We start from the raw sequence: 114,079 nt of genomic DNA on the forward strand, positions 1-114,079 counted from the left end.
CGCGTGCTGTGCGCGCTGATCGCCGAACGCAGCGTGTCGCGCACCGCCATCCGCATGAACCAGTCGCAGCCCGCCATCAGCGCGGCGCTGAAGCGCTTGCGCGCGATCTTCAACGACCCGCTGCTCACGCGCGAAAAGAACGTCATGGTGCCCACCGAACGCGCGCTGCAACTCGCGCAGAGCGCGCAAGCGGCGTTGAGCGCGCTCGACAACCTGCTCGTATCCGACGACCATTTCGATCCGGCGACCACCGAACAAAGCTTCACCGTCGGCATGCCGGACTATCTTGCGCCGCCGTTTTTCGCCCAGGTGGTGCGCGAATTCCGGCGTGTTGCACCACGCGCGCGCATTGCCGCCATGCCGCTGTCGGCGTCGTTCAACTATGAGGAAGCGTTGTCGGAAGGCTCGGCGGACATCGTCATCGGCAACTGGCCCAACCCGCCGGAGCATCTGCACTTGTCGGTCCTGCTGGAAGACGACGTGGTGTGTGTCGTCGCGCAGGACAGCGTCTACGCTCAAGCAGGCAAGTTCGGTGCCGAGGACTATCTGAGCGCGTCGCACATCGTGCCGGCACCGTACTCGCGCGACCAGCGCGGCGTAGTGGAAACGGGACTGAGCACGATGCGCGTGCATCGCGACAACCGCGTGACCTGCCCGTACTTCAATCTCGCGCCGAGTCTGATCCCCGGCACCGACCTGATCCTGACGACCGGGCGTCACTTCGCCAATTACCACGCGCAGCATTTGCCGCTCGCCGTGCTCAAGCCGCCAATCGAGTTTCCGTTCATGCGCTTCTATCAGCTATGGCATCCGTCGCGGCATCGGTCGGCCTCGCATGTGTGGCTGCGCGGCCTGCTCACGACGGCGGCGCAGACCTTGCGCGATCTGCGCGACATGCATCGCGGCTAGCGTATTTGCGTTTGTTATGCGGTTCATAGGATGGCGCTCGTCGCCGCCGCGGCGCGCGCTTCCTATACTCGACGCGACAGTCAAGCACAGGAGACGCAAGCCCATGTCATCGTCGATCAACCTGCGAGCCGTCGACACGCTCGATCGCGACGCGTTCGTCCAGGCCTTCGGAAGCGTATTCGAACATTTTCCGCAGGCCGCCATCGGGGCGTATGAGAAGCGCCCGTTTGCATCGGTCTCGGCCTTGCATGAAGCGATGATGAACGTGGTCCGTCATCTCGACGTGGATGCGCAGCGCGCGTTTCTGAACCGGCACCCGTTGTTGTCGGCCGCGAATGTTCGAGCCGGCACCATGACAGCGGATTCGGATGCCGAGCAGAAAAGCGCCGGCCTCGGCGAGCTGACGAGCGAGGAGGACGCGTTGCTCGACCGGCTCAATGCCGTCTATCTGGCGCGGCACGGTTTTCCGTTCATCGTGTGCGTGCGGCATTACACGCGCGAAGGCATTTTCAGTGCGTTCGAGCGGCGTATTGCGCGTAGCACCCGTGACGAGCTGGATGAAGCGTTGGCTCAGATTGCAGCGATCACGCATGCGCGCTTGAACGCGCGGCTGAGTTGAAGAATCGAAGCGCGGGACTTGTCCTTCTGTCTCGACTCAGCCAGCAAGATCAACTGGCGGCTACTGTCTGAAGGCGACCGAAGCAATCAGGCCGATAGTCGTCGAGAAGAGCGGCGAAACAACCGATGCCGGCGTTGAGTCATACCGGCATTCTCCACTGCACGTTCAGCAAGTGCTCCCGCATGCGTGATCCTGCGGTCGCGCCGTCGCGCTCCATCATCGCGCTGACGATGGCTTGATGCTGCAAAGCGAAGTGCCGGCGCGTCTCCTGATCTGCGGTCTTTTCACGCAGGCTCGGCGTCATGCGCATGCCGTTCACCACATCCATCAGCGCGATGATCGAGGGGTTGCGCGTGGCCTGCGCGATCAGCAAATGGAATCGATGATCCCATTGCTGCCACTCGTCGTCATCGTTCGCCATCGCATTGCGGCGCGCGCATTTCTCCAACTCCGCGAGATCGTCAGGGCTCGCCTTGCGCGCCGCCAACTCGACGAAAGCGGGCTCGAGCACAAGCCGCATTTCGGCGATATCCGCCGGACTCGCGCCCGCGCGCAGGCTGCGTAGCGACGCCGTGAACCTGAGCGGGCGCGCGCCGAGATACGTGCCTCGCCCGACCCCGCGCCACACCCGCCCGGCCGCTTCCAACGATGCCAACGCTGCACGCAGGTCGCGCCGGCTGACCGCGAGCGCCTCAGCGAGCTTGCGCTCCGGCGGCAATACGTCGCCCTCCTTCAGGCCACTTTGCGCAATGTAGTCGAGCAGCAGGTCGAGTGCGGGCTTTTGCATGATGGGTTATCGTGAACCAATATATATTGGTTCAATCGTACCATGCAGTTCCGCAAACGAGCCAATTGCACGATTTTATTGAGTGCAGTACGCTAAAAAAAGTTAATGAACCGATCGAAAATATGAACCAATAATTATTGGTTCAGCATAACGGAATCTTTCCATGGCCTTCACGACACGACCTGAACTCATCGGCACCTTCGGCATGGCGGCATCGACCCACTGGCTCGCGAGCGCCTCCGCGATGGCGGTGCTTGAAAAGGGCGGGAATGCCTTCGACGCCGCCGCCGCCGCGGGTTTCGTGCTCCAGATCGTCGAGCCTCACCTGAACGGACCGGGCGGCGAGTTGCCGGCCATCTTCTACAGCGCGAAGGAGGACCGCGTGCGCGTGCTATGCGGTCAGGGCGTGACGCCCGCCGCCATGACCATCGCGCGCATGAGGGAACTCGGGCTCACCGTGATGCCCGGCACCGGTCTGTTGCCGGCGGTCGTGCCAGGTGCGTTCGGCGGCTGGATGACGATGCTGCGTGACTACGGCCAGTTGCCGCTCGAAGACGTACTGAGCTATGCGATCGGCTACGCGGAGAACGGCTATCCGGTACTGCCGCGCATGGCGTCGTCGATCCTGGCGATTCAGGACTTCTTCAAGAGCGAATGGCATACGTCCGCCGAGCAGTGGCTGCGCGACGGTGAAGCGCCCAGGCCGAATCATTTGTTCGCGAACCCGGCCATCGCCAGCACGTACAAGCGCATCCTTCGTGAAGCCGGCACCCGGCGTGATCGTGCCGAACAGTGTGAGCGGGCGCGGGTGGCGTTCTATCGTGGCTTCGTCGCGGATACGATCGACCAGTATTTCCGCTCGACCGATGTGCTCGATACCTCGGGCCAGCGCAATCGCGGCCTGCTCGATGCCGCCGATCTCGCGCGCTGGGAAGCGACCTACGAAGACGCGGTCTCATACGACTATGCCGGCTTTACGGTGCACAAGACCGGTCCGTGGGGGCAGGGCCCGATGTTCCTGCAACAGCTCGCGCTGCTGAAAGGCTTCAATCTCGCGGACATGGACCCGCTCGGCCCGGACTTCGTGCATACGGTGATCGAATGCGCGAAGCTCGCCTTCGCCGATCGCGACGTGTTCTATGGCGACCCGAACTTCGCGGACGTCCCCATCGACACGCTGCTGAGCGACGCCTATAACGACGCGCGGCGCCGTCAGATCGATCCGCAGCGCGCCTCGTTCGAGTTCCGTCCCGGCACTCTCCTCGATAGCGAGGTGCGCGCCGCCAAGATTCTCGCGAGCGCGGGCCGTCAGCAGCCGGGCGGCTTCGGTCAGGGCGAGCCGACCTTCGCACCGTTGCCCGAATTGCGCGGCGACACGGTGCATCTGGATGTCGTGGACCGCTGGGGCAACATGGTGTCGGCCACGCCGTCGGGCGGCTGGCTCCAGGCATCGCCGGCGGTGCCTGGGCTGGGTTTCAACGTCACTACGCGCGGCCAGATGTTCTGGATGGAGGAGGGCTTGCCCTCATCGCTCGGGCCGGGACGCCGCCCGCGCACGACGCTCTCGCCCACGCTCGTCACGCGCGACGGCAAGCCTTACGCCGCGCTCGGCACGCCGGGCGGCGATCAGCAGGACCAATGGTCGCTGCAACTGTTCCTGCGTCACGCGCATTTCGCGATGAACCTTCAGGCCGCCGTCGATGCGCCGTCGTTCCAGACCGCGCATTTTCCCGGCTCGTTTTATCCGCGCGAGATCCAGCTGGGGAAGATGTCTGCCGAAGCCAGTTTCCCGCAAGCGACGCTCGACGCGCTGCGGGCGCGCGGCCACGATCTCACGGTGGCCGAGCCGTGGTCGCTCGGGCGCGTGTGCGCGGTGGGCATCCGCAACGGGCTCATGCGCGGCGCGGCCACGCCGCGTCAGATGCAGGCTTACGCCATCGGGCGCTGACTTTCAACGGGAAACCCACATCATGTCCGCTGTCGCCGCCCGCCTCGAACGGCTGCCTTTATCCGGCTTTCACCGCAAGCTCCTGATCATCGGCGGCATGGGTTATCTGTTCGACGGACTCGATTCGTCGTCGCTCGCGTTTCTGCTTCCCGTCGTCAGCAAGCTGTGGAATCTGACCAGCGCGCAGACCGGGCTGGTCGCGAGCAGCACCTACATTGGCTACTTCTTCGGCGCGTTTTTGTCGGGCGTGCTAGCGGATGTGATTGGCCGCCGCCGGATCATGATGAGCGCGCTCGCCATCTATTGCGTGGCCTCGCTCGCGAGCGCCACCGCCCAGGACTGGCATACGTTCTTCGCGCTGCGCATTGTCGCGGGCTTTGGTTCGGGCGCCGAGACGGTGGTGATCGCACCGTTCCTTGCGGAGTTCGTGCCGCGCCGCTATCGCGGCATGTTCTGCGGCGCGCTGGTCGGTTTCATGTCGTTCGGTTATCTCACCTCGTCGATTCTCGGCTATACCGTCGTGCGCAATTTTCCGGACGGCTGGCGTTATCTCGCTGTCATCACCTCGCTGCCCGTGGTGATGCTGCTGTGGTGGCGGCGCACGCTGCCCGAATCGCCGCGCTGGATGGAAAGCCAGGGCCGCACAGCCGAGGCCGGCAGCGTTGTCGATGGCATCGAAGCCTGGTATGCGCAGCGTGGGATTCCGCTCGCGCCGCTCGCGTCGGTCGGCGCGATTCCCACCGCCGCGACGAGCAGCGGCAACGCCTGGCGCAACGTGAAGTCGCTCTGGTCGAAGCGTCTTGCGGGCACCACCGCCGTGAGCTGGCTCATGTGGTTCGCGGTGGCCTTCGCGTATTACTCGTTCTTCTCGTGGATTCCCAGCCTGCTCGTCAAGGAAGGACTCACGATGACGAAGAGCTTCGGCTTCTCCATCGCCATCTACGGCGCCCAGATACCGGGCTACTTCTCGGCGGCGTGGCTCAACGAAAAGATCGGCCGCAAGGGCGTGGTCGCGTCCTACATGACGCTGGGCGGCATCGCGGCCATCATGCTTTCGCTGTCGCATACCGGGCCGCAGATCATCGCGGCGGGCATCGCGCTGTCGTTCTTCATGAACGGCGCGTTCGCGGGCGTGTACGCCTATACGCCGGAGATCTTCCCGACTTCGGTCCGGACCACCGGCACGGGGTCGTCGTCGTCGTTCGGGCGTATCGGGTCGGTCAGCGCGCCGATTCTGGTCGGCATCGTGTATCCCGCGTTCGGCTTCTTCGGCGTATTCGCAATGACCACGGCGGTGCTGCTCGCGGGCGCATGTGTCGTGTTCTTTCTGGGCATCGAAACGCGCAACCGGTCGCTCGAAGACATCGAGATCAACGGCGACGTGGACAGCGAGGCGCGAGAACGTCTCGCGCGCGGCTAGTCAGCTCCTTTAAAAGACCTCATCCTCATGCGCTCTGTTCAGTCACAAGATCTGCAACGCCTCGCGCTCGCCATGCGCGAGCCCGCTCAACCGCACACGCTGTTCGAAGCGATGGAGGCGGTCGCCGCTGAAACCATCGGCTTCCGTCTGCTTACGATCATGGCTTACGACGCAAGCCGCCACGAAGTGCAACGCCTGCATACCAATATGCCTGACGTCTATCCTGCCGGCGGCCGCAAGAAGAAGCAAGGCACGGCGTGGGCGACGCGGGTGCTCCATGAATTGAGGCCTTTTCGCGGCGAAACCGCGCAGGACATCCGCAGCGCCTTCGATGATCATTCCGTGATGGCCGACATGGGCCTGGGCTCGATCCTCAATATTCCTATTGCCTACGACGGCGTGTGCGTGGGCACGATGAACCTCACGCATGTCGAACATTGGTACACGCGCGATCACGAAGACGCGGGCCTGCTGCTCGGCGCGTTCCTTGCGCCTGCACTGATCGCGCATGCCGCGCAATGTGCGCAAGAGGACTCGCGCGCATGAACGGCGCAACGCTGGACCGACGCCGCTGGCTGGTGGTTTTCGTGCTCGGCTATCTTGCGCTGCTGGTGGACGGCGCAGACGTGATGATGTATGGCCTCACGCTCACGCGCATCAAGAGTGAATTCGGCCTGAGCAACGTCGAGGCGGGCGCGCTCGGCAGTTTGACGCTGGTCGGCATGGCCGTGGGCGGCATACTCGGCGGTTGGGCCAGCGACACGCTTGGCCGCGTGCGCGTGGTGGTGTGGGCGCTCGCGCTGTTCTCGCTCGGCGCGGGACTGCTCGGGTTCACACACAGCTTCTGGCAGTTCGCAGCGGTGCGCTTTGTCAGTTCGCTGGGCATCGGCTGCATGGTGCTGGTGAGCACGCTGGTTGCGGAGTATGTGCCGACCGAGCGCCGCTCGTTGATACTCGGCATGCTGCAAACGGGGGTGTCGGCGGGGTATATCGTCGTCATCGCGCTGAGCAACTGGATCTTGCCTCACTACGGCTGGCGCATGCTGTTCTACGTCGCGACGATCCCCGTCTTGTTGGCCCTGGCGATTCACTGGTTCGTTCCCGAGCCGCCCGGCTGGCGCGCGAGCATGTCCATGCAAGACGCCCCGCGTGAACGCCGGACGTGGCGCGAGAACCGCTACGCCCTGATCTTCTCGGATCGCGAAGCACGCAAGATGTTTGTCCTCTGGGCGCTCGCATCCGTCTTCGCGCTGTCGGGCTTCTACGGCCTCAACAACTGGCTGCCGACGTATCTGGAGAAGGAACTGCATGTGCGCTTCAGCTCGATGGCCGGCTACATGATCGGCACCTATGTGGTGGCGTTCATCGGCAAGATCTTCGCGGGCTGGCTCGGCGATGTCTGGAGCCGGCGCGGCATGTATGTGATCGGCTGCATCGGTGCGGCGTTGTTTCTGCCCGTGATCATCTTTTTCCACACGCGCGAGAACATCATGGTCCTGATGCTGTTCTTCGGCTTCCTGTACGGCGTGCCGCTCGGCACGATGGGCGCGTTCATGTCCGAGAGCTTCGCCACGCGCATTCGCGGGACGGCGGTAGGCGGCTCGTATAACGTCGGGCGCTTCTGCTCGGGCGCGGCGCCGGTCCTGATCGGTTATGTCGCGACCCAATTCTCGTTCGGCATGGGTTTTCTGCTGGTGGGCGCGGTCTTCTTTCTGAGCGGCGTGTGCTCGCTGTTCATTCCCGACCGGCTTTACGATACGAGCGCGCGCGATCCCGCCGACATGGCGCCGCGGGATCAGGACGAACCGTTGACCGACGGACGGTCACTCGATCTGGTTCAACCGGCGAAGCGCTGAAGCGCTTGACCATCGTTCCCGCCGCTGTCGCAAGCAGGGGAAGCTGCCGACATCCACCAAGGCCTGTCATGCCACTTCTTGCCTGACCAGGCGGTGATGACTTCGCGCCCCCCGTGTCATCGGCACTCCCCGCGTTGCTGCATCCAGCATCGCGCTTGACGATGGTGCCCTTCCGAAAAAGCACGTACAACGCGGTACGTCTGGCGCATGATGCTCTCACTATTTTGATCGCCGCACGAAGGCGTGTCTTCGCGAACGGCGCATTGACGGAGTGAGACAAAGCCATGCAACTCGAACCGGCAGCGGGTGGTCCGCGCACGCTCTACGACAAGATCTGGGACCGTCACCGCGTCATGTCGCGCGACGACGGACAGGACCTGTTGTTCATCGACCGGCATTTCATTCACGACGTCACCGCGCAGTCCTTTGACCTGTTGCGTCAGCGCGGACTCAAACCACGCTCGCCTGAGCGCATCTTCGGCACGGCGGACCACTACGTGTCGAGCGTCGCCAACGACATCTCGGCCGTCGCCGACCCAGAGCGCCGCGCGATGATCCAGGCCTTGCAGCGCGATGCCGCCGAATCCACCATCACCCTGTTCGACGTGAACGATCCCCGACGCGGCATCGTCCACGTGGTCGGGCCTGAGCAGGGCTTGAGCCTGCCCGGCATGACCGTCGTCTGCGCCGACAGCCATACCTCGACCCACGGAGCGCTGGGCGCGCTCGCGTTCGGCATCGGTGCGACGGAGGTGACCCACGTGCTCGCGACGCAGTGCCTGTGGCAGCGCAAATCGAACAATATGCGCGTCACCCTGGATGGCACGCCGGGTCCAGGCGTTTCCGCCAAGGACCTGATTCTCGCCGTGATCGCGCGAATCGGCGTGGCGGGCGCCGTGGGTCACGTCATCGAGTACGCGGGGTCCGCGATCGCCGGGATGTCGATGGAAGGCCGGTTGACGCTCTGCAACATGACGATCGAAGCGGGCGGGCGCGCAGGCATGATCGCGCCGGATGAGACGACCTTCGCGTACCTCGCCGGGCGTCCCTACGCGCCGACGGGTGATCAGTGGGATCGCGCGGTGCAGCAGTGGCGAACCCTCGTCACTGACGCCGACGCGACCTTTGACCGCGAAGTGCATCTCGACGTGGCCGGCATCGCCCCCATGGTGACCTGGGGCACCACGCCTGAATATGCATGCGGCATCGACGGACGCGCCCCCGACCCCGCGTTGCAGCCCGACCCGGATTTACGCGCGGCCATGTCGAAGGCACTCGATTACATGGGCTTGCCGCCGCACGCGGCGCTGGAGGGCGTGGCGATCGACAGGGTTTTCATCGGCTCGTGCACCAACGGGCGCATCGAGGATCTGCGCAGCGCGGCGGAGGTGGCGCGCGGCCGCCACGTCGCATCGGGCGTCGAGGCCTGGGTAGTGCCGGGTTCGCATGAGGTGCGGGCGCAAGCCGAAGCGGAAGGGCTCGACCGCCTGTTCAAGGAAGCCGGCTTCCAGTGGCGTTTCCCCGGCTGTTCAATGTGCCTGGCGACCAACGGCGATATTGCCGCGCCAGGGCAGCGTTGCGCGTCGACCTCGAACCGGAATTTCGTGGGGCGTCAGGGCCCGGGGGTCCGCACGCATTTGATGAGTCCGGCCATGGCGGCCGCTGCTGCCGTCACGGGAAGTCTGATCGATGTGCGCCGCCTTCTGGGAGCATGAAGATGGAAAGCCTGATTCACTTCGACGCGCTCGCCGCGCCGATCGTCGCCATCAATTGCGATACGGACCAGATACTGCCCGCGCGATTCCTGCAAAAGCCGCGCTCCGACGATTTCGGCCAGTTCCTGTTTCGTGAACACCGCTTCCGCCCGGATGGCATGACTCGACCTGAATTCGTGCTGAACCAGCCGTCGTTTCGCGACGCGCGCATCCTCGTCGCGAATCACAACTTCGGTTGCGGTTCATCGCGTGAGCATGCGGTCTGGGCCTTGTATGACTACGGCATTCGGGCGGTCATTGCGCCGAGCTTCGGCGATATCTTTTTCATCAACTGCCTGAAGAACGGGCTGCTTCCGATCGTACTGCCGGAGCAGATCGTCCTGCCTCTGCTCGAGCGCCTCTCCATCGAGACCGCTCGCCGTATTTCAATCGATGTGCCTGCACAGACCGTGACCTTGCCCGATGGCGCTGCGCATGGATTCGAACTGGAGCCCTTCGCGAAGGCGTGCCTGCTGCAGGGCATGGACGAGATCGATTTCACGCTGTCCCATCAAGACCGTATCGATGCATTCGAACGCAACCGTGCCGACGCGTTCTGAAGGCGCGACTTTCCCAAACAACGCTGGAGGAGTTCAGATGAAGATTGCAGTCATGCCCGGTGATGGTATCGGTCCGGAAGTCGTCGCACAGGCGCTCAAGGTGTTGAAGGTCGTGGCGCCGCACGCCGAGCTTCACGAGGCGCCCGTCGGCGAGGCCGGGATTCAGGCGCATGGCGTGCCGCTCCCGCCCGCCACGCTCGACCTGGCGCGCAAGGCCGACGCCATTCTGTTCGGCGCGGTCGGGGTGGCCGACGAGGCCGGGATTCCCCGTGATCGTCGCCCCGGAACCGGCCTGCTGCAATTGCGTGAAGCGCTCACCTTGTACGCGAACTTCCGCCCGGCCTATATGTTTCCCGAACTGATCGGTGCATCGACGCTGCGGCCGGAGGTGGTGGACGGGCTGGATATCGTGATCGTGCGTGAATTGAATGGCGACGCCTACTTCGGTCAACCGCGCGGCTTCGAAACGAACGCTGCCGGCGAGCGCGTGGGTTTCAATACGATGCGCTATTCGGAGTCGGAAGTGGAGCGCGTTGCCCATGCGGCCTTTGGGGCCGCGCGGCGTCGTCACCGCAAGCTCTGCTCGGTGGACAAGGCCAACGTGCTGGAGGCAAGCCAGGTGTGGCGCGAAACGGTCACGCGCGTCGGGCGCGACTATCCGGATGTCGAACTGAGCCATCTCTTCGTGGACGCGGCGGCCATGATGCTGATGCGCCGGCCCAAGGCGTTCGACGTGATCGTTACGGGCAATCTGTTCGGCGATATTCTGTCCGACGCCGCAGCCATGTTGACCGGATCGATCGGCATGCTGCCCTCGGCTTCGCTCGGCCATGGCCGCAAAGGGCTGTACGAACCGGTACACGGCTCGGCGCCGGACATTGCGGGCAAGGATGTCGCCAATCCGCTCGCCGCGATCTTGTCGCTAGCGATGATGCTGCGCGAAAGCTTCGAAATGGATGACGCTGCCGGGCGCGTCGAAAAGGCCGTGCGCACGGTGCTGGCCGCCGGCTATCGCACCGCGGACATACAACAGGAAGGGACTCGACGCGTCGGCACCCGGGACATGGGCGACGCGGTGGTGGAAGCATTGCGAAAAGACGTCGTTCAGGGCGGATGACGCCGAGGGTCGGCCGGCATCGCTTGCACGTAGCGGGCGCGTGATGCCGGTCCTTCCCAGGCAGTCGTTCGTACCCACATTCCCGGAAAGGGAGGAGACAACCATGAAGCTGAAGCTTGCCGTTGCCTTGTTCGCCGCGCTGGAAATCGTCTGTGCATCGCCTGCCGCCGTGGCCAAGGACGTGCCGGAAAAACCGGAATTGCACATTGCTGCGGCGTCCACGGGCATCACCTATCTTCCCATGCTCGTCGCCAAGCAGCGCGGTTACTTCAAGGACGAAGGGCTGGACGTCACGATCGCCGCGTTCTCCGGAGGCTCGAAGACGCTCGAGGCCTTGCTGGGGGGCAGCTCCGACATGGTAGCGGGCGCCTATTCGAACACGATCACCATGGCCACGAAAGGGCAACATCTGGTCGTGGTGGCCGCGCAAGTCATCTGCCCGGGCTGGATCTTCGGCGTCTCACAGAAACATCAGACCGATGTCAAGTCGCCCAAGGATTTGAAGGGCATGCGAATCGGCGTGAGCGCACCGGGTTCCAGCACGCATATGGCAGTGAACTACATCTTGCACAAGGCGGGGCTGCAGCCTTCCGACGTATCGATCATCGGCGTAGGACAGGCGGCCGGCGCGGTGGCGGCCATGCAGGCGGGCCAGATCGATGCACTGATCGTCAATGACCCGAGCGCGACGATCCTGACGAAGGACGGCAGCCTGAGACCGCTCGAGAACATGCGCACGGCCGACGGCAACGTGAAGGTATTCGGTCCGGACTATCCGGAGTCGAGCGTGTTCGCGACGAAGGACTTCATCGACAAGAATCCCAAGACGGTGCAGGCAGTCGCCAATGCGATCGTGCGGGCGGAGAAGTGGATCGCCAAGGCCACGCCGCAGCAAGTGGCGGACAACGTTCCGCCGCAATATCTAGGCGACAACAAGGCGTTGTATGCCGAAGCCTTCACGAACAGCCGCCGTTGCATCGCGCAGAACGGAGAGATCACCCCGAAGGGCGCGGAGACCGTGCATCAGGTACTGGCCGCATTCGACCCGGCGGTTGCCGCAGCCAAGATCGATCTCGCCACGACCTATGACAACCGGTTCGTGCAGAAGGCAGCGGAGGTTCAGCCGTGAGCACCGCTGCGTACAGCATTCCGCTGCAAAGCGGACGCGCCCCGGTACGTGAAGCGCTGCGCTTCGACAATGTCACCTGCACCTTCGCGGGCAACGGCAAAAAGGCGCAGACCTATACCGCCGTTTCCGAGGGCAACCTGACGATCGGCGACGGCGAGTTCGTGTCCATCGTCGGGCCCACGGGGTGCGGCAAATCGACCTTGCTGAATGTGGCCGCCGGCCTGACCCGGCCCTCGTCGGGCAGTCTGAGCGTGTTCGGCAAGCAGCTGACGCACGGCCTGAACACCCAGGCGGCCTATCTGTTCCAGGTCGACGCGCTGATGCCATGGAAGACGGCCGAAGAAAACATCGCTATCGGACTGATCTTTCGCGGCATGCCGCGTGACAAGGCCCTGGACGTCGCCCGGGGCTGGCTCGAACGCGTAGGCCTGCATGGGCACGGGAAGAAATACCCGCACCAGATGTCCGGCGGGATGCGCAAGCGCGCCGGACTCGCGCAAGCGCTGGCGCTCGATCCCCGCATCATTCTGATGGACGAGCCGTTCAGCGCACTCGATATCCAGACCCGCCACCTGATGGAAAACGAGCTGCTGCGCCTGTGGTCGAACGATCGCAAGTCCGTCATGTTCGTGACTCACGATCTGGAGGAAGCGATCTCGCTGTCCGACCGGGTCATCGTGCTGTCGGCGGGACCGGGTACGCGACCGATTGCCGAGTTCGAGATCGACCTCGAGCGGCCGCGGGAAATGTCGGAGATCCGGATGACGCAGCGTTTTCTTCAACTGCACACCCAGATCTGGGACGTGCTTCGAGGCGAGGTCCTGAAAAGCTATGCGCGCAATCGAGTTTGAGCCAAACAATCGATTCACCGTCCTGGTGACCCGGCTGTCGATCCTCTTCGGCGTCCTGTTCCTGTGGTGGCTCGGGACTGACCAGAAGTGGCTGTCGTCATTCTTCTTCGGCGATCCGGTGGGCGTGGCGCGGCGAATCGTGGAATGGTTCGTCACGGGTTCCGTGTTCACTCACCTGTACACGACCCTGCTCGAGACCTTGCTGGCGTTTGCCATCGGCACGGTGCTGGGACTGGGCTGCGGCCTATGGCTGGCACTCAGCCCGTTTCTCGCCGTGGTATGCGATCCGTTCATCAAGGCAATGAACTCGATGCCGCGACTGATTTTCGCGCCGATCTTTGCACTCTGGTTCGGCCTTGGAATCTGGTCGAAGGTCGCGCTGGGCGTGACGCTGGTCTTCTTCGTGGTCTTCTTCAATGTGTTTCAAGGGGTTCGCGAGGTGAGTCCGACCGTGTTGTCCAACAGCCGGATGCTGGGCGCGAACTCACGTCAACTGATGAGGCACGTGTATCTGCCCTCGGCGACGAGCTGGGTGTTCTCCAGCTTGCATAACGCCATCGGCATCGCGTTTGTCGGCAGCGTGGTGGGCGAATACCTCGGTTCCGAGAAAGGCGTTGGTTATCTGATTCTGCTGGCCGAAGGTGTGTTCGATATCAACTCGGTGATCGCCGGCATTCTGGTGCTGACGGTGTTCGCCTTGGTGCTCGATACGGCTGTTTCGATGATCGAAGACTATCTGCTGCGCTGGCGTCCTGTCGCCGGGCAAACCGTTGCTGCAAGCGCCTGAGCGGCGTCCATGGAAGAGCCGTTTTAATCTTGAGGAACTCAATTGCAGACGAACCAAATCAATCTGACGAACCGCGTGGCGGTCGTGACAGGCGGCGCGCAAGGCATTGGTCTGGAAGTGGGCCGCAGGCTGCTCGAATCGGGCGCCAGGCTGGTGATATGGGATGTCAACCCTGCCGGCCTGGAGCAGGCTCGCACGCAACTGGCGGACTACGACGTTCATGTTGAACGCGTCGATATCGCCGACCATGCGAACGTTCAGGCGGCTGTCGCGGGCACGCTCGAACGCATGGGGCGCATCGATATCCTCGTCAACAACGCGGCCATTGTCGGTCCGAACGCGCCTTTGATCGACTATCCGGTCGATGTCTGGAAACAGGTGATGGATATCGACGTCAACGGGACGTTTCATTGCTGCCGTGCTGTGGTGCCGGAGATGATCCGCCAGAACTATGGGCGCATCGTCAATCTTGCGTCGGTCGCCGGGAAGGAAGGCAATCCGAATGCCGCGGCCTATAGCTCGGCCAAGGCAGCGGTCATCGCCATGACCAAATCGCTGGGAAAGGAGCTGGCGCGTCACGACATCGCGGTCAACTGCGTGACGCCTGCCGTCGCGCGCACGCCGGGCGCGATGGAGCAGGCGCCGGAGCATATCGAGTACATGTTGGGAAAGATTCCGCGTGGCCGCTTCCTCGAACTCAATGAAGCCGCCGCCATGATTGCCTGGCTTGTCAGCGAGGAGAACTCCTTCACCACCGGAGCAGTCTTCGACCTCTCGGGCGGACGCGCCACCTATTGAACATCGAAGCGAGCATTCAACCATGAAGCTGTTGCGTTACGGTTTGCCGGGCCAGGAGAAGCCAGGCCTCCTCGATGCCGAGGGAAGCATTCGAGACTTGTCGCAGCATGTCGCCGATATTGCGGGCGATGTTCTGCTACCCGATAGCCTGTCGCGGCTAAGGGCGTTGGATATCGCGTCGCTGCCGCGCGTGGCAGGCACGCCGCGGCTGGGCGCCTGCGTGAGTGGAACAGGCAAGTTCATCTGCATCGGTCTGAATTATTCGGATCACGCGGCGGAAACCGGCGCGACGGTCCCGCCGGAGCCCATCGTCTTCATGAAGGCGACCAGCGCGATCGTCGGCCCGGACGACACGATCGAGATTCCGCGCAATTCGTTGAAGACAGACTGGGAAGTGGAGTTGGGCGTGGTGATCGGCAAGACCGCCAAGTACGTCAGTGAAGCGGATGCCATGAACCATGTCGCGGGCTACTGCATCATCAACGATGTGTCCGAGCGTGCATTTCAGGCAGAGCGCCAGGGGCAATGGACCAAGGGCAAATCGGCCGATACCTTCGGCCCGACCGGTCCATGGCTCGTGAGCGCGGACGAAGTGCCCGACCCGCAGTCGTTGCCGATGTGGCTTGAGGTCAATGGTCATCGCTATCAGAACGGCAGTACGGCCACCATGGTGTATGGCGTGCGTTACCTCGTGTCTTACCTGTCGCAGTTCATGTCGCTGCAGCCCGGCGACATCATCTCGACGGGAACACCGCCTGGCGTCGGCATGGGGCAAAAGCCGCCGGCGTATCTGAAGCACGGCGATGTCGTGACACTGGGTATCGAGGGACTCGGTCAGCAGCGTCAGAACGTCGTGCAGGGCTGAAACGCTTCAGGCCATGGTTCCGCAACGGGCATTCAAGGGAGAAGAGCCGCTGTGACAGCGCTTCGTCGTCGAGTTCTTATCTGCATGGCCGCTTGGGCGTTCGTCTCGAATGCATCGGCCGCCAGCACCGCGCCTGTTCCGGAGAAGCCCAGGCTTCATCTGGCTGCGGCAGGCGTTGGCTTCCCTTACTTGCCGTTCGTGATTGCGGACAGCCGGGGATACTTCAAACAGGCCGGCCTGGATGTCGAGATCGGCGTGTTCAGCGGCGGCGCGAAGGCATTGCAGGCCTTGTTGGGCGGAAGCGCCGACATCGTTGCGGGGGCGTACTCCAATACGATCACCATGGCGGCCAAAGGTCAGAAGCTGGTGTCCTTCGTCACGCTGGCCTCATGTCCCGGCTGGGTCTTTGGCACGACGCGCGCAAGCCACGGCAGGGTCAAATCGTATGCTGACCTCAAGGGCATGCGCATCGGCGTGAGTTCGCCCGGCTCGAGTTTCCATATGGGCGTGAACTACCTGCTGAGCAAGTCCGGCGTCAAGCCAGGCGACGTGTCGATCATCGGCGTGGGCTCGTCCGCCGGCGCCATTGCCGCAGCGCGCAGCGGACAGATCGACGCCTTGATGAGCAACGACCCCGTCGCCACCGTTCTGCAGGGCAGCGGCGACCTGTTTCCGCTTGCCGTGATGCGGGACCCGGCCGGCACGCGCGCCACCCTGGGCGGCGACTATCCGGAAGCCGCCATGTACACGACGAGGGATTTTCTCGTCAAGTATCCGAACACGGTCCAGGCCGTCACGAATGCCATTCTCGAGGCAGAGCGCTGGATGGCGCAGGCCACGCCGGAGCAGGTCGCCGCCGCCGTCCCGCCGCAATATGCGCTCGCCGACAAGGACGTGTTCGCCCGGGCCTATGCCAACATGCAAAGCTGTATCTCGCGGGACGGCCTGATGACGGACGCTGCAGCGCGCACGGTCCACGATGTCCTGACTGCCTTCGATCCGGACATCGGCCGGGCCCCGATCGACCTCAAGGCGACTTACGACAATCGTTTCGTCGAGCATGCCGGCAAGCGCTGAACTGAGGAGACGAGCATGGAAAGCGAGATCCGCATCCTGGCAGAAGGCCTGAGGTTTCCGGAAGGACCGGTGGCGATGTCCGACGGATCGGTCGTGCTGGTCGAGATCGAGCGCGAGACCATCAGCCGCGTATCCGCCGACGGTGCGGTGAGCGTGCTCGCGCACACAGGCGGCGGGCCGAATGGTCTGGCCGTCGGGCCGGATGGCGCCTTCTACGTCTGCAACAACGGAGGATTTCTGTTTCGCACCGTTGCCGGTCTCAATCGTACCCGCGCCGGTATACATCCGAGCTATACGAGCGGCCGGATCGAACGCTTCGACCCGCGTACCGGCTCGCTCACCACGCTCTATGACCGCTGTGGCGAGCACCCGCTGTGCGGGCCCAACGACATCGTGTTCGATCACGCGGGCGGTTTTTACTTCTCTGATTTCGGCAAGAACCGGCTGCGCGATCGCGATCATGCAGGCTTGTACTATGCGCGCGCCGACGGCTCGGCGATCGTCGAAGTCGCCTATCCGCTGACCACCGCGAACGGCGTGGGACTCTCGCCGGACGACCGCGTCGTCTATGTCGCGGAAACCGAAACGGCGCGCTTGTGGGCGTTCGATCTGGAGGAGCCGGGGAGGGCGCGCAAGCATCCCTATCCATCGCCACACGGCGGACGTCTGGTGTGCGGACTGCCCGGCTACCAGCGATTCGATAGCCTGGCGGTGGATGGGGAAGGAAACATCTGCGTGGCGACGCTCGTCACGGGTTGCATCACCGTGGTCGTGCCGTCTGGCGAGGTGATGCGGCAAGTCATGGTGCCGGACGGCATGGTGACGAACATCTGTTTTGGCGGCCCGGATATGAAGACCGCCTATGTCACGATGTCCGGCACCGGGCGTCTGGGTGCGCTGTTGTGGCCGCAAGCCGGGTTGAAGCTTGCCTATTCGTGATGGCCAGCCTGCTGCTGCGCGCTCGCGAGCAAGTGCGTCAGAAAAAGTTGCACAGGTGCGGGAAGGGATTCGGCCTCGCGCACGCAGATTTTCCAATGCCGCTCGGCCCAGGGTTCGTCCAGCCGCACGGCCACCAGCGGCGCCGAGCTGACGTAGCGTTCGGCGTGATGCTCGGGCACGAGGCCCACGCCCAGGCGCGCTTCAACCATGCTGCGCACCGGCTCGAAGCCGTTGACGCGAATCGACAGCTTGAGCGGATGATCGAGGTCCGCCGCCGCGCGCAACACCAGTGAATTCAGATAGCTTCCTTCCTGGGGCCCGACGAGCGGGTATTGAGCCACCTCGCGGAACTTGACGCGGCCGGCGCGGCTGAGTGGATGATCGGGCGGCATGATGACCACCAGCCGGTCGCTTCGATAGGGATGAACCTGCAGTCCGGCAGTGACGGTAGTACCGCCGAATACGCCAATGTCGGCCGTGTTTTCGGACACGGCGCGCACGACGGCAGGGCTCAGGCTCTCTTGCAGGTCGATGCGCAGCGCCGGATGTTGGTCCAGAAAGACGCGGATATCCTTGGCGATGTATTGAACGATGGTCGAGAGGCTGGCATGCAGCCGGATCTGGCCGCGCACGCCTTCCGCATGGTCGAGCAGTTCGCTCTCCATGTGCTGGATGTCGAGCAGAAGCGTGCGGGCATGTTGCAGCAGCGCCGCGGCCGCGACTGTCAGTTCCAGCCCCTTGTTGCTGCGCACGAACAAGGCTGTTTTAAGGATGTCCTCGAGTTGCGACATGCGTTTGCTGAGCGCCGACGCCGCAATGTTCTCGAATTCCGCTGCACGCGCAATGCTGCCGTGCTCGCAGACGGCGACGAAAAGCTTCAGCGATTGAAGGTCGAAACGCAACGGTGTCTCCGGGAACGCGATCTATAGCCGCGATGCTTTCATATGAAGCGAGCATAGCCACGGAGTCAACTGCAAGTCAATTGGCGGTCATCGTCCGGACGGGATTGCCTGCGACCTTCGTGCAGCGGGAGACCGTCGCGGCATGAGTTGACGGACGGCCTGGGCCGTCCTGATCGCTTATATCGCCGCTACTTCGCCACTGCGAGCCGTTCGAGCAGATCGGTCAGTAGTTCGGGCGCGAGCACCATGGCATCGTGGCCGGTGTCGATGCTTTCCCATTGCCAGCCAGATCGCGAACGGACCCGCTCGCGCACGCCCGCCAGGGTGTCATAGGACGGATTCGCGCAATGCACGTAGGTGCAGGGAAGTCCGTTGCCGAGCGGGTGATCGAGCCGCAGCGGCGTGGTGTAGGTCGAAAGCGGATGCGGTGTAAGCCGCCGGCGTACCCACGCGGCGCACGGATGATCCTCCGGAATGCCCGTGCCCTTCAGTCCGTTCACCGGCATGCCGAGCGACTGGCCGCTGGTCCTCACCGACTCCATGCGTTCTTCGATCACGCTCGCGGGCAATACGTCGAACGCCGTCTGTCCGTTCTCGACGAGCAGACTATCGAGGAATATGAGCGAGCGCAGCGCATGCGGCACGCGATCCGCGACACCGGACGCGACGAGTCCACCGTAACTGTGCCCCACCAGCACGACGTCGCGCAGTTCTTCCGCTTCGATGACGTTGACGATATCGTCGACATTGACGTCCAGAGAAGTTGCGGACGCAATCAAATGGCGACGCTCGCCGAGGCCGGTCAGGGTCGGCGCAATGGCGCGATGGCCGCGCGCGTTCAGATCATCTGCGACGGTTCTCCAGACCCAGCCGCCGTGCCACGCGCCGTGAATCAGGACGAAGTTGACGGGACGCGAAGCAGCGGACGAGTCACTTGGTGTGCTGGTTTTCAAGTCGGAATCCTGATGGTTAATGTTAGGTCCGCTGCGATGAAGGACGTCGGGCGCACGTCGAATCGTTGCAGAGATGAAGCCGGGATGCAAGCCGATCTCAAGCGCTCCGGCCTGAGCATGCGTACTGGTTATCACCGATATAACCGCCGCGTCTCACCTGATCTGTACTTTTCATTATCCTCGTTCATCGTTGTTTCTTAGACTGACAGAGCGGCTGCAAACTGCGTGTGGGCGTCGCAAAGAGGTCGCTTTCGATGAAGCATGTAGAGATGCAGCAGGCGTGATTCGAGCAATTGGCCTGTACAACATGGAGACAGCGAGTGAACCCGTCCGTTCTGGAATCACGGTATGCGGAACGGCATCGTCACCCACGGCTGCGGCGGAACTCGCGTGGGCGCTCATTCTTGCAGCGACGCGGCATATTCCAAAAGAAGTCGAATCGTTCAAGCAGGGCGGCTGGCAGGTGTCGGTCGGCGGCGATCTTCATGGCAAAACCATTGGACTGCTCGGGCTGGGTTATACCGGCGCCGCCACGGCACGAGTGGCTCAGGCTTTCGGGATGCGCACGATCGCCTGGAGCCAGAACATGACGCAAGAGTCGGCCGCGCGGCATGGCGCGCTCTTCGTTCCGAAGGAAGAACTGTACGCCTCCAGCGATATCCTTTCGATCCACGTTCGGCTGTCGGACCGGACACGCAATCTTATCGGCGCCAGGGAATTGGCCATGATGCCCCGTCACGCGCTGCTCGTGAACACCGCGCGCGGACCCATTGTCAACGAACAGGCGCTGATCAACGCATTGCGCGAGCGACAGATTGCGGGAGCCGCGCTCGACGTGTTCGATCAGGAGCCGTTGCCTGCGGCGCACCCGTTACGAGCGCTGGACAATGTCATCGCGACGTCGCACATCGGGTACGTCACCGATGAGTCCTATCGTATCTACTATGGCGAATCGGTCCAGAACATCCGCGCGTGGATCGAGGGTTCGCCCGTGCGCGTGCTTACGCCGGAGAAGCGGGAGATCAGTTATGTCTCGCAAAGCGCAGGATGAATGGTTTGGTGAGTTGCGGGGCGCTTGGGGTGCGGAAGCGGCTCGTGGTCACTTTGCGCCGGCGGTGGTTATGGGTGATGTAGTCATCGTCACGTGGGACGGTTCTGGTCTTCATTGGCTTCCAAAAAATCAGGTCGGCACGTGATGTGCGGACAAATGGGGCATTTGCACCGAACAACTGTTCCTTGATTCCGTCAATGGCGGCAAGCCGCTTGCTCGATTGCTGTCGGATCACAAGGCGTGCAGGTTGATTATTGTTGCGGTCGTCGCGCGTAGCTTGCGCGATCTGAGCGACCTGCAGGACGTGTCCAAGCCGCTTGTTGTCGACAATATGATCGATCTCTGAGAACCGATCGTATTGTCGAAAGGCGAGGGCCCTCCCGTTCACGCGAATCTCGATACGTACTTCGGGATACTCGAAGATATCCAGTATTGGTGAATCAGCGCACGGTTCTCTGTCGTAGCGTAGAACATGTAAATCACCCGGTCGTGCTGCACCGTCAACACCTTCGTCACGCGCCGCGCCACGCGCGAGGTCAGAATCAAGCCGATCCTCGTCTCTCCTGAGCGCGCGATCGGCATTGAAGGCGCTTCTCGACACCTTGCCGAAGCGAGCGTCGAATTCGGCCATGAAGTGGGCCGCGTAGGGTTGGCTGCGTCCTGCGTGCTGATGTCTCGTAGACGCAATCCGACGAATACAGCATCAATCACAGTGTCACCGTAGCCCGTTTCTACAACGTAGTACGTCAAGTTGTGTTCGAAAGACAGCGTGAGGACGGACTGAACGTCGGCGTGCGCCAGTCAGACGCTTTTACCGTCGAGACCGGCCAGGGATTCGCAAATCCGTTCGAATCCAAGCCATCGCATCGACGAGTATTCCGTTCGTCATACTGTCTAATGTTAAGGAAGCGCTTGCGTATTCGCGCAAAGTTTCTAATCTATGCAGAGCGCTCGCAGCGACCACAATGGAGGAAACCCCGATGACAGAGACGAAAAATTCTCCGGTAATTGTCCTGCTTGGCGATCTCGTTGCTCATACGATCATCGAACGCAGCGCGGGAAAGAGTGATGACGAGTATCCCTCTCATCTCATGCTTACACGCGATGCCCATACTGCGCCTCTTCTGCAGGCGATCTTCACTCAGGCACTCAAGGACGGACGGCCGAAATTCAAGAACCAAGATATCTACATCGACGCGGACAAGGATCTGTTCGGGGATATCTGTGACAATCGCATTAGCATACTCGACCGTTTTCCAAAATCATCAGGCCGAAAAGACGGGGACAAGGTTTTGCGGGTGAGGAACGATTACATCGCATACAAAACGTCGGAGACCGAAGTTGAAGAGGAGATTCCGCTTAAGACTGCGCCCTTTTACGACAGCATCGACCGGATCGGAAAAAGGCTGTTGCAGGACAAGAAAAGTACCCGCGCCCGAATTACCGTAATCTATGATCAAAACGGTTATACGCGCGACGTCGCCAATGACCAGCCGGGCGATCCTGCGAGATATGCCTCGCTTGGATCCTTGATAGGCAACGATGATCTGGTCATTGGCATCAACAGCGATATCAACCTCTGGTGCAGCGCCCTCGAAGTGCTTGAAAACGATGTGTTTACCGCAGGAAGCGGAAGGCGACCGAGACGTACACTCGTGACGTCAGCAGATGCTTTACGCAAGGCTGGCGTCAATATCAAGAAGTACGGTGCACTGGAACATAGTATTCGCGATATTGTCGGAGCCATGGAGCTAGATCCGATTCAGAAATTGCTCAGTCATGCGGACGATCTGATCATCATTTTTCGTGAAACCGGCAGTTTGCACATACGGAACAGTGAGAAGAACAAGAAGGCATCGATTCATTACTGCCCTAACTTCGATCGCGTAGCACAGGCCGACGAGCGGGAATATGGCCACGTACCGGCGAAGTTTGCCATTTTTCTGACCGCGATCGTCAAATCACTTTATGCAAGAGCAGCCGAAGAAGAGGTTTCAATCGGCTGGGAGAAGAAGGCGCCCGACGAAGCGATATTCGGCGGAGCACTGCGGCTTGCCGCGGTGGCATACAACCGCCACTTCACTAACGGGCTTCTTCCAGAAAAGACGTTCAAATCGATTGAGCAAGTGCTCGGCACGGCAGAGTGCGATGAGATGGCCAAGGCGTGTGAGGACGGCAGTTCACGTGATTATCTCGCGTGCTCGCTCGATCTCGAGCCGCTCACCGAAGCCGGAAACTGGACCCGAACCAAGAAATTTATTGATGAAGAAGGTGAATTGGCGCTTAGACGAATCGTGGTGGATGGCCTCGATCGAGTGCTGATCAAGAGGCCTGATTCAGCGCGCCCGAGTACCGGAGAGAAGAGTGATCAGTGGCGCCATTCGAATAATCCCTGGTTTCCGAGAAGCTATATTTCAGTCCCATACGTCGCGTTCAATCATCTTAAACTTCTCGACACCGAAGAAATCGCCGAGCATTTTGAACTAGCCAAAATTATCGCCAAATATATCGAGGACCCGGGTTGGCGATCACCACTCTCGATCGCGGTCTTTGGAAAGCCCGGCTCCGGGAAGTCTTTCTCGGTGACCCAGATTCTGAAATATGTCGACCCAAGCCGTAAAAGCGAGCCTCTCTCATTCAATCTCGCCCAGTTCAGCACAGTGGATCAATTGACTGACGCGTTTCATCAGATTCAGGATATGGCGCTGTCGAGTGACGAGGTGCCGCTCGCAATTTTCGACGAGTTCGATTCGGTATGCGACACGGAACATCTTGGCTGGTTGAAGTATTTTCTTGCGCCGATGCAAGATGGTTTGTTTCGCGGCAAGGGCGGCGATTATCGCGTGGGCAGGGCGATACTGCTTTTTTCAGGAGGAACCAGAAGCTCCTACCACGAATTCGCAACTCAGACGGACAAAATCGAACCAAGTAAAATGGCAGAACAGAGTTCCGAGCCAACCATCTTTGCAGCTGACGCGAATCGCGCATTTCAGGAAGGACAGGACCGCTTGAAGAGAGCCGAATTCATGCGCAGTTCGAAGTTGATCGATTTTCTGAGCCGGCTCAGAGGCTATCTTGATGTGAGCGACATCAACCACTCGAAGCATCCCGCGCATCCCAATCTGAAGAAACTGCGTCGGGCGGTCTTGTTACGGTCTCTGCTGGAGAGGAACGCCAAGCCAATAATGGTCGAATACTCGGACGGTACGGTGCATGCGCGCATCGACTCCACCGTGATCGACGCTTTTTTCACATGCGAATATATCTACGGCGTGCGCTCCATGGAAGCAATCATCCAGATGAGCCGGTGGATCGAAGGACGGTTCGTTCCTGCGTCTTTGCCTTCCAAAGAGTTGCTGGAGATTCATGTGAAAGATGGGAAATTCTTGCCCGCTGGAGATCCTGAACCCCCACTCCAGTAACACTCATCGCTTTGCCCGCTCAGCCCAGGGACCGCCTGAATATCGCTGAAGCGGTGAACGAAATCGGGTGCCACGGCCAACGCTATTGGACTGGCTTAGTCGAAGGCGCGTCCGGCGTCCCCCTGCAATCTCGTCGGCGTTGAAATCGTTGGGCGAGCACCGGACTCTGGTGAGCTTTGCGATCTACGACAAGCCAATGCTTACGCCATTGTTCGAGGCCGTGATGCGTGAACGGCGCTTACAAGGGACGCTCTGTCATACGGGCAAGGACTATAAGAGTGTGATCGACCTGATGGAGCGCGGACACTACAAAAGCACGGGTTGGGTGGAAACCGTGCCGCTTGAAAATGTGCTTTCAGAAGGTTTCCAAGAACTGCGAACTGGGCACAATAGACCCATTCGCGAAGCGCATTGCTGACATGGGTCGCGCTTTGATTTATTCCAGCAACGCGGCGGATCAAACCGCTCATGTGTTCACGATGAACGGTACGCTGGCTTCGCGCAACGTCGCGTTGCGGACGCCGTAGATGCTCGCACAGAACACGCTCGCGGGCAGCGACCGAGTGCATGCTGGAGATGAGCGATCACCTGGAGCACGGACCGCTCATCGTCAGGTCGCTCGTGACGTTGAATCGGTCGTCGATGGCGCTGGCCCGGCTCGCGCAGGTCATATCGGAGACGGCCGGGCCGGGCACGCTGCAGTGGCGGCCCGCGCCCGATTGACAGGCGCCGTCGAGCCACGCACGACCAGACGCGGTTCCGATGCGACGCGCATCCGGTTCTCGAGACTCGCGGGCTGCGCAATCAACTCGCGCAGCAGCGAGACGGCCAGGCTCGCCGCTTCGACGGTCGGCACGGCGACGGTCGTCAGCGGCGGCCGCCATTGTTGCGCCAGTTGGATATCGGTAATACCCACCACGGAAAGATTCCGCGGCACGGCGCGGCCGATATCGGCCGCGGCGTCGATGGCGCCGAGCGCCGGAAGATCGTTGGTCGCGAAAATCGCCGATATGCCGGGGTCGCGGTCGAGCAGCGCGAGCGCCGCAGCGTACCCGCCCTGCACGGTGTCGGGCGCGTGCAGCACGTTCGCAGCGGCGACGTCGAGACCGGCGCGGCGCATGGCATCGGCGAAACCGTCGTAGCGCGATGCATGAATGCCCATCGGCTTGCTGCCGACGATTGCGCCGATTCGCTCATGTCCCAGTCCGATCAGATGTTCGCCGGCGAGCCTTCCCGCCAGCTCGAAGTCGACGGCGACGCACGGCAGTGCGGGCGGATCGGCGGGCCGCTCCCACATGCACAGCACGACGGGCGTGCCGCCGGCCTGCGTGCGGTGCAAGTCGTCGAAATCGAGATTGGCGTTCATCACGAGCACGCCCTCCGACAGCGTTCCCGCGATCTGTTCGAGGTACGCGCGGCCCGTCAGCGGATCTTCGTTCGTGTTGCAGATGATCACGAAATGCCCGCTCTCGCGCGCGGCCCGTTCGACAGCCAACGCGAACTCCGGATAAAACGGATTGGCGATGCTGGATACCATCAGCGCCAGTGTCGGCGCGCGTCCCTCCGCGAGCGCGCGTGCCGCGAGGTGAGGACGATAATTCAGCGCGGCGACCGCTTCCAGGACGCGCCGGCGCGTTTCCTCGCCGACGCGCCCGCGGTTGCGCAGCACGTTGGACACCGTCGCGGCCGTGACGCCCGCGTGCTTCGCGACCTGGCTAAGCGTGGACATGATTCAGAAGGCGAAATCAGTATGTGGGACATGTTCAGCATTTGCATCGTTCAAGAAGGCCATGCACTATGCGCGAAATACCAAAACGATCTGACGGAGACAAACCTTACGTATGCTGCACTTGCAGCAATTTTTTCGTACGTAAGGTTAAGCGCTTAATCTCCGTGCCGGGCTGATTAAATCACGGAGTTCATGCAATGGCGAGTGTTTCGTTGCGAGGCGTGCAGAAAGCGTACGGGAATAATCCACCCGTGATCCGCGATGTCGATCTCGACATCGGCGAAAGCGAGTTCTGCGTGTTCCTTGGCCCCTCGGGCTGCGGCAAGTCCACCTTGCTGCGCATGATCGCGGGTCTCGAAGACCTGAGCGATGGCGACCTGCTGATCGGCGGACGCGTGGTCAACGACGTGCCCGCAGCCGAGCGCGGCGTGGCGATGGTGTTTCAGAGCTACGCGCTGTTCCCGCACATGAGCGTCTACGAGAACATGTCGTTCGGCCTGAAGCTGGCCAGGAAATCGAAATCCGAAATCGACACGCGTGTGCGCGAGGCCGCGCGCGTGCTCCAACTGGACACGCTGCTCGAACGCAAGCCGCGCGAGCTGTCGGGCGGACAACGGCAACGCGTCGCGATTGGCCGCGCCATCGTGCGCGAACCCGGCGTTTTTCTGTTCGACGAGCCGCTGTCCAATCTTGACGCCACCTTGCGCGGTCAGACGCGCATCGAGATCGCACGTCTGCACAAGCAGTTCGCCACTGCGAGCGTGGTCTACGTGACGCACGATCAGACCGAAGCGATGACGCTTGCCGACAAGATCGTGCTGCTCCACGCCGGCGCCGACACCGAGCGCCACGGCAGCATCGCGCAGATGGGCGCGCCGCTCGAGCTGTATCACCGGCCCGCGAGTCGCTTCGTCGCGGGCTTCATCGGCTCGCCGCGCATGAACTTCCTGGCTGCGACCGTGAGCGCGATCGACGCGCAAGGCGTCACGGCGACGCTCGTGCAGACGGGCGAAGCGGTGCGTGTCGCCGTCGACGGAACCGGCTTGCAAGAGAACGAGCCGGTGACGGTCGGCGTGCGGCCCGAGCATCTGGAACTGTCTGCAGGCGAAGCGCGGGACGCGGGCGGCACGCTCACGCGCGCGGTTTCGCTGACCGAACATCTCGGCGAACACAGCTACGTGCATCTCGAACAGCCCGACCGTGGCGTGCTGATCGCCAAGGTGCCGGGCAATGTGCAGGTCGACCGCGGACAGCGCGTGAGCTTCGTGGCGCGCCCGCACGTCTGCCATCTTTTTACACAGGATGATTTCTCCGTGAAACCACTCGCCGCCGTCGCCCACACCCTATAAGGAAAACCGATGCGTCTCGGAGTCTGCTATTACCCCGAACACTGGCCGGAAACGATGTGGGAGGATGACGCGCGCCGCATGAAGGCGCTCGGCATCGAACAGGTGCGGATCGCGGAGTTTGCGTGGAGCCGCATGGAGCCATCGCCAGGCGAATATGACTGGGGCTGGCTGGATCGTGCGATCGACGTGCTCGGCGCGGCGGGATTGAAGGTCGTGATGTGCACGCCGACGGCAACGCCGCCCAAATGGTTGATCGACCGGCATCCGGACGTGCTGCCCGTTGGCGCCGATGGCCGTCCGCGCGCGTTCGGCTCGCGGCGTCATTACGATTTCTCGTCGCCGTCGTACTTCGAGGCGTCGCGCGCGATCTGCACGGCGGTGGCGAAGCGCTATGGCCAGCATCCGTCGGTCGCGTTCTGGCAGACGGACAACGAGTACGGATGCCACAGCACCGTGGTCAGCTATTCGCCGGCGGCCGTGCAGCGCTTTCGTCAGTGGCTCAAGGCGCGCTACGGCACCGTCGATGCGCTCAATCGCGCCTGGGGCACCGTGTTCTGGAGCATGGAATATCGCAGCTTCGACGAGATCGATGCGCCCGTCGCCACCGTGACGGAAGCGCATCCGTCGCATCGGCTCGATTATCAGCGCTTCGCCTCCGATGAAGTCGCGCGCTACAACCGCATGCAGGTGGAGATCATCCGCGCGCATTCGCCGGGGCGGCCTGTCGCGCACAACTTCATGCAGCTTTTCACGGAGTTCGATCACTACGACGTCGCGGCCGATCTCGATATCGCCACGTGGGACAGCTATCCGCTCGGTGCGCTGGAAGAGCAGTGGTACGCGCCGGAAGTGAAAGCGAAATATCAGCGCACCGGTCATCCAGACTTTGCATCGTTCAATCACGATGTGTATCGCGGCATGTCGAAGCTGCCGTTCTGGGTGATGGAGCAGCAACCCGGCCCGGTCAACTGGGCGCACTGGAATCCGTCGCCGCTGCCGGGCATGGTGCGCTTGTGGTCGTGGGAAGCGTTCGCGCACGGCGCGGGCTGCGTGTCGTACTTCAGATGGCGGCAGGCGCCGTTCGCGCAGGAGCAGATGCACGCGGGGCTGAACACGTCCGATAACCGGCTCGATGTGGGCGGCAGCGAAGCGCATCGCGTCGCGGAGGAAATCGCCCGCGTCGAAGCGCACGCCGATGCCAACGCGCCCGTGCACGGCAAGATCGCACTCATCTGGGATTACACGGCAAAGTGGCTGTTCGCGATTCATCCGCAAGGCGCGGACTTTTTCTATCCGCGCTTTGCGTTCGAGTATTACTCGGCGCTGCGCTCGCTCGGCTTCGACGTGGATATCGTGTCCGCGCGCGCACCGCTCGATGGCTACGCGATGATCGTCGTGCCGCCGCTGCCCATCGTCCCCGATGACTTCGCCGCGCGGCTGAACGCATCGGGCGCGCATGTCGTGTTCGGGCCGCGCTGCGGATCGAAGACTGAGAGCGTGCAGATTCCGTCCAACCTGCCGCCGGGTTCGCTGGCATCGATCCTGCCAGTGCGCGTATGGCGCGTCGAATCGATGCGGCCGAACGTGACGGAAGCCGTGGAAGGCGGCTATGCGCGTCATTGGCGCGACTTGATCGAACCCGCGCAAGCGACGGTACACGCGCGCTTTGCGGACGAACATCCCGCTTATGTCCAGGCGGGCAAGGTGCATTACTTCACGAGCCTCTTCGACGAAGCGCTCACGCAAACACTCTTCGCCCGCATTGCAAAAGAAGCGGGTCTGGCGCCGACGCCGCTTGCGGACGGCATCCGCGTGAGCCGCCGTGGCGGGCTGACTTACGTCTTCAATTATTCGAACGATCCCCACACCATCGACGATATGGGCGGCGATCGTTTCATCATCGGTTCGCGTGAAGTGGAACCGCAAGGCGTGGCGATTTATCGGGCTTGACAAGCGAAGGCCGTACAAAAAGCACAACATCATCAGGAGACAGGACATGACAGCAGGCAGCCTCAAGACACGCATGCGCATCGCCGCGGCGGCGTTCGCGCTGACGATGGGCGTGACGTCGTTCGCCACGGGCGCGGCGCAGGCCGCAACGATGACGATCAACATCGCGTTCAAGGGCGCGAGTCAGCGCGCGGTATGGCAGGAAGTCGTCGATGCCTTCAAGAAAGCGCATCCCGACGTCGACGTGAAAGTGTCGTTCATCGACGAGGAAGCCTACAAGGTGCAACTGCCCGGCTGGCTGTCGACGGTCGCGCCCGATATCGTCAACTGGCACAACGGTGAGCGCATGGCGTACTACGCGCGGCGCGGCCTTTTCGAAGACCTCAGCGGCGACTGGAAGAAGAACGGCTGGGACGGCATGTATGCATCGACCAAGGAATCGTCGAGCTACAACGGCAAGCAGTATGCCGCGCCCACGGTGTATTACTCGTGGGGTCTGTTCTATCGCAAGGATCTGTTTCAGAAGGCCGGCATCACGGAAGAGCCGAAGACCTGGGACCAGTTGATGGACGCGTGCAAGAAGCTGAAAGCAGCGGGCGTTACGCCGTTCGCCGTCGGCGGGCGCGATGCGTGGACGCTCGCCGGCTGGTTCGATTATCTCGATCTGCGTCTGAACGGCAACGCATTTCATCAGCAGTTGATGGCGGGCAACGTGCCCTACACCGATCCGCGCGTGAAGAAGGTTTATCTCGCGTGGAAGCAGTTGCTCGACGATAAGGATTTCATCGACAACTCGCTGTCCTACGATCTCGATGCCGCGCAGCCCTTCCTGTTCCAGGGCAAGGCCGCGATGATGCTGATGGGCACGTTCATCACGGGCGGCTTCCCCGCGAACGTGAAGCCGGAGATGGGCTACTTCCAGTTCCCGATCATCGACCCGAAAGTGCCGACCGCCGAAGACGGCCCGGTGGAATCGCTGCACATTCCTGCGAAGGCCAAGAACAAGGCCGATGCCCACGCGTTTCTCGCGTTCGTGGAAACGCCGGAAATGGGCGCAAAACTCGCGCAAGGGCTGGGCTCGCTTTCGGCGAACAGCAAGTCGCCCGAGCCGGACGATCCCATTTCGAAGATCGGCTTCCAGATTCTGTCGAACACGAAGGGCGGCATCGCGCAGTTCTATGATCGCGACATGACCAAGGAAATGGCCGACGAAGGCATGAAGGGCATGCAGCAGTTCGTGTCCGATCCGTCGAAGCTCGACAGTATCCTGGCCCAGCTCGAACAGACGCGCAAGCGCATCTACAAGAAGTAAGGTCGAAGGCAAGCCGGCGCGCGGCGGCTCGATGCCGCGCGCCGCCGCCGCGAAGAAAGGAGAGCCGTCGTGCCGCATTCCGCCACACGTCAGGACGTCAACGCGCAGCCGCGCGAGCCGGATGCGTCCCATCCGCCGCCGCGTTCGCCACATTCACCACGTTCGCCGCATTCGCGAACGAAGCGGCGCGGACCGTCGCCGACGGCGCGCAGGCAACGCAAGGCAGCGGTGCTGTTTCTCGCGCCCGCGTGCGTCATGGTCGCCGTCTACGTCATATGGCCGATTCTTTCGTCGATCCGGCTCAGCTTCTATAGCTGGGACGGCATGACGGAACAGACCTTCGTCGGCCTGGACAATTTCATCGAACTGTTTCAGGCGCCGACCTTCTATACCGCGCTGAAGAACAACATCATCTGGCTCGCGTTGTTTCTCCTTGCGCCGCCGATGGGTCTGGCCGTCGCGCTCTATCTGAATCAGGCGGTGGCCGGCATACGCATCGTCAAGTCGCTGTTCTTTGCGCCGTTCGTGCTGTCAGGCGTGGTCGTGGGGCTGATCTTCTCGTGGTTCTACGATCCAACCTTCGGTCTGCTGGCGGTGATACTCGGACACGGCGTGCCGGTGCTCGGCGACGCGCGCTATGCGACGTTCGGCATCGTCTTCGCGGCGCTGTGGCCGCAAACCGCTTACTGCATGATTCTGTATCTGACCGGCCTGACGGCGCTCAACAGCGAGCAACTGGAAGCGGCGCGCATGGAAGGCGCAAAGGGCTGGACGATGCTCTGGCATGTCGTGTTGCCGCAATTGCGCCCCGTGACCTTCATGGCGATCGTCGTGACCGTGATCGGCGCGCTGCGCAGCTTCGATCTGATCTCGGTGATGACGGGCGGCGGTCCCTTCGAAAGCTCGACGGTGCTCGCATATTACATGTACGACCAGGCCATCAAGTATTACCGGATCGGGTATTCGGCGTCGATTGCGGTGGTGCTATTCGCGATCATGCTCGTGTATATCGTCTATCACTTGCGGCGCATGCTGCGCAACGAAATCTAAGGAGCGAGCATGTATCCGATGCCCGTGCAGAAATGGAAGCCGCTCAACCGGCGGCTGTACAAACTCTCGCTTCCCATCGCGCTTCTGATCTGGCTATTGCCCATGATCGCCGTGCTGGTGACGTCGGTGCGTTCGAGCGAGGAACTCAGTCTCGGCAATTACTGGGGCTGGCCGCAGCACATCTCGCTCGTGGCCAACTATCGCGAGGCGCTCACCGCGTCGCCGATGCTGCACTACTTCATGAACAGCGTGCTCATTACCGTGCCGGCGGTGCTCGGCGCGATCGCGCTCGCTGCGATGGCGGGCTTCGCGCTCGCAATCTATCGTTTTCCTGGCAACACGGCGCTGTTCGCCACGTTCGTCGCGGGCAATTTCGTGCCCATCCAGATTCTGATGATTCCGGTGCGCGATCTCTCGCTGAGCCTCGGATTGTTCAATACGGTGGGCGCGCTGATCCTGTTCCATCTATCGTTTCAGACGGGCTTTTGCACGCTGTTTCTCCGCAATTTCATCAGCCAGTTGCCGTTCGAGTTGATCGAGGCGGCCCGCATTGAAGGCGCGAGCGAATGGACGGTGTTCACACGTATCGTGCTGCCGCTGATTCGTCCGGCGCTCGCGGCGCTTACGGTGCTCGTCTTCACCTTCGTCTGGAACGACTATTTCTGGGCTCTGTGTCTCACCCAAGGCGACGATGCCGCGCCGATCACGGTCGGTGTCGCGGCCTTGAAGGGCCAGTGGACGACGGCGTGGAATCTCGTATCAGCGGGTTCGATCCTGGCCGCGCTGCCGTCGGTGGCGATGTTCTTCGCGATGCAGAAGCATTTCGTTGCCGGACTGACGTTCGGGGCGACGAAGGGGTGAGCGGGAGCACCATCGTCAACCCAACATGCCTACGGATGTGATGTCAAATAGAAAGCGGCGACAGGTTGGCAGGTAGGCGCGGACAAAGTCCTGGCTACAATGGGGCCGCCCTTTGGCTCAGTCGGTCTCAGTCTGCTTGCCAAAACGTCCAGGATTGTTGAGACAATTTCGAGCGCAGGATGCTGGGTGACGATTGCATCTACGCCAATGGGGCCGTAACGCCTGACGAGCCAAAGTCGCACTGTTCGGCGAACGATCAGATGCGCAGCAGGACTCGGCAAATCTGGCGTTCGACACCAAAGTCATTCCGCGGCGCATCGATGTCCGGCAAGCGGTGATGCAGATCAGCTGAGCGGGTGGCGCGAGATCTCGCCCGATGTGGCGCCTGCATGGCCTTTCCTGCGCCGCGCTCCGCTCAAATGGTCCGCTCTTCCCGCATCGGCAAGCTGTCGTCCGATCCCCACTCGCCGAGCGACGCGTCGTAGAGCAAGACGTCCTTGTAACCGAGCTTGGTCAGCGCGAACACGTCAAGGCTCGCCGACACCCCACCGCCGCAATAGGCAATGACCCGTTGCGAATGCTCGATCCCCGCTGATTCGAACACGGCCTGCAAGGCCGCATCGTCGAGCAGGCACCCGGTGGCGGCGTCGAGCAGCGAACCGGCCGGGACGTTGATGCTGCTTTCGATATGCCCGCGCCGGCCCTTGCGCGGCGCTTCTTCTCCGCTGTATTGCGTGGGCCTCAGCGCGTTGACGATGCGCGTGTGCGGCGCACCGATCGCGCGCAGCACATCATCACGCCCGGCGACGAGCGAGCGTGCCGGCGCGGCCACGAAGCGACCCGGGGCAGCAAGTGCGGAAGGCCCCGCTTCAAGCGCACGGCCCTCGGCTCGCCACCTGGCGAGGCCGCCGTCGAGGATGTGAGCATTGTCGAAGCCATAGACGCGCAGCATCCACCAGACGCGTGTGGCCCACCAGATGTTGCTCGTGCTGTAGATGACGACGAGGCTGTCGTTCGATACGCCGAGTCTCGACATGGCCTGGGCGAATGCGTCACGCGGCGGCAGCATCAGATGCACTTGATGCGAGCGGTCGGAGAGATCGGCCTCGATGTCGATGAAACGCGCCCCCGGAAGATGCGCGGCCTCGAAGGCATCACGCTCGGGATGCACGCGCTGCTGGATGACAGGGTCGACCTGCATGGTTGCGCTGCAGTCGAACAGGCGCAGGTCGGGGCGTCCGCGGTGAGCGGCGAGCCATGCGGTATCGACTAGAAAGCCGGGTTCGCGATGACCTTGCGCGGTGTTTGAGTGGTGCTGCGAGTCGGACATGGACTACTCCGGAGAAGCGCCGGGACGCTCAGGCACTTGGCGCGAGACGCCGTTGCAGCCAGGCGATGAATTGATCCGCCAGATAGCCGACCATCATCGTGAGAATGACGTAGGCATAGACCTGTGCGGACTGGAAATAGCGCTGCGCCTGCACGATGGCTTCGCCGAGTCCGCCGCCCGACACCATCTCGGCCGTGAACACGGTAATCAGCCCGACGGGAAATGCGACTCGCAGGCCCGTGATGAGCGACGGCACGCTGGCAGGCAGGATCACGCGGCGGAACAGTTCGTGGCGACGCGTGCCGAGCGCGAGCGCGGCCCAGCGCAGTTTCTGCGGCACCAGTGCGGCCCCGGACTGCGCGGCGAGCAAAAACGGAAAGACACAGGTGGCGAAGACGAGCACGATTTTCGACAAGTCCGCCACGCCGAACCAGACGGTGATGACCGGCACCAGCGCGATCTTCGGCAGCGGATAGCCGAAGGCAACGTAAGGCTCGCACCACCAGCGCAGCCAGCGCACCTCGGCAATGGCGAAGCCGACCGGAATGCCGACGGCCGCGGCGAACGCCACACCCAGGACCGCGCGGAGCACGCTGGTGCCGAGCGTGTCGGCGATAAGGGACGTCGTCACGATGCCGGTCAGCGCATCCCACACGGCGGGCAGCGGCGGCAGGAAAATCGCGCGCACCCAGCCGAGCGAGACGGCGAGTTGCCAGAGCGCCAGCACGCCGGCAATCGGCAGGGCGGTGAGGCAGGCGCGACGGATGAACTCGCCGATACGAGGCAGGGTCGGCGCGGAGGATGACGTCAGGCGGAGCGAAGGCATGCAAACTCGATCGGTTTCAGGACGTGGCACGATGGGCGCGGCGTGAGCGGGCCGTTGCACTGCTTTCATGCCAGCGCAGCAGCCGCGCGGAGATGCCGCGCAACGCAATGTCCGCAAGCCACGCGGCCAGCGTTGCCGCGACGAGACCGGCGAGCAGGTAGTCATAGCTGCCCTGCTCGCCATATTGAAGCATCAGTTTGCCGATGCCCTGATTGGAGACGATCATCTCGCAAGACACGGCGACAAGCACCGAAAGCCCGAGCGCCACGCGCACGCCTGCGAGCACCTGCGGCAGCGCAGCGGGCAACAGCACGCGCCAGACAATCTGCAGCGGTGGCGTGCCGAGCGTCCGCGCGCTCCAGATCAGCACCTGCGGCACGTCGCGGGTGCCGCGCAGCGTATAGGCGATGAGCGGCAGCATCGCGGTGACGGCCACCACCACGACATTGGTCGCGCCGCCCACGCCGAACCAGAGCACCAGCAGCGGGATCAGCGTGGTCTTCGGCAGCGCGTAGGTACAGCGCACGAGCGGCGACACGAGCACGTCGAAGCGCGGCCAGAGCGCCATCGCCATGCCGAGGAGACAGCCGAGCACGCTTCCGGCCGCGAGACCGACTGCGGCCGAATATACAGTCGCCCAGAGATTGCCGAAGAGTTCGCCGCTGCGGATCAGATGCAGGCCTGCGCGCCACACCTCGGCGGGAGCGGGCACGAAGCCTTGCGGAAACAATTCGAGGCGCGCGGCGGTTTCCCACGCAAGCAGGAACGCGAGCACGGACAGCACGCCGGTCAGCGGCTTCACCACTTCTTCTCGGCGGGCGAGCGCGGCGAACATCAGCGGTGCGCCTCGTCGTCGTGACCGCGCACCTGATCGCGCACTGCGAGCCACACTTCGTTGCGCAGTTCACGGAAACGTTCGGAGAGCATGATCGATTCGCGGCCCTCGCCATGATCGAGGTTCACGTCGATGCGCTTCACGATGCGCCCCGGCCGGCGCGACATCACGTACACGGTGTCGCACAGATACACCGCTTCGTCGATGTCGTGCGTGACCAGCAGCAGCGTATTCTCCGACGCGTTCCATAGATCGAGCAGGGCATCCTGCATGTATTCGCGCGTTTGCGCGTCGAGCGCGCCGAACGGCTCGTCCAGCAGAAGGATCGGCGGCTCGGTGGCGAAGGTGCGTGCGAGCGCGACGCGCTGGCGCATGCCGCCCGAGAGATCGCGCGGGTAATGATGCTCGAAGCCCTGCAGATGCATGCGCGCGACGTAACGCTCGACGATCCGTGCGGTCTCACGCTTGCTCACGCCCTTGCGCCGCAATCCATACGCGATGTTGTCGGCCACCGTCAGCCAGGGAAACAGCGCGTATTCCTGGAACACGACACCGCGCTCGACGCCCGGCCCGTCGACACGCGCGCCGAATGCGCTGGCCGTGCCCGCGCTCGGCTCGACGAAGCCGCCCACCACATAGAGCAGCGTGCTCTTGCCGCAGCCCGAGGGGCCGACCAGTGCCACGCGCGAACCTGGCGCGACGTGCAGGTCGACGCCGTCGAGCGCCGTGGTACGGGTGCCGTCCTTGTCGAACCATTTGGATACGCCCTCGATGGCGATGGCGTCCGCGCGCTGCAAGACGGCGTTCATGCGCGACGCGGCAGGTAGGAAGCGTCCACGAACGATGCGACGGAAACGGGCTTCGGCAGCAAGCCCAGCTTGCTCATTGCATCGACCGGCGGCTGGATGCTCGCCGCCGAGATGGTTGCGTTCGGGTCGCGGTAGAAGTCCTTGTTCGTCAGGAAGTAGTCGTCCAGCGACTTCGCCGGCGTCTTGGCGAGATCCGCGGTGAGTTCGACGACTTTCTGCCGGTTCGCGGGCGCGTAGATCCACTGCTGCGCGTCGACGTAATCCGCGAGCCACGCGCGCACGGCTTGCGGCTGCGTCTGCAGGAAGCGGTTGCGTGCGCTCTGGAACAACACCGGATAGGGCGGTACCACGCCCACCGCGTCGAACAGCGTGCGAATGCCGCCGCGTTTCGCCTCGTCCACCTGGAACGGCATCGCCAGCACGCCGCAATCGACGCGCTTCTGCCGCAGCGCCGGCCCGATGTTGCCGAACGGCATCTCCACGACACGCACGTCCTTCTTCGGGTCGAGGCCGTGCTGCTGAAGCGCGATGCGCAGAATGATGTCGACGCTGCCGTTGAACGCGTTAACGGCGACCGACTTGCCCTTCAGGTCCTCGATGCGCTTGATCGGACTGTCCGCCAGCACGACGAACGGGTTCGACGCATAGCCTTTCACCGCATCACGGTGGATCTCCGCAACGGCTTTCACGCCGCCCGGCACTGCATCCGTGCCGATCAGCGTGGCGAAACTCGTGAAGGCGAGCGTGCCGAGATCGGCCTGCTCGGCGGCAAGCAGCGTCGCCACGCCGGGCGTGCCGCGCGCGGTCGTGGTTTCGATCACGTAATCCTTGCCATGACGCTTCAGCACGTTGGCCTTGAACCAGTCGCTGAAGATCACCGTCTCCAGTTCGCCGGGGCCCACGACGCCCGCGCTCGCATAGCGGATGGTCGGCGGCGCGGCGCGCGAGATCATCGGAAACGACAGCGCGGCTGCCGCAGCGGTGCCTTGTGCGAGAAAGCGGCGTCGGCTGGTGTTGGGCGGTGTGGTCTTCATGACGTGTGGTAGTCCGGTGGTTTTTATAGGGAGCGGGCGCGCTGCCCTGGCTGCTCAGTGCGCCGGGCGGTCGAGTCCGAGATGCTCGCGCAGCGTCGTGCCGGCGTAGTCTTCGCGGAAGACGCGGCGCGTTTGCAGTTCGGGGACGACCAGGCGCACGAAGTCCTCGACGCCGCCGGGCAGGTAGGGCATCTGCACCATGAAGCCGTCGCAGGCGCGCGCGTCGAACCATTCCTGCATGCGCGCGGCCACGGCGCTGCCCGAGCCGTTGAAGTCACGCAGCGGGCCGATGCCGTAGCGCTTGCCGATGTCGCGCAGCGACAGGTTCTGCTTGCGTGTGAGTTCGGCCACTTCGCGGTAGTGCCCCTGCACGCCGGCGACGTCGAGATCGGGCAGCACTTCGTCTTGCGGAAACGGCGAGAGGTCGACATCGAGCTGATAAGAAAGCGTCGACAGGCCGGCTTCCGGCTCGCACAGCGAGTCGAGCAGCGCCTGCTTGTCCCGCGCGATCGCATCGGTCTCGCCGACGACCGGCACCATGCCGAGCAGCACGTTGACCTGATCGGGGTCGCGGCCGAACTTGCGCGCACGCTCCTTGATGTCGGCGTAGAACGCCTGCGCGGACTCGATCGACGAATGCGTGACGAAGATCACTTCGGCCCACTTCGCCGCAAAGTCTCTGCCGCGATCCGAAGCGCCCGCCTGGATAAAGACCGGGCGGCCTTGCGGCGGGCGGCTCACGTTGAGCGGCCCGGCCACGTCGAACCATTTGCCATGGTGATCGATGGGCGCGACACGGGACGGGTCGGCGAACTGGGGCGCGGCACGGTCCCACTTGAGCGCGTCGTCGTGCCAGCTGTTCCAGAGCTTGCAGGTCACGTCGACGAACTCCTCGGCGCGGGCATAACGCTCGTCGCGCGAGAGCTGCTCCTTGAGGCCGTAATTGCGTGCCTCCGCGTCCTGGAACGAGGTGACGATGTTCCAGGCGGCGCGTCCCGCGCTCAGGTGGTCCATGGTCGCGAGCGAGCGTGCCACCTGGAACGGCGAAAAATACGAGGTCGAAATCGTGGCCGCGAGACCGAGCCGCGAGGTGCTGCCGGCAATGGCGGTCAGCACGAGCAGCGGGTCGAGACGCAACGCGCCGAGCGCGCCGTGCGTGAGCTGGCTGTCGAGGCTGTCGCCCAGACGGCGGGGGAGCGCCTGGATGTCCGGCATGAACATCATGTCGAATTTGCCCGCTTCGAGCTGGCGGCCGAGGTCCTGGTAGAAGCGCACATTCAGAATGTCATGTTGCGCGGACGGATAGCGCCAGCCGCCATGATGACCCGAGACCGGGCCGGCCATGACGTAGGCGGCCAGCTTGATTTGGCGAGACAGGGAGGTCGACATCGTGCTGATTCAGAGAAGGGGCCAAACGGGGAGCGCTGTCTCGCACCGGACGGGTTCCGGAGCGTCATGCGTACGGGGCGGGAGTATATCGATGCCCTCCGTCATCCCAAATCTCGAATAAAGATAACGTAAGCAGTCGGCGTGTTAAGAAATGGGGCAAGGCGTTCGGACCATGCGACGACAGGTTCGATTTGCCCGTTGAGTCCGCCCACTTTCAGTGCGGACTTCGGCAACCCCTGCCGGTCGCGGCTTCGCTGCATCGTTGTCGCTTGCTGTTCGAGCACCTCGATCAGGTTGATCGCGTCACCCTCGCGCCGCGACCCATTGCTGTTCCCGCCCAAGGAACGCCTCTCCGGTCTGCGACGTGACCGGCTTCTGCATGGCACAGACTATGACAGTGTCGTTGTCATGGCGCAGTCATGCCGGGGAAATCAGGCGTGCGTTGATGGCCGAAGGAACCGGACGTAGCGGACGCCTCCGTCAAAAGAATGCCGCCCGCGGCAGAGCGGTGCCGTTGACCGCGTGTTCGCCTATCGCGCGGGCCTTGTAGGCGCCCGGATTGTGCGAAGCGATGGTGCGGATGTTGCGCCAGTGACGGTCGAGCCGGGCGCTCTGGCGCGCCGCCGATGCGCCGCCCGCGTCGAACAGACGCGTGGCGGCTTTCAGCGCAATGCCATCCACCGCGACTTTCGACTTCGCGGCCTGCAACGCCGCTTCGACATACAGCGCTTCGTCAGGCTGGCCCGCGTGCGACGATTCGAACGCCGCGCCAAGTGTCGTGCCCGCGCGCAGCACGGCAGACTCCGCGACATACGCCGCGCTGTGCAATTCGCCGATGATTTCCTGCAACAGCGGATCATCAGCGGGACGTGCGGCGCTGGCATGGTAGTAGTTGCGCACGCGGGCGCCCAACTGCTGCGTGGCGTCGTCAGCGATGCGTCGCACGATTCCCGCGATGATCGTCGTGAGCCAAAGTTGCGCGAACGTGGCCTGATGCGGAATCTTCACGTCTTCCTCGAGCGGCAGCACGTCATGCGGCTGCACGGCGACATCGGTATAGACGGTCGTGCCGCTCGCGGTAAGGCGCTGGCCGATGCCGTCCCAGTCATCGCGCACGTCCACGCCCGGCGCATGCACACCCACGCGTGCGGCGACGAAATGTCCCTCGGGCGTTTTCGCATTGACCATGATGTGATCGAAATACAGGTTGCCGGTGCTGTAATACTTGACGCCAGTGAGACTGAACGCGTCGCCCCGCGGCACGAGCAGCGTGTTGCCGTCGCCGTCGCCGTCGCCCACGTTCTGCGTGCCGATCTCGCTCGCGCCCAGACCGAACAGTTCGCCGTTGCGGATACGGTCGAGCCAGCGCGCGTATTGCGGCAGATGCGATGCGCGCAGCGCTTTTTCGACGAAGGCAAAGTGATTGCGCAAGATGTGCGGGATGTTCGAATCGGCGGCGGCGAGATCGAGCACGAGTTCGTAAAGCTGCGGCAGCGTGGCACCCGCGCCGCCTTGCGATGCCGGCAGGCGGAACAGCCCGAGCCGCGCCGCGCGAATGCGCTCGATGACGTCGCGCGTATCGGCCTCGCCGCGATCGCGCGCCTCGCTGCCCGCGGCGATTTCGTCGATGAGTGCGCGCAGTTCGGCGCTGCCTGGCGCGGGACAGCGCGGATGGAGCACGGCGGGCGTGTCGGTGACAGTGTTCATGGTGTCGTATCTCTCGCACGTTGTGGGGCCTGCGCTCAGGTGTTCTGCACACTGGCAAGCGACGAATACGCCCCTACCGGTGTCGGGCTGAAGCCTGTGAGGCTCGCGGCGTGAATCGAATAAAGATGCAGTTCGAGCAAATTGATCGAGGGCACTTGCTGCTGCGCGATGAGCTGCATCGCGTCGATGAACGGTTTGCGCTTGACGGGGTCGGCCTCGGAAACGAGCCCCTCGATTGCCTGGTCCATTTCAGGTGTCGAGTAGCCGCTCGCATTACTGGATGTGGAACCGGGCTTGATCTGTTTGCTCCAGTAACGCCGCGTGACGCCCAGTTGCGGATCGGCAAACGCCGAATACCAGTTGGTGAGCGTGTCGAAGTCGTAGTCGGCGTACGCTCGGCGGTTGAAGTTGGGCACGTCGGTCGCGATCAGTTGCAGTTCCACGCCGATGCGGCGCAACTGCGCCTGGATGAACTGCGCGGTCAGCGTGTACTGGTTCCCGAAGGGCAGTGGCAGATTGTTCAGGCGCAGGCGCACGCCATCGCTGCCGCGCTTGAGCCCTGCGGCATCGAGCAAGGCTTCCGCATGGGCCGGGTTGAAGTCGTATTGCGGCAGATCGGGCTTGAAGAATTCCTTCTGATAGCTCGGGATAGGCCCTTGTGCGGGCTTTGCGAGACCGTACCAGACGATGCGCGCGAGCGCGTTGCGGTCAATGGCATGAGCGAAGGCCTGACGCACGCGCAGATCCTGAAACTGCTTGCGGCGCATATTGAAGTCGAAGAAGCAAATGGGTGCAATGCCATCGAAGGCGCGGCCGGACACGACAAAGCGCGGATCTTTTTGCAGGCGCACCAGATCGGGCAGAGGGACGGCGTCGGTCGGCGCGTAGCGGAGATCGCCCGATTGCAGGGCCGTGAGCCGCGCACCCGCATCCGGAATGATGCGGAAGATGATGCGTTCGAAATGCGGCTGATTGGTCTTGTCCCAATAGTCCGGATTGCGTTCGAGCAACACGAAGTTGCCGCGCTGCCATTCGACGAACTTGTAGGGGCCATTGCCGATGGGCTTCGCATTCAGCGGATTCGTGAGCGGCGGCGTGCCGTCATAGAGATGCTTGGGCAGGATCTGGGTTTCAAAGCCGCCGAGCGCCGCCCACAATGCAGGGACGGGCGATGAGAAACGGAAGATCGCGGTATGCGCGTCGGGCGTCTCTACGGCAGTGAGGGTGGCGAACGTCGCGCCGCCACGAGGATGAAAGCGCTTGGTCACTTCCATCAGCGAGTACTGCACGTCAGCGGAGGTGAACGGCTTGCCGTCGTGCCATTTCACGTCGTCGCGCAGATGAAAGGTCACGGTCTTTCGATCAGGTGTTTCTTCCCACGAACGTGCCAGCTGCGGAACGGGCTTCAGCGCATCGTCGTACGTGATAAGGCCATCGAACAGGTTGACCGAGACAATCACCGCCGGGTTGGAGATGCTCAGACCCGCGACCCATCCCGAAGGCTCCGGCACGACACATGCCTGCAGGACACTGTCCTTGTGCGTGGCGTCCGGGCTCGCCGCGAAACTCAGGCCGGGCACGAGAGGCGCGGCGGCTGCGGCAGTGGCCATCTGGAAGAACTGGCGACGGGTGATCAATTCGGTAACTCCTCTTTTGTTGTTGGATAAGATCAGGCGTTGACGATCGCAGCGCTTTCGACACCGGCAGCCAGCACCGGTGCGCCGTTGCCATAGAGATGGCAATGAACCGTGTGGCCCGCCGACAAGACGCTCTGCGCCGGATCGGACTGTGCGCACACGGGCATCGCGTGCGGGCAACGCTGACGGAAGCGGCATCCTTGCGGCAGGTCGTAGGGGCTCGGCAGTTCGGCCGCGGCTGCGTCAGACTGGCTCGACAGCCGCACGCTCCGCGAGGGAATGGATTCAAGCAGGAGGCGTGTGTACGGGTGCGCCGCGTCGCGCCAGAGTTTGTCGCGCGGCACGATTTCGACGATCTGCCCGAGATACATCACCGCGATACGGTCCGCGAGATGACCCACCGCCGCCAGATCGTGACTGATGAAGAGATAAGCCATGCCGCGCTGGCCCTGCAGATCGGCCAGCAGATTGAGCACCTGGGCTTGCAGGGACACATCGAGCGCGGACACCGGCTCATCGCACACGACGATATCCGGATCGATGGACAAGGCCCGCGCAATGTTCGCGCGCTGCCGCTGCCCGCCCGACAGTTCGTGCGGCAGCCGGTCTGCCAGATGCGCTGCGAGTCCGACCTGCTCGAGCAATGCGTCGATCCGCTGCCGCCGGTCCGCGCGCGTGCCGATGCGATGCAGTTCGAGCGGAAGCGACAGGGTTTTGCGGACAGTCTTGCGCGGATCGAGCGCGGACAACGGGTCCTGGAACACCATCTGCATGCGGCGGCGCCACGGCAGCAGTCGGCGCGCGTCGAGCCGCGCGATATCGACGCCATCGAGCCGCACTGCACCGTCGTCACTGTCGATGAGGCGCACCAGCGCGCGGCCGAGCGAGCTCTTGCCGCAGCCAGACTCGCCGACCAGTCCCACGGTCTCGCCTCGCGCGAGGGAGAGTGACACGTCGTCCACCGCAGTCAGCGTGCCGCGCCGCGTCCGGTAACGCACGCTCAAATGGTCTATTTCAAGCAGCATGAATGTGCCTCGCTTCGATCAGGGCCGGGTCGGTCGCGCGCACGCAGCGCACACCGCTGCCTGCGGCTTCGCCCGTCTCCTGCCAGTCTGGCGTGGCCGCGCGGCACTGGGTCTGCGCGAACGCACAGCGCGGCGCGAATGCGCAGCCGCCGGGCGCCAGTCCCGGCGCAGGCACCGCGCCCGGAATTTCGGAGAGCCGTGCGTGCTTCCCATCGGCGCTTCCAGGCGCAGGCCGGGCGCGCAACAGCCGTTGTGTATAGGGGTGCAGCGGCGCATCGAACAAGGCATCGACGTGACGCTCCTCGATCTTGCGTCCCGCGTACATCACCGCGACCCGATGCGCCAGTTGGCCGACAATGCCCAGGTCGTGTGTGATCAGCAGAAGTGCCATGCCGGACTGCCGTTGCAGCGAGGCGAGCAGGGCGAGGATCTGTGCCTGAATGGTCACGTCGAGCGCGGTGGTCGGTTCATCGGCGATCAGCAGGCGTGGCTCGCCCGCCAGCGCCATCGCGATCAGCACGCGCTGGCGCATGCCGCCCGAGAGCCGGTGCGGGTAGTCGTCGAAACGTCGCGCGGGTTCGGGGATGCCGACCAGCCGCAGCAGCTCGAGCGCCTCGGCGCGCGCCGGGCGCCCGCGCAGGCCGCGATGCAGCGTGAGCGCTTCCACGATCTGCCGCCCCACGGTTCGCACCGGATTCAGCGCGGAGAGGGGGTCCTGGAAGATCATGCCGATGCTGCCGCCGCGCAGGGCCTGCCAGCGGCGCTCGTCCAGCGTGCGGAGATTCGTGCCGTCGAACTGCATCCGTGTGCTCGTCACGTGGGCGTCGGGCGAAGAGAGCAGCCCCATCAGCGCAAGTGCCGTGGTGGACTTGCCGCAGCCGGATTCGCCAACCAGGGCCAGCGTTTCCCCCGGCGCGATGTCGAGCGACAGGTTATCGACCGCCAGCGCGGCAGCGCCGTCGCGCGACGTGAACGCCACGCTCAGGTCCTTCACTTCGAGAAGCGCAGGGGTGCTCATGCTCCACCTCGTCGCTTGCCGCGCCGGCGCGGATTGGCCAGATCGTTCAGCCCGTTGCCGAGCAGATTGAGGCTCAGCACGGTGACCAGCACCGCGCCGCCTGGAATGGCCGTCATGTACCACGCGGTTTGCAGCGATTCGCGGCCGAGACCGATCATGCTGCCCCAGGTGACCACGTTGGGGTCCCCCAGTCCGAGGAACGACAGCACGGCTTCGGTGAGGATGGCGTTGCCTGCGAGAATCGAGATCATCACGACGGCCGGAGTCATCACGTTCGGCAAGACATGGGTGACGACAATGTGCGGACGTGTCATGCCGATCACGCGCGCGGCCTGGACGTACTCGGTCCGGCTCACGCGCAGTGCTTCGGCGCGCACCAGCCGGGCCACCTGCGGCCAGCTCGTCAGCGCGACCGACAGCACGATGGTCGGCACGCTCGGCCGCACGACCACCACCATGACGATGGTGAACAGCAACGCGGGCATGGTCTGAAAAAACTCCGTCAGGCGCATCAGCGCTTCGTCGACGAAGCCGCCGTAGAAGCCCGCCACCGCGCCGACGATCATGCCCGCCAGCGCCGCAAGCACGCCCGCCGTGATGCCGATCTCGAGCGACACGCGCGCGCCATAGGCGATGCCGCTCAGCATGTCGCGGCCCATCATGTCGGTACCGAGTGGAAAGCCTGCATCCGCCCCTGGCCAAAGGAACGGCGTGCCGGCCATGTCCATGGGGTCGTAGGACGTGATATGCCGCGCGCACAGCGCGACGATCAGGATGGCGAGCAGCAGCAGCGCGCCGGCGATGAGATTGGGCGCCTCGCGCAGGATCCGCGAGAGGCTCGTGAGCCAGCGCAAGGGCCCACTCCCTGCTGGAGAAGCGGCGCGATTCATCGTTGCACCTCGATGCGGGGGTCGAACCAGCCATAAGCGAGGTCCGCCAGCAGGTTGACCGCCAATACCAGCAGGGAACTGATGAACAGAATGCCCAGCAGCAGATTGAGGTCGCGCGACGAGACCGCATCGAGCGCGAGTTGTCCGAGGCCGGGCCAGGTGAACACGGTTTCGATCGCGACCGAACCGCTCAGCAGCGTGCCGAACTGCAAGGCGCTCATCGTGACGATGGGCAGCAGCGCATTCGGCACCACGTGCGACAGTACCGTGCGAATACGCGATACCCCCTTGGCGCGTGCGGTCCGCACGAAATCGAGGTTGGCGACTTCGAGCACGGACGCGCGCATCAGGCGTGCATAGATCGCGAGATAGTAGGCGGCCAGGCAAAAGACAGGCATGACCATGTGCGCCGCGACATCGCACACATAAGCCCAGCCGTGTGCCCTGACGCCCAGCGTGGTCATGCCGCCCGGCGGCAGCCATTGCAGATGCGCCGAGAACAGCACCATCAGCATCAGCCCGAGCCAGAACAGCGGCGTGGCGAATCCGAGGGTCGAGATGATCGAGACCGCGACATCGAGCGTGCGCCAGCGTGATACCGCCGCAAGCGTGCCGGCCGCGCAGCCCACGACGAGGGCGATCACCAGCGCGCTCACCAGCAGCAATGCCGTGGCAGGCAGACGTTCGAGGATCAGATGCACGACCGACTCGTTGTAGCGGAACGACCAGCCGAGGTCGAAATGCGCGAGGCGCTTGAGATAGGCGACGAACTGGATTCCCAAGGACTGGTCAGTGCCGAACTGGCGGCGCAGTTCGGCCATGTACTCGGGTGTGGCGGCGCCCGCTTCGCCGGCGATCACATCGGCGAGATCACCCGGTGCAAGGCGCAGCCAGAAGAAGTTCGTCACGGCGATCAAGGCGATCAGCGGCAACGCCTGCAGCGCGCGCCGCAGCGGATACGGCCACGGGCGACGCCGCTTCGCGCGAGCACCCGACGGGACAGAGGGCGTCCTCATGCGCCACCCGTCGTACTCAAGCTCACATTGCCGAGCGAGGCATATACGCCGATCGGCGTCGTGTTGACGTTGTGCAGCCGCTTCGAATAGATGCGGAAGAACTGGAGTTCGCCGAGATTGATCGACGGCACATCGCGCTGTGCGATGACCTGCAATTGATGGATGGCCTGCGTCCGCTTCTGCGGGTCCTGTTCGTTCTGAATCGTCTCGATGACCTGATCCATTTCCGGCGATGCGTAGCCCGATCCGTTGCTCCACGCCGCGCCTTCGATGATGTTCTTCGACCAGTAGCGGCGCACCACGCCGATCTGCGGGTCGGCGAACGCCGCATAGAACGCGCTCATCGTGTCGAAATCGTGCTCGGTGAAGACCTTGCGGAGATAGGTAGGCAGGTCGTAGTTGACGAGCGTGACCTCCACGCCGATACGTTTGAGCTGCTGCTGGATGAACATGCCGGCGCGCTGATAATCCTCGCCATACGTGTGATTCAGATGATTGAAGCGTAGCCGCACGCCGCTGGCATCGCGCTTGAAGCCCGCTTCGTCGAGGAGCGCCTCCGCCTTCGCGGGATCGTAGGGATACTGCGGCGTATCAGCGGTATAGAAGTTTTTCTGATAGCTCGGGACCGGCCCGGTCGCCGGGGTGGCGAAGCCGTAAAACACGGCTTGTGCAAGCTGCTTCGTGTTGATGGCATGTGCGATCGCGCGGCGCACGCGCACATCCTGAAACTGCTTGCGGCGCAGGTTGAAGTCCATGAAGAACATGGGCGCGTTGGAGCGCCAGCCTTTGGAGTCGACCGTGAGACTGGGATTCTTTTCCAGGCGGCGTGCCTCGATCAGCGACACCGGCGTGAGCGGTGCGTACTGCACCGTGCCGTTCTGCAGGGCGACACTGCGCGCACTTGCATCCGGGATGATGCGGAAGATCAACTCGTCCACGCGCGGCTTGCCCTGGTCCCAGTAGTCGGGGTTCTTCGCGAGCCGGATGTAGTTGCCGCGACTCCATTCCTTGAACACGAATGCGCCGGTGCCCACCGGCTTCGCGTTGTACGGATTGGTGAGCGGGTTCGTGCCGGCATACAGATGTTTGGGGAATATGAAAGCAGAGGAGGTATCGAGATAAGCCCAGATGACGGGGGAAGGCTGAGCGAGCCGGAACACGGCGGTGTGGGCGTCCGGTGTATCGACTGCGGTGATCTGCGCGAAGGTGGGACGCGCGATCGGATGTACTTTCTTCGAAACTTCCATGATCGAATACTGCACATCCGCCGAGGTAAAGGGCGTGCCGTCATGCCATTTCACGTCGTCGCGCAGCTTGAACGTGATCGTGCGTCGGTCGGCGGACTCGGTCCACGCTGTTGCCAGCTGCGGGACCGGTTTGAAGTTCTCGTCGTAGGAGATCAGACCATCGAACAGGTTGCTCGACACGACGTTGGTCGGATTGGCGGGCGTCGAGCCTGCGGCCAGTCCGGCGGGTTCGGGAAGCGTGTTGGCTACCAGCACGGTCGAGTCCGAAGCAGCCTGTGCGCCGAATGCAGAAGATCCGAACGGACTCCATTGAGCAAGCAGGCCTGCGCCTGCGATCGTGCTGCCTTTGATGAAGAATTCTCGGCGGTTCGGCATGGTCTATGTCAGGCAAGGAGAGGGGGAGAGTCGCCGTTTGCAACGCGCAGCGTTGCGTTTGCGAAGGTTCAAAGCCGCAAGCCGGCCTCACGCATCAGCGGCAGGATGTGCGTGCCAAAATGCGCGAGGTCCGGCTCGAAATCGAAGAAAGTGAGCTGCACGCCGGCGCAACCGGCGTCGCGCAATCTCAGAAGGTCATCGACGATGCGCTGGGGGCTGCCCACCAGGTGCAGGTTGCCGCCCACCGCACGCTCGCCGGCCCGGCGCTCGTGCGTGCTCCACGCGCGTGCGTCGCTGGCGCCGGTCTTCGTGTTGAAGCGGGCATTGAAGTTGGCCGCCGCTTCGCGGTCTTCGGACGCAAGCATGCGTTCGTAGCGCGCCTGGGCAAGCTCGTCGCTGGCGGCGCTGACAATCGTTGGATTGATGATGGGCCTCACCGCGCGGCCGGTCACGTTTGCAGCGGCACGAAGTTGCCCGGTGAAGTCCGGCAGCGCAGCCAGTGTCGGTTCGAGCTGTACGCCAACGGGACTCGGAATGAAGACGAAATCGGAATATCGGGCGCCGAACGCGAAGCCCGCTTTCGAGCCGGTCGCGTTGATCAGGATCGGTCTGCCATGACGCGGGCGCGGCGAGACGTACGCATCGTGCAGCGTCCAGTGCTTGCCTTCGATGTTCACGTTCGCGTCGGTGCGCCAGAGCGTGTCGAGAATCTCGACGAACTCGGCTGCACGCGCATAACGTGCATCGTGTTCCTCGCGGGTCTGACCGAACATGCGCGCCTCGTCGGCGATATGGCCGGTCACCAGATTCACGCCCCAGCGTCCGCCGGAAATGTGATCCAGCGTCGCCCCGATCTTGGCCAGGTGCAGCGGATGCCACGGTCCGTACAGCACGTGGATCGTGGAGATCAGCAGGATGCGGCGGGTGATGGCCGAGAGCGCCGCGGTCGTGATGAAGCTGTCGAGCGATATCTCGCGATAGTGCGTCTCGCCGCCGTAGCCGCCCTTGGGCATCCATTGGGCCAGTCCGAACACCAGATCGAATCCCAGTGCCTCGGCCTGCAGCGTCAGGCGCGCGTTGTAGTCGAAGGACCAGTCGGTCGAGCGCGGCAGCGTCGAGATCGACCAGCCGCCGTTCTGAATCGGCAGAAAGAGGCCGAGATTGAAGGGCTGGCGGCACACGCGGTCGAGCGGGCTCTCGGCGGACTCATCGGCGGAGGCGGGAAGGTAATCGAATGTCATGGAGGACAAGAGCGCAGGCGTGTGTGTCAGTAGGTGAAGCCGAGCGGCGGCGCATCGCCGCGCAACAGGTGCGCACCGATGGCCTTGCTGCGGTAGACGATGGGATCGTGCAGGCTGATGGTGCGGGCATTGCGCCAGTGGCGGTCGAAGTTGTGCCGCTTGAGCGCGGTCGAGGTGCCGCCCACATCGAACAACTTCTGTGCGATCAGCAATGCCGCCTGTTCGGTGGCGAGTTGCGCGTGCGCGGTCTTGACGGCGGTTTCGACCAGCACGGCTTCGAGCGCCTGCTCTGGCAGATCAGCGTATTGAGCATGCGAGGCTTGCGTCAGCGCGTCGGCGGCATGATGCAACACGAGCTTCGCACTGAGCGCAGCGGTCGCCAATTCGCCGACCAGCGCCTGCACATACGGATCGAGCGTGACCTGTTCGACGCCCGTCGTGCGCGAAGGACGTGCGCCGTCGCGTGCCCAGTCGCGCGCATCGTCGAGCGCGGCTTGGGCGATGCCTGACTTCAGCGCGGCAAACAGGATTTGCGCGCCGGAACTCGTGTAGTGGCGACGCTCCATCCAGTCGCCGACGACGATGATCTCGTCCGGGTTCACGCGCACGTTCTCGAAGATCGTCGTGCCGCTGCCGGTGACACGCTGACCGAGCCCGTCCCAGTCGTCGACGCGCGTGATGCCGTCACGATCCGTCGGCAAGACCGCATACACGATGCGGTCGCGCTCGTCGCGCACGGTGGCGAAGACGACATCCGCGAAGAGCGTGGGTGTGCTGTAGAACTTCCGGCCGGTAAGGCGATAGCCGTCCGGTTCAGGCACGAGGCGGATGGTGATTTCGCCGGATCGGGCGCTGCCCCTTTCGGTGGACGCATTGCCGATCAGCGCGCCGTCCCGCACACGCCGCCACAGACGCCGGCCGAGCGCTTCATCGGCCATCAGGCGCATGCGTTCCAGATACACATAGTGCGGGACGAGCAACTGCGCGACGTTCGAATCGCCGCGCGCCAGTTCCTCGATCACGCGTACCACATCGCCGTATTCGATCTCGTCGCCGCCAAGAGCGTATGGCGTGCGCAAGTTGAGCAAGTCGTGTTCACGCAGAAGGGCGAGTGCATCGTAGGGAAGAATCCGCTGTGCGTCGCGCGATGCGGCGGTACCGCGCAGCGACTGCGCAAGCCTGCGGGCCCTTGCGAGTGCACGCTGGGCGCGCTCGGACGGATGGTCTGTCGCTGCGGCGGCGCGGGTGTTCGGCTGTAAGTCGGTTGTCATGGGGGTGGGCAGCGTTGACCCATACGGGCGGCCTCGTATCGGTCGACCGGTTGATGAACCGGGAAGACCACTCCAATCCAAATGAGTGGAAAGAAAATTCCGTCTGTTGGATAATTTTTCTCATTGTCGTGAGATTGACGGGGTCCTTCAACCATGTGTTTGTCATAACGAAACCAGCCATCCGGGATTCATGTCCTGTCGCCCGGATGTCGAAGACCGGAGAGAGACGGATGAGCGAAGAAAGCGGTCTGACGGACGAGCAGCGTCGTTCAGCGGAGGCCGTGTCCGAGCGAACGAGTGCACGCAATGCGGAAACTGGCTCGCTTGCGCGAGGTTTGCAGGTCATGAACGTGCTGCACGATTCGATGCGCGCGCTGGCCCATGCAGAGGTTGCAGAAGCCGCCGGTCTTCCTGCGAGCACCGCCTACCGGTTGTTGCAGACGCTGGTTGAGCATGGTCAGGTGGAGCGAACGCGCAGCGGGCGTTATAGGCCATCTGCGCGAAGCCTCTTGCCGCTGGTCATGGATCATCCGCTCAATGCATTGCGGCGTGACTCGATGAGCTTGCTGCGCGAATTGTGCGACCGGCATGGACCATCGGCGAGCCTGATCCTCTTCTTCGGGAAGGAGCGCGCCATGCTGGAATCGGCGCCGGGAAGATACAGCGTGACGCCGTACTACGACACGCACCTGAGCGCCCCGTATCACACCACTGTCTCGGGCAAGTTGCTGCTGGCTCACCTGTCACAGCCTGAACGCGACGTCTTCCTGAACGGGGGACGGCTGAGCGCGCGAACGCGAGATTCGATTACCGATCCGTCGCAGCTCGAAGAAGAGCTGCAGGCGGTGCTCGCAGAGGGCTTCGCCACCAATCAGCACGAGAACGTGACCGGCATATGCGCCTGCGGAGCAGTGTTGAAAACCTCGGGTTCCAAGGCGATAGGCGCCTTGGTCTTGTCTGGTCCGAGCGAGTATTTCGGCGCGGAGGCGATGAAGGCAATGAAACGCGATCTTCTCGAGAAGGCCAACATGCTAGGCCACATCTCGCTCGCGCTGCGCGCCGTGGCGCGATTCCTCGAATGAGCGCTGTGCGTGGCCGTCTTGGCCGCTCAGGTCACGCGGTTCTGGCACCCGTTGCACGCGCTGCCGGCCTGCATGCCTGCGCGCACTCGCATGAGGTCACGAGGCCTTGGGCAGACTGCGCCGTCGCCATGCGGGTCTAGACGAGCACCCCGTGGATCGCCTTCTCGGGCAAACCGGCTTTGCCGCCATGCATTTGCTTGAGGAAAATCTCTGCAATTCCCTTCGTCGGAATGCTCGCCTCGATCCGGCACAGGTCCTCCAGCGGCATCCAGCTGCATCGGACGATCTCGTTCGCAGGAACGGGTTCGCTCTCTTTGCTGACGCTGGCGATAAAAACGAAATGCCTTGTACGCAAGCCGCGAAACTGGAACGCGTAGTGAACCCCGTTCGCCTCGAGTCCGGTCTCTTCTTTGAGCTCGCGTGATGCGGCATCGTCAAGCTCCTCGCTCGCCTTCGCGCGTCCTCCCGGAAACGCCCATCGCCCACGTGCGCGGGCCACCAGCAGGACGCGGCCGTCTCGTTCGACAATGACTGTTGCTCGTTGCTTCATTGGCCCGGTCGTGTTGACGGTCTGCCGGGCCGCCTGTTTTCTATTGCGCCCAGATCAGGCAGCGCGTCAGGAGTACGAGCCCGAATGATAACGCTCCGATGGCTGTCTGACGATCGAGCGGCGAATGCGTGGACCCGGGTTGGGAGACTTGGACGCACCCGCTTCGAGGCGCCCCTCGTGAAAACCGGACACGACGCGACGCTTCTCGACACGGCGGGAGCGGCCGTATGCATCAGTCCTCGATGCGCAGACCGACCTTCAATGTCACCTGCCAATGTCCGACCTTGCCGTCCTCGACTAAACCGCGGGTATCGGTTATCTGAAACCAGTGAATGTTGCGCAGCGTTTTCGATGCTTTCTCCAGTGCGACACGAACGGCGTCCTCGCTCGATGCAGGTGATGAACCCGTCAGTTCAATTTGCTTGTATACGTGTTCCGACATGTTCTTCTCCGTGTGATTGAAGGCGGTTCAGCGAAGGATCAGCAAGGTGCGCGCCAGGCGCTTGCAGGGCGAGCATGTCAAGGACGCGCGGGCGCTCCATTCGAGACTGAAGCGACGATGGGCCGAGCGGCCGGCTACGTGTAGCCGAGTCATGCTGCGCCTGGAACGAAAGAGTAGGGCATCCGAAGCATGGACCTAACCCGCCAGCCTCTTATGGCGTGCGCTGCGAATCGGGCATGCTTCGGCGCGCGGTGACTGCAAGCGCTGCTGACGACAACGTCTTTCAGTGGAAAGAGCGTTGTCTTCGATGCTACTCGAATTTCATGCTCATGCGATCGTGTTGAAGTCGTAACGATCATATTGAACGAAAGCAGAGATTGCATTTGAACGCTGAAGCTAACCTAAGCAGCTTTTGTTGGTTGGCCCCGCCTGACCGGACAGCGAGAATCCGAAATCACCATCGCGACCTTAAGCCCGTAGTCTTTCCATTCACGCTGATATTCGAAGGCCCACATCATGAAGGCGTTTTCTCCGCGGCGCCGGCCGCGCCTTGCCGCTACCGCGTTCGCTGTCGCCTGCGCCGCCCTGCTGCTGGGCGGCTGCAAGCCCCAGGAAGACACGGCTCACACGGCCGCGGCAGCGGCATCATCCATTGCCGGCGCGCCGACGAAGCAGGAGATTACCTACTTCAAATATCCCGACAATCCGGCGTTCGATTTCGTCTATCTGGCCGACAAGCTCGGCTATTTCGATGGCACCAGCACGCGGCCCAAGTATGTCGGCAAGATCTCGGCGCCGCAGATCATTCCGCTCGTGGGCACGGGGGAAATCGACTTTGGCACACGCATGGTGCCGCTCGTGATTTCGGCGATCGCGAGCGGTGCGGACATCAAGGTGGTGTCGGCAGGCGGCGAAACGCTGCCCGATGCACCGCACATGAAGTACTTCGCACGCAAGGATTCCGGCATTCGCGGACCCAAGGACTTCGAGGGCAAGACCGTTGCATTCAACAGCTTTGGCGCATGCGCGGAATTCGTGACGAAGAAATATTTGTCGCAGCATGGTGTGGACGTGTCGAAGGTCAACTGGCTAGTCGTGCCGGACAACCAGTCGCAGCAGGCGCTGGCGACGAAGAATGTGGATATCGCGATCATCCATCCGCCGTTCTCCGGCGCCGCCGAAGCTGACCCGCAACTGCACAAACTGTGGAGCGACTGGGACGAAGATCATGGGTTGGGCGGCATGGCGCCGTATAGCGTGAACGGCGCATTCGCCCGTGCGCATCCGCAGGCGGTCAAGGACTTCGTCACGGCGATCGCAAAGGCGGGCAACTGGGTCAACGAGCATCCCGATGAAGCACGCAAACTGACGGCCGAACGACTCGGCATCGACGAGAAACTCGTCGAACGTTATGCCTATGTCAAGGATCTCGTGGTGACGGAACCGCCGATCCAGTACTACATCGACATCCTCGAACAGGCAGGCAAGATTCCGAAGGGCAAGGTGAAGGTCAAGGACGTCTACACCAACGAATACAACGCGCTTGCCGTCAAGCAGTCGCAGGCGAACGCAGCCACGGCAGCGGCAGGAAACCGGTCATGAGCGAAACGGCGGGCGCGCGCGACAAGATCGTCGCACGCAATCTCACGCTTGCGTATGCGAACCAACTCACCGACGCCAGTCACACGGTGCTCGACGGCTTCGATCTCGCCGTAAGCGAAGGCGAATTCCTGGCTCTGCTGGGCCCGAGCGGATGCGGCAAGTCGACCTTTCTCAGTATCCTCGCGGGGCTGACGCCGCAGACTTCGGGTGAGCTCACGGTGGACGGCGAACCCGTCAGCGCAGCACGACAGAAGCTGGGTCTCGTGTTTCAGGGCTATGCCCTGTTTCCGTGGCGCACGGTACGCAAGAACGTCGAGACCGGGCTCGAGATTCGCGGCGTGAAGCGTGCGCAGCGTCGCGATGAAGCCGAGCGCTTTCTGCGGCTGGTGGGCCTGCTCGACTTTGCGGATCACTATCCCCATCAGCTATCCGGCGGCATGCGCCAGCGCGTGGCGATCGCGCGCGTGCTCGCTTATGGCCCGGAAATCCTGTTGATGGACGAGCCGTTCGGCGCACTGGATGCCCAGACGCGCGAACTGCTGCAGCAGGAACTGCTGGGCATCTGGGAGCACAGCGCGAAGACGGTGGTGTTCGTCACGCACAGCATCGACGAGGCCATTTTTCTGGCGGATCGCGTCGCCATCATGGGGCGTGGGCCAGGTCGCGTGCGCGAGATCATCGACATCGATCTACCGCGTCCGCGCGATGCAGCCGTGCGTCATTCCACTGCCTTTGTCGAACTACGACAGCGTGCGTGGGCGAGCCTGAAGCCCGAACTCGGATCGGCGCACGGATCGGCGGCCGAGCGCATCACCGACACGTACACAGGAGCGTAAGGTGCCTGAACCGACTTCCCTTCGGGACCTTCCAGTGCTGATCGCGCCGAATTCCGGTACCGCCGGCACACGTCGCCGCATGGCGAGCCTCTCGGTGGTTTTCGAGCGCTCGATCGCGCTCGTGGTGTTCGTGCTGCTGTGGGAACTGTTGCCACGGCTCGGCATTGTCGGCTCGGCCTATCTGAGTCCGCCTTCGCAAGTGGCGCTCGCCATTGCGCGACTCTTCGACAGCGGCGACGTCTGGCAGCATCTCGCCGCGAGCGCGCTGCGCTCGATCTCCGGTCTGCTGATTGCGGTCGCGGGCGGGGTGGCACTGGGGTTCGCGCTGGGTTGGTTCCGGCGCGCCGAGCGCATCATCGATCCGCTTTATCAACTGCTGCGGCAGGTGTCGGCGTTTGCGCTGTTTCCGGTGTTCATGTTGTTCCTTGGCATCGGTGAGTCGTCGAAGATCGCCATCATCGTGTGGGCCGCGTTCTGGCCCGTGCTGCTCAACACCATCGCAGGCGTCAAGCAGGTCGAGCGCGTGTTCGTCGATTGCGCGCGATCGATGGGCGCATCACAGGGCTTCATCTTCGCCAAGGTGGTGTTGCCGGCCGCTCTTCCGGAAATCCTGACGGGGATCCGGCTTGCCGGCGCCTACAGCATCACCGCGCTGGTCGCGGCGGAGATGATCGGAGCACGCTCGGGTCTCGGCTTTTACACGCTCAACTCGCAGGAGACGTTCCAGATTCCGGACATGTATGCCGGCATCGTGCTGCTGGCGGTGTTCGGCCTGCTGATCAACAAGAGCCTGTCGCTGCTGGAGAAGCGTCTGCTGCGCTGGCGGGTCGGACTCGCGCAAAATGGCTAGAGCGGGGCAGGCGGACGCACTTGCAAGCGATGGGCGGCGGCGTTCGCTGACCGCTGCCGTTCTGGTCGCCGCGTGTGTTTTGTTGCTTGCGGCGCTCACGCTGTTCCGGGACTCTGATGACGAGCAAGCCTTCGCTGCCGCCAGAGCGCGCGGCACCCTGATCATCGCGGTGCCGTCGCAGCCCGCGCCGACCTTGTTCGTCGGCAAGGTGGACCGTTCGGTGCGCGCTCCGGAGGCTTACGCCGTTGCCCTCGCGGAAGAAATTGGACGGCGCATCGGGCTGCCGGTGCAACTGCGGCTCGTCGAGCGAAGCAGTGCGCGTGCGGAGGTGGAATCGGGCCGCGCTGACATTGCCATTGCCGGACTGCCCTTTGCTCCGGATGCGTCGATCAGCTTCGCGCCGACGGCCTATTCGTCCGGACGAGGCCTGGCGCTGGTGCTGCGCCACGGCAACGTGCGCGACTGGGGCGATCTGAAAGGCAGGGGCATTTGCGCGTCGCGTGAAAGTCCATTCGCCGCTGGCGCCGCACGAGACTTTCAGGCGAGCGTGCAACGCTTCGACCGTCCTCTCGACGCGCTGCTGGCGTTTCAGGCCGGGGAGTGCGCGGCGCTCGTCGACGACGAATACGTCATCCGCGCGCTACTCAGGCAAGCCGACTGGTCCTACTACCGGGTATTGCCGGGCACGCTTGCGCCGACGCCGGCGTTCATCGCACTGCCCGCGGGCGGCGTCGCGAGCGTCGCGTTCGTCGAACGGACCGTGTCCGCATGGCGGCGTCAGCGTTGGCTTGCGAGCGTGCGTCGGGATCACGCGACGCAGCTTGCCTTCGAAATGTTCAACGCCCAGAACGATCTGTACTGTCACTGAAGCGCGTCTGGTCGTTGAGGGAGTCAACGGCACGATTCTTTGCGGGAACAAATGTCCAGCGCTTTTCCGGAAGCGCTTCTTGTCACGCGGGCACGGCTACGAAACGGAGAACAGCACAAAGGCATCGACTTTCGGGCGGCTTTCGCTTTCCCCATTTCGCCGAAAACATCACGAACGCCCGCTTCAGAACATCGTTCCTGGTCTGTAGCTTTTGTAGCTGATGCTGCATGCAACGTTGACCCATAACGTCATGCGTCTGTCCTCAAGAATTGCAGGCAGCATTGTGTCAAATGCTGTTCCCGTTCTCTCGCAAACATATCTTGAATGGTGACTCCTTCCACAAATGCATACCTTCCATGATGAGGTTTTAACGGCGGTCGGCAGTTTAAAGGGGCTGACTCTTCTCGTACCGTAGCCCGGTATCTCCGGTCGTGGCGGTGCGCATCGACCCTGTCACCGAACAGCGGTTGCGCGGTCTGGCGGAGGCGACGGGGTGCAAGCAGTCGTTCTTTTTGCAGCGGATCATCGAAGAAGGCATCGAAGCGATGGAAGAGACCTGGTTGGCGCCAGACACGCTGGCCAAGGTTCGCAAGGGTGACTTGCCCGAGCTACTCGCTGCACGCAGCACGACCCAACGGTAGCCGTCGCTGCCGCCCTCGCAGGCACGGCGTTTTATTCGCGTACCGGTGAGAAAGAATCGGGCACGTTCCGCGTTGAGCAGGCGCCATGAGAGCAGCGGATGTGAATCCGCACTCATAGCATCTAAAACCGATGTGCGATCGCAACGCGGACGCCTACCTGATGGTTGTTTGCGGAAGCAGTCTGCCCAGTAAGATAGGCGACCGCCGGTTGACCCAGCGAGTCCGTCCCAGCCGCATGCTGATAGACCGCGACGATATAGGCATCGGTCCGTTTCGAAAGGAAATAGTCCGTGCCGATGGCGACTTGATGATACAGCGCGCCGCCACGGCCGTCGGCACCGCTCGCGTGCGTATAGACATAGGCTAATCCTGCAAGCCATCCCGGGGTGATCTGATACTTCAAGTTCGCTTCGGCATTGTCGAACTTGGCAATACCCGCATAGCCAAGCGGATTGGGTCCGGAAGAAGAACCCAGTCCCCGGAATTGCACGTTCGAATACGCGGCTCCCAGCGTCAGCGAGCCTAACTGGTAATTGCCTCCCGCGCTGATGATCTGCAAGGTCGACGCGGAGGCGTATCCTGCGTAGATCGGATTGGACTCGGGTGTGGTAGCCGATCCAAGCGACCCTAGATTGTTACTGGCCGCGGTAGTGCCGGCATTCGGATTGGTTGCATAGATGCCGAGATTCGGAGAGCGGGCATTCAAGTATGCGACGCCCAGGCCCAACGGCCCACGGTTGTAGCTGCCGCCGACCGAATAGATCTGATTTCTTGCGATCGATCCAGCAACACCGCCGAAGCTGTAGAGGCCGCCAAACTTGAGCCCATTGAAATCCGGGCTCGTGAACTTGACGGCGTTGTTGCTGCGGCGTGTGTTCAATGTATTGTCGACGTCGCCCGCATGTCCGCCCATGTATCCGGCCCACTGCGCCCCTGACTGAAACGGCTGGGTGAAATCAGTCACGGAGTCGTACTGGCGGCCAAGCGTGACACTACCGTATTGCGATTGCAGACCGACGAATGCCTGCCGCCCGAATTCGGCCCCGCCCTGCGCGAGGGTGCCGTTACCGATGCCAAAGCCGTTTTCAAGCACGAAGATCGCCTTGATGTTGCCGCCGAGATCCTCCGCGCCCCTCAGACCCCAGCGGCTGCCACGGATGCCGCCGGTTGCTCCGTCCTGCAGGGAGTATTGATTTGCGCCTCGGGGGCCGCTGGCCGGGCGCCCCGTCTGCGTGTTACTCGTGAAGTCGAGGCCAGCATCTATCAATCCATAGAGCGTCACGGCACTTTGCGCGAGTGCTGGTTTCGCAAGTAGCACCGCACCGAAGGACGCGATCACTTTAATGTACCTAAGCCTCATTGCTATCTCCTTTATTGTGATTTTCAGAATGAAAGTTATCGATGTCACATGGATCGAAGCCATCGACTGGATGACACGGGTCGAACATCGCGATCGCGACGCTGCCGGATCGAGCGCAGGTCAACTGGTTGCACGATGGGCCGCCCCTTCGTGCGGGACACGCGGCCGTAGAATGATCGCCGCGGTGAGCAGGGTGAGTGAAACGAATGCCGCCAGAGCAAGCATTCCACTTGAGAAGCTTCCGGTGTGCTCCTTTAGCATCCCAACCGCGTAAGGTGCAAAAAAGCCGGCCAAATTTCCAATCGAACTGATGATCGCGATTCCGACCGGCCCCTCTTCCCGTGTGAGCATCGCGGGCGGGATGGTCCAGAAGACCGGCAAGTTGGCAAAGGCGCCAAAGCCGCCGGCGATGAGCGCAGCCAGTCTGACGGGCGGGTAGTCGGTCACGGCGGCAAGGACCAGCGCGAGGATCGCAACGATGCTGGGGATCATCAAATGCCAGCGCCGTTCGAGCTTGCGGTCGGACCGGGCGCCCCACAGCGAAATGCCTATCGCTGCGGCCGCATAGGGGAGAGCGGAAAGTAATCCGGTAACGGTGATGGACGTCCCGAACGCGTGAACGATCTGGGGAAGAAAGAAGGTTACGCCGTAATTCGCGCAGACAATCCCGCAATACACGAAGCCGAGTAGCCATACCCGCGGATTTCTCAGGGCACTCATCGAGGACGGCTCATGCTTTTCGGCCGCGAGCGTGGTCCGCAGCCAATGCCGCTCATGCTCGTTGAGCCATGTGGCATCCTCCGGGCTATCGACGAGCCATTTCAGTAATGCTACGCCGAGGATCAGCGACGGTATCGCTTCAATGATGAAGAGCCATTGCCAGTTCGCCAGACCGTGGACACGGCCCAGACTCAGGATGAATCCGGATAGCGGTGCCCCGACTATCGATGATGCAGGAATGGCGATGGCGAACGCGCCAATGATTCGCCCGCGATAAGCAGCGGGAAACCAGCGCGTCAGATAGAAGATGACGCCTGGAAAGAAGCCGGCCTCTGCCACCCCCAGAAGCAAGCGTAGCGAGAGAAACTGCGGGGTCGTTCGCACGAAGGCAAAGAGGAGCGAGATGATCCCCCAGGTCAGCATGATTCGAGCAAACCAACGGCGCGCGCCAAAGCGGCGCAGCGCCAGGTTGCTAGGTACTTCGAACACGACGTAGCCCAGGAAGAAGATCCCGGCTCCAGCGCCGAACGCGGACGGCGACAGTCCGAGATCGTCGTTCATCGACAAGGCGGCAAAACTCAAGTTGATGCGGTCCAGATAGGCCGCGAAATAGCACAGCATGAGCAGTGGAATCAAATGCCGCCTTATCTTGGCGATGATCTCGTCCGGGCTGACATCCATATCTCTCTCCTGTTTTCCTCGATGCACAAGGCAACGAGCAGTCTGCTGTGAACGAAACGCCATTGAGTTTTCTGCGCACGTCTGACGCTCTCGTCGATATCTATTCGGCTGACTTCGATGGCCTGCCGCGTCGTTCGCGGCGTCTCGATTCGGATTCGAGTCGCACAGACTGGTTTGTTCGAGCGCTTACGGGTTTCTGTTTCGCCCGCGGTTACTCGTGCACCGGAGCCCACGCGAATGCATCGGGACGGTGTGCCAGCACAGCACCGGAGCTAAGCAGGGAATCGAGTGCGTCGTCGCTGATTCCGACCGAACGCAATACATCCAGCGAATGCTCGCCGAGTTCGGGCGGAGGCAAAGACTCGAGGGCTTCATCGTCCGGTGCGCGCGGAAACTCGGGTACATCGAACACGAGGCCGCGGTAGTCGACCTCTCTGAGTTTGCCCGGAAATCGCGCTTGAGGCGCATCGAGAACGCGTTCGAGCGGGACGACCTCGGTGAAGCCGACGCCTGCCGCCGTCAGCCGGGACGAGAGTTCGTCGAACGTATGTCTTTGAATCGCATCACGCACGATGTCCTCAACTTTGTCCCGCACTTTCTTGCGTAGCCTCAGCGTTGCGAGAGAAGCGTCTTCTGCCTCAGGCAGTTGCAGTGCCTGACAGAACCTCAACCAATGGCCGTCGTTGAGGATAAGAAGATATCCCCAGCGGCTATCCGACGTGAGGTAAGCACCGTAACCTGGCATGCTGAACTCGCCGTGAGGCTCGCGCTCCGGGCGGCCCAGCAACTGCGTCTTCAGCTGTACGCCCACCAGGTCGCGGGATGCGACATGCAGGCCAGTTTCATACAAGCCCACCTCGACATGCTTGCGAGCAGTCGGTGAGTCAACGCGCAGCATCTCCGCGAGCATACCGATCACCGCATAGGCGCCTGCGAACTGATCGTGGTATGACGGGCCCAAACGGCTCGGACGCCCGTTGTTCCGATTCGTCTCCATGACCCCCGTCGACGCTTCCGCCACGGGATTCGATGCAAGGTCTTCTTCCTGCGGCCCCGCCGCATAGCCACGAATGTGGCAGTAAATGAGCCGTGGATTGGCCGCCTCGCACTCGTCGCGCGTGACGCCGAGTTTTCGTGCTGCTTTGGGCGCGAGATTATGAACGAAGCCATCGGCGGTCGCGAGCAACTTCATCAGCGCCTCTCTTGCGCCAGGCTTGCTCAGATCCATGCACACGCTCTTCTTGCCGTGACTGTAGGCGATGAGCGTCCCGCTCGGACCGCCACGCACCAGGCTGCGCGTGGGGTCGCCGTTGGGCGGTTCCACCTTGATGATCTCCGCACCCAACTGGGCGAGGATGTGCGTGGCGAATGGCGCGGCCAGCATGCTGCCCAGTTCGATGACGCGTCGGCCTGCTAGAGGTGCGGTGCTCATGTCAAGTCGTTCCAAGTCGATAAAGAATGCATTCTATTCGTTCATCGACAACGCAAAAAGCGCTGTTTACACGGTATAAACCCGTGGTTGCTCTGAATTCACGGATGCATATAATGCATTCTTAACAGCGCAACCATGGAATGCCAACGTGAAAAGAAGATCTTTCGTCATGTGCGGTGCCGCAAGCCTGCTCGGCAGTTCGCTTGCACCGGTTCGGGCGCAGGAGCGCAGCTCAGGTATAGATGGCGCAGCCAAGATCGTCACCGTGGGCGCCTTCACTCCTATCAGCGGACCCGTGCCGTTTTATGCCGTTCTGACCAATGCGGCCGACGCATGCTTCAAGTGGTCGAATGACACTAACGCGCTCGGTGGTTGGAAGATCCGCTATGTCACGTTCGATGACGGCTACGAGCCGGCCCGAAGCGTTGCTGTCACGCGCCGCCTTGTCGAGGAAACTGGAATATTCGCGCTGGCGGCGCCGATCGGTACGCCGCAAACCCAGGCCGTCATTCCTTATGCGAAAGAAGTGGGCTTGCCGATGATCGGACCGATCGGCGGCGCAAGCGTGCTGTTTTCGGAGCGACTGTCGTTTCCCTTGCTTCCAGACTACGGATGGTCGGCTGCCTCCAATCTCGAGTACGCGCTCAACCACCTCAAGCTTTCGAGGGTCGCCCTGCTGTGGGAAAACGACGAGCTTGGCCGTTCAGCGAAGGCGGGCTTCGATCGCTATCTGGCGTCTGTCAATAAATCGGCGGCTGCGTCCATACCTTTCGAGGTGCGCAACACGGATTTCACACCGCATATCCGGAAGATCGCAGAGGCACAAGCAGAGGCTGTGATTCTGTTCGGCTCGAACTCGAACCTTGCTGCGGCGCTGAAGTCCGCCGACCGAATCGGTTTCGACACCAAATGGATGGCGCCTTTCTTTACGGCGGATCCGACTACCCGAAAGCTTGCAGGATCCCTGCTGGACGGCGTGAATTTCTCGTCGTGGCTCTTGCCTGTCTCGGCGAGCGATCCTCAAGTGAAGGCCTATCGCGAGGCGATCGCCAAGTACTATCCATCCGATCCTGTCGGCGTATTCGGGCTCAACGGATGGAGTAATGGAATGTTATTCGTGAAGGGTTTCCAGATGCTGCTTTCGAGCGGAAAGCCGATTACCCGGGAGAATCTGGTCGCTGTCATGGAGACGATGCGCAATCAGTCAGTGGGCGGCGCGAAAGGCGTGAGTTTCGAGCCGGGAGATCACCGCGGAGCGCGTCAGGAAGCAATCATCCAGGCCACGAGCGATGGTGGATTCAAGCTCGTGCGGGATTTCAGTCCCTACCCGCCGCAAATTTTCAATTCGAAGACTGCATGAACAATCTAGCCATGACGAATGAATTCGAGGCCTGGATCGGCCGCGAGGAACAGCATGAAGGACCGATATCCGCTTCGACCGCCCGGGCAATGGCCGCGACGCTCGGACTCGATGCGGCCTTTGCCGACGGAGACGCGCTGCCGCCGGGGTGGCATTGGCTCTACTTCAACGCGATGGTGCCGCGGAGTGGACTCGGCCCTGACGGACATCCGCGTCGGGGCGGCTTCTTGCCGCCTATTGCCTTGCCGCGCCGCATGTGGGCGGGCAGCAGGATCCGCTATGTGTCGGCGTTGCCAGTGGGCGCGCATGTCACGAAAACAAGCCGTATTCTCAAGGTCGAGAACAAGACTGGAAAGCGTGGCTCGCTCTGGTTCGTGACCGTGCTTCATACCCTCGAAACCGAGGGACAAGCGTGCATCGTAGAGGAGCAGGATATCGTCTATCGCGAGCCATCCTCTCCCGGATCGAACCCGGCTCCAGCGCCCGAACCTCATGCCGAGCAGGCTGAATGGTCGTCGACGTTCGAACCTGACACGACTTTGCTCTTCCGATATTCTGCACTGACCTTCAATGGACATCGCATTCACTACGATCAGGCGTATGCGAAACACGACGAAGGTTATCGGGATCTCGTCGTGCACGGTCCGCTCACGTCGACGCTCTTGCAGCAGTTCGCCCTCGAATGCGGCGGAGGGCGCCAGCTCGCCCGTTTCGACTTTCGCGGCGTCAATCCGTTGTTCGTGGATCGGGCGTTTGCGCTCGAGGGGCGCGCTTCCGGCGACGGTAGCGTAGCAATGTGGGCACGGGGGCCCGATGGCGAACTGGCAATGTCCGCTACCGCATCTTTCAAGTAAGTGGTTTTGAATCTACAGAACAGGAGACATCCGGCATGGCGCAACATTTAAGCGGTCCCGCGAACCTCGAAGGCCAAACGGTACTCATCACCGGCGGCGCCGGCGGCATGGGCTTCGCCATCGCGAATACGTTCAGGGACGCGGGGGCTCGCGTGATCGCAACCGATAGGGCGGAACATCACGACATGGGTACGGGAATTCAGTACCGGCAATACGACGTCACGTCACGCGATCAGACCGACTCCGTCATCGATGCCGTCCTCGCAGAACATGGCCGCATCGACATTCTGGTCTTGTGCGCAGGCATCATCGCTCGCACACCGTTGGGCGACAGTACTGACGAAGAGTGGGACGCCATCATGTCGGTGAATGTGCGGGGCGTCGTGAACCCGACTCGCAAGCTATTCCCGCTGATGTGCAATCGGGGCTACGGCAAGATCCTCGCAGCGGGTTCCATTGCTGCGAAGAACGGAGGCGTAGCGTCGGGTCCCGCCTATGTATCCGCGAAGGCCGCGGTGCACGGCATGATGCGCTGGATAGCGAAGGCCGGCGCGCCGCACGGCGTCTATGCGAACGTCCTCGCGCCTGGCCCGGTCGAAACCGCCATGTGGTCGAGCGTGACAAGCAATGCGGCACCCTCCGCGAACGCCACCGTTCCGCTCGGACGTTATGGCACTGCTCAGGACATCGCTCAGGCAGCGCTGTTCCTGTGTTCGCCGGCATCGAACTGGATTACGGGCACGTCACTGGATATCAGTGGCGGCATGTGGATGGACTAAGGAGAGGAATGTCTGCTATGTCAGAGTCAATTATCGGCTTCGTGGGTCTTGGCGTCATGGGTGGCCCGATGTGCCGGAACATCGCTGCGAAGCACGGTGCCGAGGTTATCGCCTTTGACAGTCATGCGGCGGCCTTCGACATTCTCGAAGGGACCACGGCTCGCCGCGCCGGAAGCTTGAGCGAAGTGGCGGACGCGGCAGACGTCGTTTTCCTGTCGCTTCCCGGTGGCCCTGCAGTGGAAGCGGTGTGCCTGGGCCCGGACGGTTTGTCCAGTGGCATGCGGCAGCCCAAGGTGATTGTCGATCTCAGCACTACGACCGTGGCAAGCGCACGCGCTGTCGGCCGCGCGCTTGCCGAACGAAACATCGAGTTCGCAGACGCTCCGGTTGCGCGGACCCGCGAAGCGGCGCAACGCGGGGAGCTCAGCATCATGGTTGGCGCGAGCGAGTCGTTGTTCACGCGAATTGCTCCGCTGCTTCGCTATATCGGTACCGATGTCACCCACTGCGGAGACATCGGATGCGGGCAGGTCGTGAAGCTGATCAACAATGCGCTGGTCTTCGAGCATACCGTGGCCCTCGCGGAGATGATGGTGCTGGGCGAACGCGCGGGCGTCGAGCCGGCCACGCTGCTCGACGCCGTCTCGAAGGGCTCCGGCGATAGCTTCGTGTTGCGGAACCATGGACGCAAGGCCATGTTGCCCCGGACCTTTCCCGAGAAATCGTTCCCACCGGAATACGTGCTCAAGGATATCGGCTACGTGCTGGAGCTCGCACGGCAGACCGAGTCTTCGGTGCGCGTGGCCGAACTCGCTCAGACCTATTACGAGGCGACAGCGCGTGAGGGTTATGCGGGCCGGTATTTCCCGGCGGTGATCGAGGTGATCGATCGTGGCGCAGCGCTTCCTGGAGACCGGGACCTGCCGGGGACGTCGACATGACGAACTTCCTTGGCCTCGTCTGGGCGGGTGTCGTGAGCGGATGTCTTTACGCGCTCGGGGCGATCGGGCTCGTAATGGTATTCAAGAGCTCAAAAGTTGTGAACTTCGCGCACGGCAATCTTGCGGGCCTCGGCGCATTCTTCGTGTACGGCTTTACTGCCGGCAAGTTTGCTGACCTCAGCTGGGGCGCCGCCTTGCTCGTGACGCTCATCGCCGTGGTGGCGCTCACGGGTCTGAGCGGTGCGATCATTGCACCGCTCGTAGCGAAATCTGACCTCACCAGCACGATCGCCACCCTTGGCATCGGTCTGATCGTGCAAGGTGCGACCCAACTGACATTCGGCTCGGAAGTCGTCGCGCTCGATCTGCCCTTGCCGTCCTGGCGAACGCACATCGGCGCCATCCGGGTCACATCTTATGACCTCGCCGTCGTGACGATTACCGTGGGCATTGTCATCGCGCTCCACCTGCTGATTGATAAGACGCGTATTGGCGTCGCGTTTCGAGCCGTGTCTGACAATCCCTTCGCCAGCCGGGTGTGCGGGCTTCGGCTCACGAGAATACAGCTGTTCTCATGGATCGTGTCCGGCGTGCTCGGGCTTGTCGCGTCGCTGCTGATCGTGCCGACCACATTTCTCTCATCGACGAGCGTCGCTTCATTCATGTTGCAGGCATTCGCCGCCGCAGTCGTTGGAGGATTCTCGAGCCTGGGAGGCGCCATCGTGGGCGGCCTTCTGGTGGGAGTTCTGATGAACCTGCTGTCGTTCTACTTCTCGTCCGAGTTCACGAGCACCTATCTGTTGCTGTTGATACTGGTCGTGCTGACGCTGTTTCCCAAGGGTGTATTGGCAGTCCGTGGAGGCGCCCGTGCCTGATGTATCGATGCAATCCGAAGCAATTGCAAAGCAGGTCGGCTCAAGCCGGAGCGGGTCGGATAGCCGAAGCCGGAGCCGGATGGGCAAGCTGAGCCCGGTTCTGGTTGTCGTGCTGCTGCTCTTGCCAATCATGGGCCACGGGTACTGGATCTACACGCTGGGCCTGTCGTTCGCGAACGCCATCGCCATACTGTCGGTCAGCTTTCTCGTGCGCTACAGCGGTGAGGTGTCGATCGGCCACGGCGTGTTTGTTGCGGTGGGCGCCTATGCCGTCGCGTTATGCGAACGCTATGCCGGCGTCTCGCTTGCCGCCAGCTTGCCGCTCGCGGTGATTCTCGGTGCGCTGCTCGGCCTCGTCTTTGCGTTTCCCTCGCGCAAGCTCTCCGGCATCTCCCTGGCGGTCGTCACCATGGCACTCGCGCTCGCGCTGCCGGAACTCCTTCTGCATTTTTCGAAGATATCGGGCGGATATGAAGGGTTATACGTCAAGCTCCCGATAATTCCGATCGGCCCCGACGCTCTGCAGCGTTATTACGTTCCGCTGTTTTGCTTGCTCGCCGTCGTCGCTGTCTTGCGACATTTTCGCCAATCACGTCAGGCGATGGCAATGCTGCTCGCCCGGACGTCGAGTCATGCGGCGGAATCGTTCGGTATCGGTCGCGGTTGGGCGCGCCTTTCGTGCCTGGCGATCAGCACCGCAATCGCTTCATTGGCAGGCGCGCTGCAAGCCTTCAGTTCGTCGACGGTCTCGCCCAACAGCTTCACGATGTGGACGTCCATCTTCCTCCTGGTGGGATCGGTGGTCAGCATGTATTCGCTGTCGCTCGTCGGCGGGTTGACAGGCGGCTTGTTTCTGACGCTGATACCGCTGCTGCTGGCGGGCGCGGGCAATTGGGTGCCGGTGCTCTACGGAGCGGCGCTGCTCGCAGTGGTGCTCGCCGCGAACGTCCTGCCGAGCCTGCGTCTTCACACGAATGGAGGCAAAAAGTGATGGCCGCCGAGATCCGTCGTGCAGCGTCGGCACAGGCCTTGATCGTAAGTGATCTGGCGTTGTCGTTTGGCGGAAATTTCGTCTTGAAGGACGTCAATGTGTGCTTCGAGCCGGGTCAGATCACCGGGTTGATCGGGCCGAATGGCGCGGGTAAGACAAGCTTCTTCAACTGTTTGACGGGTCTCTATTCCCCGCAGCGAGGTTCGATTCTCTTTGGCGATACGCGCGTGGACAGGTGGCTGCCCATGCAACGAGCGGCGGTCGGCTTCTCGCGCAGCTTTCAACACGTTGCGTTGAGTGCGGAGTTGACGATTGTCGAGAATGTAATGGTCGGGCTCGACAAGCATTCGAGGGCCGGCTGGAGCGAGGCATTTCTTCCCCTCCCCAAGGGAAGCACGGAGCGCAAGCGCAATCGAAGTCGTGCGATGGAGGCGTTGGTGCATCTGGGTATCGCGGAAACCGCCGATTTTTTGCCCGCGGCGTTGCCGCCCGGCGTGCTCCGTCTGGCCGAGATCGCACGCGCCATGGTCGGCTCGCCGAATGTGCTCTTGCTGGACGAACCCGCAGCGGGACTCAACTCCGTCGAGACGCGCGATCTGGCCGTGGGGCTGCGAAAACTTCGTTCGAAGGACCTGGTTCTGGTGGTCGTCGAGCACGACATGGATCTGATCATGGATGTTTGCGACACGATTCACGTCCTCAGCGCCGGCCGGTTGCTCGTGTCCGGCAGTCCAGCGCATGTCCGCACGCATCCGGAGGTCGTGCGCGTGTACCTGGGAGATGACAGTGAGTGAGTCTTCGAATGCCCTTCTGACAGTGAATGGGCTATTTGTCAGATACGGCGCGGGACCCGTTGTACATGATGCGGCGTTTTCGCTCGGACATGGCTCGGTCGGAGCACTGCTGGGTGCGAACGGTGCAGGAAAATCCAGCGTCTTGCGCGCCATAGCCGGGCTCGCCGCATCGCAGGGGAAGATCGTCTTCGATGAGATCGACGTCAGCCATACGAGCGCGGCAGCGCGTTTTCGGCGGGGCATCGTGTACGTGCCTGAAGGACGGGCCATCGTGACGGATTTGTCGGTGCGCGAGAATCTCGTCCTCGGCGCTTATTTCGTCGACAGGCGCACGCGCGAACGTCGCAAGGAGATGGTTCTCGAATTCTTTCCGGAGATTGCGAATCGACTGCGCGTACCGGCAGGCCTGCTTAGCGGCGGTGAGCAGCAGATGCTGGCGATCGGCCGCGGGCTGATGTCCGGTCCGCGCTTGCTTCTGCTGGACGAACCTTCCCTTGGGCTGGCGCCGCTGCTTGTTGCACGCGTGTACGACCGGCTGGCACGGATTCAGAGCGAGCAGCGGCTGACTGTCTTGCTCGTCGAGCAAAGCTTTCACGTCGCGGCGAAGCTGGCGTCGCACGCATGGGTGATGCGTCACGGAGCCGTGGTGGGTCATCTCGACGAGACCCTGCTCCGAAGTAAAGAAGGACGGCTGCAGGCCATCGACGCCTATCTTGGCGCCCGAATCCAGGATTCGGGCGGCGCGAACGCACAACATTAGCGAGAGGATCGGTACATGGAAACCAAACTCGAAGGCCGCGTCATGGCAGAAGGGCTGTCCTTTCCGGAAGGACCCATAGCCTTGAACGACGGAAGCGTTTTGGTCGTCGAGATCGCGGGAGCGCGCCTCACCCGTGTTTTGCCGGACGGGCGATTGCAGGTGGTGGCCGAACTGGGCGGCGGCCCCAACGGAGCGGCGCTCGGGCCCGACGGACACTGCTATGTCTGCAATAACGGTGGCTTCAGCTGGCGTACGGATGATGGCTTCACGCGTCCCACCGGTGCGGCCGCCGACTACCGTGGCGGGGCCATTCAGCGCGTGAATCTGGCATCGGAGAACGTGGAAACACTCTATACCCATTGCGACGGCATCCCCCTTCACGGGCCGAACGATATCGTCTTCGATGCCGACGGCGGTTTCTGGTTTACCGATTTCGGAAAGACCTTCGAAGACCGGATGATGCGCGGCGCGATCTACTACGCTCGGACCGATGGAAGCAGCATTGTCCGGGCCGCCCATCCGGTGCTCACGCCCAACGGCATCGGCTTGTCGCCGGATGGAAAAACTCTTTATGTCAGCGAAACCGAGACGTGTCGACTGTGGGCTTACCCGGTGACAGGTCGAGGCATGCTTGCTCAGGAGGCGTGGCCTTCCCCGAATGGCGGCCGGCTCGTTCACGGTCTTCCCGGTTATCAGCGCTTCGACTCGCTTGCCGTGGAAGAGAACGGGAATGTCTGCGTCGCGACACTCGTGCGTGGCGGCATCAGCGTGTTCACTCCTGCCGGACAGTTGATCGAATTCTATCGGGCTCCGGAAAGCTACTGCACCAACATCTGTTTTGGCGGCGCTGACCGGCGAACCGCATTCATCACACTGTCAGGTTATGGGCAGTTATATGCCGCGCGTTGGCCCCGGCCAGGTTTGACATTGTTCGCTTGAGTTCTGCCTTCTGACGAAGGAAAAAATGGAATCACCGAAATAGGCGGGCTGTGAAAAGCAGCCGCCGGCATCGTGCCGTCTCGACATCGAGAATGCATTATCCACCGGTCCCGGTTTTCGACATGACAAGCAAGGAAAAGCCGAAAGTCGCGCAAGGAAAACTCTATTTAATAGCTTGAATCGAGGCTAATGCGTCGAAGCTTGCGTACTAGTAGTTCACTCACTTTTAGGAGAGCAAACGTGGAAACAACTTTGAACCCCGTACAGTCCGATGTCGGAAATGCGCCCGCCGAAGGCCGTATCACTGACGAAGCCGTTGCGGAAGCAAGAAAGATGATTGGCTTGCATCTGCGTCCCGAGGGTCCGTATCTGCAGGACGCAACCGCAGACACGCTGCGCAACTGGTGCAATGGCATCGGCGATTTGAATCCGCTCTACCGCGATTACGGCTACGGCAGAGGCACGCGTTATGGCTCCATGGTCGGTCATCCGATGTTTCCGATGGCGTTCGGCTGGCTTGGCCGGACGCGCTGGGGGTTGCCTGGCGTGCATGGGTTCTACGCCGGGAACGACTGGGAGGTGTTTCGCCACGTCCGTCCGGACGATCGCATCACGGCCATTGAGCGAGTCGTGGGAGTCGAGGAGAAGGAGAGCAAGTTCTCCGGTCGCCTCGTGCTTCAGTACGTAGAGGCTTGCTATTACAACCAGCGTAGCGAACTCGTCGCGCGTGCGCTTGGAACCTGCACTCGCCACGAGCGCAAGGCCGCACGGGATGCCGGAAAGTACAAGGAAATCGTCCAGCATGAGTACGATGACGAGGAGCGCGACCGAATCGATGAAATGGTGCTCAACGAGCCGAAAAACATTCGCGGCGCGAACGTGCGCTATTGGGAGGACGTGCAGGAAGGCGAGGAACTGCCGACCATCGCGCGCGGTCCGCTCTCGTTGATGGACACGATGGGCTTTCTCGTCGGCTGTGGCCGCGGACATACGCATGGCGTGGTGCTTCAAGCCGCGGTAAGGCATCCGGGTCACTTCTTCCGTAATCCGGAAGCCGGCGGCGGCGTGGAATACACCGGCATCGGTCATCATCGCGAGTCGGTCGCGAAGGAAGTCGGCGTGCCGGGAACCTATGATTACGGTCCTCAGCGTTCGTCGTGGATGTGCTCGCTGGTCACGAACTGGATGGGTGACGCCGGCTTCATCAAACGCGTGCGAACGGAAATGCGCCGCTTCAACATCATGGGCGACACGACGTATTGCAAGGGCAAGGTTATCCGAAAGTACGTGAAGGACAACGTCGGCCTGGTCGACATCGAGATTGCCGCAGTGAATCAGCGAGGCGAGGTGACGACGCCTGGCCTCGCAACGGTGGCGTTGCCTTCGCGTAACGTCGAATTGCCGGCATTCATCGATGGCGCGGCTATCGATCTCGAACTTCCCACGGTGCGTTGAAGCAGAAAAGGACAAAGTCAATGCATACCGACGACGCACCGGACAAACCGTTATTGCCGCTGGCAGGATGTCGAGTGATCGAGCGCTCGCGAACGGCGGCGGCCGCTTATGCGGGGCGCATGCTCGCGGCATTGGGGGCGACTGTCATCATGCTGGAACCCCCCGAGGGAAGCCGGCTGCGTCGCGCGACGCCCACGCTGCCGGAGACGGGAGAGAGCGCGCTGTTTGCTTTCCTGGCTGCGGGAAAGCGCAGTCTTGTTTGCGACGCATCAACGACGGACGGACAGAACCTGCTCGAGCGCGAGCTCGACGGAGCACACATTTTTCTGGACGATACGCCCGTAAGCGAACTTGTCGCGCAGGGTACGGACAGCGATGCCATCAGGCGTCGCTATCCGAATCTCGTGCATGTCTCGATCCTGCCCTTCGGCGCGTTCGGTCCCAAGGCGCATTGGGTGGGGGAAGAGGTCAATGTGGTCCATGCGGGTGGCGAGGGCTTCCTGCTTCCGAACGGTCTCTCCGCCACGCTGTTTCCGAACCGGGCACCGCTGAAGATCTACGGGCATTTCGCCAGTTTTCAGGGGGGATGCAGTGCCGCGATGTGCGCACTGTCCGCGTGGTGGTCGGTGCCGCGTGCAGGCGGGCAGTTCGTCGATATCTCGGTTCAGGACGCGGCGTTGTCGGTGGGCGCGTTCGCACTGCAACGTCTCGGTGACGGATCGCTCGAACATCGTGGGACACGAAGCTTTCGCTACGGTGGCGTGTTCGAGGCGCAGGATGGGTTCGTCGAACTCCTGACGCTCGAGGACCGCCAGTGGAGGAACCTCGTTGCGCTGATGGATCACCCCGACTGGGCCGCCGACCCGGCGTTGGATGATCCTCTCGAACGAAGTCGCAGAGGAGACGAAATCAACGTTCATATCGCCCAGTGGACGAAGCTTCACAACGTCGAGATGATTGTCAGCCGTGCCCAGTCTCTTGGCGTTCCGGCAGCGAAATATCGGACGCCCGAGGAGGTGTTGACAGGTGAGCACGAACGGTCACGCCAGTTGTTTTCGCAGGCGACACTCGAGAGCGGCGTGCAAGTCGACGTTCTCGTTGCCCCGTTCCAATTCCGCTGCACCCCGCTGCAGCATCCGATGAACGTTCCGGCAGTGGGCGAATACGCTCGAGAGATTGTTCAATGACGACACTCAACGCTCCGCTTGCCGGCGTACGCATCGCCGATTTCACGATTCACGCCGCGGGTCCTTTCTGCACGCATTTGCTCACGCAGTTGGGCGCCGAGTCGATCAAGATCGAAAGCCGCGCAAGACCGGACGCCTTCCGCAAACCGCATGCGGTCTATGGCAGGTTGGCTGCGGCAACGTTCGATCAGGTCTCGTCCAACAAGTTGTCCGTCCGCCTCAATCTGAAGCATCCCGAGGCGGTCGCCCTGGCCATGCGACTCGTATCCATCTGCGAGGTCACGGCAGAAAGCTTTCGCCCAGGCGTCATGCAGCGTCTCGGGCTCGACTTCGAGACTTTGCGAGCGCATAAACCCGACATCGTGATGTTGTCGCTCTCGTCGTGCGGCCAGAGCGGGCCCGACTCCCACTTCGCCGGCTATGCGCCCCTGTTCGGCGCCTGGGGAGGTCTCGGGTGGATGTCGGGATACACAGACGGTCCACCCGTCGAGATGCGGCATGTGATGGATCATTCGGCCGGCATGCATGCGGCCCTGGCGACCATCGCGGCACTTCATCAACAGCGCATGACCGGGCGTGCGCAACACGTGGACCTGGCGGCCCGGGAAGTTGCGTCCGCAATGATCGGCGACGCCCTGGTCCTCGCGAGCGCAGGACACGCGCCCGATCGACCGGGGAATGGCGATGCGGCCATGGTGCCTCACGGCGTGTTCGCCACCAACGCCCACGATCGCTGGCTGAGTCTTGCCGTTCGCGACGACAGTGAATGGCGTTCCCTGGTCGGCATCGTCGGCCCGTCCCTGGATGACCCGTCGTTCGCGTCGCTGTCAGGCCGTCGTCAGCACATCGATGTGCTGGAGACGCGCCTCTCGGCCTGGCTCGCGACGCGCGATGCGGAAGACACCGCACAAAGGCTGCAAGCGGCGGGGATCCCGGCGCATGTGTCGTGGAACATGGAGGACATTGCTGGAGACCCGCATTTGCGAGCGCGCGGGTCGGTCGTCGAAGTCTCGAACGACAGCATTCCGCCGCGTCCCGCAGTCGGCGCGCCAGGACGGTTCTCCAAAACCGGCGAGGTCGGCATCCGCACGCTGACGCCTGGTCTGGGACAAGACGAGGCTTACGTGTTCGGTGAGTTACTTGGTCTCAGCTCGCAGCAGCGCGCTGATCTGGAAACGCGTGAGATCATTTATTGACCGCGGGAAGTGAATCTTCCCGGGCACCCCAAAGGAACGTTGATGACGGACACTATTTTTCTGGTTCTGGATATGGAGAACGACTTGATTCACGCTGACGGGCCCAACGGCAAGGGCGGTTACGGTGAACAGGTGAGCAGCCGGGGAATCATCGAGCATACCCGCACTGCCATCGACAAGGCGCGCGCAGCCGGCGTTCCGGTTGGCTTCGTCCGCGTCGGCTTTTCTCCCGACTACCGCGAATGTCCTGCCGACTCGCCGATCTTCTCCGGAGCCCGCAAGAACGGTCTTCTCAAGCTCGGTGCGTGGGGTACGGAAATTCATCCGGATCTTGGCAAACGGGACACGGACTTCGATATCGTCAAGCATCGCGTGAGTCCTTTCTACGCGACAGACCTGGAGGTCGTTCTGCGCACGCTCGGTGCTCGGCACATCGTCTGCTGTGGCGTTTCGACCAACGCGGTGGTCCAGGCGATGGTGCGGGAAGGGCATGACCGGGATTATCGAATCACGGTCCTCGAGGACTGTTGTTGCGCGCTCACGGCCGAAGAGCACGCCAGCGCCGTCCAGAACCTCAAGCGCTTTTGTGCTTGGTCGAACTCCGTCGAATACGCGTTCGAGTGACGCGCCGATGAATCCTACCTCACATAGTTATCTCTTCGTTCCAGGCAATCGGCCCGACCGCTTCTCGAAGGCCTTGCAAAGCGGCGCTCACGAAATCATCTTCGATCTGGAAGATGCCGTGCCCGCCGGCAAGAAGGAGGAAGCGCGCGAGGCGGTGATCCGCTGGCTCGACACGAACCGAAGCGGCATCGTGCGCATCAATGCAGCCGACACCGAGTGGTATGAAGATGATGTCCGGGCCTTGTCCGCGTTTCACGAGATTCGCGTGTTATTGCCGAAAGCGAATCGTGCCGCTCTGGATCACACCGCCGGCGCAATGCCGGACCATCGGCTGATCGGCCTCGTGGAAACCGTGTCGGGCTACCTTGCCTTGCGTGACATGGCGGGCGGGCGCGGACTCGAACGCCTGGCTTTTGGAAGCGTCGACTTCGCGACGGACAGCGGGATTAACGACACGAACGAAGCAATGACGGCCATTCGAACGCAGATTGTGCTGGAATCGCGTGCAGCCGGACTCGCGTCGCCACTCGATGGCGTCACCGTCGATTTTGCGGATGCCGAACGCAATCACATGGAATCGCTCCGTGCCCGCGACTTTGGATTCGGAGGCAAAATGTGCATCCACCCGCTTCAGGTGACGGCTGTGAACGCAGCATTCCAGCCTTCGCCGGCGGAAATCGAGTGGGCGCGTCGGGTCGTTGCAGCGGCGGATGAAAGCGGCGGCGCAGCGACTGCCGTGGATGGAACGATGATCGACAAGCCCATGATCGAACGTGCGCATGGGGTCGTCCGGAGGCTCGGCCAGAACGACTTGCCTTAAAATGCGGGCTGGGCCAAAGGAGGCAGTCTGTGTACGGTCGTGCGATGAGTCAATCGCCTTCCTGAGAGAGTCTTCTGGCAAAAACTAACGAGCCGAACGTCAGCAATGGGTACAAAGGAAGATCAAGTCGCAGATTATTTGCGTGAGCGTATCATCTCGGGTGTCTACCCTCGCGGCTCAAGATTAAAACAGGCAGAGATTGCCGAAGAACTCGGCTTGAGCATCACGCCGGTTCGCGAGGCCCTCAAGCTTCTCGAAGCGGAAGGTTACGTCGGCGGTGATTCGTATCGCGGAGCACGCGTGGTTCCGTTCGATCCGGCCGCCTCTGCCGAGATCCTTGGCTTGCGCGTGTGGCTCGAGACTCAGCTCGTAAAAGGGGCGACAGAAAGGATCAAGGCTCAGGATCTCGTGGAGCTTCGCGAACTTGCCGACGCATTCGCAAACGCGTTCGAAAGAGGCGACCGCCCCAACGCACGCGGGATCAACTATCGTTTTCACCGCCGGCTGTACGATATAGCGGACATGCCGCAAACCTTGCATTTCACGCAGATCCTCTGGGCGCGTTATCCGTTCGATATCATCAACGCGGCAGAGAACCGCGGTGAACACGCTGTCGAGGAACATGAAGAGATTTTGCAGGCACTCGCAGCCGGCGACGTCACGGGTGCGATGCTTGCCATGCGCAAGCACATCGAGTCGGGCTGGTCCGTACTTAAATCAGCACGCGTCTGACGCCGCCTTCGCCAGCCGGCCCGAAGTCGGTAGCGAATCGCAATAGCATGGCAAGGTCCTGCAATGGGACGAAGTATTGGATGCGCGCGTCCGGGATGACGCCGGTCTTGCCTTATCGAAGCGGGCGAGGGTGAACATCGCTGTGATCGATTGGCAACGCCCGGACTCAGCGCGGGCCGAATTCGTCTTCCTCATTCCGCGATGCTCGCTGACGCGGCGTCGACAGCAACCCGAACGTCTCTCCACCGAAGAGCCGGAGCGCATCAGCTCCGGGAATTGCGGCGTGCACGAAGGATTCTTCGCATCCGTCAGGTCGGAGATCGCGGATACGTAGACCATGGGTGTCCTTTCATCGATGCACCCGCCACGCCGAACGCAGCGGCAGATCGCTCGACAGGGTGGAGGGTCTGCTGCACCAGTAAGCCGCCTGCGGCGTGCAGAGTCGTCCCGTTCGAGCGAATCGCAACGGCGTGAATCATGTCGGCGCGACGGACACGTGGCGCAGGGTCGACCGTCAATAGCCGCCTTTTCCTGCGGTCACCGGGCTCGCATCCTTGACGTCTTTATAGCCCGCAAGGAGTTTGTTCGCGGCTCCTGTCAGTAAGCTCACATCGGTTCCGATAGCCACGAAGGTCGCGCCAGCGGCCAGATACTCGCGCGCGTGCGTTTCGTCCGGCGCCAGCACGCCCGCCGCTTTCCCGGCCTGCCGGACCAATGCGATGCCGTCGCGAATCGCCTCGCGTACCGGTTCCGCACCTGCCTTGCCGAGCAAACCCATCGAAGCGCTGAGATCGGCCGGTCCAAAGAACACGCCATCTACCCCTTCGATATTGGCGATCGCCGCAAGATTGCTCAGTCCGGTCGTCGTTTCGACCTGGAGCAGCACGCAGATCTCGCCGGCGGCGCGGCTCAGATAGTCGGGCACGCGATTCCACCGCGACGCCCGTCCCAGCGCCGCGCCCACGCCTCGCACGCCATGCGGCGGATAGCGCGTTGCGGCGACGGCTTCACGCGCCTGCTCGGGGGTGTCGATCATCGGCAAGAGCAGTGTCTGTGCGCCGATGTCGAGCAGTTGCTTGATCAGGGCGGTGTCGCTGCGAACCGGCCGCACGACCGCGTGCGAACGATACGGCGCCATGGCTTGCAACTGCGCGAGCGTACTGCGCAAATCGTTCGGCGCGTGCTCGTTGTCGATCAACAACCAGTCGAAACCCGCCGAAGCCAGTGCCTCCGTCACGTAACCGTCCGCGAACGCGGCCCACAGACCGAACTGTGGAATGCCCTCGGAAAGGCTCCTTTTGAAACCGTTGATTGGCAGATCCATACGCGTCCTGTGTAGTGTCGAACTGCGAAAACCCTAAGGTTAGTACGCGGCCCTGTCCGGGCAGCCTGCCTGGTGCCGAAAATGTCCACCAGGCGGAAAAATGTAGGATATGCCCACGTATCCTGAACGCCGGTAGAAGGGCAAGGTTTAACCTCGCAAGACCAAATCACACGTGATGACGAGAGCTATGGCAGACAAAAAAGACGCATCGGCAAGCAAGAAGGATGACGACGAAACATCCAGCGTGCGCGTGATTGGCCGCGCGTTTCAGGTGCTGCGTATCCTGGCATTGGGTGGCGAGCGCGGCGTGAGACTCACCGACGTGGTGGCCTATTCCGGCTTGAGTCATCCAACGGTGCATCGCATTCTGCAGACGCTGATCGCCGAGGGCGTCGGAGAGCAGGATGTCGCCACCCGGCGTTATCGCGTCGGCCCGGAAATCAGCCTGCTGGGTCTCAGCCGGCCGGCGAACTTTCCGGTGCGCACCGCAGCCGAGCCTTATCTCGCGGGGCTTGCGAACGAAATCGGCGACACCACGTTCCTGACCATCCGCGCCGGATGGGACTCGGTGGCGATCGAGCGAAAGACCGGGTCCTATCCGATCAAGGTGCTTGCCATCGATGTCGGCACGCGTCGTCCGCTGGGCGTCAGCATCGCGGGCGTGATGCTGCTTGCCTCGATGCCGCGCGAGGAAGCAGATCACATCTGCGACATGAACGCCGCCCGCCTGCCGGCTGACGGGCCGTCGATGGACATCATCCGCGCCCGCGTCGAAGCGGCGCGCCGCGACGGCTATGCGTATTCCGAAGAGGGCGTCCTGCACGGCACGCGGGCGCTTTCGATCCCCGTGTTCGACGAAGAGGGCAAGACCGTGGCCGTCATCGCGGTGGCGGCCATGGCAGAGCGTCTGGCCGAGTCCGAGTTGCCGCGCATCGTCAAGGCAATGCGGAACAAGGCAGTTCTCATCACAAAACGACTGACGGAAATGCAGCGGGCAGGGCGAGGACGGGCGCGCTAAACGCGCCTGGAACTGCGCTTCGACTGCGCTTCGAAAAAAATCCACCCTGCGGAAATTCGCGCGGTTTTGCAATGGCTCCCGATTCCTCGAAATGGAATCATCGAGCCATACGAAACGACAGCGCAACGATGATTGCGCGCCAGGAGACGCGCATGAACGACACCGCAGCCACACCTTATGCCCCCGCGCAGCGACTGGCCATCATCGTGTCGTGCATGCTCGGCTTCGCGCTCGACCTGTACGACGTGCTGATCATGCCGTACCTGATGCCGTCCATTCAGCGTTCGATGCAGGTGACGCTCGGCGAAGCAGCGAGCATCACCACGATCACGCTGATCGGTTCGGTGGTCGGTGGCGGACTCTTCGGCTGGCTCGGGGATCGCATCGGACGCAAGGCCGCGCTGCAATGGACGCTCGTCGTGTTCGCGCTGGCCTCGGTGGGCTCTGCGCTCGCATGGAATTTCGCGGCACTGGCGGTGCTGCGCTTCGTCGTCGGTGTCGGACTCGGCGGTGAGTGGGGCGCGGGCATGGTGCTGTTCAACGAGACGTGGAACCCGCAACGGCGAGGTCTCGGCACCGCGCTCATCCAGGGTTCGGCGACGCTGGCGGGCGCGGGCGCTTCGATCGTCGGCCTGTGGGCGGTTCAGTCGTTCAGCGTCGATTGGGGCTGGCGCGTCGGTCTGCTGACGGGTGGCGCTCCGGTGATCCTCGCCGTCTTCATTCGCTTCTGGATGCCGGAATCGCGGGCATGGGAGCAATACGACCGGGCGCGCCGCGCGCGTCTCACGCAGAGTCGATCCAACACGTTCGCCGCGATGTTCAGCGGTCGCCTCAAGGCGATCTCGGTCGCGGCCGCCGTGTGGCTCACCGCTTACATGTTCTGCTACTACGCCGTGGTGGTGTTCGTGCCGAGCCTCATGCTCAACGTCCTCAAGACACCCCCCGAAGTCGTGCGCGCGTCGACGGTCACGGCGGCCGTGGTGGGCGGCGTGAGCTACATCGTGATGGGCTGGCTGAACGACCGTCTGGGCCGCCGTTTCGGGGCGCTCGCGCCGAGCGTGTTCTGGCTCATCGCGCTGGGTCTTTTGCTGGCGGCGCCCCATGCGCGCTACGCGGGATCGTATCTGACCTGGCCGATCTTCTGGGTGCCGGTTGTCTTCGCTATCGGCAGCAGCGCGCTCGGCGTGGTCGGGGCATGGCTTTCCGAGCTCTATCCGATCGAAGTCCGCGCAACCGCGGTCTCGACGATCTACATGTTCGGCCGCGCGGCGGGCAGCCTTGCGCCGCTGCTCGTGCCCTTCGCCGCCGGTGTCTTCGGTCACGACCTTCAACGCGGCATGTTGATCGCGCTGCCCGCCGCCATCGTTTTCATCGGCGTGTCCTTCGTGCTGCCGGAGACGCGCGGCCGCCGCCTGACGGCGGGCGTGGCCGGCACGGAGCCTGCCACGCGCGACGACGACTCCCTGCTCAAGAACGGCCAGCGTCGTTAGACCCGGCTTCTCATTCAACGACTAACAGGATCAGCTCATGAAACTTCTACGCTTCACTTTGCGCGACGGCGATGCACTCGCGCGCACCGGCGTGCTGCTCGACGACGGCATCGTCGAAATGCACGAGGTCGCGACGCTGGACGACCTGCTGGCGTCCGACGATCTGCTGGCGGTCGCGCATCGCGCGATTGATGCGGCGGGCGCATCGCGCGTTCCGCTGTCCAACGCTCAGTTGCTTCCGCCGCTGACTGCGCCGCAAAAGATCTGGTGTATCGGCGTGAACTATAAGGAGCGCAACGAGGAGTATCAGGACAATTCGGAGCTGCCGCGCTATCCCAGCCTCTTCGTGCGCAATGTCGGCTCCTTCGTCGGTCACGACGCCGCGCTGATCCGCCCGCGCGTCTCCGAACAACTCGACTATGAAGGCGAACTCGTCCTGGTGATCGGCAAGGCAGGACGCCATATTCTGCGCGAGCGTGCGTTCGAGCATATCGCCGGCATGATGCTGGCCAACGAAGGCTCGGTGCGCGACTGGCTCAAGCACGGCAAGTTCAACGTGACGCAAGGGAAGAACTTCGATGCATCGGGAAGTCTCGGCCCGTGGATCGTGACCGCCGACGAATGCGATCCGTCGGCCCAGCAGGCCATTCAGACACGCGTGAACGGCGAGCTTCGCCAGGACGATACGACCGCGCGCCTGATGTTCCCGTTCGATGCGCTGATCGCATACCTCAGCACCTTCGCGACGCTGCAACCCGGCGATCTGATCCTGACGGGCACGCCGACCGGCACGGGATGGCGTCAGGACCCGCCGTGCTGGCTCAAGCCCGGCGACGTCGTGGAGATTCATTCGCCCAATATCGGCACGCTTCGCAACACCGTTGCACAGGAGGCGTGATCGCCATGCTCACTCCCGACATCATCACGCGCCTCGCGCAATCGCTCGAAGAATCGGAGCGCAGCCGCCAGCCGCTCGATATTTTCTCGCACGCGCATCCGGACATCACGATTGAAGATGCCTACGCCATTCAGGCCGAGTGGATGCGCATCAAATGCGAGAACGGCCGCTCGGTGATCGGCCACAAGATCGGCCTGACTTCCAAGGCGATGCAGGACGCCGTGGGGATCGACGAACCCGACTTCGGCGTGCTGCTCGACGACATGCTCGAGTACGACGGCGCCAGCATCGATGCTTCACGCTTTCGTGCGCCGCGCATCGAGGTGGAACTGGCGTTCATTCTCGACAAACCGCTGTCCGGTCCCGGCTGCACGCTGTTCGACGTACTCGATGCCACGCGCTACGTCGTTCCCGCACTGGAAATTCTCGACGCCCGTCTGCATCGCATCGATCCCGTGTCCAAGCGGGGCCGCAAGGTCATGGACACGATCGCCGACAACGCGGCAAATGCCGCGCTCGTGCTCGGCGCGCGGCCCTTCAGAGTGCACGACTTCGATCTGCGCTGGGTCTCCGCGCTGCTGTATCACAACGGCAGTATCAGCGAAACGGGTGTCGCCGCAGGAGTGCTCGGACATCCGGCCCTGGGTGTGGCGTGGCTCGCCAACCGGCTCGCACAGCACGGCCAGTCGCTCGCGAAAGGCGAGATCGTTCTGGCGGGATCGTTCACGCGAATGATCGATGTCGCCGCGGGCGATGTGATTCACGCGGACTACGGTCCGTGCGGCTCGATTTCATGCCGCTTCATCTGACAGGAGAGAACGACATGTCCCGCCGCAAGAGCATCTACATTCCCGGCTTCAAGCACAAGAATCCGATTCCTAACGCGTGCATGATCGACGGCGTGTTGACCTCGGGAATCATCCTCGGCATCGATCCGGAGACGGGCGAGATGCCATCCGACATTCAGGCGCAGTGCGCCAACATGTTCGGTCACGTCCTGGCAATCGTCGAGGCCGGCGGCGGCACGCCGGACGACATCGTCAAGATGACGGTCTGGTTGCGCGACCCTTCGCAAAGGCAACCCGTCAATGATGAATGGATCAAGCTCTTCCCCAATCACGACGACCGGCCCGCGCGTCACGCGCTGCCTTTGACGGCTGAGGGTCCATCACTCGTGCAGTGCGACGTGATGGCTGTTTTCCCGCGCTAAACCATCGGATTTCCAGGACGTATATCCATGTCAGACTACTTTCCGTTCGATCCCGAGCCGCGCACGCCGTCGAAGATGCCGCCGCCGCTCGCCTGCGACAGCCAGTTCCACGTATTCGGTCCGGCCGAGCGTTATCCGGTCCTGGCCGGCGCGGCGTATGAGATGCCGAGCGCTACAATCGAGCGCGCGTTGCATCTGCATTCCGTGCTGGGCTTTACGCGAGGCGTCATCGTGCAGGCCACGACTTATGGCGCGGATCATCAGATCGTGCTCGATGGTCTTGCCGCCGCGGGCCCCAACTATCGTGGTTGCGCCAATGCGGTCGTGCTCAAGGAGCGTGATGACGCCTATATCGCGAAACTGCACGATGCAGGCGTGCGCGGTGCGCGCTTCTCGCGAGCAGGACTCGGTCCGTCGATGGACGAGAAGGATGTCGAGCGGGCACTGGCGCGCGTGAAGGAACTCGGCTGGTACGTCAAAGTGCAGCCGGAGCCGGGTGGGATCGCATCGACGATTGCACCGTTCCGCAAGCTGAGCGTGCCGCTCGTGATCGATCACATGGGCCGGCCCAACCCCGAAGCGGGCGACGCCGACCCTTCGCTGAAAGTCGTGCTCGACATGCTCGCGGAAGGCAACACGTGGACCATGCTGTCGCTCGGCGAGAAGATCACGAAGACAGGCCGCCCCTGGGACGATGTGCTGCCGATCGCGCACAAACTCGTCGCCGCCGCGCCGGACCGCTGCATCTACGGCACCGACTGGCCGCATCCTGTATCGCCCAAGCAGCCGCCGAACGATGCCGACTTGCTGGAACTGCTTTATCGCTACGTTCCCGACGAGGCGACGCTCAAGCGCGTGCTGGTGGACAACCCCGCAAAACTGTTCGGATTCTGAGTCGAGGAAGAAATAATGATCATCGATTGCCACGGTCATTTCACGACTGTGCCGGCGTCATTCAAGAACTGGCGCGCGAAGCAGGTCGACCATGCGAACGATCCGGCGAACGGCCCATCGCGGGATGAGGCACACGTCAGCGACGACGCATTGCGCGAGGCCATCGTCAATGGTCAACTGAAATTGCAACGCGAGCGCGGCAGCGACCTCACGCTGTTCTCGCCGATCGCAGGTCTGATGAGCCATCATCTCGGCAACGAGCGCACCAGCCTCGAATGGGCCGAGTTGTCGAATGACCTGGTGCATCGTGTGACCGAACTGTTCCCGGACAACTTCGCGCCAGTTTGCCAGTTGCCCCAGTCGCCGGGCGCGGCGCCCGCGAATTCGGTTGCGGAGTTGCGGCGCTGCGTGGAGCAACTGGGCTTCGTCGGCTGCAATCTCAATCCCGATCCGAGCGGCGGATACTGGACCGGCACGCCGGTGACGGATCGCGAATGGTATCCGCTTTACGAAGCGCTCTGCGATCTCGACGTGCCCGCGATGATCCATGTCGCCTCCTCCTGCAACCCGTGTTTTCACGGCACTGGCGCGCACTATCTGAACGCGGATACGTCCGTGTTCATGCAGATCCTCCAGTCCGATCTGTTCAAGGATTTCCCGACGCTGCGCATCGTGATTCCTCACGGCGGCGGTGCGGTGCCTTATCACTGGGGCCGTTATCGCGGCATGTCGCTGGAAATGCGTGAGCGTCCGCTCGAAGGTCTGCTCGGCAATATTTTCTTCGATTCGTGCGTCTATCATCAGCCGGGCGTGGAATTGCTGACGAAGGTCATTCCTTCCGACAACGTGCTGTTCGGATCGGAAATGATCGGCGCGGTGCGTGGACGCGATCCGTCCACCGGCGAGTATTTCGACGATACCAAACGCTATATCGACGCGTGCCCGGCATTGACCGAAGAAGATCGCTTCAAGATTTTCGAAGGCAACGTGCGGCGCGTCTATCCGCGCCTGGACAAGCGTCTGAAAGCGCGCGGCAAGTAAGGACACGGATCATGTCACAGATCATCGATATACACCCGCACATCATTTCCGGCGACGACAGCCGCTATCCACCGGCGCCGCTGTTCGGAAAACGCTCCGAGTGGTCGAAGGAGCGGCCGACCACGGTCGAAACGCTGATCGAACAGATGGACCGTGCGGGGGTCGCGAAGGCGGCGGTGGTGCATTCATCGACCACGTATGGTTTTGACAACAGCTATGTCGTCGATGGTTGCGCAGGTTATCCCGACCGGCTCGTCGCGGTCGGCTCGGTCGACGTGCTCGATCCGAACGCACCGGACACAATCCGCAACTGGGTCGAGCGCGGTCTGGTCGGCTTGCGTCTCTTCACGGGCGGCAGCACGCAGGCGTTCGATGCGAGCGTGCTCGAAGACCCGCGCGCTTATCCTTCGTGGGAACTGTGCTCGGAACTCAATCTGCCGATGTGCATCACCACGAGTTCGGCGGGGCTGGCCCAGGTGAAGGCGCTAGCCAGGCGGTTTCCCAATGTCGCGATCGTCATCGATCACATGGCGCGGCCGAATCTCAAGGACGGGCCGCCGTACCGCCAGGCGCAGACGTTCTTCGAACTGGCTTCGTTCGACAACGTGTATCTGAAGATCACGCCGAAGAACTGCGACGACGCGCGAGCGGAATTGGCGACTCCGGAAACCTTCTTTCCCCAATTGATCGATGCGTTCGGCGCGCAACGGCTGGCCTGGGGATCGAACTATCCGACTTCGCCGGGCACGCTCGGCGACATTCTGCACACCATGCAGGAAAGTCTCGCCAGCGTCGGCGCGGAAGACCGTGAGTGGATCCTCGGCAAGACTGCGCAGCGGCTGTATCCGGCGCTTGGCCCACTTTGAAACAGACCGTTTTCACGCAAGGACATTCATCATGAGCGCCGCGCGACTCAACAGCATCATCCGTGCATTCGAATCCGGCAAGCCCGCACTGACGGCGTTTGCGAAGCTCGACAAGCAGACGGCCATCGAGATGAGCGATGCGCCTTATGACGGCATCGTCTTCGAAATGGAGCACAACCCGTACGACGTCTCCGCGCTCGGCGATGCCCTGCAATACATGTTGAACCGCAAGGAGATCGCGACGTCCGGCTCCCTTTCGCCACGCGTCACACCCATTGCGCGGATTCCGTCGAATGGCGTGGAGATGAACCAGGCCTTTGCCAAGCAGGTGCTCGATCGCGGTTGCTACGGCGTGATCTGGCCGCATGTATCGACGGTCGAGCAGGCGTACAACGCCGTGGCGTCGTGCCGTTATGCACGACCGAAAAACGCGCCGCTCTATGAACCGAAGGGCGTGCGCGGCGACGGTCCTGGAACGGCTGCGCGTTATTGGGGCCTCGGTCTTGCCGAGTATTACGCGAAGGCCGACGTATGGCCGCTCGCGCCGCACGGCGAGATTCTCGTCGGTCTGATGTGCGAAAGCGTCGAGGCGATCGAGAACCTCGACGACATTCTCGCCAATGTGCCCGGTATCGGGCTCATCCTGATCGGCGAGGGCGATCTCAGCCAGCAGCTCGGCTATGCGCGTCAATACGAGCATCCCGAAGTACTCGGCGCGATGGCCAGGATTGTCGAGACGTGCAAAAAACATGGCGTGGTCGTCGGGCATCCGCATGTCACGTCGAAGAATCACGAGCGCGTGTCGAGTGAAGGTTTCCGCTTCCTGATGTCCGCGCCTTCGCGAAGCTATGGCGTCGTCAGCGAGACGCGTGAACTCGCCGGTTATTAAGGCGCAGCGCTCTCGACCGCCAAACGGAAATTCATATGAAAACGAGTCAGGAAGTGCCCACCCTGCGAGTCAATCTGGACACGCATCCGATATCGAAGGCGATGCGCGACGGACGGGTGACGTCAAATCTCGTCAAGCTGGATTATTGCGGACCATCCCCGGCGCACAACGGCTTCAAGTCGATGCTGCGCGAAATGGGCTTCAATGCCGGCGAACTTGCCATCGTTACGTTCCTTCAGGCCAAGGCCTATGGAAAGCCTTTCGTGCTCTTGCCCGCGCCGATTCTCGGACGGCTTCAGCATCATTGCGCGGTTTATAACTCTGCCTTCGGTGACATCGGGCCCAAAGATATCGAAGGCAAGCGGGTCGGTGTGCGGTCGTATGCGCAAACGACCGGCCTTTGGGTCAGAGGCATTCTGCGCCACGAGTACGGCGTTGATCTCGACAAGGTTCACTGGATGACGCTGGAAGACGGGCACCTGGCAGAGTATGCCGATCCTGCCGGCTGCGAGCGCCTGCCTCACGGCACCTCGATCGCACAGCGCATGCTGGACGGCGATCTTGCCGCTGCGCTGTTGGGCGCGCCGGACATGCCGAAGGATCCCGCCGTGCGCACGCTCATTCCGGATGCACACGCAGCGGCAAAGGACTGGTTTGCACGCGAGGGCGTCGTGCCGATCAATCACATGTTCGTCGTGCACGAGGAATTGTCGAAACGACGCCCCGATATCGTGCGCGATATCTATCGCATGCTCGTCGAGAGCCGTGACCTTGCTGAAGGTCTTCCGCCGATTTTTCCGCCTATCGGACTAGAAGCGAATAGAAAGAACCTTCAACTCGCCATCGACTGGGCATTTGAACAGAAAATCATTCTTCGCCGGCTGACCGTGGACGAACTGTTCGATGACGTCACGGGATCGCTTGGCTGAACTCTCGTGCGGCTGCGTGAAGCCGCTTGAGTTCGATTAAAAATTAGTCATACATAAAAAATATATTGGAGACGAAAAAGATGATGAAGCGAATCTCACTTGTGCTTGCCTTTGGCTCGTTCGCGGGCGTTGCATGCGCGCAATCGAGCGTGACGCTTTCGGGCGTGCTCGATGGAGGCATCCGCTACACGGATTCGAAGGCAGGCACGACTTATTCGACGAACAATCGCGGTTGGTACAGCTCGAACCGCGTCGTCTTTACAGGCAGTGAAGATCTGGGCGCCGGTTGGGCCACGTTCTTCCGGCTCGAATCCGGGTTCTTCCTGGCTACCGGCCAGCTGGACAACACGACCAATGTGCTGTTCAACCGCGCGTCGTACATTGGCATGCGCGGTCCGTACGGCACGGTGATCGCGGGGCGTCAATTCACCATCGCGCATGACGTGGCCTACGACTACGATCCGTTCAATCTTCTGTATCCGACGCTGATTCCGGTGTCGGGCGCATCGGCCGGATTTCGCGTGAGCAACGACGTCAAGTACATAGCGAAAGTAGGCGGGCTCGACGTTCGCGCGGAGAACTCGTTCGGCGGCATGGCAGGCAACTTCAACGCGGCCGCGATGCGAGGCGTAGGCGTGCAGTACCGCTGGAACTGGCTCAAGGTGGGAGGCTCATATGAGTATCGCAACCTTCAGCAGGGCACGTCGGCGAACTATCAACCGGATAATTACTACACGTTCGGGGCCGAGTTGACCTTTGGCGCGTTGCGTCTGGCCGGCGGCTACATGAACGACAACCAAACGCAGGTTGCTCCGGTTTCCGACGTTCGAACGCTCAACTACTGGGGCGGCGCAACGTACGATCTCAGCCCGAGCGTGCGGCTGGGCGCGGCGTACTACATGACGGACCTGCCGAATCAGAGCGGCAAGCGAAGCCTCGGCATTGGCAGCGTCACCTATGCCTTGTCGAAACGTACCTTGCTGTACGCGGAAGTGGATTACACGAAGTATGGCGGCAGCTACATGACGAACGCGTCGTTGAATGCGCAGAAAATCCCGCATCAGATCGGCGCGACGATCGGTATGAACCACGCTTTCTGACGCTGGTCCGGGAAAGAAACTTGCAAGGCAAGGGGAAAGCATGAATAGGAATCTGGAAATGGCCGTCACAAGCGAGCGGGCAAACACGTTGACCGACAGGCCGTGGGCCCTTCTGTTGCTGCTCACGGTCGGTTGGATGATCTCGTTCATCGACAGGACCAGTCTGTCTTCCGCAATGGCGGACAAGGCCTTCATTCACGAGTTCGCCTTGACGAGCGTTGAGCGAGGATTGCTGGGCTCGGCGATCTTCTGGTCGTATGCGCTATTGCAGTTGCCAATGGGATGGGTCGTCGATCGATACGGCGTCAAATGGCCGTATACGATCTGCTTTGCATTGTGGTGTTTCGCCGCGGCGGCAACCAGCCTGACGCATTCGCTTTCGTCGCTGGTAATCGTGCGTCTGCTGATCGGCGCAAGTGAAGCGGTGGTGCTTCCCGCCAGTTATCGCTTCATTGCAAATAGCTTCGACGAATCGCACAAGGGCACGGCGACCGGCATCTTCTCGCTCGGCGGCAAGATTGGGCCTGCCATCGGTGCGGCGGTAGCGGCCTGGCTGATTGTCGCCTACTCGTGGAAAGACATGTTCGTCATCACCGGATTGCTAGGTTTGATCTGGTTGATGCCCTGGCTTGCCATGGCCAAGAACGATTTCCCCTCAAAGGAACAGCTCGCGCTTGCGAAGCGTCGCGCGACCACTGTGCCGCTCAGGAATCTTCTCGTGAGTCCGGTGGTCTGGGGTGGCTTCATCATGACCTTCAGCTATAGCTATTTCGTCTTCTACTGCGCGACCTGGATGCCGTCTTATCTGGTCGAGCAGCGCGGATTGAGCCTCATGAGGTCGGGCGTTCTCACCTTCGTCAGCTTCGTCTCCGTCGCCATCGTGGCGGTCGCCGCAGGGTGGGCGGCGGACCGCATCATCGCGCGAGGAAAAGATCCGTTGATCGTGCGCAAGGCCTTTGTCGTTGCCGGGGCGTTGGGCGGAATGACCGTGATATTCGGCGCCTACGCCGAGTCGCAGGCGATGGCGTTGTTCTGGAATGTCGCGTCGCTTTCGCTCGCCGGCATCGCCACGGCGAACAACCTGGCGCTTTCCAAGCTGACCTTGATACCCAAGCCTGCCATCGGATTGAACACGGGCCTGCTGACGGTCGCTACGAGCCTCGCGGGCGGGGTGTCAGCCAGCCTGTGTGGCTGGCTGTTGCATGTAGGCGGCAGCTATACCTTGCCGATGCTGTCCGTGTGTGTGTTTCTCTTTACTGGCGGAGCCAGCGCTGTCATTCTGATGCGGCGCGAATGGGCGCCAAAGGTCAACGAAGAAGCGGCCATCTGAAGCAGTCGATGCGCGCGCCGTGGCGCGCGCCTCTCTTTCTGCAATCGACGCTTACTTCCCTGAGACAACCGTGCCTTCGGCTTGCGGTCCGTACGCCGCATTGTCGGCTTCCTGCTTCGACAGTGCCGCTTCGGCCTGCTGAAGGCGATGCGGATAAAGCGGGTCGTTTACCAGCGGGCTATATCCGGCTTTCTCGAGGCGCACCATATGCTCATGCGCCTGGGCGCGACTAAACGGTTCGCTCGTTTGAGCCAGCGCAATCGCCGGGATCGCGAAGATGAACGGCACGATGAATTTGACGAATGAGCGCATGGTTTGATCCTGTTTTTAAAGTGGCGCTGCGGTTCTTGCAGCAACAGGATGAAGTGTAGGTGAAAACCCCATGAGGGAATACACTTAGCATTCAATCAATCGCACTGGTTTTCCGCCCGGCGGACTTTTCTTTCAGGCGGTAACCGCAGTCGATCTCCTGGCCCGACATTCACGTCATTGGTTCCAGACTCAAGCGCACGCTGCGCCCGCATTCGGGTTTCGCCAGGCAGGTACCGTCCATTTTGCTGACGACCGTGCTCGAGCGAAACGAGGAGACGATCGCTCAGACCGAGCCGCTGCAAACGTGTCCTCCATCGCAGATGGTTACCCATATCCCGTGGAGAGATAACCCGGAACTGATCGTGTGAATGCGAGCGACGCAAATTGCGCGACGCATGGGCCGCGACCTCGTTGAAGCCGGACACCTGAAACGCGCAGTATCGCGATCGGGAGCAGCGAGAGCGAATCGTGCGGTCGCCGCGGAGTTCAGACAAGTGTCGAACGGCGCAAGCGACTTCTCACTCTGCGACTACGGCGCTACAGCCGGTGCGTTCGTGGGCTTCTGACCGGCTGCCTTTTGCTGGGCATTCTGCAGATTCTGCGGGTAGTTCGTCTGATTGCCGGCCGGGTTATACCCATTCTTTTCCAACGTGCTCAGTTCAGCGTTTTTCTTCGCCCGCCGCGCCTGCCGGTCAGCCTTTTTCTGAGCCTTCAATTCCTCCTTCGACACGGCAGTGCCGGAGGCGCCGGCATCGGTGATCGCTGCCTGCGCGGGCAACATCGGAGACGATAAGAGCGTCAAGGTCACGCATGTTGAGACAGCGAAGAAAGACCTCTGCTTGAAATTCATATCCATCTCCGTACGGATGTATTTAGCAAGGTGAGCCTTCTGCCGGGGCGAGAACCCGTTCGTCAGAAGTCCTTTCTCTACGCGTCTGCGCGCTCGGACCGTACTCGATGCAACGTCGGCAGGGACAAGCGGCCTCACCGCAAAGACCTTGCACAGCATAACGCTGAAAACGTCCCGAACAACTCTCCAACGCTCACTTTCCCTGATTACGCGAAAGAGATTCCTGCTTCGGCTCTTTGTTCGAGCGAATGAGGAATATAGACTCGGGCAAAAATACAAAGCAGTTCAGGAGATGCGCGTCACGGACATCATCGTGTTCCGCGAGCTTCTTCTCGTGCCGGCTTTCCCCCGGTTGTTTCTTTATGTGCGCTGCTTCGCGCAGGACCTCGTTTGGCCGAAGCATACGTGATTGAGCGAACGACATGGTTTGAAGAAGCGGAGAGGCGAGCGATTCGAACGCCCTCTGCGGCGAGTCTATTAAGCAGCATAACTATATTCACGGAGATAACGATGAAGAAGTTTCTGTTCAGCCTGTTTGCATTGTCCGCCACTGCAGGCGCAAGCGCTCAAAGCAGCGTCACCTTGTACGGCATCGTCGACAACGGTATCGCTTACGAGACGAACCTGCCGAAGGGACATGTATTCGGCGCGCAGAGTGGCGGCTGGGCGCAATCACGATTCGGCCTCAAGGGAGCGGAGGACCTCGGTGGCGGAACGCATGCGGTCTTCCAGCTGGAGTCGCGCCTGAACACGATGAACGGAAGCTTCGCGAACGGCAGTTTTTTCGAAGGGCAGGCGACCGTGGGCCTGCAAAACGATACGTGGGGGCAGGTCAAGCTCGGCAACATGGGCTCGGCGGAAATCAGCCAGTACTCGGGCGACGTTGATCCGCAACAGACGAAGAAGTATTCGATCGGAACGCTGGTCCGCGGCCGTATCTTCTCGCAGGCGGCAAATGGCGTGGAATACCTGTCGCCGACAATCGCCGGCTTTACGCTGCAGGGCCAGTACGACTTGACCAATGCTCCGACGTGGAACGCCGGAGATCCAGGAAGCGCGCCCGGTCAGCTAGGAACGTCGAGCGGCTTGGGCAGTGCTCAAGGCCGGTCCGATGGTATCAAACTGTCTTATGGGAATCAGGGTCTTTTCTGGCAAGCCACTTACGACGAAGTTCGCGACCCGAACGGCCAGTTCAGCAACGTGTACTTGACTTCACGCTCCATTCTCACGGGTTTGACCTACGCGTTCGGGCCCGTGACCGCGTATGTCGGCTATCAGCACCTGAGCGCGCCCGACGCGTCCAACGCCGGATATTTCGGTGCAAGCGCTGCATCGGCGTTACCGGCGGGAACCAGTCTCCCGACATCCGTCAACCATGAATGGATTGGCGCAATCTGGCAGACCACGCCCGCGCTGGCCATCACAGGCGCGGTGTATCACGCGAACGCGAACAAGGGAAACGGGAACGCCACGCTCTATACGCTGGGCGCGAACTATTCGCTCTCAAAGCGTACGCTCCTGTACACGGAGCTTGCTTACATCCGCAACAGCGCAACGTCCAACCTTGGTCTCGACAGCGGCCTGTATGGCGCGAACACGAACAACGACCCGATCAATGGCAATGCGTCGAGCACCAATCCCAACTATGGCAAGAGCCAGTTGGGCGTGATTGCGGGCCTGGCGACGCGGTTCTAGGCTGCATCGTGATCTCCCGGGAGAGGGCGTTCTCCGGACATCTGAGTCATGCGATACCTGCTCAGTCACGAAAGCGAATGGCGATGTGGTCCGGGATGTTTGCGGGGGTCACCACCACGACGGACGACGATGGCGATACGGCTGAGGCAGGCAGGAGCTTGTGATAGTGCATGACGTGCTGACAGGCGCAGCGCATGTCCTGTCTGAGGTCGTGATGCAGGACGGCGTGAATCCGGCCTTCCCTTAGAAGTTGTACGTTATCCCTGTCCAGGTCGTGTCCGATGAAAATGGCAGGCTTTTGCTGCTGCCTCTCGAGCGAGCGAAGTATTGCGACGTTACCTCCGCCCATGGAATAGACGGCAGCGATGTGCGCCTCTCCCTTCAGAACGGCATGGACGCGTTCCCCGGTCAGCGAATCGAGGCCATGTCCGCCGCTCGCATCGATCAGCCTCAGTCGAGGATGGTGCGTGCGCAATGCCCGACGGAAGCTGATTTCGCGCTCTTCCTCTCCCCGGAAGTGTTCGTCGCTCATCGTGATCAACACATTCGCGGGCCGGGGTCCCAGCAACAAGCCGAGGAGATACGCGGCCGTAGCGCCGGCGACCCGGTTGTCGAGCCCGGCGTACGCGATGCGGCCCGACAGCGGGATGTCGGTGACGAGGGTCACCACCGGAATGCCGTGGCGCTGCAGCTCGGCTACTGCTTCGGCAATCGCGGGAACGTCTCGCGCCTTGAGAAAGACCCCGTGACTGCCACGTCGGGCGATCGACCGGAGAGCATCAACGACTTCAGTGGTCGTCATCGTCTCCTGCAGCAAAAAGCGCGGTCGCACGACCGCCGGATGCATCAGGGCGAGTTCTCCTTCGAGAGCGTGCCTCATCTCGTCGCTGAACCGCAGTGGTGCCTCGGCGATCACATCGACAATGAGCTTGCGTCCCGTATTCGCCAGATTGAGCGCCTGCTTCTCGAGATCCTTTATTGCCTGCTCGACCCGCCTGCGGGTGTGCTCCCGGACATTTGCACGTCCGTTCAGGACCCGGTCGACCGTCGCTACGCCCAGACCCGCTTGCAGGGCGATTTCCTTGATCAAGAAGCGGTGAGCCAATCGACTCTCCTTCGCTGATGTGTTTTTGAGGTGTTTTCGGAAATTAAAACGATCGTGGGCGAGCTATGCTACCTCATAAGGAGACACCAATGGACCATCACGTCGAAGGACATCGGGCTGACCAAACCAACTGGTATCGGCAAGGCGACTGTCGCCTGGAAGATTTCGTGGCGTTGCTCGAAACGGACGAAACACACAAGCCGCGCTACGCGGCCGATATCGTTCGGCGGATACCCGTCTATGAGTGCTGCGACCTGGAACGCGTGATGATATCTCCAGGAGAAAGAAGCCGTCTGCTTGCCGAGTGGGCGAATGTTCTGCGGGACGGCGCAGGCGTCTTCGTGCTCAAGCACGCCTTCACCAACACTCAATGCATCGACGAAGCGACTGCCGTCTTTGAATCGATCATCGAGGCAGAGAAGCGGTCAGGAGTGAGCGCAGATCACTTCGCGAAGGCCGGGGCAAACGATCGAATCTGGAATGCGCAGGAAAAGCTATGTCTCAGCGCGCCCGCGACCTTCATCGAGTATTTCTCCAATCCGATGCTGTCGGCCGCTGCCGAGGCGTGGCTCGGCCCCTTCTTTCAAGTGACTTCGCAGGTCAACGCCGTCAGGCCGGGCGCGGAGGCGCAGCAGGCGCATCGCGATTTCCACCTGGGCTTCCAGTCCGCGGAAGTCGCCGCATCTTTCCCGCCGCACGTACATCGCATGTCGGCGTTCCTCACCCTGCAGGGTGCGGTGGCCCACAGCGACATGCCGGTCGAAAGTGGACCGACCAAGCTTCTGCCTTATTCGCAGCGGTATGCCGAAGGCTATGTCGCGTGGCAACGAGAGGACTTTCGGACGTATTTCGAAGCGCATTTCGTGCAAATGCCGCTCGAGAAGGGCGATGCCATCTTCTTCAGTCCCGCGCTTTTTCATGCTGCCGGCGCAAACCGGACGGGCCATGTTCAGCGAATGGCGAACCTTCTGCAGATCTCCTCAGCCTTCGGACGGGCGATGGAAGTAGTGGATCGGACTCGCATGTCCGAGACGGTCTACCCCGTCCTTCGAAGCCGACTGCAAGCGGGCAGGATCACTGACTGCGAGGTGCAGTCGGTGATCGCCTCGTGTGCAGAAGCCTATGCGTTTCCGACTAATCTCGATCGTGACCCGCCGATGAAAGGCCTGGCGCCCGAAAGCCAGGGCCAGTTGATGTTCCGGGCACTGCGGGAGGACTGGACGCCCGCAGACTTCTCGAGTGCGCTGAAAGCGCATGTATGGCGCCGCGGAACCGGCCAAACCGTTCCGTTGATAGAGTATTGATGTATTTACGATCGCAAAAGATAGATTCGCTGAACTATGATGAGCCCCACGCGCGAATAATTTCTCTACGAAGGCCGCGTGAGCTCCCGCATCCGGTTCGATGTGGGCGGAGACAAGCGTAATGGTGTATGGGCATGGACCAGTTCAAGGAATTACAGCTGTTCGTCGAGGTAGCGGAGACCGGCAGCATCAGCCGGGCTGCCGAAGCAGTCGAGCTTTCCATTTCGGCAGCCAGCCGGTATCTGATCTCACTGGAGGCAAGGCTCGGCGTTCAACTGGTGCGCCGAACGACCCGCAATCTCTACTTGACCGAAGCCGGTGCCGAATTTCATCGTCGCTGCAAATCGATTCTCGCTGAACTGGGCGAAGCCGAAGCAGTCATCAAGGACGCGGTTGTCCGCCCGAGCGGTGTCCTGCGGGTCACGGCCTCGTTATCCTTCTGCTTGCTCCACATCGCGCCGATGCTTCCCGAATTCACGGCGCGCTATCCGGACATCACGGTGGACGTGATAGCGGCCAATCGCTACTGCGACATCATCGAGAACGGCATCGACATTGCGATACGCACGAAGGTGCTGGAGCCGGACAGCAACATCACAATTCGAAGACTGGCATGTACACGCAGGGTTCTGGCAGCGTCGCCCGGCTATATCGAGGCGCATGGCCGGCCTCGATTTCCGGCAGAACTCGCAAAGCACACGCTGCTGAACTATCAACTCGCGGACAATCCACGCGAACTCTCGTTCACACGCGGCGGCGAAAACGTGGTCGTCAGAGTAAGACCCCTGGTGGAGTCGAATGACGGTCAGGTGTTGCGAGTGGCGGCGCTCGACAACATGGGCATCCTGGTGCAGCCCAAATACATCATCTTCGACGACCTCGAGGCTGGCCGCCTCGTCCCGGTGCTCGACGACTGGGATCTTCCCCGTCTGACGATGAACATCGCCTTCCAGACCCGCTCTCATCTGCCGGTGAAGGTGCGCTTGTTCATCGATGCGCTCGTGGAGCGCTTCCATCAGAACGACTACGAACGACGCTGGACGGCCTGAGCGCAGCGCTCACTGCCGCGGGCGCTTCTTCCCGCTCGACGCGAAAGACTTTCCCTTTTCAGCTCTGTTTTGCCAGTCGAAGCGAATATAGACTGGTCTCAAAGCTACTGACAAGATCGATGGAGACACGCAATGCAAAGCGCATCCCCCGCCATTCAGCCCTCGTCGCCATACTTCGATGAAGCGCGCTCGGATGAAGTCGTCAATGCCCGCATGAGCGAGGAAGCAAGCCCGCGCCTGCGCGAGGTCATGTCGGTGCTGGTCAGGCATCTTCATGCGGCTATCAAGGAAATCGAGCCGACGCATGAAGAGTGGTTCGCCGCCGTCCGCTTCCTGACCGAGACGGGTCAGATGTGCACCGACTGGCGTCAGGAGTACATCCTGCTCTCGGACATTCTGGGCGTCTCGATGCTGGTCGATGCAATCAACCATCGTCGCCCGAGCGGCGCGACGCCGAACACGATTCTCGGCCCGTTCTACGTCGCGAACGCGCCTGAGTATCCGAACGGCGAGAACATCTGCCTGGATGCAAAGGGCGAACCCATGGTGGTTGAAGGTCGTGTGACCGACATCGATGGCAAGCCGGTTCCGAACGCGAAACTGGAAGTCTGGCAGACCAACGACGATGGCTTCTATGACGTGCAGCAGAAGGGCATTCAGCCCGATTCGAATCTGCGCGGCGTGTTCACCTCGGATGCTGAAGGCCGCTACTGGTTCAAGTCCGTCAAGCCGCGTCACTACCCGATCCCTTCGGATGGACCGGTTGGGAAGCTTCTGGGCGCAATGGGACGGCACCCGAACCGCGCAGCCCATCTGCACTTCATCGTGACCGCTCCTGGCTTCGATCCGGTCATCACCCATATTTTTACGCCCGATTGCCCGTATCTGCCCGAGGACGCGGTGTTCGGCGTCAAGCGCGAGCTCATTGCCGAATTTAATAAGCTCGACGATCCGGAAGCGGCGAGGCGGGTGGGCTTCTCGTCGCCATTCTGGTCGGTATCGTGGGACTTCACGCTCGCAACGTCCAGCGAGGATATCCCCGCTACGCGTTAATCGTCAAACGCGGCAATCCGCCATCGAAACAACTGATGACTCTGAGAGAAAGAGGATTACTGAACATGAGCGCGAAAAAAGAATTGCTGGCTGCGTACTGGACCCTTGCCGGCGACGTCTATCCGTGTGCGGCGAATGAAGTCAGCCCGTTTCCGCTACGTGACCGCTGCGAAGCGGCTATGCGCGCGGGCTGGAGCGGTGTCGGCCTCATTCTCGACGACCTCGAATACAGCGTTGGGAAGTACGGCCTGAGAGGCGTGAAGAACATCCTGGAAGACACAGGCATGAAGTACTTCGAGCTCGAAATCCTGATGGACTGGTACATCGACGGCGAAGCGCGGGCCAAGTCCGACGCCAGCCGTCGCCGGTTCATCGATCTGGGCGGCGAGCTCGGCATGCGCAATCTGAAAATCGGCGCAAACCCCTTCGACACGAATCCCGCCGACTTCGCCCGCATGACGGATGAATTCGCTTCGCTTTGCCAGGACGTGGCGACGGTCGGCGCGACGGTCGCGATCGAATTCATGCCGTTCTCTCCGATCCGCAACGTCGCGGATGCGCTGAAGGTGGCGCAGGGCGCAAATCAGCCCAACGGTGGCCTGATGGTCGATCACTGGCACGTTGCACGCGCCAGCACGCCGTATAGCGAAGTAGCGCAGATTCCGGCCCATTTCATCAAAGGCGTGGAGATGGATGACGTCGGCGCGCACGTCAAGGGCTCGCTGTTCGAAGACTCGACCTTCAACCGTCAGCTATGCGGTGAAGGAGTGGGAGACTGCCGCGCTTTCGTCGACGCGCTCGAACAGGCAGGCTGCACGCTCCCCTATTACGGCGTGGAACTTATCTCGGAGGTGCATCGAAAGTTCCCGCTCGACGAGATGGCGAAGCGCGCTTACGACACGACCATCGCCCAGTTCTCGACACACGCCGCGGCTTCTGCCTGACCTGTTTGCCCTCGAACGAAAACACATTTCCGGAGACTCACATGATTCGAATCGCCGTACTCGGTGCAGGCCGCATTGGTCGCATTCACGCTGGCAACGTCGCCGCGAACCCGAACGCCACGCTGGTGGTGGTAGCCGACCCGATCGAGAGCGCCGCGCAATCGTTGGCGACAAAGCTCGGTTGCGAGGCCTCGACGGACCCTGTGGGTGTCCTGGAGCGTAGCGACGTCGACGCAATCGTGATCGGTACGCCGACCGACACGCATATCACGTTCATGCTCGAAGCCGTCAAACGCGGCAAGGCCGTCTTGTGCGAGAAACCGATCGACCTCGACATGGAGAAATCGCTCGCCGCAGCAAACGCGGTCGAGCGCCAGAACGGGCGTGTGATGCTCGCGTTCAATCGCCGCTTCGACCCCACCTCGCAGGCCTTCCGCAAGGCAATCGATGCGGGTGACGTGGGCGACGTGCGGCAGGTCATCATTTCGAGTCGCGACCCCGGCATGCCTCCACGCGATTACGTCGAGCACTCGGGCGGCATCTTCCGCGACATGGTCATTCACGACCTCGACATGGCGCGCTGGCTGCTCGGCGAGGAGCCGGTCGAAGTCATGGCGATGGCCAGCCGTCTCATCGACGAATCGCTGGAGAAGCTGACCGACTTCGATACGGTGATGGTTCAGTTGCGCACGGCTTCGGGCAAGCAATGTCATATCAATTGCTGTCGCGAGGCCGTCTACGGCTACGACCAGCGCATGGAAGTGTCGGGTTCCAAGGGCATGCTCCTGCAGGAGAATCTCCGCCCGTCGACGGTTCGCCGCTGGTCGAAGGACGTCACGGACGCGCGTGAGCCGCTGCTCAACTTCTTCCTCGAACGCTATGTCGACGCATACAAGGCCGAACTGGAAGCATTCGTGGACGCCCTCAATACGAATTCGCCGCTGCCGACTTCGGTCCAGGACGGGCTTAAGGCACTGCGCCTGGCGGACGCGGCGCTGGAGTCCGCGCTGACGGGCAAAGCGGTCAGGGTGTAACCGGGAATCCGGAGGAGATAAGTCATGACGCGAAAAATTGAACTCAACGAAACGCTCGGTGTGGCATGCCTTGGCATCACGCACCCGCATACGTCCGGACGAGTCAAGGCGATCCAGCGTCGCGCCGACGCGAAGATGCTCGGTGCGTGGGATACGAGTCCGCTGCTCACGCCGTTCGTCGACGCGCTCGGACTGGAGGCGCGCTCTAAGGAAGATATCCTGGCGGACGATAACGTGCATGTCGTGCTCGTTCACTCGAAGAGTGAAAAGATGGCTGATCTGGCCATCGAGGCGCTCGAAGCTGGCAAGGCCGTGCTGTGCGAGAAGCCCGCCGGCCGCGGTTCGGCGGATGCGAAGCGCATCGTCGAGGCGGTCGAGCGCACTGGCGGACTTTTTCAGGTGGGGTATTGCTGGCGATTCGCTCCGTCGGTCGACGCCATGCAGGCCGCGCTCAAGAGCGGCCGCCTTGGAAAAGTAGTCCAGGTGCGTGCTCACGGCGGTTGCTCGCACGACGAGGCAGGTACGCCGCACATGACGCAGCCGGGCGATATCGGCGGTGCGGTGTTCGTCATTGGCTGCCATCTCATCGACCGGATTCTTCTTCACTTCGGGTTGCCGCGCTCGGTGAACGCGCGAATCACCAAGTTCCCGAACTTTCACGGCGATGAATCGCGCGAAGACGCAGCGGGTGCCGTGCTGAACTACGAAGACAAGATCGTCACGGTCGATTTCATGTCCTGGGATGTTCTGCCGTGGACCGAGAGCTGGGACATTACCGCCTACGGCACGGAAGGCATCATGTCGTCCCGCTCGTTGCCCGCGAGTTTCAAGATATACGACGCGGGCAAAGGCGCCCATCCGGAAGGCTGGACCGAGTGGCAAGAGACCAGCTTCCCCGAGATCTGGGCCACGAAGAAAACGGAGTATTCACCGGATATCGCGGAAATCGGCAATCCGGTGTACTTCGACCGCGAGTCGAACGCGTTCATGGACGCATTGCGCAACGGCACGCCATCGGTGGTGCCGGCAACCCAGGCGTTGAACATCAGCCGGGTGATCGAGGCCATGTTCGCTTCTTCCAAAGAGGCGGGAACGGAGGTCCTTATCGGCTAGGGAGCTGAATGGACGACGCCAGCCGGCGTCGTCCCCGCATCCCTGGCGGGCATAATCGGATATTTAAATAGGTAATCCTAATCAGGAGACGATGTCATGAAGATTTTGAAGCATGTCGCGATGACGCTGGCCGCTTCGGCCGCTTTCGCAGCGATGTCGGTTGCTGTGTACGCCCAGGACAAGGGCGTCGTCGGCATCTCATTGCCGGACAAGACCGAATCCCGTTGGATTACCGATGGGAAAAGCATGGTCGATGCACTGAGGGCGAAAGGATATTCGGCGGACCTGCAGTACGCAAACTACGACGTCCCTACGCAGGTGAACCAGGTCGAAAACATGCTTGCGAAGGGTGTCAAGGCACTGGTCATCGCGCCCATCGACGGCAAGACGTTCTCCGAGGCTCTGGCGCTCGCACAGAAGAAGGGCATCAAGATCATCTCCTATGATCGCCTGATCAGTCAGACCAAGGACGTGGATTACTACGCCACCTTCGACAACTACGGCGTCGGTGTTCTGCAAGGGCAGAGCATCGTCAGTGCGTGGCAGAAAGCCGGCAGCAAGACGCCGTTCAATATCGAGATCTTCGGCGGCTCTTCGGACGACAACAACGCGCACATGGTCTACGCGGGCGGCATGTCGGTTCTGAAGCCGTACATCGACAGCGGCAAGTTCGTGATTCGAAGCAAGCAGGTCGCCTTCGAAAAAGTCGCGACCCGCAACTGGGATGGCGCGACCGCTCAGGCCCGCATGGACAACCTGCTGAGCGCCTTCTATGGAAAGGACCATCTCGATGCGGTCTGGGCGCCTAACGACGCGCTGGCGATCGGCATCATCTCTTCGCTCAAAGGCGTGGGATACGGTTCCGGTCAGCAAGCGATGCCCGTCATCACGGGACAGGACGCCGATGTCCAGAACGTGAAGAGCATCGTTCGGGGAGAGCAGACCTCCACCGTGTTCAAGGACACCCGCAAGCTCGCCGGGGCGGCCGCAGACATGGTTGATAACGCGTTGACCGGCAAGCAGGTGAGCATCAACGACACGAAGAGCTACAACAACGGCGCGAAGATCGTTCCGACCTATCTCGTGAAGCCCGTTCTCGTGGACAAAGCCAACTATCAGTCGGAACTGGTCACCAGTGGCTACTACACCCAGACGCAGATCAAGTAAGGCTGTCTGAATATCGGCGTGACGGAGTTTCGACAGAAGCTCCGGTTCACGCGGGCACGCTCCCGGTGTGCCAATCAGAGGAATTAGACCATGGAAACCATTCTGGAGATGCGCGGGATTCAGAAAAGCTTTGGCGCTGTCAAGGCACTGAACAACGTGAATCTGAGGGTGCGTCAGGGCGAGATTCACGCCATTTGCGGAGAAAACGGCGCGGGAAAGTCGACCCTGATGAAAATCCTCAGTGGCGTCTATCCGCACGGCTCGTACGCCGGCGACGTCCTGTACGACGGTCAGGAGCGAGCGTTCGCTGATATCTCCGACAGCGAGGCGGTCGGAATCATCATCATCCATCAGGAACTGGCGCTCGTCCCCATGCTGTCGATTACCGAGAACATCTTTCTCGGCAACGAGCAGTCAAAACACGGCGTCATCGACTGGCAGGTGTCGCGCAAGAAAGCTCGCGACTTGCTGGCGAAGGTCGGCCTGACCGATTCCCCGGACGCCGCGGTCGGCACGCTCGGGATCGGCAAGCAGCAACTCGTTGAAATCGCAAAGGCGTTGTCGAAAGAAGTGCGTCTGCTGATTCTCGATGAGCCCACCGCAAGCCTGAACGAAAAGGATAGCGACACACTCCTCACGCTTCTCCTCGAATTGAAGGCAAACGGTGTCACGTCGATCATCATTTCGCACAAGCTGAACGAAATCTCGCGTGTCGCGGACGGTATCACGGTCATCCGGGACGGTTCCACCGTCGATGTCCTCGATTGCCGTGCTGAAAGCGTGAGTGAAGACCGCATCATCAAGGCGATGGTCGGCCGGGAGATGTCAGACCGCTACCCGCCGCGCACGCCGGATATTGGCGAAATCATTTTCGAAGTCAGGGATTGGCGCGTCCAGCATCCGACCCAGCGCGAGCGCGCGGTCATCAAGGGCGTGAACCTGAAAGCGCGCAAGGGTGAAATCGTCGGTATCGCGGGACTGATGGGCTCGGGCCGCACCGAACTCGCGATGAGCGTCTTCGGCGGGACGTACGGCCAGGGCATTGCCGGCGACGTGCTGATGTACGGAAAGCCAGTCGATACGTCGTCGGTCCGCAAGGCCATCAAGGCCGGAATCGCGTACGTCACGGAAGACCGGAAGGGCAACGGCCTGCTTCTGGACGACAACATCAAGCGAAACATCACGTTAGCCAATCTGTCCGGCGTGTCGAAACTCGGCGTGATCAACGAGCACGAGGAGATCACGGTCGCGGCCGATTTTCTCAAGAAACTGCGGATTCGCGCGCAGGGCGTGACCCATGTCGTCGGCAACCTGTCGGGCGGCAATCAGCAAAAGGTCGTTATCAGCAAGTGGTTGTATTCCGAGCCGGACGTACTGATTCTCGACGAACCGACGCGCGGCATCGACGTGGGCGCCAAGTACGAGATCTACAGCATCATCAATCAGGCGGTCGCAGCGGGTAAGTGCGTGGTCATGATTTCCTCGGAAATGCCCGAGTTGCTGGGCATGTGCGATCGCATCTACGTCATGAATGAAGGCCGCTTTGTCGGCGAATTAACCGCGGAAGAAGCCTCGCAGGAAAGCATCATGCGGGCGATCATGCGAAATGGAGACATTCAAAATGCGTAAGGCACTCTTTCCGGTAGCCGCCGAAGGCGCCGAGGTCGGGAAAAGCGAAGTATTCGGCATGCTCAAGCGTATCGGCAGCGACTACGGGCTGCTGCTGTCGCTCGTCATCATCATGGTGTTCTTCCAGGTCGCGACCAACGGCGTGCTGATGCAGCCGCTGAACCTGACCAACCTGGTGCTCCAGAACAGCTACATCGTCATCATGGCGCTCGGCATGCTGATGGTGATCGTGTCGGGACACATCGATCTGTCCGTGGGCTCGACGGCGGGTCTCGTCGGTGCGCTGGCGGCGGTGCTGATGGTGCAATATGAAGTCAACTACGTCTGGGCCACCCTCATCTGTATCGCGGCCGGTGCGTTGATCGGCGCCGCGCAGGGATATTTCATTGCCTTCTGGCGCATGCCATCGTTCATCGTCACGCTGGCGGGGATGCTGGTGTTCCGTGGCATGACGAACCTCGTGCTGCAAGGACAGTCCATCGGTCCTTTTCCCGCTGAGTTCGGTGCGATGAGCTCGGGCTTCATTCCAGACGTGTTTCACGGTCAGACGCTTCACGTCACCTCCATCCTGCTCGGCCTGTTCGTCGGTGCGCTGTTCTTCGCGATCGAACTGCGTCACCGGGCGGGTGCCGCGAAACATGGCGTCGAAAGCGGCTCGTTCGCGATGTTCGTCACCAAGAATGTCTTACTGACCGCGCTTATCGTCGGCTTCTGCTATCTCCTCGCGTCCTATCGCGGCTTGCCGACGGTCCTCGTGATCATGGGTGTGCTGATTGGGGTGTACACGTTCCTGATGAATCGCACGACCATCGGTCGCCGCATCTACGCTGTGGGCGGCAATGCAAAGGCCGCGCGACTTTCAGGCGTCAGCGTTCCGGCCATCAGCTTCCTCACGTTCGTGAACATGGGCATCCTGGCAGCGCTCGCGGGTCTGATTTTCGCCGCGCGTCTGAATAGCGGCACGCCGAAGGCGGGGACGGGCTTCGAGCTGGATGTCATCGCGGCCTGCTTCATTGGCGGTGCATCCGCGTCCGGTGGCGTCGGCAAGGTGGTCGGCGCGGTCGTGGGCGCGTTCATCATGGGCGTGATGAACAACGGCATGTCCATCATGGGCATCGGCGTCGATTACCAGCAGGTCATCAAGGGGATCGTGCTGCTCGCGGCGGTGTTCGTCGATGTGTACAACAAGAACAAGGCGTAACCACGCTTTGCACGGCGGGCCAGAAGTGCAGTTAAGCAGGGCCTTTCCGTTTCAAACCGGCCCTGTCCCTGTGCAGACCCAAGTCATACGCGTCACCTGCACAACCTGGCTACGCCAGACGCAGCACTACTGGAAACGAAACATGGTCAAGCATATCGTGATGTGGAACGTTCGCGGTGACACACCCGAACAAAGAAGAGCGTCCGCGCTGCTCGTGAAATCCGCGTTCGAGAGTCTGAGCGGAAAGATTCCCGGGCTGACCCGACTCGAAGTCGGGCTGGATGTGAGCGCCGTGGACTATGCCTGCGACATCGTCCTGTACACGGAGTTCGACAGTCCGGAATCGCTCGACGCATACGCTTCGCATCCCGAGCATCTGCGGGTGAAGGGCGTCGTGGGTGATGTCCGTATCGCGCGTCATCAGGTCGACTACATTTGAAAGAGCGGCATCGCTCGACGCAACAGGAATTCCACTCCATGTACGAGTTCACCTACACCACGCAGGCCGCCAGAGTCGTATTCGGCGCTGGAAGCATGAAGCTGATTCAACAAGAAGTGGAGACGTTGGGCGCGCGCCGGGCACTCGTCCTGTGTACGCCCGAACAGAGGGCTCAGGCCGAAGTCATCGCTGCGCTCCTGGGTCCTTCGAGTGCCGGCGTCTTCGACGGCGCCCAGATGCATGTGCCTGTCGAGAATGCGCGCCGTGCGCGCGAGCACGCGAAGGCCGTCGATGCGGACTGCGCCGTGGCGATCGGCGGGGGTTCGACGATCGGGCTCGGCAAGGCGATCGCGCTCGAATCGGCGCTTCCGATCATCGCTATTCCGACGACCTATGCCGGGTCGGAGATGACGCCGATCTACGGGATAACCGAGAACGGCGTGAAGAAGACCGGCCGCGATGCCAGGGTGATTCCAAAGACGGTGTTGTACGACCCGGAACTGAGCATGGGTCTGCCGGTGCGGCTGTCCATCGTGAGCGGTCTGAACGCCATTGCGCACGCGGCGGAGGGCCTCTACGCGCGGGACGGCAATCCGGTCATCTCGCTGATGGCCGAGGAGGGCATTCGCTCGCTCGCCAGTGGTCTGCGTGGGGTGAACACGAATGGCGGGGACAAGGCGGCGCGTAGCGAGTGTCTGTACGGCGCGTGGCTGTGCGGGATGGTGCTCGGCACTGTGGGGATGGCGCTTCATCACAAGCTCTGTCATACCCTGGGCGGTACGTTCAACTTGCCGCACGCCGAGACGCACGCCATCGTGCTGCCTCATGCGCTCGCGTACAACAGCACGGTGGCCGATGAGGCGATGGAGCGCATCGCGCGGGCACTGGATGTGAAGTCGGCACCTGACGGGCTTTACGCACTGAACGAGGAACTGGGGGTGCAGCGAGGCCTGCGCGAGATCGGGCTGAAGGAAAGCGACCTCGACCATGCGTGTGAAGTCGCGCTGTCGAATCCTTACTGGAATCCTCGGCCGATCGAGGAGAAGGCGCTACGAGCACTCTTGCAACGCGCGTGGGAGGGTGCCCGTCCGGCGGCCTAGGTGCGACCGTGGCAGGTTCCCGTCGTCGGGGTTGCACGGCACAGGCACCGAAACAACCGCGCTGACCGAGGCTCACGTCGAACGCGATGGCCGGATCGGCCCCGCGTTGCAGACCAGCCAGCACACAGGCCGGGCGTGAACCGCCGACATCCGTCGTCAGGGAAGCATCCGGCGCGATCTCAGCTCATTGAAGAGCGCGAGGAACATCGACTCCGAATCGACGACACTGTGGAAACCGGCCTGACGTATCTTCGTCGTCGAGAAGATGACGTCATAGTCGCGATGAAAAATGTAGTCGCCGAACGCCCAGGACGCAGCTCGCTCGTACGGGGTCGCGCTCAATCCGTATCGGGCGACGACGCGATTCCAGACATCGCCCTTGTCCGCCATCATCGATACGAGGGAGATCGGCATCGGGTCTGCGAGCGGCATGTCGAAGAAGCGTGCAAATTTCTCCCACATCGGGCGCCAGCGAAAGAGGTCGCCATTCGTTATGTTGTAGGCCTCGCTTCCGGTCGCGTTTTCCGCAGCCCACTCGGAAGCGCGTGCCAGCTGCGTCGCATCCGTGACTTGCGCGAGACGGTTGTAGCAGTCGACCGTGCCCGGAAATCGCAGCGGCAAGCCCAGCTCTTTGGAAATGGCTGCGTATACCGCGATCACCATGGCCAGGTTCATCGGGTTGTCCAGCGCGAGGCCACATACCGTGTCGGGTCGCAGGACGATGTGATCCCAGGGGCGGTCACGCGCGCGCTCCCTGAGCCAGTCCTCCTGGTCGTAGTAGAACATCGGCGGCATGTGCCGGGGGTCGCTCTCGCGGGCGGGAGTGGAGAAGGCACCGAGGTGGGATCCATAGTATTTGCCTCCCTCGTAAAGGCACACCCGTTGCAGTGCGGGTGAACACTCGTCGACGGCATTGACGAGGTTGGCAAGCATCGCGAGGTTCGTGTCGCCTCGTCTCCTGACATCTTCATGCGCCTGGTAAGCCGCATGGAAAATGTGGTCGACATCGTCCAGATCAGCAAGGCCTTGCTTCGTCGCAGCCTCGTCCAGCAGATCCACGGAAACGAAGGAAGCGGCGGACTCGAAGTCGGGAGGCCGGCGGGAAATCGCCGTGACGGTCCAGCCCGGTTGTGAAGACAGGTGCTCGACAAGCGTACGACCAATGACGCCCATTCCTCCGGCGACCAGAGCATGTCTTTTCGTTCGTGTCATCCAGCTTTCTCCATGACGCAATTGAGAATGTCCGGCATCTCTTCGCGGTACGCGCAGCGATGACGGCTCGATTCATCGCAGCCGGTGCGATGCCTGCCGGGATGGCCGATCGTAGCATCGGCTTCAGTGAGCCGTGCGTGTCCGGGGCAGGCCTGGCAGCCGGCGTCTTCTCGAAGGCGGGTGCCGTCTCGCGCGCAACTGGAGACCTGCAGAGACAAGATTCACCCGTCGTCACGGGGAACAGGCTTCGAAAGCAGAGAGCAGCGTCGGGACACGCGCATCGCAGCTTACGCGACAGCGAACGGCGCTATCCCGCTACCGCGTTTTCATCACGTGCCGGCGCGCGCCGGAGCTTCGCTTCTCATCTCCTCTTCAATCCAGTTCGCAAGACGCAGGGCACCGGCCGGCAGTTCGGCGCCGCTTCTGACGCAGAGGTAATAGTCCCGGCCGTCGTTCAGCGGCGTGTCGAAGAGTCTGACCAGTGCTCCCGACGCCAGTTCGCGGCCGATCAGCGGCTCGCGTAACAGCGCAACGCCAAGCCCCGCCTGCGCCGCGTTCAGCGTCAACTGCCCGTCCTCGAAGAGCGGCCCGACCGCATGATGCACGTTCGGCACGCCATCCTGCCGCTGATCGCAACCGGAACCGCTTGCGCACAAAGTTCGTCGCCGGCCGAATCCGGTACGCGGACGGTTCTCATCGGTATCGCGGGGCCGCTCACCGGTCCGTCCGCCCGCATTGGCAAGGACCTCGAAAACGGCGCACGACTGGCCATCGACGACGCCAACGCCCGGCATCCCACGCTCGACGGCAAACCGGTCACGTTCGCGCTGGTCTCCGTCGACGATGCGTCCGACCCGCGCACGGCTGTCACCGTTGCGCAGCAACTCGTCGATCAGCACGTGGTGGGCGTGGTGGGGCATTGGAACACAGGCTGCAGCATTCCTGCTTCACGGGTCTATCACTCGGCGGGCATTCCCGAGATCGCGCCTGCATCCACCGGCCATCAATATACGTTGCAAGGCTATGACACGGCTTTTCGCATCATGGGCCACGATGACCTGAGCGGCGCGATAACCGGGGCGTATGCGGTCAAGACGTTGCAAGGCAAGCACATTGGCGTGATCGATGACCGGACTGCTTTCGGTTCCGGGCATGCCACGCAATTCGTCAAGGGCGTCGAAGCCAGTGGCGGGACGATCGTGGATCACGAGTATGTGGACGACAAGACGGTCGACTTCAGCGGCGTGTTGACGAGCCTGAAGGCCAAGCACGTCGACGTGCTGTTCTTTGGCGGACTCGATACGGAAGAGGCGCAAGTGGCGCGCCGTCTGAAGCAGTTGAACATCAGGGCGACCCTGCTGGGCGCGGGCGGTACGAGTCACACTTTCGTGCAACTTGCCGGAGCGGGCGCGGACGGAGTGATTGCGCTCGAACCGGGCCGGCCGCTCGACCGGATGCCGGGCGGAAAGAAATTCGATGAAGCTTATCGCGCGAGGTTTCATCATCCGGTCGAGTTGCACGCGCCATTCGCCTACGACGCCGCTGCCACGCTGATTGCGGCGGTCGAGCAAACTCAGTCGACCGATCCGGCCAGGCTGACTGCCGCGGTTCACGCGGTCAGCCGGCAGGGCATCACTGGAACGATCGCCTTCGATGCGCAAGGCAATTTGAGCGATCCGGCGTTCACCATTTTCAAGGTGGTCAATGGTGAATGGAGTATCGAGAAAATGCTCGGCGGCGGCCAACGGGTGGCCGCGAAGTAAGCCGGCATGCAAAGCCTCTGCCTCGCCTTACCGACGCTCCACATGCTCGTCGATCCATTGAATCAGGAGATCGGCGATCTGCAGATTGTTCCTGTCGAGCATGAACATGTGCGTGTTGCCGTGTATTCCCATTTCAGGCAAATGAATGAACGTGACATCGCCGCCGGCGGCGCGTATGTCGTCGGCGAATGCACGGCATTGCGCCATCGACTTCGTCCAGGTCGAGGCAAAGGGTTCCGGTGCGTCGCGCTGATGGTCGGCGAACACGATCAGAATGGGAATGCGCGCAAGCGTTGCGCGTTGTCCCTCTGTAAAGGTCGTATTGCACGCATAGCCGCTCTCCAGGCTGATGATGCCCTTGATGTGAGCCGGGTCGACCAGCGCCGCGCGCTCGGGAAACATGAACGACTCGGAGTGTCCGATCAGCACCGCACCGCCCACCTTGTCCGACAGCGCAGCGAGATTCGCGTAGGTGGGGTTCTGCGCCGGCAACGCAGCATTCCAGTCGGGAATCCACATCTTGTAGAACGCGTCGACGGCGTCCACAGGGAACTGCGTGTCCGCGAATGGCACGCCGAACGTGGGGCCGATCCTGAACCACGTCCATGCCATTTCGTGTCCGATGTTGAGAACCGGCGGTAACGCGTTCGCAGGCAGGTGTCCCGCCCGGACCGCGTTGACTTTCGATCCATCGTATCCCGAGCGCGCCCGGCCCACCTGATCCACCACATAGACCGGGCGTTGCTGGCGAAGGAAATATTCGCTCCAGCCCATTCTCCCATCGGGTGTCGTGTCATAACCCTGGCCACTGAGCGCACCGCCATGAATCATCACGACGGGCAAGTGGTTTGCCTTGACCGGCACCTGATACTGGACGTACATCTGGCCGGTCGTGACGGTTCCCTGCCGGGTCACTTCCGGTCCTTCGCTCGTGCCGCTCAGGTCGGTCGCGGGTTTGGCGGCGCCGCCCACGAAGAAGCTGCCCTGCGATTGGATCTGCAACGGCGCATGTAAGTCGACCGCATCCGTTCGCACCGGTTGCAGGGCGCATGCCCCAAGCAGCGATGCCACGCACAGCGCGATGGAGCCTGCTCTTGCAATGCGTTTGGCAGGGAAAGCCATGGACGTCTCCTCCGGAAATGTTTTTGTTGAGGGCTTGAGGCGCATTTCGATACGCAGCTATCGTGCGCCGGGCGATTATAGCGATCGCTTCATACTTCACTCATGTGGCAGCAGGATGAGTGTTTTCGCTTGCTTCCGCTCGGCGCGCTCGAGCGCTTCGTCAAAGCGCTCGAGCGCGTGCGTCTACGGTATGAGCAGCATGATCGGTGCTGTGATTTTTCGGCAGCACGCGGATCATGACGGACCAGGCCGTATCGTGGTAACCGCGTGAACCGGTCATCGTCGGTGGCCAGGAATAGCGCCCTTCCCCAGCCGACGAAACCGCGCCCAAGCCACTCTCCCAACCCTGCGCGTATCTCGCCGCTTCTGGCGACACGGTCTCGGCTATTTCCGCTCGACGGTAGAGCGCAAGCGCGCTTTGATTTCCGCTTCGCCAAGACGACGAATACGGCCACGGTCGTCTGCCACGATAGTGAGGTAACCCTGCAGCTCATCTTCGATCGGAGCGCCCAGCATCTCGTAAGCGATCCAGATGATCTGGCTGCGAAAGAGTTGCTCGGCCTCCTCGGGTGAGCCTTCGTGAAGACACTGCAGAAAGCATTGCATGTGCTTCAGTATGAAGTTCGGGTCCGAGGTCTCGGAGGGCGCCTGCACGATATACAACTGCAGCATGTTGCTGATATTCGACCACGACTGCTGCATGAAGCGATTGCCGGTCGCTGCCATCAACGAGCGATGAAAGTTCCACAGTTCGTTGCGGAAACGGAAGGTGTCCGACGACACCGTCGCCAGCTGCATGCCCTGATAGATGCGCGATAGCGTGGCGAGTGCGTCAGGGTCCCGTCTGAATGCAACGATGCGCGCTGCCGCGCCTTCGAGAATGGCGCGCTGCATGACAACTTGAGCCATGTCCTCACGGGACGGTTCGATCACGTAGCAGCCTCGGTTGTTACGTGTTTCGACCAGCCCTTCGCTGGCGAGCGTGCGCAATGCTTCGCGCAACATCGCGCGACTGATTCCGAGGGTGAGCGACAGTTCGGTTTCGATCAGCCTCTGCCCCGGCTGGAAGTGCCCGGCGACGATAGCCTTGGTGAGCTTCTCTACCGCCTGCTCGGCCAGTGAAGGAACGCGGGTGAGCGCGGCGAATTCACTCATGGGTGATCCTCGGACTAAAAAAATGCGAGCGGCGCTGCTAAGTGGGCGCGGCACAGACGCTTGTATATCGGGTCCGGCCGCTCCGGGATTGACCCATATCCGGGCATTTCGAAATGAATTCTACGTTCAAGCTCGGGAATTGTCGACAGACGACATGCCGGTTTCCTGTGCAGCGAGCCCTGACGCAGGTTCGCTTTATTTTTTTCTTGTTGACGACTGTCGACAGCATCCAATACGCTTCATTCACCGTATCGCAGTGCAGCAAATCCCACGCGGCACCACGGTTCTCCGCATCGCATCGCATCGCATCGCTTCAGTTCGTTCGCAGCAGGGTCCTTGCGACCCGGAAATTTCGTAGTCGGCGAGTCTGTCATCGTCCCGCACCTGTTCACTCAATCAGGACTACGCATTCATCATGTTGCTCTCGCTTGAAGATTTGACGACGGTGTTTCCGTCGGCGTCGGGACCCGTCAGGGCGGTCAACCAGGTCAGTTTCTCGATCGACCGGGGTGAAGTGCTGGCGGTGGTTGGCGAGTCGGGATCGGGTAAGAGCGTGACTGCGCTGTCCGCCACACGTCTCGTGCCGCAGCCGCCCGCCATCATCGAGAGCGGCCGGGCGCTGCTCGACGGCGAAGACATGCTTGCGCTGCCCATGCGCAAAATGCGCCGTCTTCTCGGCCGGCGCGTAGCGATGCTGTTCCAGAACGCCTTCGCGGCCCTTCATCCGTTGCGCAGCATTGGCGATCAGCTGCTTGAAACCATCGTGCTGCATCGCGAAGTATCGCGTAGCGATGCCCTGCGCATCGGCGTCGATCTGCTCAGGAGCCTGGGCTTCGTCGATCCGCCCGCACTCATGAAGCGCTATTCGTTCGACGTCAGCGCGGGCGACGCGCAACGGGCCATGCTGGCGTTCGCGCTCGCCGGCGAACCGGATCTCCTGATCGCCGACGAACCGACCAGCCTGCTCGATGCCGTCGCGCAGGATGAAATCCTGACCTTGCTCAAGCAGATACAAGCGCGTACCGGCATGGCGATCTGGCTGATCACGCACGACTTCGGCGTGGTCTCGCGCCTCGCGGACCGGGTAGTCGTCATGTATGGCGGGAGGGCGGTCGAGTCCGGTCCCGTCGATGCCTTGCTGGGCGAACCGCGTCATCCCTATTCACGCGGTCTGATTGCGTCCGTGCCCGACGCCAATGCGCGCGGACGGCTGCGGCAAATCCCCGGCGAGATTCCCGATCTGGCGAGATTGCCGGCCGGCTGCGCGTTTCGCGCGCGCTGCGATCGTGCGCAGACGCGTTGCGGCAGCGATGAGCCGGTCGCGCTGGCGGTCGGCGACGGACGAACGGCCCGCTGCTGGCTCTACTCGGACGCAGCCTGACTCTCTTCCTCGCCCGAATGGGCGCACGGAGCGCATGCAATGAACGTGGCAACCGAAAAGACGACGAAAACACTCGTCGAGATGCGCGGGCTGGGCTTGCGTATCGGCGATCGGCAGATCGTCGAGAACATCGATCTGTCGATTTACGAAGGGGAAACGCTCGGGCTCGTCGGTCCCTCCGGGTCGGGCAAGTCCACGCTCGGCAGGCTGGTGCTCGGCCTGCTCAAGCCGAGCGAAGGCGTGCTGCGCTACGCGGGGAAACCGCTTCTATGGCGCGGCGCCGCGGCGATGAGCCAGCGGCGCGACATCCAGATGATCTTCCAGAACCCGCTGGCGGCCTTCAATCCGCGCCGCACCATCGGTGAGAGTCTGGAACTTCCGCTCGTCAATTTCCAGCTCGGCACGCCACGTGAGCGGCGCGAGAAGATCGCGCACCTGCTGGGCGTCGTCGGGCTCGACGCCCGTTTCGCGCTCCGGTATCCGCACGAACTGAGCGGCGGCCAGTGTCAGCGTGCCGGTATCGCGCGCGCACTCGCGACCGATCCGCGCTTCATCTTTCTCGACGAGCCGTTGTCCGCCCTCGATGTTTCCGTGCAGGCCCAAGTGGCGAACCTGCTCAAGGAACTCCAGTCGTCGCTTGGCCTGACGTACCTGTTCGTGGCCAACAACCTGTTGATGGCGCGATTCATGAGCGATCGCGTGGCGATCCTCGACCGGGGGCGAATCGTCGAAACGGGGGATGCCGACGATGTGTTCGAGCATCCTGCGCAATCCTTCACGCAACGCCTGATCGACGCTTCGCTGAATGTGCGGCATGCGGTCAGTCCTTCCACACCATCCTGAACCGGGAGATCGAAGAGATGAAGTTCGGACGTTTGATTGGCAGGGCCGGATTGCTCGGCCTGATGATCCTGTCTGCCGCAGCCGCGGCGGCGCCCGCCACGCCCGTTCCCGGCGGGACGCTGGTGGTCGGCGCGGAAACGGAGCTCGGAACGCGCGACCCGGCGATCAGCGAGTCGGGTGCCGCAGCGCGTGTAAATCAGCTTATCTTCGAGGGGCTGGTCGCGCGTGATCTGAAGGCCGACACCAAGGGCGCGCCGCCGCCGGTCGTCGCGAAACTCGCGACGAGCTGGGACGTGAGCGCCGATCAGCTTACCTACACGTTTCACCTGCGCAAAAACGTGAAATTCACGGACGGCACGCCGTTCAATGCGCAGGCGGTCGTATTCAACGTCCGGCGCGTCTGGGACCCGTCGTTCCAGTACTTCACCAAGCGAGCCGCGGGCATTCCTCCGTTTCGCTATCTCTATCTGAAAGACGTCAAGGCCACCGACGACAACACGGTGGTGTTCACCCTGAGCAAGAAGAATTCGTTCTTCGTCTATCAGCTTGCGGAAAGCGCATCGCCGGGGCTTCCGACCATCGGCAGCCCGACGGCGATCGCGAAGTACGGCAACGACGACTTCGGCAATCATCCGGTGGGCACCGGGCCGTTCATCGTCACGGAGCAGGTGAAGGGTCAATACGTTGCGATGAAGCGCAATCCGGACTACTGGAACAAACCTTATCCATACGTGGATCAGTTGATCTTCCGGCAGATTCCGGACCCGCTCACGCGCGTCAATGCGCTGCGCGCGGGCGAAGTTGACATGATCGTGAGTGTGCCGCCGAACGACGTCGCGCCGTTGCGCAAGGACCAATTCATTGTCGCGACCAATCCGTTGCCGCACATCTGGTATCTGACGCTCAACGTGCATGCGAAGCCGTTCGACGACGTGCGAGTACGCCGCGCCGTCGCCATGGCCATCGACAAGGACGGCATGGCGCGCGAGCTTCTGCGCAACACCGCGGCGCCGGCCTTTTCCATGGTGAGCCGCACCTCGCCTGCGTGGGACCCCAACTGGAAGCCGCCGTACCCGTACGATCCGGTCGGCGCAAAGAAACTGCTTGCCGACGCGGGCTACCCGAACGGCTTCTCGACCATTTACGAAGAGGCTACGTCAGGATCGGGCGAGATGATCCCGGTGCCGATGGCCGAGTGGATCCAGCGGGACCTCGCGAAGATCGGCATCAAGGTTGCGCTCAAGACGTACGAGTGGAATACCTACCTGGGCCGCTGGCTCAACGGCATGGGTCCGGATGTCGGCATGGATCAGCAGTCGTGGGGATCGAATTCCGATTTCTGGTTGCAGCAACCGTTTCGCAGCACGTCGAAACCGAACTCGGGCCGTATCAACGATCCGCAGATGGACGGCCTGCTGGACCAGATGGTCGCCGCCGACTCGGACAGCCAGCGGGTCGGGTTTGCGCGCAAGATCGCCGAGCGGAATATGAGCGAGGTGTACCACATTCCCATCGTCAGCGATCTCGGTGCGTTCGCGATGTCTCAGAAGGTGCATGGCTTTGTCCGTGCGTCCGACTGGCTCGAAGACTACACGAACATCTGGATCACGCAGTAGGCGCGTTCCTGCATGACGGGTGCGGCCACCAAGCCGTCACCGCGTCAGTCCGATCAACTCTCCGCTGGGAGTCAGCATGCTGCGATTCGCGTTACGCCGCATCATTGCCGTGCCGTTCATCATCTTCGGAGTCTCCGTGCTGGTCTTCGCGCTGATGCGGATGATCCCGGGCGACGCGGCCGCCGCGCTGCTGGGTCCGTACGCGACTGCCGACGCGCTGGTCTCGTTGCGCCAGAATCTCGGACTCGACCTGCCGCCGGTGCTGCAATACTGGATCTGGCTCAAGCATGTGATCACCGGTGACTTCGGCCGCTCGATCGCATTGAGCATGCCGGTGACGGAGGTGCTCCTCCCGCGCGCCTTCAACAGCGGACTCCTCACGCTGGCGGCGTTCGTCATCGCCTGCGTGCTGGGGGTAGGCTTCGGTGTGCTGGCGGCAGTCACGCAGAACTCTATCCTCGATCGCGCGAGCGTGACCGTGGCGCTCGTGCTGGCGAACGCGCCGCCGTTCTGGCTCGGCTTCCTGCTGGTCCTGTACTTCGCGCTCAGACTGCACTGGCTGCCGGCTTCGGGCATGACCGTCATCGGACGGCCAGGCGGCGCCGGCGTGATAGTCGCTCACCTGATCCTGCCCGCCGTCACCGCCGCGTTGATTCCGCTCGCGGTCATCATGCGCCTGACGCGCCAGGCCATGATCGATACCCTCAAGCAGCAGTTCATCACGGCCGCGCGGGCGCGCGGGCTGCCGGAGCGGCGCGTGATCGCAGGTCACGCACTGCGCAACGTGCTGCCGGGCGTGGTGAACATCTGCGGCATGCAACTCGGCTACATGTTCGGAACCGCGTTATTCAGCGAGGTCGTTTTCAACTGGCCCGGCATCGGTCAGCTCATGTACAACTCGATCATCTCGCGGGACGTACCCACCATCCAGGCCGTGGTGCTCGTCGTGGGCGCGGTGTTCGTGCTGGTGAACTTCGTCTCGGACGT

Annotated in this window: 107 protein-coding genes and 1 pseudogene (2 of these 108 running past the window's edge); 74 read left to right on the plus strand and 34 right to left on the minus strand. The window is 62.0% G+C overall.

All coding sequences use genetic code 11. From position 1 onward, the window contains the following. Together QCE63_RS16555 and uraD are read left to right on the plus strand one after the other, a co-directional pair. Positions 1 to 909, plus strand: the 3' portion of a protein-coding gene (locus tag QCE63_RS16555; RefSeq protein ID WP_309834470.1) for a LysR family transcriptional regulator. The gene continues 39 nt to the left of window position 1, outside the view; 909 of the gene's 948 nt are visible here — the last part of the coding sequence; the start codon falls outside the window, past its left edge; it ends in the stop codon at positions 907 to 909. Between the two features lie 103 nt (positions 910 to 1,012). Beyond that, the gene (gene uraD, locus QCE63_RS16560; RefSeq protein WP_309834472.1) at positions 1,013 to 1,528 is read left to right on the plus strand and encodes a 2-oxo-4-hydroxy-4-carboxy-5-ureidoimidazoline decarboxylase; all 516 of its coding nucleotides are present in this window, start codon (positions 1,013 to 1,015) and stop codon (positions 1,526 to 1,528) included. A 139-nt stretch (positions 1,529 to 1,667) separates the two neighbouring features. On the opposite strand, the gene QCE63_RS16565 is transcribed toward uraD, so the two are convergent. Next, positions 1,668 to 2,315, minus strand: coding sequence for an FCD domain-containing protein (locus QCE63_RS16565; protein ID WP_309834473.1), 648 nt, complete (start codon positions 2,313 to 2,315; stop codon positions 1,668 to 1,670). A gap of 163 nt (positions 2,316 to 2,478) precedes the next feature. On the opposite strand from QCE63_RS16565, the gene QCE63_RS16570 reads away from it, so the two are divergent. From QCE63_RS16570 to QCE63_RS16635, 14 genes are all read left to right on the plus strand, one after another. Continuing rightward, positions 2,479 to 4,263 carry a gamma-glutamyltransferase family protein gene (locus tag QCE63_RS16570; protein ID WP_309834474.1) on the plus strand — a complete coding sequence of 595 codons (1,785 nt, stop codon included), beginning with the start codon at positions 2,479 to 2,481 and terminating at the stop codon, positions 4,261 to 4,263. Between the two features lie 22 nt (positions 4,264 to 4,285). Continuing rightward, complete coding sequence (locus QCE63_RS16575) at positions 4,286 to 5,683, plus strand: MFS transporter (RefSeq protein WP_309834475.1); 1,398 nt, start codon at positions 4,286 to 4,288, stop codon at positions 5,681 to 5,683. A gap of 27 nt (positions 5,684 to 5,710) precedes the next feature. Then, positions 5,711 to 6,229 carry a GAF domain-containing protein gene (locus tag QCE63_RS16580; RefSeq protein ID WP_309834477.1) on the plus strand — a complete coding sequence of 173 codons (519 nt, stop codon included), beginning with the start codon at positions 5,711 to 5,713 and terminating at the stop codon, positions 6,227 to 6,229. Next, positions 6,226 to 7,539, plus strand: a complete 1,314-nt coding sequence (locus QCE63_RS16585) for an MFS transporter (protein WP_309834478.1) — start codon at positions 6,226 to 6,228, stop codon at positions 7,537 to 7,539. The genes QCE63_RS16580 and QCE63_RS16585 overlap by 4 nt, the downstream gene beginning before the upstream one ends. 284 nt (positions 7,540 to 7,823) lie before the next feature. Further along, the gene (leuC, locus tag QCE63_RS16590; RefSeq protein ID WP_309834479.1) at positions 7,824 to 9,254 is read left to right on the plus strand and encodes a 3-isopropylmalate dehydratase large subunit; all 1,431 of its coding nucleotides are present in this window, start codon (positions 7,824 to 7,826) and stop codon (positions 9,252 to 9,254) included. A 2-nt stretch (positions 9,255 to 9,256) separates the two neighbouring features. Continuing rightward, positions 9,257 to 9,853 (plus strand): 3-isopropylmalate dehydratase small subunit, encoded by a 597-nt coding sequence (gene leuD, locus QCE63_RS16595; RefSeq protein WP_309834480.1) that lies wholly within the window; start codon positions 9,257 to 9,259, stop codon positions 9,851 to 9,853. Between the two features lie 37 nt (positions 9,854 to 9,890). Then, positions 9,891 to 10,970, plus strand: a complete 1,080-nt coding sequence (gene leuB / locus QCE63_RS16600; protein ID WP_309834481.1) for a 3-isopropylmalate dehydrogenase — start codon at positions 9,891 to 9,893, stop codon at positions 10,968 to 10,970. A gap of 103 nt (positions 10,971 to 11,073) precedes the next feature. After that, positions 11,074 to 12,099 (plus strand): ABC transporter substrate-binding protein, encoded by a 1,026-nt coding sequence (locus tag QCE63_RS16605; RefSeq protein ID WP_309834482.1) that lies wholly within the window; start codon positions 11,074 to 11,076, stop codon positions 12,097 to 12,099. Next, a complete protein-coding gene (locus tag QCE63_RS16610) occupies positions 12,096 to 12,950 on the plus strand; it encodes an ABC transporter ATP-binding protein (RefSeq protein ID WP_309834483.1) in 855 nt (284 codons plus the stop codon). Before QCE63_RS16605 ends, QCE63_RS16610 begins: the two co-directional genes overlap by 4 nt. Continuing rightward, positions 12,931 to 13,737, plus strand: coding sequence for an ABC transporter permease (locus tag QCE63_RS16615; protein ID WP_309834484.1), 807 nt, complete (start codon positions 12,931 to 12,933; stop codon positions 13,735 to 13,737). The genes QCE63_RS16610 and QCE63_RS16615 overlap by 20 nt, the downstream gene beginning before the upstream one ends. Positions 13,738 to 13,779: 42 nt before the next feature. Next, on the plus strand, positions 13,780 to 14,535 hold the full coding sequence (locus tag QCE63_RS16620; RefSeq protein ID WP_309834486.1) for an SDR family NAD(P)-dependent oxidoreductase: 756 nt from the start codon (positions 13,780 to 13,782) through the stop codon (positions 14,533 to 14,535). Between the two features lie 22 nt (positions 14,536 to 14,557). Continuing rightward, the gene (locus QCE63_RS16625) at positions 14,558 to 15,400 is read left to right on the plus strand and encodes a fumarylacetoacetate hydrolase family protein (RefSeq protein WP_309834487.1); all 843 of its coding nucleotides are present in this window, start codon (positions 14,558 to 14,560) and stop codon (positions 15,398 to 15,400) included. A gap of 84 nt (positions 15,401 to 15,484) precedes the next feature. Then, positions 15,485 to 16,477 (plus strand): ABC transporter substrate-binding protein, encoded by a 993-nt coding sequence (locus tag QCE63_RS16630; protein ID WP_309834489.1) that lies wholly within the window; start codon positions 15,485 to 15,487, stop codon positions 16,475 to 16,477. A gap of 15 nt (positions 16,478 to 16,492) precedes the next feature. Continuing rightward, positions 16,493 to 17,416, plus strand: coding sequence for an SMP-30/gluconolactonase/LRE family protein (locus tag QCE63_RS16635; protein WP_309834490.1), 924 nt, complete (start codon positions 16,493 to 16,495; stop codon positions 17,414 to 17,416). On the opposite strand, the gene QCE63_RS16640 is transcribed toward QCE63_RS16635, so the two are convergent. Then, on the minus strand, positions 17,407 to 18,318 hold the full coding sequence (locus QCE63_RS16640; RefSeq protein ID WP_309834491.1) for a LysR family transcriptional regulator: 912 nt from the start codon (positions 18,316 to 18,318) through the stop codon (positions 17,407 to 17,409). The two genes, QCE63_RS16635 and QCE63_RS16640, sit on opposite strands and share 10 nt — an antisense overlap. A gap of 188 nt (positions 18,319 to 18,506) precedes the next feature. Next, on the minus strand, positions 18,507 to 19,271 hold the full coding sequence (locus tag QCE63_RS16645) for an alpha/beta hydrolase (protein ID WP_309834492.1): 765 nt from the start codon (positions 19,269 to 19,271) through the stop codon (positions 18,507 to 18,509). A gap of 280 nt (positions 19,272 to 19,551) precedes the next feature. On the opposite strand from QCE63_RS16645, the gene QCE63_RS16650 reads away from it, so the two are divergent. After that, positions 19,552 to 20,322, plus strand: a complete 771-nt coding sequence (locus QCE63_RS16650; RefSeq protein WP_309834495.1) for a D-2-hydroxyacid dehydrogenase family protein — start codon at positions 19,552 to 19,554, stop codon at positions 20,320 to 20,322. Here the strand turns inward: QCE63_RS16650 and QCE63_RS16655 are convergent. Continuing rightward, positions 20,294 to 20,953, minus strand: a complete 660-nt coding sequence (locus tag QCE63_RS16655; protein ID WP_309834496.1) for a hypothetical protein — start codon at positions 20,951 to 20,953, stop codon at positions 20,294 to 20,296. The two genes, QCE63_RS16650 and QCE63_RS16655, sit on opposite strands and share 29 nt — an antisense overlap. 349 nt (positions 20,954 to 21,302) lie before the next feature. Between QCE63_RS16655 and QCE63_RS16660 the strand changes: the two genes are divergently transcribed. Then, positions 21,303 to 23,744 (plus strand): hypothetical protein, encoded by a 2,442-nt coding sequence (locus tag QCE63_RS16660; protein ID WP_309834497.1) that lies wholly within the window; start codon positions 21,303 to 21,305, stop codon positions 23,742 to 23,744. Positions 23,745 to 23,913: 169 nt separating this feature from the next. Continuing rightward, on the plus strand, positions 23,914 to 24,162 hold the full coding sequence (locus QCE63_RS16665) for a hypothetical protein (protein ID WP_309834498.1): 249 nt from the start codon (positions 23,914 to 23,916) through the stop codon (positions 24,160 to 24,162). 249 nt (positions 24,163 to 24,411) lie between these two features. Here QCE63_RS16665 and QCE63_RS16670 read toward each other — a convergent pair whose 3' ends face one another. After that, positions 24,412 to 25,473: a LacI family DNA-binding transcriptional regulator gene (locus tag QCE63_RS16670; protein WP_309834499.1), complete on the minus strand. Its 1,062-nt coding sequence runs from the start codon at positions 25,471 to 25,473 to the stop codon at positions 24,412 to 24,414. A gap of 197 nt (positions 25,474 to 25,670) precedes the next feature. Here QCE63_RS16670 and QCE63_RS16675 point away from each other — a divergent pair, with 197 nt between their 5' ends. The 5 genes from QCE63_RS16675 (at position 25,671) to QCE63_RS16695 (ending at position 31,995) form a co-directional block, all read left to right on the plus strand. Further along, positions 25,671 to 26,822: a sn-glycerol-3-phosphate ABC transporter ATP-binding protein UgpC gene (locus QCE63_RS16675; RefSeq protein ID WP_309834500.1), complete on the plus strand. Its 1,152-nt coding sequence runs from the start codon at positions 25,671 to 25,673 to the stop codon at positions 26,820 to 26,822. Between the two features lie 9 nt (positions 26,823 to 26,831). Beyond that, positions 26,832 to 28,772: a beta-galactosidase gene (locus tag QCE63_RS16680; RefSeq protein ID WP_309834501.1), complete on the plus strand. Its 1,941-nt coding sequence runs from the start codon at positions 26,832 to 26,834 to the stop codon at positions 28,770 to 28,772. Between the two features lie 46 nt (positions 28,773 to 28,818). Beyond that, positions 28,819 to 30,084 carry an extracellular solute-binding protein gene (locus tag QCE63_RS16685; protein WP_309834502.1) on the plus strand — a complete coding sequence of 422 codons (1,266 nt, stop codon included), beginning with the start codon at positions 28,819 to 28,821 and terminating at the stop codon, positions 30,082 to 30,084. Positions 30,085 to 30,153: 69 nt separating this feature from the next. Then, positions 30,154 to 31,134, plus strand: coding sequence for a sugar ABC transporter permease (locus tag QCE63_RS16690; RefSeq protein ID WP_309834503.1), 981 nt, complete (start codon positions 30,154 to 30,156; stop codon positions 31,132 to 31,134). Between the two features lie 9 nt (positions 31,135 to 31,143). Continuing rightward, the gene (locus QCE63_RS16695; RefSeq protein WP_309813051.1) at positions 31,144 to 31,995 is read left to right on the plus strand and encodes a carbohydrate ABC transporter permease; all 852 of its coding nucleotides are present in this window, start codon (positions 31,144 to 31,146) and stop codon (positions 31,993 to 31,995) included. A 415-nt stretch (positions 31,996 to 32,410) separates the two neighbouring features. Here QCE63_RS16695 and QCE63_RS16700 read toward each other — a convergent pair whose 3' ends face one another. The 16 genes from QCE63_RS16700 to QCE63_RS16775 all read right to left on the minus strand — a co-directional run bounded on the left by QCE63_RS16700 (position 32,411) and on the right by QCE63_RS16775 (position 49,645). After that, positions 32,411 to 33,325, minus strand: coding sequence for a sulfurtransferase (locus tag QCE63_RS16700; protein WP_309834504.1), 915 nt, complete (start codon positions 33,323 to 33,325; stop codon positions 32,411 to 32,413). Between the two features lie 28 nt (positions 33,326 to 33,353). Further along, positions 33,354 to 34,151, minus strand: coding sequence for an ABC transporter permease (locus QCE63_RS16705; protein ID WP_309834505.1), 798 nt, complete (start codon positions 34,149 to 34,151; stop codon positions 33,354 to 33,356). Between the two features lie 16 nt (positions 34,152 to 34,167). Beyond that, a complete protein-coding gene (locus QCE63_RS16710) occupies positions 34,168 to 34,986 on the minus strand; it encodes an ABC transporter permease (protein ID WP_309834506.1) in 819 nt (272 codons plus the stop codon). After that, positions 34,986 to 35,795 (minus strand): ABC transporter ATP-binding protein, encoded by an 810-nt coding sequence (locus QCE63_RS16715; RefSeq protein ID WP_309834507.1) that lies wholly within the window; start codon positions 35,793 to 35,795, stop codon positions 34,986 to 34,988. The genes QCE63_RS16710 and QCE63_RS16715 overlap by 1 nt, the downstream gene beginning before the upstream one ends. Beyond that, the gene (locus QCE63_RS16720; protein ID WP_309834509.1) at positions 35,792 to 36,829 is read right to left on the minus strand and encodes an ABC transporter substrate-binding protein; all 1,038 of its coding nucleotides are present in this window, start codon (positions 36,827 to 36,829) and stop codon (positions 35,792 to 35,794) included. Before QCE63_RS16720 ends, QCE63_RS16715 begins: the two co-directional genes overlap by 4 nt. Before the next feature lie 54 nt (positions 36,830 to 36,883). Next, a complete protein-coding gene (locus QCE63_RS16725) occupies positions 36,884 to 38,218 on the minus strand; it encodes an LLM class flavin-dependent oxidoreductase (protein ID WP_309834510.1) in 1,335 nt (444 codons plus the stop codon). A gap of 101 nt (positions 38,219 to 38,319) precedes the next feature. Further along, positions 38,320 to 38,559, minus strand: coding sequence for a hypothetical protein (locus QCE63_RS16730; RefSeq protein ID WP_309834512.1), 240 nt, complete (start codon positions 38,557 to 38,559; stop codon positions 38,320 to 38,322). Between the two features lie 139 nt (positions 38,560 to 38,698). Beyond that, positions 38,699 to 39,925: an acyl-CoA dehydrogenase gene (locus QCE63_RS16735; RefSeq protein WP_309834514.1), complete on the minus strand. Its 1,227-nt coding sequence runs from the start codon at positions 39,923 to 39,925 to the stop codon at positions 38,699 to 38,701. A 35-nt stretch (positions 39,926 to 39,960) separates the two neighbouring features. Beyond that, positions 39,961 to 41,562 (minus strand): ABC transporter substrate-binding protein, encoded by a 1,602-nt coding sequence (locus QCE63_RS16740; RefSeq protein ID WP_309834516.1) that lies wholly within the window; start codon positions 41,560 to 41,562, stop codon positions 39,961 to 39,963. A 32-nt stretch (positions 41,563 to 41,594) separates the two neighbouring features. Continuing rightward, entirely contained in the window at positions 41,595 to 42,587 is a 993-nt protein-coding gene (locus QCE63_RS16745; protein ID WP_309834517.1) for an ABC transporter ATP-binding protein, read from the minus strand. After that, complete coding sequence (locus QCE63_RS16750) at positions 42,577 to 43,605, minus strand: ABC transporter ATP-binding protein (RefSeq protein ID WP_309834518.1); 1,029 nt, start codon at positions 43,603 to 43,605, stop codon at positions 42,577 to 42,579. Before QCE63_RS16750 ends, QCE63_RS16745 begins: the two co-directional genes overlap by 11 nt. Continuing rightward, on the minus strand, positions 43,602 to 44,459 hold the full coding sequence (locus QCE63_RS16755; protein WP_309834520.1) for an ABC transporter permease: 858 nt from the start codon (positions 44,457 to 44,459) through the stop codon (positions 43,602 to 43,604). Before QCE63_RS16755 ends, QCE63_RS16750 begins: the two co-directional genes overlap by 4 nt. Positions 44,460 to 44,491: 32 nt before the next feature. Then, positions 44,492 to 45,511, minus strand: a complete 1,020-nt coding sequence (locus QCE63_RS16760; RefSeq protein ID WP_309834522.1) for an ABC transporter permease — start codon at positions 45,509 to 45,511, stop codon at positions 44,492 to 44,494. Continuing rightward, positions 45,508 to 47,133, minus strand: coding sequence for an ABC transporter substrate-binding protein (locus tag QCE63_RS16765; RefSeq protein ID WP_309834524.1), 1,626 nt, complete (start codon positions 47,131 to 47,133; stop codon positions 45,508 to 45,510). Before QCE63_RS16765 ends, QCE63_RS16760 begins: the two co-directional genes overlap by 4 nt. Positions 47,134 to 47,201: 68 nt before the next feature. Next, positions 47,202 to 48,374, minus strand: a complete 1,173-nt coding sequence (locus QCE63_RS16770) for an LLM class flavin-dependent oxidoreductase (RefSeq protein WP_309835469.1) — start codon at positions 48,372 to 48,374, stop codon at positions 47,202 to 47,204. Positions 48,375 to 48,400: 26 nt separating this feature from the next. Next, positions 48,401 to 49,645: an acyl-CoA dehydrogenase family protein gene (locus tag QCE63_RS16775; RefSeq protein ID WP_309834525.1), complete on the minus strand. Its 1,245-nt coding sequence runs from the start codon at positions 49,643 to 49,645 to the stop codon at positions 48,401 to 48,403. Positions 49,646 to 49,875: 230 nt separating this feature from the next. Here QCE63_RS16775 and QCE63_RS16780 point away from each other — a divergent pair, with 230 nt between their 5' ends. Further along, complete coding sequence (locus QCE63_RS16780; RefSeq protein WP_309834527.1) at positions 49,876 to 50,727, plus strand: IclR family transcriptional regulator; 852 nt, start codon at positions 49,876 to 49,878, stop codon at positions 50,725 to 50,727. A gap of 136 nt (positions 50,728 to 50,863) precedes the next feature. Here QCE63_RS16780 and QCE63_RS16785 read toward each other — a convergent pair whose 3' ends face one another. Next, positions 50,864 to 51,277: an NUDIX domain-containing protein gene (locus tag QCE63_RS16785; protein ID WP_309834529.1), complete on the minus strand. Its 414-nt coding sequence runs from the start codon at positions 51,275 to 51,277 to the stop codon at positions 50,864 to 50,866. 232 nt (positions 51,278 to 51,509) lie between these two features. Next, on the minus strand, positions 51,510 to 51,719 hold the full coding sequence (locus QCE63_RS16790) for a dodecin (protein ID WP_309834530.1): 210 nt from the start codon (positions 51,717 to 51,719) through the stop codon (positions 51,510 to 51,512). 516 nt (positions 51,720 to 52,235) lie between these two features. Between QCE63_RS16790 and QCE63_RS16795 the strand changes: the two genes are divergently transcribed. The 5 genes from QCE63_RS16795 (at position 52,236) to QCE63_RS16815 (ending at position 56,516) form a co-directional block, all read left to right on the plus strand. After that, positions 52,236 to 53,321, plus strand: coding sequence for an ABC transporter substrate-binding protein (locus tag QCE63_RS16795; protein ID WP_309834532.1), 1,086 nt, complete (start codon positions 52,236 to 52,238; stop codon positions 53,319 to 53,321). Continuing rightward, positions 53,318 to 54,157 carry an ABC transporter ATP-binding protein gene (locus tag QCE63_RS16800; protein WP_309834533.1) on the plus strand — a complete coding sequence of 280 codons (840 nt, stop codon included), beginning with the start codon at positions 53,318 to 53,320 and terminating at the stop codon, positions 54,155 to 54,157. Before QCE63_RS16795 ends, QCE63_RS16800 begins: the two co-directional genes overlap by 4 nt. A 79-nt stretch (positions 54,158 to 54,236) precedes the next feature. Continuing rightward, entirely contained in the window at positions 54,237 to 55,007 is a 771-nt protein-coding gene (locus QCE63_RS16805; RefSeq protein WP_309835470.1) for an ABC transporter permease, read from the plus strand. Further along, positions 55,000 to 55,875, plus strand: a complete 876-nt coding sequence (locus QCE63_RS16810; protein ID WP_309834534.1) for a transporter substrate-binding domain-containing protein — start codon at positions 55,000 to 55,002, stop codon at positions 55,873 to 55,875. The genes QCE63_RS16805 and QCE63_RS16810 overlap by 8 nt, the downstream gene beginning before the upstream one ends. Before the next feature lie 431 nt (positions 55,876 to 56,306). Next, positions 56,307 to 56,516, plus strand: a complete 210-nt coding sequence (locus tag QCE63_RS16815; RefSeq protein ID WP_309834536.1) for a hypothetical protein — start codon at positions 56,307 to 56,309, stop codon at positions 56,514 to 56,516. 121 nt (positions 56,517 to 56,637) lie between these two features. Here the strand turns inward: QCE63_RS16815 and QCE63_RS16820 are convergent, their stop codons facing one another. From QCE63_RS16820 to QCE63_RS16830, 3 genes are all read right to left on the minus strand, one after another. After that, on the minus strand, positions 56,638 to 57,876 hold the full coding sequence (locus QCE63_RS16820; RefSeq protein ID WP_309834538.1) for a porin: 1,239 nt from the start codon (positions 57,874 to 57,876) through the stop codon (positions 56,638 to 56,640). 120 nt (positions 57,877 to 57,996) lie between these two features. Beyond that, positions 57,997 to 59,277: an MFS transporter gene (locus tag QCE63_RS16825; RefSeq protein ID WP_309834539.1), complete on the minus strand. Its 1,281-nt coding sequence runs from the start codon at positions 59,275 to 59,277 to the stop codon at positions 57,997 to 57,999. A 211-nt stretch (positions 59,278 to 59,488) separates the two neighbouring features. Further along, positions 59,489 to 60,709 carry a CaiB/BaiF CoA-transferase family protein gene (locus QCE63_RS16830; RefSeq protein ID WP_309834540.1) on the minus strand — a complete coding sequence of 407 codons (1,221 nt, stop codon included), beginning with the start codon at positions 60,707 to 60,709 and terminating at the stop codon, positions 59,489 to 59,491. A 148-nt stretch (positions 60,710 to 60,857) separates the two neighbouring features. Here QCE63_RS16830 and QCE63_RS16835 point away from each other — a divergent pair, with 148 nt between their 5' ends. From QCE63_RS16835 to QCE63_RS16905, 15 genes are all read left to right on the plus strand, one after another. After that, the gene (locus QCE63_RS16835) at positions 60,858 to 62,069 is read left to right on the plus strand and encodes an ABC transporter substrate-binding protein (protein ID WP_309834542.1); all 1,212 of its coding nucleotides are present in this window, start codon (positions 60,858 to 60,860) and stop codon (positions 62,067 to 62,069) included. Continuing rightward, positions 62,066 to 62,923 (plus strand): MaoC family dehydratase N-terminal domain-containing protein, encoded by an 858-nt coding sequence (locus tag QCE63_RS16840; RefSeq protein ID WP_404990136.1) that lies wholly within the window; start codon positions 62,066 to 62,068, stop codon positions 62,921 to 62,923. Before QCE63_RS16835 ends, QCE63_RS16840 begins: the two co-directional genes overlap by 4 nt. 35 nt (positions 62,924 to 62,958) lie before the next feature. Then, the gene (locus QCE63_RS16845; protein WP_309834544.1) at positions 62,959 to 63,702 is read left to right on the plus strand and encodes an SDR family oxidoreductase; all 744 of its coding nucleotides are present in this window, start codon (positions 62,959 to 62,961) and stop codon (positions 63,700 to 63,702) included. 17 nt (positions 63,703 to 63,719) lie between these two features. Next, positions 63,720 to 64,643, plus strand: a complete 924-nt coding sequence (locus QCE63_RS16850; protein WP_309834546.1) for an NAD(P)-dependent oxidoreductase — start codon at positions 63,720 to 63,722, stop codon at positions 64,641 to 64,643. Then, positions 64,640 to 65,518 (plus strand): branched-chain amino acid ABC transporter permease, encoded by an 879-nt coding sequence (locus tag QCE63_RS16855; RefSeq protein WP_309834548.1) that lies wholly within the window; start codon positions 64,640 to 64,642, stop codon positions 65,516 to 65,518. The genes QCE63_RS16850 and QCE63_RS16855 overlap by 4 nt, the downstream gene beginning before the upstream one ends. Before the next feature lie 79 nt (positions 65,519 to 65,597). Then, a complete protein-coding gene (locus tag QCE63_RS16860; protein WP_309834550.1) occupies positions 65,598 to 66,509 on the plus strand; it encodes a branched-chain amino acid ABC transporter permease in 912 nt (303 codons plus the stop codon). Beyond that, positions 66,509 to 67,303, plus strand: coding sequence for an ABC transporter ATP-binding protein (locus tag QCE63_RS16865; RefSeq protein ID WP_309834551.1), 795 nt, complete (start codon positions 66,509 to 66,511; stop codon positions 67,301 to 67,303). Before QCE63_RS16860 ends, QCE63_RS16865 begins: the two co-directional genes overlap by 1 nt. Continuing rightward, entirely contained in the window at positions 67,296 to 68,063 is a 768-nt protein-coding gene (locus QCE63_RS16870; RefSeq protein ID WP_309834552.1) for an ABC transporter ATP-binding protein, read from the plus strand. The genes QCE63_RS16865 and QCE63_RS16870 overlap by 8 nt, the downstream gene beginning before the upstream one ends. Positions 68,064 to 68,078: 15 nt before the next feature. Continuing rightward, on the plus strand, positions 68,079 to 69,002 hold the full coding sequence (locus QCE63_RS16875; protein ID WP_309834553.1) for an SMP-30/gluconolactonase/LRE family protein: 924 nt from the start codon (positions 68,079 to 68,081) through the stop codon (positions 69,000 to 69,002). A gap of 189 nt (positions 69,003 to 69,191) precedes the next feature. Further along, entirely contained in the window at positions 69,192 to 70,457 is a 1,266-nt protein-coding gene (locus tag QCE63_RS16880) for a MaoC family dehydratase N-terminal domain-containing protein (RefSeq protein ID WP_309834554.1), read from the plus strand. 20 nt (positions 70,458 to 70,477) lie between these two features. After that, positions 70,478 to 71,644 (plus strand): CoA transferase, encoded by a 1,167-nt coding sequence (locus tag QCE63_RS16885; RefSeq protein ID WP_309834556.1) that lies wholly within the window; start codon positions 70,478 to 70,480, stop codon positions 71,642 to 71,644. Then, positions 71,641 to 72,840 (plus strand): CoA transferase, encoded by a 1,200-nt coding sequence (locus tag QCE63_RS16890; protein ID WP_309834558.1) that lies wholly within the window; start codon positions 71,641 to 71,643, stop codon positions 72,838 to 72,840. The genes QCE63_RS16885 and QCE63_RS16890 overlap by 4 nt, the downstream gene beginning before the upstream one ends. A gap of 42 nt (positions 72,841 to 72,882) precedes the next feature. After that, entirely contained in the window at positions 72,883 to 73,464 is a 582-nt protein-coding gene (locus tag QCE63_RS16895) for a cysteine hydrolase (protein ID WP_309834559.1), read from the plus strand. 7 nt (positions 73,465 to 73,471) lie between these two features. After that, the gene (locus QCE63_RS16900; protein WP_309835474.1) at positions 73,472 to 74,284 is read left to right on the plus strand and encodes a CoA ester lyase; all 813 of its coding nucleotides are present in this window, start codon (positions 73,472 to 73,474) and stop codon (positions 74,282 to 74,284) included. A 105-nt stretch (positions 74,285 to 74,389) separates the two neighbouring features. Next, complete coding sequence (locus QCE63_RS16905; protein ID WP_309834560.1) at positions 74,390 to 75,016, plus strand: GntR family transcriptional regulator; 627 nt, start codon at positions 74,390 to 74,392, stop codon at positions 75,014 to 75,016. Positions 75,017 to 75,530: 514 nt separating this feature from the next. On the opposite strand, the gene QCE63_RS16910 is transcribed toward QCE63_RS16905, so the two are convergent. Then, positions 75,531 to 76,340, minus strand: coding sequence for an aldolase/citrate lyase family protein (locus QCE63_RS16910; RefSeq protein WP_309834561.1), 810 nt, complete (start codon positions 76,338 to 76,340; stop codon positions 75,531 to 75,533). 187 nt (positions 76,341 to 76,527) lie between these two features. On the opposite strand from QCE63_RS16910, the gene QCE63_RS16915 reads away from it, so the two are divergent. The 12 genes from QCE63_RS16915 to QCE63_RS16970 all read left to right on the plus strand — a co-directional run bounded on the left by QCE63_RS16915 (position 76,528) and on the right by QCE63_RS16970 (position 88,005). After that, positions 76,528 to 77,358 carry an IclR family transcriptional regulator gene (locus QCE63_RS16915; protein ID WP_309834563.1) on the plus strand — a complete coding sequence of 277 codons (831 nt, stop codon included), beginning with the start codon at positions 76,528 to 76,530 and terminating at the stop codon, positions 77,356 to 77,358. A gap of 152 nt (positions 77,359 to 77,510) precedes the next feature. After that, positions 77,511 to 78,848: an MFS transporter gene (locus QCE63_RS16920; protein WP_309834565.1), complete on the plus strand. Its 1,338-nt coding sequence runs from the start codon at positions 77,511 to 77,513 to the stop codon at positions 78,846 to 78,848. 37 nt (positions 78,849 to 78,885) lie between these two features. Then, positions 78,886 to 79,746, plus strand: coding sequence for a fumarylacetoacetate hydrolase family protein (locus QCE63_RS16925; RefSeq protein ID WP_309834566.1), 861 nt, complete (start codon positions 78,886 to 78,888; stop codon positions 79,744 to 79,746). A gap of 5 nt (positions 79,747 to 79,751) precedes the next feature. Further along, positions 79,752 to 80,555: a 2-oxo-hept-4-ene-1,7-dioate hydratase gene (gene hpaH / locus QCE63_RS16930; protein WP_309834567.1), complete on the plus strand. Its 804-nt coding sequence runs from the start codon at positions 79,752 to 79,754 to the stop codon at positions 80,553 to 80,555. A gap of 14 nt (positions 80,556 to 80,569) precedes the next feature. After that, the gene (locus QCE63_RS16935) at positions 80,570 to 80,956 is read left to right on the plus strand and encodes a RidA family protein (RefSeq protein WP_309834568.1); all 387 of its coding nucleotides are present in this window, start codon (positions 80,570 to 80,572) and stop codon (positions 80,954 to 80,956) included. Between the two features lie 27 nt (positions 80,957 to 80,983). Then, positions 80,984 to 81,850: an amidohydrolase family protein gene (locus QCE63_RS16940; protein ID WP_309834569.1), complete on the plus strand. Its 867-nt coding sequence runs from the start codon at positions 80,984 to 80,986 to the stop codon at positions 81,848 to 81,850. 15 nt (positions 81,851 to 81,865) lie between these two features. After that, positions 81,866 to 82,891: an amidohydrolase family protein gene (locus QCE63_RS16945; RefSeq protein WP_309834570.1), complete on the plus strand. Its 1,026-nt coding sequence runs from the start codon at positions 81,866 to 81,868 to the stop codon at positions 82,889 to 82,891. Between the two features lie 11 nt (positions 82,892 to 82,902). Then, positions 82,903 to 83,757: an amidohydrolase family protein gene (locus QCE63_RS16950; protein ID WP_309834571.1), complete on the plus strand. Its 855-nt coding sequence runs from the start codon at positions 82,903 to 82,905 to the stop codon at positions 83,755 to 83,757. 31 nt (positions 83,758 to 83,788) lie between these two features. Further along, entirely contained in the window at positions 83,789 to 84,646 is an 858-nt protein-coding gene (locus tag QCE63_RS16955) for an aldolase/citrate lyase family protein (protein ID WP_309834572.1), read from the plus strand. A 182-nt stretch (positions 84,647 to 84,828) separates the two neighbouring features. After that, positions 84,829 to 85,575, plus strand: coding sequence for a phosphate ABC transporter substrate-binding protein (locus QCE63_RS16960; protein WP_309834574.1), 747 nt, complete (start codon positions 84,829 to 84,831; stop codon positions 85,573 to 85,575). An 80-nt stretch (positions 85,576 to 85,655) separates the two neighbouring features. Then, positions 85,656 to 86,675 (plus strand): porin, encoded by a 1,020-nt coding sequence (locus QCE63_RS16965; protein WP_309834575.1) that lies wholly within the window; start codon positions 85,656 to 85,658, stop codon positions 86,673 to 86,675. A 58-nt stretch (positions 86,676 to 86,733) separates the two neighbouring features. Continuing rightward, on the plus strand, positions 86,734 to 88,005 hold the full coding sequence (locus QCE63_RS16970; RefSeq protein ID WP_309834576.1) for an MFS transporter: 1,272 nt from the start codon (positions 86,734 to 86,736) through the stop codon (positions 88,003 to 88,005). A 51-nt stretch (positions 88,006 to 88,056) separates the two neighbouring features. Here the strand turns inward: QCE63_RS16970 and QCE63_RS16975 are convergent, their stop codons facing one another. After that, entirely contained in the window at positions 88,057 to 88,317 is a 261-nt protein-coding gene (locus QCE63_RS16975; RefSeq protein ID WP_309834577.1) for a DUF4148 domain-containing protein, read from the minus strand. A gap of 529 nt (positions 88,318 to 88,846) precedes the next feature. After that, the gene (locus tag QCE63_RS16980; protein ID WP_309834578.1) at positions 88,847 to 89,167 is read right to left on the minus strand and encodes a hypothetical protein; all 321 of its coding nucleotides are present in this window, start codon (positions 89,165 to 89,167) and stop codon (positions 88,847 to 88,849) included. 390 nt (positions 89,168 to 89,557) lie between these two features. Between QCE63_RS16980 and QCE63_RS16985 the strand changes: the two genes are divergently transcribed. Next, positions 89,558 to 90,862 carry a porin gene (locus QCE63_RS16985; RefSeq protein WP_309834579.1) on the plus strand — a complete coding sequence of 435 codons (1,305 nt, stop codon included), beginning with the start codon at positions 89,558 to 89,560 and terminating at the stop codon, positions 90,860 to 90,862. A 61-nt stretch (positions 90,863 to 90,923) separates the two neighbouring features. On the opposite strand, the gene QCE63_RS16990 is transcribed toward QCE63_RS16985, so the two are convergent. Continuing rightward, the gene (locus QCE63_RS16990; protein ID WP_309834580.1) at positions 90,924 to 91,967 is read right to left on the minus strand and encodes a LacI family DNA-binding transcriptional regulator; all 1,044 of its coding nucleotides are present in this window, start codon (positions 91,965 to 91,967) and stop codon (positions 90,924 to 90,926) included. 89 nt (positions 91,968 to 92,056) lie between these two features. On the opposite strand from QCE63_RS16990, the gene QCE63_RS16995 reads away from it, so the two are divergent. The 11 genes from QCE63_RS16995 to QCE63_RS17045 all read left to right on the plus strand — a co-directional run bounded on the left by QCE63_RS16995 (position 92,057) and on the right by QCE63_RS17045 (position 104,000). Beyond that, complete coding sequence (locus QCE63_RS16995) at positions 92,057 to 93,271, plus strand: phytanoyl-CoA dioxygenase family protein (RefSeq protein ID WP_309834582.1); 1,215 nt, start codon at positions 92,057 to 92,059, stop codon at positions 93,269 to 93,271. A gap of 134 nt (positions 93,272 to 93,405) precedes the next feature. After that, positions 93,406 to 94,320: a LysR family transcriptional regulator gene (locus QCE63_RS17000; protein ID WP_309834583.1), complete on the plus strand. Its 915-nt coding sequence runs from the start codon at positions 93,406 to 93,408 to the stop codon at positions 94,318 to 94,320. A gap of 132 nt (positions 94,321 to 94,452) precedes the next feature. Beyond that, complete coding sequence (locus QCE63_RS17005; RefSeq protein ID WP_309834585.1) at positions 94,453 to 95,373, plus strand: intradiol ring-cleavage dioxygenase; 921 nt, start codon at positions 94,453 to 94,455, stop codon at positions 95,371 to 95,373. A 65-nt stretch (positions 95,374 to 95,438) separates the two neighbouring features. Continuing rightward, positions 95,439 to 96,317, plus strand: coding sequence for a TIM barrel protein (locus QCE63_RS17010; RefSeq protein WP_309834586.1), 879 nt, complete (start codon positions 95,439 to 95,441; stop codon positions 96,315 to 96,317). A gap of 41 nt (positions 96,318 to 96,358) precedes the next feature. After that, a complete protein-coding gene (iolG, locus tag QCE63_RS17015; protein WP_309834587.1) occupies positions 96,359 to 97,351 on the plus strand; it encodes an inositol 2-dehydrogenase in 993 nt (330 codons plus the stop codon). Between the two features lie 24 nt (positions 97,352 to 97,375). Further along, positions 97,376 to 98,464 carry a Gfo/Idh/MocA family oxidoreductase gene (locus QCE63_RS17020; RefSeq protein ID WP_309834589.1) on the plus strand — a complete coding sequence of 363 codons (1,089 nt, stop codon included), beginning with the start codon at positions 97,376 to 97,378 and terminating at the stop codon, positions 98,462 to 98,464. Between the two features lie 120 nt (positions 98,465 to 98,584). Next, positions 98,585 to 99,631 carry a multiple monosaccharide ABC transporter substrate-binding protein gene (chvE, locus tag QCE63_RS17025; RefSeq protein WP_404990137.1) on the plus strand — a complete coding sequence of 349 codons (1,047 nt, stop codon included), beginning with the start codon at positions 98,585 to 98,587 and terminating at the stop codon, positions 99,629 to 99,631. Between the two features lie 90 nt (positions 99,632 to 99,721). Then, positions 99,722 to 101,260 (plus strand): multiple monosaccharide ABC transporter ATP-binding protein, encoded by a 1,539-nt coding sequence (mmsA, locus tag QCE63_RS17030; RefSeq protein WP_309834593.1) that lies wholly within the window; start codon positions 99,722 to 99,724, stop codon positions 101,258 to 101,260. Beyond that, complete coding sequence (mmsB, locus tag QCE63_RS17035; RefSeq protein WP_404990138.1) at positions 101,253 to 102,461, plus strand: multiple monosaccharide ABC transporter permease; 1,209 nt, start codon at positions 101,253 to 101,255, stop codon at positions 102,459 to 102,461. The genes mmsA and mmsB overlap by 8 nt, the downstream gene beginning before the upstream one ends. Positions 102,462 to 102,603: 142 nt before the next feature. After that, entirely contained in the window at positions 102,604 to 102,900 is a 297-nt protein-coding gene (locus QCE63_RS17040; protein ID WP_309834594.1) for a Dabb family protein, read from the plus strand. Positions 102,901 to 102,938: 38 nt separating this feature from the next. Beyond that, positions 102,939 to 104,000, plus strand: a complete 1,062-nt coding sequence (locus QCE63_RS17045) for a maleylacetate reductase (RefSeq protein ID WP_309834595.1) — start codon at positions 102,939 to 102,941, stop codon at positions 103,998 to 104,000. Positions 104,001 to 104,156: 156 nt separating this feature from the next. On the opposite strand, the gene QCE63_RS17050 is transcribed toward QCE63_RS17045, so the two are convergent. Together QCE63_RS17050 and QCE63_RS17055 are read right to left on the minus strand one after the other, a co-directional pair. After that, positions 104,157 to 105,212 (minus strand): SDR family oxidoreductase, encoded by a 1,056-nt coding sequence (locus tag QCE63_RS17050; protein ID WP_309834596.1) that lies wholly within the window; start codon positions 105,210 to 105,212, stop codon positions 104,157 to 104,159. Between the two features lie 329 nt (positions 105,213 to 105,541). Next, a pseudogene (locus QCE63_RS17055) lies at positions 105,542 to 105,829 on the minus strand (LysR substrate-binding domain-containing protein); the annotation flags it as partial. Here QCE63_RS17055 and QCE63_RS17060 point away from each other — a divergent pair. Then, positions 105,809 to 106,975 carry a branched-chain amino acid ABC transporter substrate-binding protein gene (locus QCE63_RS17060; RefSeq protein WP_404990139.1) on the plus strand — a complete coding sequence of 389 codons (1,167 nt, stop codon included), beginning with the start codon at positions 105,809 to 105,811 and terminating at the stop codon, positions 106,973 to 106,975. The pseudogene QCE63_RS17055 and the gene QCE63_RS17060 sit on opposite strands and share 21 nt — an antisense overlap. A gap of 27 nt (positions 106,976 to 107,002) precedes the next feature. On the opposite strand, the gene QCE63_RS17065 is transcribed toward QCE63_RS17060, so the two are convergent. Together QCE63_RS17065 and QCE63_RS17070 are read right to left on the minus strand one after the other, a co-directional pair. Then, positions 107,003 to 108,097 (minus strand): hypothetical protein, encoded by a 1,095-nt coding sequence (locus QCE63_RS17065; protein ID WP_309834597.1) that lies wholly within the window; start codon positions 108,095 to 108,097, stop codon positions 107,003 to 107,005. 384 nt (positions 108,098 to 108,481) lie between these two features. After that, positions 108,482 to 109,252, minus strand: coding sequence for a GntR family transcriptional regulator (locus QCE63_RS17070; protein WP_309834598.1), 771 nt, complete (start codon positions 109,250 to 109,252; stop codon positions 108,482 to 108,484). Positions 109,253 to 109,667: 415 nt separating this feature from the next. Here QCE63_RS17070 and QCE63_RS17075 point away from each other — a divergent pair, with 415 nt between their 5' ends. The 4 genes from QCE63_RS17075 to QCE63_RS17090 form a co-directional block, all read left to right on the plus strand. Continuing rightward, the gene (locus QCE63_RS17075; protein WP_309834600.1) at positions 109,668 to 110,633 is read left to right on the plus strand and encodes an ABC transporter ATP-binding protein; all 966 of its coding nucleotides are present in this window, start codon (positions 109,668 to 109,670) and stop codon (positions 110,631 to 110,633) included. 39 nt (positions 110,634 to 110,672) lie between these two features. After that, on the plus strand, positions 110,673 to 111,476 hold the full coding sequence (locus QCE63_RS17080; protein ID WP_309834601.1) for an ATP-binding cassette domain-containing protein: 804 nt from the start codon (positions 110,673 to 110,675) through the stop codon (positions 111,474 to 111,476). A gap of 17 nt (positions 111,477 to 111,493) precedes the next feature. Next, the gene (locus tag QCE63_RS17085; RefSeq protein WP_309834603.1) at positions 111,494 to 113,092 is read left to right on the plus strand and encodes an ABC transporter substrate-binding protein; all 1,599 of its coding nucleotides are present in this window, start codon (positions 111,494 to 111,496) and stop codon (positions 113,090 to 113,092) included. Positions 113,093 to 113,168: 76 nt separating this feature from the next. After that, positions 113,169 to 114,079 carry the 5' portion of an ABC transporter permease gene (locus QCE63_RS17090; RefSeq protein ID WP_309834604.1) on the plus strand. Its footprint extends 37 nt past the window's final position, so the window shows 911 of its 948 coding nt (coding positions 1–911); it begins with the start codon at positions 113,169 to 113,171; the stop codon falls past the right edge of the window.

Origin of the sequence: Caballeronia sp. LZ065, from assembly GCF_031450975.1 — a bacterium.
Lineage (GTDB): Bacteria > Pseudomonadota > Gammaproteobacteria > Burkholderiales > Burkholderiaceae > Caballeronia.

Excerpts from the sequence above, each read along its gene's own strand:
- uraD (WP_309834472.1), top strand. The coding sequence starts at position 1,013 with ATGTCATCGTCGATCAACCTGCGAGCCGTCGACACGCTCGATCGCGAC.
- QCE63_RS16565 (WP_309834473.1), bottom strand. The coding sequence starts at position 2,315 with ATGCAAAAGCCCGCACTCGACCTGCTGCTCGACTACATTGCGCAAAGT.
- QCE63_RS16570 (WP_309834474.1), top strand. The coding sequence starts at position 2,479 with ATGGCCTTCACGACACGACCTGAACTCATCGGCACCTTCGGCATGGCG.
- QCE63_RS16575 (WP_309834475.1), top strand. The coding sequence starts at position 4,286 with ATGTCCGCTGTCGCCGCCCGCCTCGAACGGCTGCCTTTATCCGGCTTT.
- QCE63_RS16580 (WP_309834477.1), top strand. The coding sequence starts at position 5,711 with ATGCGCTCTGTTCAGTCACAAGATCTGCAACGCCTCGCGCTCGCCATG.
- QCE63_RS16585 (WP_309834478.1), top strand. The coding sequence starts at position 6,226 with ATGAACGGCGCAACGCTGGACCGACGCCGCTGGCTGGTGGTTTTCGTG.
- leuC (WP_309834479.1), top strand. The coding sequence starts at position 7,824 with ATGCAACTCGAACCGGCAGCGGGTGGTCCGCGCACGCTCTACGACAAG.
- leuD (WP_309834480.1), top strand. The coding sequence starts at position 9,257 with ATGGAAAGCCTGATTCACTTCGACGCGCTCGCCGCGCCGATCGTCGCC.
- leuB (WP_309834481.1), top strand. The coding sequence starts at position 9,891 with ATGAAGATTGCAGTCATGCCCGGTGATGGTATCGGTCCGGAAGTCGTC.
- QCE63_RS16605 (WP_309834482.1), top strand. The coding sequence starts at position 11,074 with ATGAAGCTGAAGCTTGCCGTTGCCTTGTTCGCCGCGCTGGAAATCGTC.
- QCE63_RS16615 (WP_309834484.1), top strand. The coding sequence starts at position 12,931 with ATGCGCGCAATCGAGTTTGAGCCAAACAATCGATTCACCGTCCTGGTG.
- QCE63_RS16625 (WP_309834487.1), top strand. The coding sequence starts at position 14,558 with ATGAAGCTGTTGCGTTACGGTTTGCCGGGCCAGGAGAAGCCAGGCCTC.
- QCE63_RS16630 (WP_309834489.1), top strand. The coding sequence starts at position 15,485 with ATGGCCGCTTGGGCGTTCGTCTCGAATGCATCGGCCGCCAGCACCGCG.
- QCE63_RS16635 (WP_309834490.1), top strand. The coding sequence starts at position 16,493 with ATGGAAAGCGAGATCCGCATCCTGGCAGAAGGCCTGAGGTTTCCGGAA.
- QCE63_RS16655 (WP_309834496.1), bottom strand. The coding sequence starts at position 20,953 with ATGGCCGAATTCGACGCTCGCTTCGGCAAGGTGTCGAGAAGCGCCTTC.
- QCE63_RS16660 (WP_309834497.1), top strand. The coding sequence starts at position 21,303 with ATGACAGAGACGAAAAATTCTCCGGTAATTGTCCTGCTTGGCGATCTC.
- QCE63_RS16670 (WP_309834499.1), bottom strand. The coding sequence starts at position 25,473 with ATGTCCACGCTTAGCCAGGTCGCGAAGCACGCGGGCGTCACGGCCGCG.
- QCE63_RS16675 (WP_309834500.1), top strand. The coding sequence starts at position 25,671 with ATGGCGAGTGTTTCGTTGCGAGGCGTGCAGAAAGCGTACGGGAATAAT.
- QCE63_RS16680 (WP_309834501.1), top strand. The coding sequence starts at position 26,832 with ATGCGTCTCGGAGTCTGCTATTACCCCGAACACTGGCCGGAAACGATG.
- QCE63_RS16685 (WP_309834502.1), top strand. The coding sequence starts at position 28,819 with ATGACAGCAGGCAGCCTCAAGACACGCATGCGCATCGCCGCGGCGGCG.
- QCE63_RS16695 (WP_309813051.1), top strand. The coding sequence starts at position 31,144 with ATGTATCCGATGCCCGTGCAGAAATGGAAGCCGCTCAACCGGCGGCTG.
- QCE63_RS16700 (WP_309834504.1), bottom strand. The coding sequence starts at position 33,325 with ATGTCCGACTCGCAGCACCACTCAAACACCGCGCAAGGTCATCGCGAA.
- QCE63_RS16705 (WP_309834505.1), bottom strand. The coding sequence starts at position 34,151 with ATGCCTTCGCTCCGCCTGACGTCATCCTCCGCGCCGACCCTGCCTCGT.
- QCE63_RS16710 (WP_309834506.1), bottom strand. The coding sequence starts at position 34,986 with ATGTTCGCCGCGCTCGCCCGCCGAGAAGAAGTGGTGAAGCCGCTGACC.
- QCE63_RS16715 (WP_309834507.1), bottom strand. The coding sequence starts at position 35,795 with ATGAACGCCGTCTTGCAGCGCGCGGACGCCATCGCCATCGAGGGCGTA.
- QCE63_RS16720 (WP_309834509.1), bottom strand. The coding sequence starts at position 36,829 with ATGAAGACCACACCGCCCAACACCAGCCGACGCCGCTTTCTCGCACAA.
- QCE63_RS16725 (WP_309834510.1), bottom strand. The coding sequence starts at position 38,218 with ATGTCGACCTCCCTGTCTCGCCAAATCAAGCTGGCCGCCTACGTCATG.
- QCE63_RS16735 (WP_309834514.1), bottom strand. The coding sequence starts at position 39,925 with ATGAACACTGTCACCGACACGCCCGCCGTGCTCCATCCGCGCTGTCCC.
- QCE63_RS16745 (WP_309834517.1), bottom strand. The coding sequence starts at position 42,587 with ATGCTGCTTGAAATAGACCATTTGAGCGTGCGTTACCGGACGCGGCGC.
- QCE63_RS16750 (WP_309834518.1), bottom strand. The coding sequence starts at position 43,605 with ATGAGCACCCCTGCGCTTCTCGAAGTGAAGGACCTGAGCGTGGCGTTC.
- QCE63_RS16760 (WP_309834522.1), bottom strand. The coding sequence starts at position 45,511 with ATGAGGACGCCCTCTGTCCCGTCGGGTGCTCGCGCGAAGCGGCGTCGC.
- QCE63_RS16765 (WP_309834524.1), bottom strand. The coding sequence starts at position 47,133 with ATGCCGAACCGCCGAGAATTCTTCATCAAAGGCAGCACGATCGCAGGC.
- QCE63_RS16770 (WP_309835469.1), bottom strand. The coding sequence starts at position 48,374 with ATGACATTCGATTACCTTCCCGCCTCCGCCGATGAGTCCGCCGAGAGC.
- QCE63_RS16775 (WP_309834525.1), bottom strand. The coding sequence starts at position 49,645 with ATGACAACCGACTTACAGCCGAACACCCGCGCCGCCGCAGCGACAGAC.
- QCE63_RS16780 (WP_309834527.1), top strand. The coding sequence starts at position 49,876 with ATGAGCGAAGAAAGCGGTCTGACGGACGAGCAGCGTCGTTCAGCGGAG.
- QCE63_RS16785 (WP_309834529.1), bottom strand. The coding sequence starts at position 51,277 with ATGAAGCAACGAGCAACAGTCATTGTCGAACGAGACGGCCGCGTCCTG.
- QCE63_RS16790 (WP_309834530.1), bottom strand. The coding sequence starts at position 51,719 with ATGTCGGAACACGTATACAAGCAAATTGAACTGACGGGTTCATCACCT.
- QCE63_RS16795 (WP_309834532.1), top strand. The coding sequence starts at position 52,236 with ATGAAGGCGTTTTCTCCGCGGCGCCGGCCGCGCCTTGCCGCTACCGCG.
- QCE63_RS16800 (WP_309834533.1), top strand. The coding sequence starts at position 53,318 with ATGAGCGAAACGGCGGGCGCGCGCGACAAGATCGTCGCACGCAATCTC.
- QCE63_RS16805 (WP_309835470.1), top strand. The coding sequence starts at position 54,237 with ATGGCGAGCCTCTCGGTGGTTTTCGAGCGCTCGATCGCGCTCGTGGTG.
- QCE63_RS16810 (WP_309834534.1), top strand. The coding sequence starts at position 55,000 with ATGGCTAGAGCGGGGCAGGCGGACGCACTTGCAAGCGATGGGCGGCGG.
- QCE63_RS16820 (WP_309834538.1), bottom strand. The coding sequence starts at position 57,876 with ATGAGGCTTAGGTACATTAAAGTGATCGCGTCCTTCGGTGCGGTGCTA.
- QCE63_RS16825 (WP_309834539.1), bottom strand. The coding sequence starts at position 59,277 with ATGGATGTCAGCCCGGACGAGATCATCGCCAAGATAAGGCGGCATTTG.
- QCE63_RS16830 (WP_309834540.1), bottom strand. The coding sequence starts at position 60,709 with ATGAGCACCGCACCTCTAGCAGGCCGACGCGTCATCGAACTGGGCAGC.
- QCE63_RS16840 (WP_404990136.1), top strand. The coding sequence starts at position 62,066 with ATGAACAATCTAGCCATGACGAATGAATTCGAGGCCTGGATCGGCCGC.
- QCE63_RS16845 (WP_309834544.1), top strand. The coding sequence starts at position 62,959 with ATGGCGCAACATTTAAGCGGTCCCGCGAACCTCGAAGGCCAAACGGTA.
- QCE63_RS16850 (WP_309834546.1), top strand. The coding sequence starts at position 63,720 with ATGTCAGAGTCAATTATCGGCTTCGTGGGTCTTGGCGTCATGGGTGGC.
- QCE63_RS16855 (WP_309834548.1), top strand. The coding sequence starts at position 64,640 with ATGACGAACTTCCTTGGCCTCGTCTGGGCGGGTGTCGTGAGCGGATGT.
- QCE63_RS16860 (WP_309834550.1), top strand. The coding sequence starts at position 65,598 with ATGGGCAAGCTGAGCCCGGTTCTGGTTGTCGTGCTGCTGCTCTTGCCA.
- QCE63_RS16865 (WP_309834551.1), top strand. The coding sequence starts at position 66,509 with ATGGCCGCCGAGATCCGTCGTGCAGCGTCGGCACAGGCCTTGATCGTA.
- QCE63_RS16875 (WP_309834553.1), top strand. The coding sequence starts at position 68,079 with ATGGAAACCAAACTCGAAGGCCGCGTCATGGCAGAAGGGCTGTCCTTT.
- QCE63_RS16880 (WP_309834554.1), top strand. The coding sequence starts at position 69,192 with ATGCGTCGAAGCTTGCGTACTAGTAGTTCACTCACTTTTAGGAGAGCA.
- QCE63_RS16885 (WP_309834556.1), top strand. The coding sequence starts at position 70,478 with ATGCATACCGACGACGCACCGGACAAACCGTTATTGCCGCTGGCAGGA.
- QCE63_RS16890 (WP_309834558.1), top strand. The coding sequence starts at position 71,641 with ATGACGACACTCAACGCTCCGCTTGCCGGCGTACGCATCGCCGATTTC.
- QCE63_RS16895 (WP_309834559.1), top strand. The coding sequence starts at position 72,883 with ATGACGGACACTATTTTTCTGGTTCTGGATATGGAGAACGACTTGATT.
- QCE63_RS16900 (WP_309835474.1), top strand. The coding sequence starts at position 73,472 with ATGAATCCTACCTCACATAGTTATCTCTTCGTTCCAGGCAATCGGCCC.
- QCE63_RS16905 (WP_309834560.1), top strand. The coding sequence starts at position 74,390 with ATGGGTACAAAGGAAGATCAAGTCGCAGATTATTTGCGTGAGCGTATC.
- QCE63_RS16910 (WP_309834561.1), bottom strand. The coding sequence starts at position 76,340 with ATGGATCTGCCAATCAACGGTTTCAAAAGGAGCCTTTCCGAGGGCATT.
- QCE63_RS16915 (WP_309834563.1), top strand. The coding sequence starts at position 76,528 with ATGGCAGACAAAAAAGACGCATCGGCAAGCAAGAAGGATGACGACGAA.
- QCE63_RS16920 (WP_309834565.1), top strand. The coding sequence starts at position 77,511 with ATGAACGACACCGCAGCCACACCTTATGCCCCCGCGCAGCGACTGGCC.
- QCE63_RS16925 (WP_309834566.1), top strand. The coding sequence starts at position 78,886 with ATGAAACTTCTACGCTTCACTTTGCGCGACGGCGATGCACTCGCGCGC.
- hpaH (WP_309834567.1), top strand. The coding sequence starts at position 79,752 with ATGCTCACTCCCGACATCATCACGCGCCTCGCGCAATCGCTCGAAGAA.
- QCE63_RS16935 (WP_309834568.1), top strand. The coding sequence starts at position 80,570 with ATGTCCCGCCGCAAGAGCATCTACATTCCCGGCTTCAAGCACAAGAAT.
- QCE63_RS16940 (WP_309834569.1), top strand. The coding sequence starts at position 80,984 with ATGTCAGACTACTTTCCGTTCGATCCCGAGCCGCGCACGCCGTCGAAG.
- QCE63_RS16945 (WP_309834570.1), top strand. The coding sequence starts at position 81,866 with ATGATCATCGATTGCCACGGTCATTTCACGACTGTGCCGGCGTCATTC.
- QCE63_RS16950 (WP_309834571.1), top strand. The coding sequence starts at position 82,903 with ATGTCACAGATCATCGATATACACCCGCACATCATTTCCGGCGACGAC.
- QCE63_RS16955 (WP_309834572.1), top strand. The coding sequence starts at position 83,789 with ATGAGCGCCGCGCGACTCAACAGCATCATCCGTGCATTCGAATCCGGC.
- QCE63_RS16960 (WP_309834574.1), top strand. The coding sequence starts at position 84,829 with ATGCTGCGCGAAATGGGCTTCAATGCCGGCGAACTTGCCATCGTTACG.
- QCE63_RS16965 (WP_309834575.1), top strand. The coding sequence starts at position 85,656 with ATGATGAAGCGAATCTCACTTGTGCTTGCCTTTGGCTCGTTCGCGGGC.
- QCE63_RS16970 (WP_309834576.1), top strand. The coding sequence starts at position 86,734 with ATGGCCGTCACAAGCGAGCGGGCAAACACGTTGACCGACAGGCCGTGG.
- QCE63_RS16975 (WP_309834577.1), bottom strand. The coding sequence starts at position 88,317 with ATGCGCTCATTCGTCAAATTCATCGTGCCGTTCATCTTCGCGATCCCG.
- QCE63_RS16980 (WP_309834578.1), bottom strand. The coding sequence starts at position 89,167 with ATGAATTTCAAGCAGAGGTCTTTCTTCGCTGTCTCAACATGCGTGACC.
- QCE63_RS16995 (WP_309834582.1), top strand. The coding sequence starts at position 92,057 with ATGGACCATCACGTCGAAGGACATCGGGCTGACCAAACCAACTGGTAT.
- QCE63_RS17000 (WP_309834583.1), top strand. The coding sequence starts at position 93,406 with ATGGACCAGTTCAAGGAATTACAGCTGTTCGTCGAGGTAGCGGAGACC.
- QCE63_RS17005 (WP_309834585.1), top strand. The coding sequence starts at position 94,453 with ATGCAAAGCGCATCCCCCGCCATTCAGCCCTCGTCGCCATACTTCGAT.
- QCE63_RS17010 (WP_309834586.1), top strand. The coding sequence starts at position 95,439 with ATGAGCGCGAAAAAAGAATTGCTGGCTGCGTACTGGACCCTTGCCGGC.
- iolG (WP_309834587.1), top strand. The coding sequence starts at position 96,359 with ATGATTCGAATCGCCGTACTCGGTGCAGGCCGCATTGGTCGCATTCAC.
- QCE63_RS17020 (WP_309834589.1), top strand. The coding sequence starts at position 97,376 with ATGACGCGAAAAATTGAACTCAACGAAACGCTCGGTGTGGCATGCCTT.
- chvE (WP_404990137.1), top strand. The coding sequence starts at position 98,585 with ATGACGCTGGCCGCTTCGGCCGCTTTCGCAGCGATGTCGGTTGCTGTG.
- mmsA (WP_309834593.1), top strand. The coding sequence starts at position 99,722 with ATGGAAACCATTCTGGAGATGCGCGGGATTCAGAAAAGCTTTGGCGCT.
- mmsB (WP_404990138.1), top strand. The coding sequence starts at position 101,253 with ATGCGTAAGGCACTCTTTCCGGTAGCCGCCGAAGGCGCCGAGGTCGGG.
- QCE63_RS17040 (WP_309834594.1), top strand. The coding sequence starts at position 102,604 with ATGGTCAAGCATATCGTGATGTGGAACGTTCGCGGTGACACACCCGAA.
- QCE63_RS17045 (WP_309834595.1), top strand. The coding sequence starts at position 102,939 with ATGTACGAGTTCACCTACACCACGCAGGCCGCCAGAGTCGTATTCGGC.
- QCE63_RS17050 (WP_309834596.1), bottom strand. The coding sequence starts at position 105,212 with ATGACACGAACGAAAAGACATGCTCTGGTCGCCGGAGGAATGGGCGTC.
- QCE63_RS17060 (WP_404990139.1), top strand. The coding sequence starts at position 105,809 with ATGATGCACGTTCGGCACGCCATCCTGCCGCTGATCGCAACCGGAACC.
- QCE63_RS17065 (WP_309834597.1), bottom strand. The coding sequence starts at position 108,097 with ATGGCTTTCCCTGCCAAACGCATTGCAAGAGCAGGCTCCATCGCGCTG.
- QCE63_RS17070 (WP_309834598.1), bottom strand. The coding sequence starts at position 109,252 with ATGAGTGAATTCGCCGCGCTCACCCGCGTTCCTTCACTGGCCGAGCAG.
- QCE63_RS17075 (WP_309834600.1), top strand. The coding sequence starts at position 109,668 with ATGTTGCTCTCGCTTGAAGATTTGACGACGGTGTTTCCGTCGGCGTCG.
- QCE63_RS17080 (WP_309834601.1), top strand. The coding sequence starts at position 110,673 with ATGAACGTGGCAACCGAAAAGACGACGAAAACACTCGTCGAGATGCGC.
- QCE63_RS17085 (WP_309834603.1), top strand. The coding sequence starts at position 111,494 with ATGAAGTTCGGACGTTTGATTGGCAGGGCCGGATTGCTCGGCCTGATG.